This is a genomic window from Microcella putealis (assembly GCF_004216575.1).
GTDB lineage: Bacteria > Actinomycetota > Actinomycetes > Actinomycetales > Microbacteriaceae > Microcella > Microcella putealis.
Genome location: NZ_SGWW01000004.1, coordinates 89,651 through 202,238, shown reverse-complemented (window position 1 = coordinate 202,238; position 112,588 = coordinate 89,651). Strand labels below are relative to the sequence as shown.

General features: G+C 69.3%; 109 protein-coding genes and 7 tRNA genes (2 of these 116 cut by a window edge). 75 read left to right on the top strand and 41 right to left on the bottom strand.

The features are described from left to right. Both EV141_RS10925 and EV141_RS10920 read right to left on the bottom strand, forming a co-directional pair. Positions 1-14 (bottom strand) — tRNA-Asp (locus tag EV141_RS10925) (it extends 60 nt beyond the left edge of the window). Positions 15-47: 33 nt separating this feature from the next. Further along, a tRNA-Glu gene (locus EV141_RS10920) sits at positions 48-120 on the bottom strand. A 239-nt stretch (positions 121-359) separates the two neighbouring features. Between EV141_RS10920 and EV141_RS10915 the strand changes: the two genes are divergently transcribed. Beyond that, positions 360-1,757: a M23 family metallopeptidase gene (locus EV141_RS10915; RefSeq protein WP_130485989.1), complete on the top strand. Its 1,398-nt coding sequence runs from the start codon at positions 360-362 to the stop codon at positions 1,755-1,757. Positions 1,758-1,833: 76 nt separating this feature from the next. Here the strand turns inward: EV141_RS10915 and ppa are convergent, their stop codons facing one another. Continuing rightward, positions 1,834-2,325 (bottom strand): inorganic diphosphatase, encoded by a 492-nt coding sequence (ppa, locus tag EV141_RS10910; protein ID WP_130485988.1) that lies wholly within the window; start codon positions 2,323-2,325, stop codon positions 1,834-1,836. Between the two features lie 92 nt (positions 2,326-2,417). Between ppa and tilS the strand changes: the two genes are divergently transcribed. The 16 genes from tilS to glsA all read left to right on the top strand — a co-directional run bounded on the left by tilS (position 2,418) and on the right by glsA (position 17,421). After that, positions 2,418-3,479 carry a tRNA lysidine(34) synthetase TilS gene (gene tilS, locus EV141_RS10905; protein ID WP_130485987.1) on the top strand — a complete coding sequence of 354 codons (1,062 nt, stop codon included), beginning with the start codon at positions 2,418-2,420 and terminating at the stop codon, positions 3,477-3,479. Between the two features lie 45 nt (positions 3,480-3,524). Continuing rightward, entirely contained in the window at positions 3,525-4,076 is a 552-nt protein-coding gene (hpt, locus tag EV141_RS10900; protein WP_130485986.1) for a hypoxanthine phosphoribosyltransferase, read from the top strand. A 103-nt stretch (positions 4,077-4,179) separates the two neighbouring features. After that, positions 4,180-6,210 (top strand): ATP-dependent zinc metalloprotease FtsH, encoded by a 2,031-nt coding sequence (ftsH, locus tag EV141_RS10895; protein WP_130485985.1) that lies wholly within the window; start codon positions 4,180-4,182, stop codon positions 6,208-6,210. Positions 6,211-6,216: 6 nt separating this feature from the next. Continuing rightward, entirely contained in the window at positions 6,217-6,801 is a 585-nt protein-coding gene (gene folE, locus EV141_RS10890) for a GTP cyclohydrolase I (RefSeq protein ID WP_130485984.1), read from the top strand. Further along, complete coding sequence (gene folP / locus EV141_RS10885) at positions 6,798-7,610, top strand: dihydropteroate synthase (RefSeq protein WP_185740154.1); 813 nt, start codon at positions 6,798-6,800, stop codon at positions 7,608-7,610. The genes folE and folP overlap by 4 nt, the downstream gene beginning before the upstream one ends. Next, on the top strand, positions 7,607-8,512 hold the full coding sequence (gene folK / locus EV141_RS10880) for a 2-amino-4-hydroxy-6-hydroxymethyldihydropteridine diphosphokinase (RefSeq protein WP_241969230.1): 906 nt from the start codon (positions 7,607-7,609) through the stop codon (positions 8,510-8,512). The genes folP and folK overlap by 4 nt, the downstream gene beginning before the upstream one ends. Beyond that, positions 8,509-8,979, top strand: coding sequence for a DUF3180 family protein (locus tag EV141_RS10875; protein ID WP_130485983.1), 471 nt, complete (start codon positions 8,509-8,511; stop codon positions 8,977-8,979). Before folK ends, EV141_RS10875 begins: the two co-directional genes overlap by 4 nt. Positions 8,980-9,118: 139 nt before the next feature. Beyond that, positions 9,119-9,625, top strand: a complete 507-nt coding sequence (locus EV141_RS10870) for a PH domain-containing protein (protein WP_375880261.1) — start codon at positions 9,119-9,121, stop codon at positions 9,623-9,625. Beyond that, positions 9,622-11,382, top strand: coding sequence for a PH domain-containing protein (locus EV141_RS10865; protein WP_130485982.1), 1,761 nt, complete (start codon positions 9,622-9,624; stop codon positions 11,380-11,382). Before EV141_RS10870 ends, EV141_RS10865 begins: the two co-directional genes overlap by 4 nt. Continuing rightward, positions 11,379-12,128: a DUF2520 domain-containing protein gene (locus EV141_RS10860; RefSeq protein WP_130485981.1), complete on the top strand. Its 750-nt coding sequence runs from the start codon at positions 11,379-11,381 to the stop codon at positions 12,126-12,128. Before EV141_RS10865 ends, EV141_RS10860 begins: the two co-directional genes overlap by 4 nt. Further along, the gene (gene panC, locus EV141_RS10855) at positions 12,125-13,015 is read left to right on the top strand and encodes a pantoate--beta-alanine ligase (protein WP_130485980.1); all 891 of its coding nucleotides are present in this window, start codon (positions 12,125-12,127) and stop codon (positions 13,013-13,015) included. The genes EV141_RS10860 and panC overlap by 4 nt, the downstream gene beginning before the upstream one ends. A 274-nt stretch (positions 13,016-13,289) precedes the next feature. After that, complete coding sequence (lysS, locus tag EV141_RS10850; protein WP_130485979.1) at positions 13,290-14,819, top strand: lysine--tRNA ligase; 1,530 nt, start codon at positions 13,290-13,292, stop codon at positions 14,817-14,819. Between the two features lie 12 nt (positions 14,820-14,831). Further along, complete coding sequence (locus tag EV141_RS12265; protein WP_157985550.1) at positions 14,832-14,996, top strand: hypothetical protein; 165 nt, start codon at positions 14,832-14,834, stop codon at positions 14,994-14,996. A gap of 229 nt (positions 14,997-15,225) precedes the next feature. Beyond that, positions 15,226-15,801 (top strand): hypothetical protein, encoded by a 576-nt coding sequence (locus EV141_RS10845; RefSeq protein ID WP_141914302.1) that lies wholly within the window; start codon positions 15,226-15,228, stop codon positions 15,799-15,801. Positions 15,802-15,946: 145 nt separating this feature from the next. Next, the gene (locus tag EV141_RS10840; protein ID WP_130485977.1) at positions 15,947-16,132 is read left to right on the top strand and encodes a hypothetical protein; all 186 of its coding nucleotides are present in this window, start codon (positions 15,947-15,949) and stop codon (positions 16,130-16,132) included. An 11-nt stretch (positions 16,133-16,143) separates the two neighbouring features. Then, a complete protein-coding gene (gene glsA / locus EV141_RS10835) occupies positions 16,144-17,421 on the top strand; it encodes a glutaminase A (RefSeq protein WP_157985549.1) in 1,278 nt (425 codons plus the stop codon). A gap of 78 nt (positions 17,422-17,499) precedes the next feature. Here glsA and EV141_RS10830 read toward each other — a convergent pair whose 3' ends face one another. Beyond that, entirely contained in the window at positions 17,500-18,489 is a 990-nt protein-coding gene (locus EV141_RS10830; protein ID WP_130485975.1) for a pirin family protein, read from the bottom strand. A gap of 54 nt (positions 18,490-18,543) precedes the next feature. On the opposite strand from EV141_RS10830, the gene EV141_RS10825 reads away from it, so the two are divergent. Next, positions 18,544-19,626 carry a hypothetical protein gene (locus EV141_RS10825; RefSeq protein WP_130485974.1) on the top strand — a complete coding sequence of 361 codons (1,083 nt, stop codon included), beginning with the start codon at positions 18,544-18,546 and terminating at the stop codon, positions 19,624-19,626. A 14-nt stretch (positions 19,627-19,640) separates the two neighbouring features. Here the strand turns inward: EV141_RS10825 and EV141_RS10820 are convergent, their stop codons facing one another. From EV141_RS10820 to EV141_RS10810, 3 genes are read right to left on the bottom strand one after another with little or no spacing between them, the layout of a single operon-like run. Continuing rightward, complete coding sequence (locus EV141_RS10820; protein ID WP_130485973.1) at positions 19,641-19,874, bottom strand: helix-turn-helix domain-containing protein; 234 nt, start codon at positions 19,872-19,874, stop codon at positions 19,641-19,643. Continuing rightward, positions 19,874-20,587 carry a hypothetical protein gene (locus tag EV141_RS10815; RefSeq protein ID WP_130485972.1) on the bottom strand — a complete coding sequence of 238 codons (714 nt, stop codon included), beginning with the start codon at positions 20,585-20,587 and terminating at the stop codon, positions 19,874-19,876. Before EV141_RS10815 ends, EV141_RS10820 begins: the two co-directional genes overlap by 1 nt. Further along, a complete protein-coding gene (locus tag EV141_RS10810) occupies positions 20,587-21,219 on the bottom strand; it encodes a hypothetical protein (RefSeq protein ID WP_130485971.1) in 633 nt (210 codons plus the stop codon). Before EV141_RS10810 ends, EV141_RS10815 begins: the two co-directional genes overlap by 1 nt. A 195-nt stretch (positions 21,220-21,414) precedes the next feature. Between EV141_RS10810 and EV141_RS10805 the strand changes: the two genes are divergently transcribed. Then, a complete protein-coding gene (locus EV141_RS10805; protein ID WP_130485970.1) occupies positions 21,415-23,913 on the top strand; it encodes an ATP-dependent Clp protease ATP-binding subunit in 2,499 nt (832 codons plus the stop codon). Positions 23,914-24,003: 90 nt separating this feature from the next. Here EV141_RS10805 and EV141_RS10800 read toward each other — a convergent pair whose 3' ends face one another. Continuing rightward, the gene (locus EV141_RS10800; protein WP_157985548.1) at positions 24,004-25,308 is read right to left on the bottom strand and encodes a PQQ-binding-like beta-propeller repeat protein; all 1,305 of its coding nucleotides are present in this window, start codon (positions 25,306-25,308) and stop codon (positions 24,004-24,006) included. Positions 25,309-25,697: 389 nt separating this feature from the next. Here EV141_RS10800 and EV141_RS10795 point away from each other — a divergent pair, with 389 nt between their 5' ends. From EV141_RS10795 to EV141_RS10780, 4 genes are all read left to right on the top strand, one after another. Next, a complete protein-coding gene (locus tag EV141_RS10795; RefSeq protein ID WP_130485968.1) occupies positions 25,698-26,267 on the top strand; it encodes a fasciclin domain-containing protein in 570 nt (189 codons plus the stop codon). 90 nt (positions 26,268-26,357) lie between these two features. Further along, complete coding sequence (locus EV141_RS10790) at positions 26,358-26,870, top strand: amino-acid N-acetyltransferase (protein WP_130485967.1); 513 nt, start codon at positions 26,358-26,360, stop codon at positions 26,868-26,870. 109 nt (positions 26,871-26,979) lie between these two features. Continuing rightward, complete coding sequence (locus EV141_RS10785) at positions 26,980-27,654, top strand: hypothetical protein (protein ID WP_130485966.1); 675 nt, start codon at positions 26,980-26,982, stop codon at positions 27,652-27,654. A gap of 177 nt (positions 27,655-27,831) precedes the next feature. Then, complete coding sequence (locus EV141_RS10780) at positions 27,832-28,329, top strand: hypothetical protein (RefSeq protein ID WP_241969228.1); 498 nt, start codon at positions 27,832-27,834, stop codon at positions 28,327-28,329. A 9-nt stretch (positions 28,330-28,338) separates the two neighbouring features. On the opposite strand, the gene radA is transcribed toward EV141_RS10780, so the two are convergent. Then, a complete protein-coding gene (radA, locus tag EV141_RS10775) occupies positions 28,339-29,685 on the bottom strand; it encodes a DNA repair protein RadA (protein ID WP_130485965.1) in 1,347 nt (448 codons plus the stop codon). Positions 29,686-29,695: 10 nt separating this feature from the next. Then, positions 29,696-30,376: an SGNH/GDSL hydrolase family protein gene (locus tag EV141_RS10770; protein WP_157985547.1), complete on the bottom strand. Its 681-nt coding sequence runs from the start codon at positions 30,374-30,376 to the stop codon at positions 29,696-29,698. Positions 30,377-30,484: 108 nt separating this feature from the next. Here EV141_RS10770 and EV141_RS10765 point away from each other — a divergent pair. Beyond that, positions 30,485-30,575: transfer RNA gene (locus EV141_RS10765), tRNA-Ser, on the top strand. Between the two features lie 34 nt (positions 30,576-30,609). On the opposite strand, the gene EV141_RS10760 is transcribed toward EV141_RS10765, so the two are convergent. The 3 genes from EV141_RS10760 to cmtR form a co-directional block, all read right to left on the bottom strand. Beyond that, positions 30,610-31,827 carry an integrase core domain-containing protein gene (locus EV141_RS10760; protein ID WP_375880262.1) on the bottom strand — a complete coding sequence of 406 codons (1,218 nt, stop codon included), beginning with the start codon at positions 31,825-31,827 and terminating at the stop codon, positions 30,610-30,612. 79 nt (positions 31,828-31,906) lie between these two features. Then, a complete protein-coding gene (locus EV141_RS10755) occupies positions 31,907-32,509 on the bottom strand; it encodes a cadmium resistance transporter (protein WP_016997609.1) in 603 nt (200 codons plus the stop codon). Continuing rightward, positions 32,506-32,865 carry a Cd(II)/Pb(II)-sensing metalloregulatory transcriptional regulator CmtR gene (gene cmtR / locus EV141_RS10750; protein WP_130485962.1) on the bottom strand — a complete coding sequence of 120 codons (360 nt, stop codon included), beginning with the start codon at positions 32,863-32,865 and terminating at the stop codon, positions 32,506-32,508. Before cmtR ends, EV141_RS10755 begins: the two co-directional genes overlap by 4 nt. Before the next feature lie 193 nt (positions 32,866-33,058). Between cmtR and EV141_RS10745 the strand changes: the two genes are divergently transcribed. From EV141_RS10745 to EV141_RS10730, 4 genes are all read left to right on the top strand, one after another. Beyond that, a complete protein-coding gene (locus EV141_RS10745) occupies positions 33,059-33,655 on the top strand; it encodes a recombinase family protein (RefSeq protein WP_064441666.1) in 597 nt (198 codons plus the stop codon). 7 nt (positions 33,656-33,662) lie between these two features. After that, a complete protein-coding gene (locus EV141_RS10740; RefSeq protein ID WP_082937603.1) occupies positions 33,663-35,060 on the top strand; it encodes a Mu transposase C-terminal domain-containing protein in 1,398 nt (465 codons plus the stop codon). Beyond that, positions 35,057-35,875 (top strand): AAA family ATPase, encoded by an 819-nt coding sequence (locus tag EV141_RS10735; RefSeq protein ID WP_130485961.1) that lies wholly within the window; start codon positions 35,057-35,059, stop codon positions 35,873-35,875. Before EV141_RS10740 ends, EV141_RS10735 begins: the two co-directional genes overlap by 4 nt. 345 nt (positions 35,876-36,220) lie before the next feature. Then, entirely contained in the window at positions 36,221-36,859 is a 639-nt protein-coding gene (locus tag EV141_RS10730) for a hypothetical protein (RefSeq protein ID WP_130485960.1), read from the top strand. A gap of 19 nt (positions 36,860-36,878) precedes the next feature. Here the strand turns inward: EV141_RS10730 and EV141_RS10725 are convergent, their stop codons facing one another. From EV141_RS10725 to EV141_RS10715, 3 genes are all read right to left on the bottom strand, one after another. Then, entirely contained in the window at positions 36,879-37,256 is a 378-nt protein-coding gene (locus EV141_RS10725; protein ID WP_130485959.1) for a nuclear transport factor 2 family protein, read from the bottom strand. 64 nt (positions 37,257-37,320) lie between these two features. Then, entirely contained in the window at positions 37,321-40,284 is a 2,964-nt protein-coding gene (locus tag EV141_RS10720) for an aminotransferase (protein ID WP_130485958.1), read from the bottom strand. A gap of 56 nt (positions 40,285-40,340) precedes the next feature. Next, positions 40,341-40,583, bottom strand: a complete 243-nt coding sequence (locus EV141_RS10715) for a hypothetical protein (RefSeq protein ID WP_130485957.1) — start codon at positions 40,581-40,583, stop codon at positions 40,341-40,343. A 99-nt stretch (positions 40,584-40,682) separates the two neighbouring features. On the opposite strand from EV141_RS10715, the gene EV141_RS10710 reads away from it, so the two are divergent. From EV141_RS10710 to EV141_RS10695, 4 genes are all read left to right on the top strand, one after another. Next, a complete protein-coding gene (locus EV141_RS10710; protein ID WP_130485956.1) occupies positions 40,683-41,171 on the top strand; it encodes a glutathione peroxidase in 489 nt (162 codons plus the stop codon). A 147-nt stretch (positions 41,172-41,318) separates the two neighbouring features. After that, a complete protein-coding gene (locus EV141_RS10705) occupies positions 41,319-42,077 on the top strand; it encodes a 3-oxoacid CoA-transferase subunit A (RefSeq protein ID WP_130485955.1) in 759 nt (252 codons plus the stop codon). Continuing rightward, positions 42,074-42,778, top strand: coding sequence for a 3-oxoacid CoA-transferase subunit B (locus tag EV141_RS10700; RefSeq protein WP_130485954.1), 705 nt, complete (start codon positions 42,074-42,076; stop codon positions 42,776-42,778). The genes EV141_RS10705 and EV141_RS10700 overlap by 4 nt, the downstream gene beginning before the upstream one ends. A 51-nt stretch (positions 42,779-42,829) precedes the next feature. After that, the gene (locus EV141_RS10695) at positions 42,830-43,999 is read left to right on the top strand and encodes a thiolase family protein (protein WP_130485953.1); all 1,170 of its coding nucleotides are present in this window, start codon (positions 42,830-42,832) and stop codon (positions 43,997-43,999) included. 44 nt (positions 44,000-44,043) lie between these two features. On the opposite strand, the gene EV141_RS10690 is transcribed toward EV141_RS10695, so the two are convergent. After that, the gene (locus tag EV141_RS10690; RefSeq protein ID WP_130485952.1) at positions 44,044-44,469 is read right to left on the bottom strand and encodes a hypothetical protein; all 426 of its coding nucleotides are present in this window, start codon (positions 44,467-44,469) and stop codon (positions 44,044-44,046) included. Positions 44,470-44,528: 59 nt separating this feature from the next. Here EV141_RS10690 and EV141_RS10685 point away from each other — a divergent pair, with 59 nt between their 5' ends. Then, positions 44,529-45,641 carry an AAA family ATPase gene (locus EV141_RS10685; protein ID WP_130485951.1) on the top strand — a complete coding sequence of 371 codons (1,113 nt, stop codon included), beginning with the start codon at positions 44,529-44,531 and terminating at the stop codon, positions 45,639-45,641. On the opposite strand, the gene EV141_RS10680 is transcribed toward EV141_RS10685, so the two are convergent. From EV141_RS10680 to EV141_RS10670, 3 genes are all read right to left on the bottom strand, one after another. Then, positions 45,638-46,264 (bottom strand): alpha/beta hydrolase, encoded by a 627-nt coding sequence (locus EV141_RS10680; RefSeq protein WP_130485950.1) that lies wholly within the window; start codon positions 46,262-46,264, stop codon positions 45,638-45,640. The genes EV141_RS10685 and EV141_RS10680 overlap by 4 nt on opposite strands. Continuing rightward, positions 46,261-47,229, bottom strand: a complete 969-nt coding sequence (locus EV141_RS10675; RefSeq protein ID WP_130485949.1) for a ring-cleaving dioxygenase — start codon at positions 47,227-47,229, stop codon at positions 46,261-46,263. Before EV141_RS10675 ends, EV141_RS10680 begins: the two co-directional genes overlap by 4 nt. Before the next feature lie 61 nt (positions 47,230-47,290). Then, entirely contained in the window at positions 47,291-47,950 is a 660-nt protein-coding gene (locus tag EV141_RS10670) for a Pr6Pr family membrane protein (RefSeq protein WP_130485948.1), read from the bottom strand. 139 nt (positions 47,951-48,089) lie between these two features. Here EV141_RS10670 and EV141_RS10665 point away from each other — a divergent pair, with 139 nt between their 5' ends. Next, complete coding sequence (locus tag EV141_RS10665) at positions 48,090-48,443, top strand: hypothetical protein (protein ID WP_130485947.1); 354 nt, start codon at positions 48,090-48,092, stop codon at positions 48,441-48,443. A 329-nt stretch (positions 48,444-48,772) separates the two neighbouring features. On the opposite strand, the gene aspS is transcribed toward EV141_RS10665, so the two are convergent. After that, positions 48,773-50,182, bottom strand: a complete 1,410-nt coding sequence (aspS, locus tag EV141_RS10660; protein WP_130485946.1) for an aspartate--tRNA(Asn) ligase — start codon at positions 50,180-50,182, stop codon at positions 48,773-48,775. 45 nt (positions 50,183-50,227) lie between these two features. Here aspS and EV141_RS10655 point away from each other — a divergent pair, with 45 nt between their 5' ends. The 6 genes from EV141_RS10655 (at position 50,228) to pulA (ending at position 61,547) form a co-directional block, all read left to right on the top strand. Further along, on the top strand, positions 50,228-50,860 hold the full coding sequence (locus EV141_RS10655) for a histidine phosphatase family protein (RefSeq protein ID WP_130485945.1): 633 nt from the start codon (positions 50,228-50,230) through the stop codon (positions 50,858-50,860). Beyond that, the gene (locus tag EV141_RS10650; RefSeq protein ID WP_241969227.1) at positions 50,857-51,495 is read left to right on the top strand and encodes a TlpA family protein disulfide reductase; all 639 of its coding nucleotides are present in this window, start codon (positions 50,857-50,859) and stop codon (positions 51,493-51,495) included. Before EV141_RS10655 ends, EV141_RS10650 begins: the two co-directional genes overlap by 4 nt. Positions 51,496-51,507: 12 nt before the next feature. Then, on the top strand, positions 51,508-52,251 hold the full coding sequence (locus EV141_RS10645; protein WP_130486017.1) for a cytochrome c biogenesis CcdA family protein: 744 nt from the start codon (positions 51,508-51,510) through the stop codon (positions 52,249-52,251). Further along, complete coding sequence (resB, locus tag EV141_RS10640; RefSeq protein WP_241969226.1) at positions 52,229-53,896, top strand: cytochrome c biogenesis protein ResB; 1,668 nt, start codon at positions 52,229-52,231, stop codon at positions 53,894-53,896. The genes EV141_RS10645 and resB overlap by 23 nt, the downstream gene beginning before the upstream one ends. Positions 53,897-53,919: 23 nt before the next feature. Further along, a complete protein-coding gene (ccsB, locus tag EV141_RS10635; RefSeq protein WP_241969225.1) occupies positions 53,920-54,924 on the top strand; it encodes a c-type cytochrome biogenesis protein CcsB in 1,005 nt (334 codons plus the stop codon). A gap of 254 nt (positions 54,925-55,178) precedes the next feature. Beyond that, positions 55,179-61,547 (top strand): pullulanase-type alpha-1,6-glucosidase, encoded by a 6,369-nt coding sequence (gene pulA, locus EV141_RS10630; protein WP_198675539.1) that lies wholly within the window; start codon positions 55,179-55,181, stop codon positions 61,545-61,547. A 47-nt stretch (positions 61,548-61,594) separates the two neighbouring features. On the opposite strand, the gene EV141_RS10625 is transcribed toward pulA, so the two are convergent. After that, on the bottom strand, positions 61,595-62,623 hold the full coding sequence (locus EV141_RS10625; protein ID WP_130485943.1) for an o-succinylbenzoate synthase: 1,029 nt from the start codon (positions 62,621-62,623) through the stop codon (positions 61,595-61,597). 211 nt (positions 62,624-62,834) lie between these two features. Between EV141_RS10625 and EV141_RS10620 the strand changes: the two genes are divergently transcribed. The 3 genes from EV141_RS10620 to EV141_RS10610 all read left to right on the top strand — a co-directional run bounded on the left by EV141_RS10620 (position 62,835) and on the right by EV141_RS10610 (position 65,975). Continuing rightward, a complete protein-coding gene (locus EV141_RS10620) occupies positions 62,835-63,755 on the top strand; it encodes a 1,4-dihydroxy-2-naphthoyl-CoA synthase (protein ID WP_130485942.1) in 921 nt (306 codons plus the stop codon). Positions 63,756-63,820: 65 nt separating this feature from the next. Continuing rightward, on the top strand, positions 63,821-64,984 hold the full coding sequence (locus EV141_RS10615) for an AMP-binding protein (protein WP_130485941.1): 1,164 nt from the start codon (positions 63,821-63,823) through the stop codon (positions 64,982-64,984). Positions 64,985-64,994: 10 nt separating this feature from the next. After that, complete coding sequence (locus tag EV141_RS10610; RefSeq protein ID WP_130485940.1) at positions 64,995-65,975, top strand: 1,4-dihydroxy-2-naphthoate polyprenyltransferase; 981 nt, start codon at positions 64,995-64,997, stop codon at positions 65,973-65,975. On the opposite strand, the gene EV141_RS10605 is transcribed toward EV141_RS10610, so the two are convergent. Next, the gene (locus EV141_RS10605) at positions 65,972-66,334 is read right to left on the bottom strand and encodes a DUF4229 domain-containing protein (protein ID WP_130485939.1); all 363 of its coding nucleotides are present in this window, start codon (positions 66,332-66,334) and stop codon (positions 65,972-65,974) included. The genes EV141_RS10610 and EV141_RS10605 overlap by 4 nt on opposite strands. Positions 66,335-66,425: 91 nt before the next feature. Between EV141_RS10605 and EV141_RS10600 the strand changes: the two genes are divergently transcribed. The 4 genes from EV141_RS10600 to EV141_RS10585 all read left to right on the top strand — a co-directional run bounded on the left by EV141_RS10600 (position 66,426) and on the right by EV141_RS10585 (position 69,409). Next, entirely contained in the window at positions 66,426-66,800 is a 375-nt protein-coding gene (locus tag EV141_RS10600) for a PLD nuclease N-terminal domain-containing protein (RefSeq protein WP_130485938.1), read from the top strand. Then, positions 66,763-68,520 carry a 2-succinyl-5-enolpyruvyl-6-hydroxy-3-cyclohexene-1-carboxylic-acid synthase gene (gene menD / locus EV141_RS10595; protein WP_130485937.1) on the top strand — a complete coding sequence of 586 codons (1,758 nt, stop codon included), beginning with the start codon at positions 66,763-66,765 and terminating at the stop codon, positions 68,518-68,520. The genes EV141_RS10600 and menD overlap by 38 nt, the downstream gene beginning before the upstream one ends. After that, a complete protein-coding gene (locus tag EV141_RS10590; protein ID WP_130485936.1) occupies positions 68,513-69,004 on the top strand; it encodes a hypothetical protein in 492 nt (163 codons plus the stop codon). The genes menD and EV141_RS10590 overlap by 8 nt, the downstream gene beginning before the upstream one ends. A gap of 117 nt (positions 69,005-69,121) precedes the next feature. After that, positions 69,122-69,409 (top strand): hypothetical protein, encoded by a 288-nt coding sequence (locus EV141_RS10585; protein WP_130485935.1) that lies wholly within the window; start codon positions 69,122-69,124, stop codon positions 69,407-69,409. Here EV141_RS10585 and EV141_RS10580 read toward each other — a convergent pair. Then, complete coding sequence (locus EV141_RS10580; RefSeq protein WP_130485934.1) at positions 69,406-70,257, bottom strand: hypothetical protein; 852 nt, start codon at positions 70,255-70,257, stop codon at positions 69,406-69,408. The genes EV141_RS10585 and EV141_RS10580 overlap by 4 nt on opposite strands. 105 nt (positions 70,258-70,362) lie before the next feature. On the opposite strand from EV141_RS10580, the gene EV141_RS10575 reads away from it, so the two are divergent. Continuing rightward, positions 70,363-71,187, top strand: a complete 825-nt coding sequence (locus EV141_RS10575; protein ID WP_130485933.1) for a PPK2 family polyphosphate kinase — start codon at positions 70,363-70,365, stop codon at positions 71,185-71,187. Positions 71,188-71,224: 37 nt separating this feature from the next. Here EV141_RS10575 and EV141_RS10570 read toward each other — a convergent pair whose 3' ends face one another. Beyond that, complete coding sequence (locus EV141_RS10570) at positions 71,225-72,517, bottom strand: isochorismate synthase (protein ID WP_130485932.1); 1,293 nt, start codon at positions 72,515-72,517, stop codon at positions 71,225-71,227. Between the two features lie 79 nt (positions 72,518-72,596). On the opposite strand from EV141_RS10570, the gene ubiE reads away from it, so the two are divergent. The 3 genes from ubiE (at position 72,597) to EV141_RS10555 (ending at position 75,922) form a co-directional block, all read left to right on the top strand. After that, a complete protein-coding gene (ubiE, locus tag EV141_RS10565) occupies positions 72,597-73,367 on the top strand; it encodes a bifunctional demethylmenaquinone methyltransferase/2-methoxy-6-polyprenyl-1,4-benzoquinol methylase UbiE (protein WP_130485931.1) in 771 nt (256 codons plus the stop codon). 29 nt (positions 73,368-73,396) lie between these two features. Beyond that, on the top strand, positions 73,397-74,497 hold the full coding sequence (locus EV141_RS10560; RefSeq protein WP_130485930.1) for a polyprenyl synthetase family protein: 1,101 nt from the start codon (positions 73,397-73,399) through the stop codon (positions 74,495-74,497). Positions 74,498-74,572: 75 nt separating this feature from the next. Continuing rightward, positions 74,573-75,922: an FAD-dependent oxidoreductase gene (locus tag EV141_RS10555; protein WP_130485929.1), complete on the top strand. Its 1,350-nt coding sequence runs from the start codon at positions 74,573-74,575 to the stop codon at positions 75,920-75,922. On the opposite strand, the gene EV141_RS10550 is transcribed toward EV141_RS10555, so the two are convergent. The 6 genes from EV141_RS10550 to EV141_RS10525 all read right to left on the bottom strand — a co-directional run bounded on the left by EV141_RS10550 (position 75,919) and on the right by EV141_RS10525 (position 80,972). Then, positions 75,919-76,194 (bottom strand): hypothetical protein, encoded by a 276-nt coding sequence (locus tag EV141_RS10550; RefSeq protein WP_130485928.1) that lies wholly within the window; start codon positions 76,192-76,194, stop codon positions 75,919-75,921. The genes EV141_RS10555 and EV141_RS10550 overlap by 4 nt on opposite strands. Before the next feature lie 767 nt (positions 76,195-76,961). Beyond that, complete coding sequence (locus EV141_RS10545; protein WP_130485927.1) at positions 76,962-77,366, bottom strand: DUF1801 domain-containing protein; 405 nt, start codon at positions 77,364-77,366, stop codon at positions 76,962-76,964. Positions 77,367-77,388: 22 nt separating this feature from the next. Then, positions 77,389-77,901 carry a GNAT family N-acetyltransferase gene (locus EV141_RS10540; protein ID WP_241969224.1) on the bottom strand — a complete coding sequence of 171 codons (513 nt, stop codon included), beginning with the start codon at positions 77,899-77,901 and terminating at the stop codon, positions 77,389-77,391. After that, on the bottom strand, positions 77,898-79,376 hold the full coding sequence (cls, locus tag EV141_RS10535) for a cardiolipin synthase (RefSeq protein WP_241969223.1): 1,479 nt from the start codon (positions 79,374-79,376) through the stop codon (positions 77,898-77,900). The genes EV141_RS10540 and cls overlap by 4 nt, the downstream gene beginning before the upstream one ends. 65 nt (positions 79,377-79,441) lie before the next feature. After that, a complete protein-coding gene (locus EV141_RS10530) occupies positions 79,442-79,930 on the bottom strand; it encodes a YajQ family cyclic di-GMP-binding protein (RefSeq protein ID WP_130485926.1) in 489 nt (162 codons plus the stop codon). After that, positions 79,923-80,972: a LacI family DNA-binding transcriptional regulator gene (locus EV141_RS10525; RefSeq protein WP_130485925.1), complete on the bottom strand. Its 1,050-nt coding sequence runs from the start codon at positions 80,970-80,972 to the stop codon at positions 79,923-79,925. Before EV141_RS10525 ends, EV141_RS10530 begins: the two co-directional genes overlap by 8 nt. Before the next feature lie 147 nt (positions 80,973-81,119). Between EV141_RS10525 and EV141_RS10520 the strand changes: the two genes are divergently transcribed. From EV141_RS10520 to EV141_RS10510, 3 genes are all read left to right on the top strand, one after another. After that, a tRNA-Tyr gene (locus EV141_RS10520) sits at positions 81,120-81,204 on the top strand. A gap of 69 nt (positions 81,205-81,273) precedes the next feature. Then, a complete protein-coding gene (locus EV141_RS10515; protein WP_130485924.1) occupies positions 81,274-82,104 on the top strand; it encodes an inositol monophosphatase family protein in 831 nt (276 codons plus the stop codon). Between the two features lie 177 nt (positions 82,105-82,281). Then, complete coding sequence (locus EV141_RS10510; protein ID WP_130485923.1) at positions 82,282-83,313, top strand: M23 family metallopeptidase; 1,032 nt, start codon at positions 82,282-82,284, stop codon at positions 83,311-83,313. Between the two features lie 157 nt (positions 83,314-83,470). On the opposite strand, the gene EV141_RS10505 is transcribed toward EV141_RS10510, so the two are convergent. Beyond that, positions 83,471-85,180 carry a glycoside hydrolase family 13 protein gene (locus EV141_RS10505; RefSeq protein WP_130485922.1) on the bottom strand — a complete coding sequence of 570 codons (1,710 nt, stop codon included), beginning with the start codon at positions 85,178-85,180 and terminating at the stop codon, positions 83,471-83,473. A gap of 275 nt (positions 85,181-85,455) precedes the next feature. Here EV141_RS10505 and EV141_RS10500 point away from each other — a divergent pair, with 275 nt between their 5' ends. The 6 genes from EV141_RS10500 (at position 85,456) to EV141_RS10475 (ending at position 91,698) form a co-directional block, all read left to right on the top strand. Next, positions 85,456-86,706: a sugar ABC transporter substrate-binding protein gene (locus EV141_RS10500; RefSeq protein WP_130485921.1), complete on the top strand. Its 1,251-nt coding sequence runs from the start codon at positions 85,456-85,458 to the stop codon at positions 86,704-86,706. Between the two features lie 126 nt (positions 86,707-86,832). After that, positions 86,833-88,461: an ABC transporter permease subunit gene (locus EV141_RS10495; RefSeq protein ID WP_185740155.1), complete on the top strand. Its 1,629-nt coding sequence runs from the start codon at positions 86,833-86,835 to the stop codon at positions 88,459-88,461. A gap of 2 nt (positions 88,462-88,463) precedes the next feature. Continuing rightward, complete coding sequence (locus EV141_RS10490; protein ID WP_130485920.1) at positions 88,464-89,456, top strand: sugar ABC transporter permease; 993 nt, start codon at positions 88,464-88,466, stop codon at positions 89,454-89,456. A 38-nt stretch (positions 89,457-89,494) separates the two neighbouring features. Further along, positions 89,495-91,438, top strand: coding sequence for a glycoside hydrolase family 13 protein (locus tag EV141_RS10485; protein WP_241969222.1), 1,944 nt, complete (start codon positions 89,495-89,497; stop codon positions 91,436-91,438). Positions 91,439-91,514: 76 nt separating this feature from the next. Further along, positions 91,515-91,586: transfer RNA gene (locus EV141_RS10480), tRNA-Thr, on the top strand. Positions 91,587-91,621: 35 nt separating this feature from the next. Next, a tRNA-Met gene (locus EV141_RS10475) sits at positions 91,622-91,698 on the top strand. Between the two features lie 12 nt (positions 91,699-91,710). On the opposite strand, the gene EV141_RS10470 is transcribed toward EV141_RS10475, so the two are convergent. After that, positions 91,711-92,436 carry a hypothetical protein gene (locus tag EV141_RS10470; protein WP_130485919.1) on the bottom strand — a complete coding sequence of 242 codons (726 nt, stop codon included), beginning with the start codon at positions 92,434-92,436 and terminating at the stop codon, positions 91,711-91,713. 379 nt (positions 92,437-92,815) lie between these two features. On the opposite strand from EV141_RS10470, the gene EV141_RS10460 reads away from it, so the two are divergent. Genes EV141_RS10460 through EV141_RS10445 form a run of 4 tightly spaced genes read left to right on the top strand, consistent with a single transcriptional unit; the run spans position 92,816 to position 95,779 of the window. Continuing rightward, a complete protein-coding gene (locus tag EV141_RS10460) occupies positions 92,816-93,757 on the top strand; it encodes an aminoglycoside phosphotransferase family protein (RefSeq protein WP_130485918.1) in 942 nt (313 codons plus the stop codon). 32 nt (positions 93,758-93,789) lie between these two features. Next, on the top strand, positions 93,790-94,239 hold the full coding sequence (locus EV141_RS10455; RefSeq protein WP_130485917.1) for an FAS1-like dehydratase domain-containing protein: 450 nt from the start codon (positions 93,790-93,792) through the stop codon (positions 94,237-94,239). After that, positions 94,236-94,655 carry a MaoC/PaaZ C-terminal domain-containing protein gene (locus EV141_RS10450; RefSeq protein WP_130485916.1) on the top strand — a complete coding sequence of 140 codons (420 nt, stop codon included), beginning with the start codon at positions 94,236-94,238 and terminating at the stop codon, positions 94,653-94,655. Before EV141_RS10455 ends, EV141_RS10450 begins: the two co-directional genes overlap by 4 nt. Further along, positions 94,652-95,779 carry a UDP-N-acetylmuramate dehydrogenase gene (locus EV141_RS10445; protein ID WP_130485915.1) on the top strand — a complete coding sequence of 376 codons (1,128 nt, stop codon included), beginning with the start codon at positions 94,652-94,654 and terminating at the stop codon, positions 95,777-95,779. Before EV141_RS10450 ends, EV141_RS10445 begins: the two co-directional genes overlap by 4 nt. 34 nt (positions 95,780-95,813) lie before the next feature. Here the strand turns inward: EV141_RS10445 and EV141_RS10440 are convergent, their stop codons facing one another. From EV141_RS10440 to EV141_RS10420, 5 genes are all read right to left on the bottom strand, one after another. Continuing rightward, positions 95,814-96,431: a response regulator gene (locus EV141_RS10440; protein ID WP_130485914.1), complete on the bottom strand. Its 618-nt coding sequence runs from the start codon at positions 96,429-96,431 to the stop codon at positions 95,814-95,816. Beyond that, positions 96,428-97,636, bottom strand: coding sequence for a sensor histidine kinase (locus EV141_RS10435; protein WP_130485913.1), 1,209 nt, complete (start codon positions 97,634-97,636; stop codon positions 96,428-96,430). Before EV141_RS10435 ends, EV141_RS10440 begins: the two co-directional genes overlap by 4 nt. After that, complete coding sequence (locus EV141_RS10430; RefSeq protein ID WP_130486010.1) at positions 97,633-98,397, bottom strand: ABC transporter permease; 765 nt, start codon at positions 98,395-98,397, stop codon at positions 97,633-97,635. Before EV141_RS10430 ends, EV141_RS10435 begins: the two co-directional genes overlap by 4 nt. A gap of 41 nt (positions 98,398-98,438) precedes the next feature. Then, positions 98,439-99,320, bottom strand: coding sequence for an ABC transporter ATP-binding protein (locus EV141_RS10425; protein WP_130486009.1), 882 nt, complete (start codon positions 99,318-99,320; stop codon positions 98,439-98,441). A gap of 109 nt (positions 99,321-99,429) precedes the next feature. After that, entirely contained in the window at positions 99,430-100,638 is a 1,209-nt protein-coding gene (locus EV141_RS10420; protein ID WP_130485912.1) for a pyridoxal phosphate-dependent aminotransferase, read from the bottom strand. 151 nt (positions 100,639-100,789) lie between these two features. Between EV141_RS10420 and EV141_RS10415 the strand changes: the two genes are divergently transcribed. From EV141_RS10415 to rplA, 5 genes are all read left to right on the top strand, one after another. Continuing rightward, positions 100,790-100,862: transfer RNA gene (locus EV141_RS10415), tRNA-Trp, on the top strand. A 44-nt stretch (positions 100,863-100,906) separates the two neighbouring features. Beyond that, on the top strand, positions 100,907-101,176 hold the full coding sequence (gene secE / locus EV141_RS10410; protein ID WP_157985545.1) for a preprotein translocase subunit SecE: 270 nt from the start codon (positions 100,907-100,909) through the stop codon (positions 101,174-101,176). 46 nt (positions 101,177-101,222) lie between these two features. Continuing rightward, positions 101,223-102,158, top strand: a complete 936-nt coding sequence (gene nusG / locus EV141_RS10405) for a transcription termination/antitermination protein NusG (protein ID WP_130485910.1) — start codon at positions 101,223-101,225, stop codon at positions 102,156-102,158. 102 nt (positions 102,159-102,260) lie between these two features. Next, entirely contained in the window at positions 102,261-102,689 is a 429-nt protein-coding gene (gene rplK / locus EV141_RS10400; RefSeq protein WP_130485909.1) for a 50S ribosomal protein L11, read from the top strand. Positions 102,690-102,768: 79 nt separating this feature from the next. Then, positions 102,769-103,458 carry a 50S ribosomal protein L1 gene (gene rplA / locus EV141_RS10395; protein ID WP_130485908.1) on the top strand — a complete coding sequence of 230 codons (690 nt, stop codon included), beginning with the start codon at positions 102,769-102,771 and terminating at the stop codon, positions 103,456-103,458. A gap of 445 nt (positions 103,459-103,903) precedes the next feature. Here rplA and EV141_RS10390 read toward each other — a convergent pair whose 3' ends face one another. Next, on the bottom strand, positions 103,904-104,866 hold the full coding sequence (locus EV141_RS10390) for an NADP-dependent oxidoreductase (RefSeq protein ID WP_311768265.1): 963 nt from the start codon (positions 104,864-104,866) through the stop codon (positions 103,904-103,906). Positions 104,867-105,094: 228 nt separating this feature from the next. Between EV141_RS10390 and EV141_RS10385 the strand changes: the two genes are divergently transcribed. From EV141_RS10385 to EV141_RS10375, 3 genes are read left to right on the top strand one after another with little or no spacing between them, the layout of a single operon-like run. Beyond that, on the top strand, positions 105,095-105,838 hold the full coding sequence (locus tag EV141_RS10385) for a response regulator transcription factor (RefSeq protein ID WP_130485907.1): 744 nt from the start codon (positions 105,095-105,097) through the stop codon (positions 105,836-105,838). Continuing rightward, on the top strand, positions 105,838-107,271 hold the full coding sequence (locus EV141_RS10380) for a sensor histidine kinase (RefSeq protein WP_130485906.1): 1,434 nt from the start codon (positions 105,838-105,840) through the stop codon (positions 107,269-107,271). Before EV141_RS10385 ends, EV141_RS10380 begins: the two co-directional genes overlap by 1 nt. 10 nt (positions 107,272-107,281) lie before the next feature. Then, entirely contained in the window at positions 107,282-108,127 is an 846-nt protein-coding gene (locus tag EV141_RS10375; RefSeq protein WP_130485905.1) for an NAD-dependent epimerase/dehydratase family protein, read from the top strand. A gap of 32 nt (positions 108,128-108,159) precedes the next feature. Here EV141_RS10375 and EV141_RS10370 read toward each other — a convergent pair whose 3' ends face one another. Beyond that, positions 108,160-109,596: an NADP-dependent isocitrate dehydrogenase gene (locus EV141_RS10370; RefSeq protein WP_198674366.1), complete on the bottom strand. Its 1,437-nt coding sequence runs from the start codon at positions 109,594-109,596 to the stop codon at positions 108,160-108,162. A 348-nt stretch (positions 109,597-109,944) separates the two neighbouring features. On the opposite strand from EV141_RS10370, the gene rplJ reads away from it, so the two are divergent. Further along, positions 109,945-110,460, top strand: a complete 516-nt coding sequence (gene rplJ, locus EV141_RS10365) for a 50S ribosomal protein L10 (protein ID WP_130485903.1) — start codon at positions 109,945-109,947, stop codon at positions 110,458-110,460. Positions 110,461-110,511: 51 nt separating this feature from the next. Beyond that, on the top strand, positions 110,512-110,901 hold the full coding sequence (gene rplL / locus EV141_RS10360) for a 50S ribosomal protein L7/L12 (RefSeq protein ID WP_130485902.1): 390 nt from the start codon (positions 110,512-110,514) through the stop codon (positions 110,899-110,901). A gap of 128 nt (positions 110,902-111,029) precedes the next feature. On the opposite strand, the gene EV141_RS10355 is transcribed toward rplL, so the two are convergent. Then, complete coding sequence (locus tag EV141_RS10355) at positions 111,030-112,046, bottom strand: LacI family DNA-binding transcriptional regulator (RefSeq protein WP_130485901.1); 1,017 nt, start codon at positions 112,044-112,046, stop codon at positions 111,030-111,032. 358 nt (positions 112,047-112,404) lie between these two features. On the opposite strand from EV141_RS10355, the gene EV141_RS10350 reads away from it, so the two are divergent. After that, positions 112,405-112,588: the 5' portion of an ABC transporter substrate-binding protein gene (locus EV141_RS10350; protein WP_130485900.1), read on the top strand. 1,187 nt of this gene lie beyond the right edge of the window; the window shows 184 of its 1,371 coding nt (coding positions 1-184); it begins with the start codon at positions 112,405-112,407; its stop codon lies beyond the right edge, outside the window.

Here is a 112,588-nt window from a genome sequence, read left to right as displayed (position 1 = left end):
TGCGCTACAGGGCCTTGCGTATTCAATTGTACTGGTTTGCCTCGTTGTGACCCCAGCGGGATTCGAACCCGCGCTACCGCCGTGAAAGGGCGGCGTCCTAGGCCGCTAAACGATGGGGCCTAAGCGAATCGACGAGGCGACCGGTACGCAAGCATAGGGGCACCGCCGCGTTTCTACCAAACCGCGCTCCCCGCGGGGGATAGCGTCGCGTGAATGTGTCGGTGACGCCGTCGGGGCGACGCCGCCACGAACGTGCGGTGCGGTGTCTAGCCGAACCGTGCATCCGTTGATACTGTGATCAATGGTGCTCATGGGGAAAATGTGACATAACGCATTCGCACCGGAATCGAGACAGATACATGCGCGAGACACTCGCACGGCTCGGGGGAGCCACTCGGTCGACATCGGGGGATGCTCGGCCCGTTTCGCGACGCCCTCGCAGCACCGCTCTCATCGCCTCGATCGCGGCCGGCCTCATGCTGCTGACGGTGGGCCTTGCCGCCCCTGCTCCCACCGCGAGCGCCAACACCTACCCCAGCTGGGACGACGTTCTTGCCGCCCGCGACAATGTCGCCGCGCAGGAAGCGGCCATCAGTCAGATTCAGGGCCTCATTGCCGGTCTCGCTGCCGAGGTGGAAACCGCGCAGGCGATCGCCGAAGAAAAGGGCCAGCTGTACTTCGAGGCGCAACTCGCGTTTGACGAGGCGGCCTTCCGGGCCGACACCCTGCAGGCGCAGGCTGACGAGGCGCAGGCCACCGCCGACGAGTCGCGCCAGCGCGCGGCGCAGTTTGTCGCCGAGCTCGCCCGCGCAGGCGGCGGCGACCTCTCGGCCTCGCTCTTCACGAACCCCGGCGAGGCCGAAGCCCTGCTCTCTCGCCTCGGCTACGCCAGCAAGATCGGTGAGCAGGCCGAGGGCATCTACGCCGTCGCCCTCGCCGACCAGAACACCGCCCAGTCGCTGAGCGACCAAGCCCAGATCGCCCGCGAGATTCGCGAAGAGCTGCGGGTCGAGGCCGAGGCGGCCTTCAACGAAGCGCAGGCGGCACAGATCGCCGCGGAAGAGGCGCTCGCCGCCCAGCAGGAAAACCAGAACCGCCTCGAGGTGCAGCTGGGCGTCCTCCAGGGCGTGCTGCAGACGACGCAGGCCGAGTTTGAAGAGGGCGAGCGCATCCGCAAGGAGCGCGAAGAAGCCGCGCGGCGTGCCGCAGAGGCTGCGCGACTTGCCGCCGAAGAGGCCGCACGAGAAGCAGCGCGCAAGGCCGCCGAAGAGGCGGCAGCCGGCGGCGGTGACGGCGGCGGTGCCAACGCCGGTGGCAGCTCGAACAACGGTGGCGTCGTGACCGGCAGCGGTTGGGCGAGCCCGCTCAGCGGCCCCATCACCTCGAACTACGGCAACCGCGTACACCCCGTCACCGGGCGCGCGACGTTCCACGCCGGCACCGACATCGGCGCCGGGTGCGGTCGCCACATGTACGCGGCATCGGGCGGCACGGTCAACTACGCCGGCTGGAACGGCGGCTACGGCAACTTCGTGCGCATCAACCACGGCGACGGCGTGACCAGCTCGTACGGGCACATCCAGAGCGGCGGCATCCTCGTCGCCAACGGCCAGCGGGTCGAGGCGGGTCAGCTGATCGCCCTCGTCGGCACGACGGGCCTCTCCAGCGGCTGCCACCTGCACCTCGAGATCCGCCTCAACGGTGCGTCGACGAACCCGGTTCCGTACCTGCAGGCGCGCGGCGTCAGCATCGGCTAACGACAAGCCCACGAAAAAGGGCGCCCACCCGCGATGCGGTGGGCGCCCTTTCTGTTGCGCGGGATGCGCGCGGCGGCTAGTGCTCGTGCGGCACGTACGCGGCGATGCCGGCCTGGATGATCGCCTCGGCCTCAGCAGCGTCGCCCCAGCCCTCGGTCTTGACCCACTTGCCGGGCTCGAGGTCTTTGTAGTGCTCGAAGAAGTGCTCGATCTCTTTCTTCGTGTACTCGGGGATCGAGTCGACGTCTTGGATGTGGTCCCAGCGCGGGTCCTTCGCGGGCACCGCGATGACCTTCGCGTCGCTGCCGCCGTCGTCGGTCATGTTGAAGACGCCGACCGGGCGCACCGTCAGGCCCACACCCGGGAACAGCGGGTACTCGGTCAGCACGAGCACGTCGACGGGGTCGCCGTCGAGGCCGAGCGTGTTCTCGAAGAAGCCGTAGTCGGTCGGGTAGACGAACGTCGTGTACAGCACGCGGTCGAGGAAGACGCGACCGGTCGCGTGGTCGACCTCGTACTTGTTGCGGCTGCCGCGGGGAATCTCGATGACGGCGGGGTAGGCGCCCATGTAGTTGCTCCTGAAGTCGGTGTCTGGCGGGCAGAAAGCCCGCCGGCGGATCGGGCGCAACGCCCGGAAATCAGCGGCTCTAACCTTAGTGGATGGCCCCCGAAGCCCCCGAGGATGCAGAGCGTCGCCCGCGGCTCACCCCCGCGATGGCGGATGCGCGCCGCGCGGTGCGCGCGCACCTCGCCGACATCGAGGCGGGCGGCCTCGTGCTCGTCGCCCTCAGCGGCGGCCCCGACTCGCTGGCGCTCGCCGCGGCCACGGCGTTCGAGGCGCCGCGCGCCGGGCTGCGCGCCGGCGCGGTGATCGTCGACCACGGGCTGCAGGAGGGCTCGGCCGAGGTCGCCGAGCGCGCCGCCAAGCAGGCACGTGGTCTCGGCCTCGACCCGATACAGATTGAACGCGTGCGGGTCGATCTGTACGGCGGGGGGATGCCCGTGAGCGGCGACGATGCCATCAGAGGCACAGGTGGCACCGGCGGCCCCGAGGCGGCGGCGCGCGCGGCGCGATATGCCGCCCTGGAGGTCGCCGCCGTCGAGCACGGCGCCGCGGCCGTCTTGTTGGGCCACTCGCTCGACGACCAGGCCGAGACGGTGCTGCTGGGGCTCGCCCGCGGCAGCGGCACGCTCAGCATTGCGGGTATGGCCGCCGTTGCCGGGCTGTACAGACGGCCGGTTCTGGGCCTGCGTCGCGAGACTCTCGCCCAGGCCTGCGTCGATCAGGGGCTGGAACCCTGGCACGATCCACACAACGACGACGACCGGTTCGCGCGCGTACGCGTGCGCCACCGCATCCTGCCTCTGTTGCAGCGCGAGCTCGACCCGGGAATCGTTGACGCGCTCGCCCGCACCGCAGCGATCGCCCGTGACGACGCCGACGCGCTCGACCTGATGGTCGACGAGGTCGCCGAAGAACTCGTCGAGCTCGAAGACGGCGGATGCTCGGTGCCGGTCGCGTGGATCGCCGCCAACCCCCGCGCGCTCAGTTCGCGCCTCGTGCGGCTCGTCGCCCGGGTCGAGTTCGGGCTCAGCCTCACGCGAGCCCAGACGCTCGAGGTGCTGCGGCTCGCGACCGACTGGCACGGGCAGGGCGCGGTGCACCTTCCCGGCGTTAGGGTGAATCGCGCGGCGAACCGGATCGTCTTCACGGCCGTCTAGCCGCGTCGCACACCCTCGCCCCATTTCACCCCTGGAGGACCCCCCGTGGACGTCGACGAGATTCGCTCCGACCTGACCGAGGTGCTCATCACCGAGGAAGAGATTCACGCGAAGCTCGCCGAGCTGGCCCGCCGCGTCGAGGCCGACTACGCCGACAACCCGCCGCTGCTCGTCGGCGTGCTGAAGGGCGCCGTCATGGTGATGGCCGACTTCGCGCGCGAGCTGAACATGCACATCGAAATGGACTGGATGGCGGTGAGCTCGTACGGCGCGAGCACCGCGTCGAGTGGCGTCGTGCGCATCCTCAAAGACCTCGACACCGAGATCGCCGGGCGCCACGTGCTGATCGTCGAAGACATCATCGACTCGGGGCTCACCCTGTCGTGGCTGACCGCGAACCTCGAATCGCGCGGGGCTGCGAGCGTCAAGATTCTCGCCCTGCTGCGCAAGCCCGAGGCGGCCAAGGTCGAAGTACACGTCGAATACGTGGGCTTCGAGATTCCGCCGGCGTTCGTCGTGGGCTACGGCCTCGACTACGCCGAGAAGTACCGCAACCTGCGGGCGATCGGCGTACTGGCGCCCCACGTCTACGAGTAGGCGGCGGTCGCACACCACTGTGTACGCGGGCGCGCGGCTCACGGTGCGCCTCCGGCGAACATCCAGCGGGCGCATTGAACGCGGCAGGTAGCCTTCAAGGACTATGGCGACAGCGAAAAAGAAGTTCACCTGGAAAGGCCTGTTCAAGGGCCCGTTCCTCTACATCGCGCTCGGCGCGATCGCGCTGATCGTCGGGTTCAGCCTGCTCGCCCAGGGCGGGTTCCGCGAGGTGTCGACGGCCGAGGGTCTCGACGTGCTTGAGAACGCCGAGATCGAGTCGGTCACGATCATCGACGGCCAGCAGCGCGTCGACGTGACCCTCGCTGAAGAGTACGAAGACTTCGGCACGCAGGTGCAGTTCTATTACGTGTTCCAGCGCGCCGAAGCCGTCATCGACGCCGTCGAGGCGTCGGGCGTTGACGACTTCACCGACGAGGTGCCGCAGACCAACTTCTTCACGTCGATCCTCGGGCTCATCATCCCGTTCCTGATCATCGGTGTGATCTTCTACTTCCTGCTCACGCGCCTGCAGGGCGGCGGCGGGCGCATCATGCAGTTCGGCAAGTCCCGCGCGAAACTCGTCAGCAAAGAGAGCCCCCAGGTCACCTTCGAGGATGTCGCCGGCGCCGAAGAGGCGATCGAAGAGCTGCACGAGATCAAAGACTTTTTGAAGGACGCGTCGAAGTTCCAGGCGGTCGGAGCGCGCATCCCGAAGGGCGTACTGCTGTACGGACCGCCCGGAACCGGAAAGACGCTGCTCGCCCGCTCGGTCGCCGGCGAGGCGGGCGTGCCGTTCTACTCGATCTCGGGCTCTGACTTCGTCGAGATGTTCGTCGGCGTCGGCGCGAGCCGCGTGCGCGACCTGTTCACCCAGGCGAAAGAGAACGCCCCGGCGATCATCTTCGTCGACGAGATCGACGCCGTCGGCCGTCACCGCGGCGCCGGCATGGGCGGCGGTCACGACGAGCGCGAGCAGACGCTCAACCAGATGCTCGTCGAGATGGACGGCTTCGACCCCAACACGAACGTCATCATGATCGCGGCCACCAACCGCCCCGACATCCTCGACCCGGCCCTGTTGCGCCCCGGCCGCTTCGACCGTCAGATTCAGGTCGACGCCCCCAACATGGCGGGCCGCGCCCAGATTCTGGCCGTGCACGCGAAGGGCAAGCCGATCGCCGAGGGCGTCGACCTCGAGGTCGTCGCACGCAAGACGCCCGGCTACACGGGTGCCGACCTCGCGAACGTGCTCAACGAGGCGGCGCTGCTGACGGCGCGCCAGGGCGGCGAGCAGATCACCTCCGAGTCACTCGACGAGGCCGTCGACCGCGTCATGGCCGGCCCCCAGCGCCGCACCCGCGTCATGCGCGACCACGAGAAGCTCATCACCGCCTACCACGAGGGTGGTCACGCCCTCGCGGCCGCCGCGATGCGCCACACCGACCCGGTCACGAAGGTCACGATCCTGCCGCGCGGTCGCGCCCTCGGCTACACAATGGTGCTGCCGATCGACGACAAGTACTCGATCACGCGCAATGAGCTGCTCGACCAGCTGACCTACGCGATGGGTGGCCGCGTCGCCGAAGAGATCGTCTTCCACGACCCCACCACGGGCGCGAGCAACGACATCGAGAAGGCCACGAGCATCGCCCGCCGCATGGTGACCGAGTACGGCATGTCGTCGGAAGTCGGCGCCGTGAAGCTCGGCCAGTCGAGCGGCGAGGTGTTCCTTGGCCGCGACATGGGCCACCAGCGCGACTACAGCGAGCGGCTTGCCGAGCGCGTCGACGCCGAGGTGCGCGCGCTCATCGAGCAGGCCCACGATGAGGCCTGGCAGGTGCTCAACGACAACCGCGACATTCTCGACCGCCTCGCGACCGAGCTGCTCGAGAAAGAGACGCTCGACCACATCCAGCTCGCCGAGATCTTCAAGGATGTGAAGCAGCTGCCCGAGCGCCCGCAGTGGCTGTCGAGCAACGAGCGTCCGCTGCCGAATATCCCCCCGGTGCCGATGCCCGAGAAGCCGCAGGTCGACGAGGCCGTCGCGGCCGAGACCGCGCACGCCGACGCTGACGAGCACGCCGGTGCTGGCGTGGCGCGCAGCGACGCGAGCGACGGATCTGCGACAGACTGACACCCCATGAGCCCGATCGACACCGCGCGCATCGAGGCGGCGGTGGCCGAGATCATCGCCGCGATCGGTGACGACCCGGCCCGCCCGGGCCTCGCCACTACACCGCAGCGCGTCGCCTCCGCCTACGCCGACTTCTTCGCGGGTGTCGGCGTCGACCCCGTGCCGATGCTCGAAGACGGCGCCGAGATGGCGACCGAGCCGGGCGAGCGCGGCGAGCTCGTGGTCTTGCGCGACATCGCCCTGCGCTCGATGTGCGAGCACCACCTGCTGCCGTTCACGGGCGTCGCGCACGTCGCCTACGTGCCGAACGAGCGCATCATCGGCCTCGGCCGCATCCCCGCCCTCGTCGAGGTGGTGTCGGCGCGTCCGCAGCTGCAAGAGCGGCTCGGCGAAGACGTCGCCGCGGCCCTCGACGCCGCCGTGCGTCCGCACGGCGTGCTCGTCGTGGTGGATGCGCGTCACGGCTGCGTTGCCGCCCGCGGCGTTCGCTACGCCGACTCCTCGACGGTGACCGTTGCCGCCCGCGGCACGCTCGCCGAGCCCGAGCAGCAGGCCGCCGTCATGGCGCTGATTGGGCGGGGCGCGGCGTGAGCCGTCCGGCGCCCGCCGTGTGGGGCATCCTGAACGTCACCCCCGACTCGTTCAGCGACGGCGGCCGTTTCGTGAACCCGGCCATCGCCCTGCGGCACGCCGAGCGCATGGTTGCGCAGGGCGCGAGCGTCGTCGACGTGGGCGGCGAGTCGACGCGGCCCGGCGCCGAGCGGGTGAGCCCCGAGGTTGAGCAGCAGCGCGTGCTGCCCGTGGTCGCGGCGCTGACGGCGGCCGGCATCACCGTTTCGATTGACACCATGAACGCCTCGACCGCCGCGGCCGCCGTCGAGGCGGGGGCGCGCATCGTCAACGACGTGTCGGGCGGGCTCGCCGACGCGGCGATGGCCCCCGTGGTCGCCGAGCTCAGCACCGACTACGTCGCCATGCACTGGCGTGGCCACTCGCACCAGTGGGACCAGGTCAGCAGCTACGGCGACGTCGTCACCGACGTGGTCGCCGAGCTACGGGCTCGCCGCGACGCCCTGATGCGCGCCGGCATTGCGGCCGAGCGCCTCTGGCTCGATCCGGGTATCGGCTTCGCGAAGGGCCCCGAGCACAACTGGCAGCTGCTGCGCGGGCTCGACGAGATCGCCCGGCTCGGCCACCCCGTGCTGGTCGGGGCGTCGCGCAAGCGGTTCCTCGGCGAACTGCTGCCGGCCGGCGCCCCACCTGCTGAGCGCGACGCGGCCACCGCCGCCGTGAGTGTGCTCTGCGCCGAGGCGGGCGTCGCGGCCGTGCGCGTGCACGACGTGACGGGCTCGGCGCAGGGGCTCGCCGTCTGGCAGCGCTGGCGTGGAGGTGCCGCGTGAGCGAGCGCGCGCCGCATCAGCGACACCCCTCGGCTGCCGCCGGCGTGCACCCGGCCGCCGACCGCATCACCCTGCGCGGCGTCACGGCGACCGGCTTTCACGGCGTCTACCCCGACGAGAAGCGCGACGGCCAGCGCTTCGTCGTTGACGCCGTGCTGCACCTCGACCTGGCGCCCGCCGCGGCGAGCGACGACGTGGTCGACACGGTGCACTACGGCGAACTTGCCGACGAGCTGGTTGCCGCGATCGAGCGCGACCCGGTTGACCTCATCGAGACGCTCGCCGAGCGGCTCGCGGCCGTCTGCCTCGCACGCGAGGGCGTGCACCGCGTCGAACTCACCGTGCACAAGCCCGAGGCGCCCATCGCGGTGCCGTTCGGCGATGTCTCGGTGACGGTCGATCGGGCCGCGGCGCCCACCCGCGCCGTCGTTGCTCTCGGCGCGAACCTGGGCGCGCGCGCCGCGGCCCTGACCGACGCCGTCGCTGCGATGGCGGCCCTGCCCGGTACCCGCGTCGTCGCCGTCTCGCGCTGGCACGACTCGATCGCGGTCACCGAGACCGGCCCCGACCCGTCGAAGCCCGGCTACCTGAACGGTGTCGCTCTGCTCGACACCGCACTCGCCCCCACCCACCTGCTGCACCACCTGCTGCGCATCGAGCGCGAGCACGGACGCGACCGCGGAGCCCACGTCGAACGCTGGGCCGACCGCACCCTCGACCTCGACCTGATCGCCTACGGCGACGTCACGCGCGACGACCCGCGCCTGACGCTGCCCCACCCCCGGGCGCACGAGCGCGACTTCGTGCTCGCCCCCTGGCTCGACATCGATCCGGATGCGCGCATCGCCGGCCGCGGACGCGTCGCCGAGCTGCTCGCCGAGCTTCGCGGGGGCACGCGGTGACGCGCACGACGGCTGGCCCTCTGCTGCTGCTCGCCCTCGTCGGGGCGATCGTCGGATTCGTCGCCGACACCCTGCTCGCGGGGCAGGGGCGGCCCGTGTTCGTTCCACCCATTTCGCTTGCGATCGCCCTCGTGCTGATCGCCGCGGCGCTGCTCGCGGGCGCCTGGCCGGTGCGCCGCGCGGCGGCTGGGGAGCGACGCATCGACCCGTTCTACGCGACCCGCATCGTCGTGCTCGCGAAGGCGAGCGCGCTGGGCGGCGCCCTGTTGCTGGGAGCCGCCTCCGGCATCCTGATTTATCTTCTAAGCCGCTCAATCGTGCCGGTAGGCTCTGCGCTGACCACGGGCGCGGCCCTGGTGGGGGCGCTGCTGCTGCTGGTCTCTGCGCTGGTTGCCGAGCACTTCTGCTCGGTGCCGCCGCCCACTGACGACGACGATCAGGCCGACGCGGCGCCCGCCGCCGGCTGAGGAGAACCGCGTGACTGACCCGAACTCCGCGCCCGAGGCCCCCGTGAACTTGAGCGCAACGGCGCCCGCTGAGAGCGCGTCGGCGGAGGTCGCGCCGACCGCAGTGGCGCCGAGCGAGGCCGCATCGGTCGCTCTGCCGATCACGCCCGAGACGCCGGCTGAGGCGCGCCTCGAGCTCGACATCGCGGCGGGCGAGTGGCAGCGGGTGTCGCCGAAGTACGTCGTCGTCGACATTGTCGGCTGGGTGATCTTTGGCGGGCTCGTGACGGCGGCGTCGGCGATTCCGTTCTGGTTCGGATGGGAGTTCGGCTGGATTCTGCCCGCCGTGCTCGGCCCCGTCTTCCTGCTCGTGATCGCCTTCACACCGCGCCGGGTGAAGGCGATCGGCTACGCCCTGCGCGACGACGATCTGGTGTTTCGCCGGGGCATCCTCTTCCAGCGCTTCGTTGCCGTGCCGTACGGCCGCATGCAGCTCGTCGACATCAGCCGCGGGCCCGTCGCCCGCGCGCTCGGCCTCGCCGAGCTGAAGTTCGTGACGGCCGCGGCGACGAGCGGAGTGCTGATTCCGGGCCTGCCGCTCGAGCGCGCGGAAGAGCTGCGCGACCACCTGGTCGCGGTCGCCGAGACCCGCCGGGCGGGGCTGTGACCGACGCGCAGCAGCCGGGCGACGGCACGCCGTCGGGCAAGGGCACACCCTCGGGCGCAGGCCAGTCGGGCGACGCGCCCGAGGTGGCGCGCGCCCGTGCCGCCGCCGTCACCGACTACACCGACGGCGAGTGGCACCGGCTGCACCGGGCGACCCCGCTCTTCCGCGGCGGGCTGACGCTGATCATCATCATCGGCGTGCTGATCGCGAACTTCCGCGAGCGGCTCATCGGCTCATTCGTGCCCGGCGGCGACGAGTTCACGCCCGACGACCCGCTCATCGACCTCATCGTGCGCGAGAATCTGATCCCGCAGGCCGCCGCCGCACTGATCGGCGTGCTCGCGCTGTTGGTGGCGGGGTTCTGGCTGTCGTGGCGATTCCACTCGTTCCGCATCACCGACGAGGTCGTCGAGGTGCGCTCGGGCATCCTCTTCCGCACGAACCGCAAGGGCCGCCTCGACCGCATTCAGGGCATCAACATTGCTCGCCCGTTTATCCCGCGCATTTTTGGGGCCGCGAAGCTCGAGATTTCGGTCGCAGGCAACGACGCGAATGTGCCGCTGCAGTACCTGCGCGGCACCGACGCGGATGCGCTGCGCCGCGACATTCTGCGGCTCGCCTCGGGTGCGCGGCGCGCCGCGAACCCGGCGCCCGTGTCGATGGCGACGGATGCTTCCCTTGCCCCCGATACGGACGTCGCCGTCGATGACGGCACCGTCGCATCCGCCGGCGCATCCGCCAGCGCATCCGCCGGCCCCTCGCTCGGCGCCGACGGCCGACCCGTCGACCGCGACACCCCGCTGACCCTCGCGTCGACCGTGCTCGAGTCGCGGGTGAACGAGTTCCTCGCCCCCGAGCTCGACCCCGACTTGGCCGAACCCGAGTCGGTCGTGCGCATGGACCCGGGCCGGCTGATCGGCTCGACCGTGCTGGGCGGCCCCGCCATCACCTTCGTGCTCATCTCGATCGGCCTCATCGTCGGCATCGCGATCACCGACGAACTCGCCCTCATCGTGGGCTTCGTGCCGACCCTGCTCGGCATCGGCGGCTTCATGATCAACCGCATCGTGCGCTCGCTGCGCTACTCGATCGCGGCAACGCCCGACGGCGTGCGCGTCGGCTTCGGGCTGCTGTCGACGTCGAACGAGACGCTGCCGCCCGGGCGCATCCACTCGGTGAAGGTCAGCCAGCCCCTCATGTGGCGGCCGTTCGGCTGGTGGCAGATCTCGGTCAACCGTGCCTCCCGCTCGTCGGCGCAGGGCGCGGGCGGCCAATCGCAGACGACGATCCTGCCGGTCGGCAACGCCGACGACGTGCGCACCGTGCTGCGGCTGCTGCTGCCCGCCGGCGTCACCGACGAGTCGATGCCGCTCATCGACCTCGGGCTCACCGGCTCGGGTGACGAGGGTGGCTTCGTGCCCTCGCCTCGCCGAGCGCGCCCGGTGCGCTGGTTCTCGGTGACGCGCAATGCGGCGGCGCTCAGCCCCGACCTCGTGCTGCTGCGCGCCGGAGCGATCTGGCGCTCGCTGACGCTGGTGCCGTACCCGCGCATCCAATCGGTGGCGATCACGCAGGGGCCACTCGCGCGGGCGCTGCGCCTCGGCAACCTCGAGGTGCACACCGTCATGGGGCCCATCGCCGCCAACCTCGGGGCGCTCGACCGCGACCACATCGTCGCACTTTTCGGCGGGGTCAGCGAGCGTGCGATCAGCGGCGCCGACCGCGACACAAGCCACCGCTGGGGTGCGGGGGCGTGACCGCCCGACGCGACGGACGCCTCGGCGTCGGCATCATCGGCGCGGGCCGCGTTGGGCCCGTGCTGGGTGCGGCGCTCGCCGGCGCCGGCCACGCCATCGTGGGCGTCTCGGCCCTCGACGACGACGAGCGCGACCGCGTCGAAGGGGTGCTGCCCGGCGCGCCGATCGCCCGCGTGCCCGACATCGTCGAGCGCAGCGAACTCGTCATCATCGCGGTGCCCGACGATCAGCTCGCCGACCTCGTCCAGGGCCTCGCCGCGTCGGGAGCCTGGCAGCCCGGCCAGCTCGTGCTGCACACCGCGCCCGGCCACGGCGTGGGTGTGCTCGACCCGGCGCGCGCGGCGGGCGCGATTCCGTTGGCGGTGCATCCGGCGCTCGACTTCACCGGAACATCCATCGACCTGGTGCGCCTGCGCGAAGCGTGGTGCGCCGTCACGGCGCCCGCCCCCGTGCTGCCCATCGCCCAGGCGCTCGTCGTCGAGATGGGGGCCGAGCCGATCGTCATCGACGAGGCCGACCGCGCGGCGTACGCCGACGCGATCGCGGCCGCCGGCCAGTTCTCGCGCGCGGTCGTCGACCAGGCCGTCGACGGGCTGCGCGCCATCGGCGTCGACGAGCCCGGGCGCGTGCTCGGCGCCGTCGTGCGCTCAGCCATCGAGAACGCGCTGCGCGAGGCGAGCGGCAGCCGCATCGAGCTTGGGCGATTCGTTCGAGCCGACGAGACCGACCACAATGAGACACCGTGACCTCTGCCGCTGAGCCCGCCGCTGAGTCCGCGCCCATCGTCATCGACACGGTCGCGGGGGTGCGCTCGGCCGTCGCCGGCTGGCGCGATGCGGGCCACCGTGTCGCGCTCGTGCCGACGATGGGCTCGCTGCACGCCGGGCACTTGGCGCTCGTCGCCCGCGCGGCCGAGCTCGCCGACCGCGTCATCGTGTCGGTGTTCGTGAACCCGCTGCAGTTCGGGCCGAGCGAAGACTTCGCCCGCTACCCGCGCGACCTCTCGGCCGACCGGGCGCTACTGGCCGGCGTCGAGGGCGCCGCCGGAGCCGTCACCGTCTTCGCCCCCACCGTCGACGAGATGTACCCGAGCGGCCCGGTCGAGACCCGCGTGACAGCCGGTGATGTGGGGGCCACGTTCGAGGGCGCCGCCCGCCCCGGCCACTTCGACGGAGTGCTCACCGTCGTCGCGAAGCTGCTCGGCATCGTCACCCCCGACGTCGTGCTGTTTGGCGAGAAAGACGCGCAGCAGGTGTTCCTCGTCAGCCGCATGGTGCGCGAGCTCGACATCGCCACCACCGTCGAGGTGGTCGAGACGGTGCGCGACGACGACGGGCTCGCACTGTCGAGCCGCAACGCGTACCTCGACGACGCGGCTCGAGCGGTCGCGCGCTCAATCCCCGCCGCCATCACCGCGGCCCGCGAGGCGGCGGCCGGCGGTGTCGATGCGGCGCTCGCCGCCGCACGCGCCACCCTCGACGCGGGCTCGGTTGATGTCGACTACGTGACGCTCGTCGACGCGTCCACCTTCATGGCGGTCGGCAGCGAGCACCGCGGCGAGGTACGGATGCTCGTGGCCGCGCGGGTCAGCGGAACGCGCCTCATCGACACCGCCGCGTTCTCGGTCGGCTGAGCCGCGCATCCGGCCGCCGAGGCGCGCTCGCGCGCTGGGGCCCTGGTGCACTGGAGCGCTCGGGCACTGGAGCGCTCGGGCACTCGGGCGCTGGGGCGCTCGCGCGTGCTCACGCACCTGGGCCGGAGCCAGTTTGGTGACAGGGAGCTCGTTCGAACTGCCTCCCGCCCACCGCACTGGCTCCCGTTGCGGGGCCCGGGCGGGCCCACGCGCCCCGAAAATCGGCGGCGAAGCGCGCCGGTAGGCTTAAGCGGTTGACCGAGGAGCCCTCCGCATGACCGAAAACACTGCCGCGCCCACGAGCGCGACGCCCGCCGACGGCGACGCCGAGCCGACGATCGAGGAGATCGCCGAGCAGAAGCAGGTGCGCCTCGACAAGCGTGAGCGGATGCTCGCGGCCGGTCTCGAACCGTACGCGATCGGTCTTGCGGTGACCGACAGCATCCCGGCCGTGCGTGAGCGCTTCCCCGAGCTCGACGCCGACGTGCAGACCGGAGAGCGCGTCGCGCTCGCGGGGCGCATCGTTTTCAGCCGCAACACCGGCAAGCTCTGCTTCGCCACCCTGCAGTCGGGCGACGGCGCCCGCATTCAGGTGATGGTGTCGCTCGCCGAGGTGGGCGATGAGTCGCTCGCGCAGTGGAAAGAGTTCACCGACCTCGGCGACCACGTCTTCGTCGAGGGCGAGGTGATCACGAGCCGCCGCGGCGAGCTGAGCATCATGGTGTCGCGCTGGGCGATCGCGGCGAAAGCGATCCTGCCGCTGCCGACCCTGCACAAAGAGTTGAACGAAGAAACGCGCGTGCGCCAGCGCTACCTCGACCTGATCGTGCGAGAGCAGGCCCGGCAGACGGTTCGCGCCCGCGCGCTCGCGGTCGCCAGCCTGCGTCAGACGTTCGCGAGCCACGGCTACCTCGAGGTCGAGACGCCGATGCTGCAGACCATGCACGGCGGCGCCTCGGCCCGTCCCTTCGTCACGCACTCGAACGCGTTCGACACCGAACTGTTTCTGCGCATCGCCCCCGAGCTGTTCTTGAAGCGCGCGGTCGTGGGCGGCATCGAGCGGGTATTCGAGATCAACCGCAACTTCCGCAACGAGGGGGCCGACTCGACCCACAGCCCCGAGTTCGCGATGCTCGAGGCCTACCAGGCCTACGGCGACTACCACCAGATGGCCGACCTCACGCAAGAGATGATCCAGAACGCGGCGCTCGCCGTCGCCGGGTCGCACGTCGTCACGTGGGCTGACGGCACCGAGTATGACCTCGGCGGCGAGTGGGATCGCCTCAGCATGTACGAGTCGCTGAGCGAGGCCGCGGGCGTCGAGGTGACGCCCGAGACGCCGATGAGCGAGCTGAAGAAGATGGCCGACGCCGTCGAGATCGAGATCGATCACCCGCTGCCCGGCAAGTACGTCGAAGAGCTGTGGGAGCACTACGTCAAGGGCTCGCTCACCCGCCCGACCTTCGTCATGGACTTCCCCGTCGACACGAGCCCGCTCGTGCGCGAGCACCGCACCAAGAGGGGCGTCGTTGAGAAGTGGGACCTCTATGTGCGCGGCTTCGAACTCGCGACCGCGTACACCGAGCTCGTCGACCCGGTCATTCAGCGCGAGCGCTTCGTCGCCCAGGCGAGCCTCGCCGCCGGCGGCGACCTCGAGGCGATGCAGCTCGACGAGGCCTTCCTCACCGCGCTCGAGCACGGCATGCCCCCGTCGGGCGGCATGGGCATGGGCATTGACCGCCTGCTGATGGCGCTCACCGGTCTCGGCATTCGCGAGACGATCCTGTTTCCGCTGGTGAAGTAGAGGGGCTGAACAATGACGTTCGGACGCGACGACGAACTGCCGCTTCCCGGCGACGCCGAGAAGAAAAAGCGCGAAATCAGCCCCACACGTCTCGCCGTTTGGGTGATCGCGGGCGGCTTCGGCGTGTACCTCGTGCTGACGGGCATCATCGGGATGCTCGAGAAGGCCGGTCAGTAAGTTTTCGCCTCGCGGGCGGTCGTCCGCCGGGAGGCTGAGGCCGCGCACCGCGGGGTTCACCCCCGTACTGGGGCGCGCCGGTGAGCGGTGCCCCGTCTTAGCCTGGGGGCACCCACACGACCGGGCCCGAAACTCGGTCACCCCCACCCGACTACCCACACCCGACGTCACCGGCCACCGCCTGCGGTGGGCCGATACTCGCTGGACCCGAACGGCGACCCTCATGATCGTGCAGCAACGCCTGCGCAGTGCCGCCGCCTTTGTGGCTGGCCTCTTCGTCGTGTTCGGCGTGGCCTGGGCCGGTGAGGCCTTCGCCGCCTCGACCGTCTCGATTACTTCGCCCGTCGCCGGCGACACCGTGTCGGGCGACATCCTGGTCGAGGGTTCGCTCGCCGGTGAGGGTGACGTGGTCTTGACGGTGGCGCTCACCGAGCAGGTGCTCGGCGACTGTGGCTCGACCGTCGTCGAACGCACGGTTCCCGCGGTTGCCGGAGAGGCGTTCTCGGTTGCGCTGGCCACCGCCTCGCTCGTTCCCGGCGAGTACTGCGCGGTCGTTGTCGTCGACGACGGGCGCCTGTCGGCGGCGATTGGTGACGTGCGCGTCGAGCCGGCCTTCGCGAGCGACGGGGGCGTGCAGTTGCCGACCCTCGAGCTGCCCGGCGAGAACCCGATCACGGCCTCCCCGCCGGCGGTGCCCGGTGTCGAGGTTCTTCTCCCCACGGCTCTCGGCGCGATCGCCGCGGTGAGCGTCGTCGTCCTCTCGGTTGGCCTGGCGGTTCGCCGCCGTCGCCTGCAGGACATCTAGTCGCCGCCGCGCTCGCCCGGCCGCGCGCCGCGGGCGCGGCGGTCTTCCCTCGCCGAGCGCTGCGGGCGCTCGCGGTCCCCCGCGCGCAACGGCCGCTCGCCGTCCCCCGAAGCGCGTGGTCAGCATCCGCGCGTACGATGTCGGCATGCCTGAATCGTTCTGGGCCAACGCGATCTTCTCGGTCACGCCTACGATCCTGCTCGGGCTCGTGTTCTGGTTCGCGATGCGCGCGATCATTCGCGCCGACCGGGCCGAACGGCAGACGTTCACCGAGATCGAGGCAGAAGAGCGCGCTCGCTTCGAGAAGCTGAACGCCGACCCGCACGAGTAGTGTCGGTCCCCGTGACCACCCTCATCGATGACCCGATCGCCCGGGTGCTGGGCGAGTTGCACGAGCGTCTGCGGCACGACTACCGCGGTGAGGTGTCGGCGTCGATTCCGACGCTCGCGAACGCCGACCACAAACTGTTCGGCCTGGCGGTGTGCAGCCCCGACGGTTTCGTGTCGGAGGCGGGCGACGTCGACGTCGAGTTCTCGGTGCAGTCGATCTCGAAGGCGTTCACCTACGCGCTGGCGCTCAGCGACCGCGGCCGCGAGGCCGTGCACGAGCACGTGGGCGCCGAGCCGAGCGGTGAGGCGTTCAGCGCGATCAGTCTCGAAGAGGAGACGGGCCGCCCCGACAATCCGATGATCAACGCGGGCGCGCTCGTGACGTGTGCGCTCGTGGGGGGTGAGGATGCGCGGGAGAAGTTCGCGCGCATTCGCTCGCTGATGGAGGCGGCCGCGGGCCGCACCCTTGGCTTTGACGAGACCGTCTACGAGGAGGAGCAGGCCGCGAGCGACCGCAACCGCGCGCTCGCGCACTTCATGCGCAGCGCCGGCTCGCTGACCGACGAGGTCGACCCCACGATGGAGGTCTACCTGCGGCAGTGCTCGGTGCTCGTGACGACCCGCGACCTCGCGATCATGGGTGCCACGCTCGCCCGCGGCGGCATCAACCCGGTGACGGGCGACCGCGTGTTCTCGGGCGAGGTGGCCCGGCACGTGCTGACCGTGATGGCGACGTGCGGCATGTACGACTACTCGGGCGAGTGGCTGCTGACGGTCGGCACGCCCGCGAAGAGCGGAGTCTCGGGCGGGCTGATCACGGCGAGCCCCGGCCAGTTCGGTATGGGCCTGTTCAGCCCCAAATTAGATGCGCGGGGCAATTCGGTGCGCGGCGTCGCCGCCTCGCAAGACCTCGCCGAGCGCTTCCAACTGCACGCCCTGACGCTGCCCGGCGGCAACCTGCCGGTCGTACGCGAGAGCGAGGAGCGCTGGCCCGAATTCGGCGCCGGCGTTGTCGCCATTCAGGGCGACCTCGTTTTCGCGTCGATGCGTGGAGTGCTCGCCGCGATGGAGGACGTGCTCGACTCGACCGATCGGGTGCTCGTGCTCGACCTCGATCGGGTGACGCGGGTGCACGCGGTCGGCGAGAAGATTTTGCAGGGCGCGATTGACCGGCTGCACGACCTCGAACACGACGTGGTGATCGTTGACGGTGCGCGCCGCGGGATTGTGACGGGCGCCGTCGAGGTCGAGACGCTGGATGCTGCGCGCGACTGGTTGAGCGAACGGTGAACTGCCCGGTTCCTCCTCCGGTGTAGGAACTCCTACACCCGAGTAGTGGCCAAGCGGCGACACAGTCGCGCCGCGAGATTACTCGCGGGGCTTCAGGCGGATGCCCGGCAACGCCGGCGCCGGAAGGGCCGCGCCGTCGTACCCGTCGACGTGGCCGAAGCGTCCGCCGCGGTCGGCGTCGGCGATGACGTCGCCCTGCCACTGCTCGCGGAAGGCGACGATCTCGTCGTGGTCGCGGCCGATGAAGTTCCACCACATGACGATCGACTCGCCGAGCGGCGTGCCGCCGATCAGCAGGATGCGCAGGGGCGCGTCGCCGCTCGCCTCGATGCGCACGACGTCGGCGCCGGGCGCGAGGTAGCCGAGTTGCGCGGCGTCGACCACGTGATCGTCGTCGAGGGTCGCGGTGCCGTGGTCGACGAGCACCCCGTGCTCGAAGGTGGGGTCGAGTGCTACGTCGACGACGGAGCCCGCCGGCAGGTCGAGCTGCGCCCCGAGCAGCGGTGTGAAGGTGCGGGCGTGGGCGCGGTGGTCGGCGAGCCCGGGCAGTTCCCCGATGAACACCCGCACGGTCGCGTCGCCGAGCTTGGTCGGCACGGGTTCGCTGTGCTCGAAGAAGGGGGCGGTGTGCCGGTCGCTGTCGGGCAGCGCCACCCACAGTTGGGCTCCGTGCAGGCGGGCCGTCGCGGGCGTCGAGATCTCGGAGTGCTGAATGCCCGAGCCCGCCGTCATGAGGTTCAGCTCGCCGGGTCGCACCATCTGGTGCGCGCCGGTCGAGTCGCGGTGCTCGATCTCGCCCTCGAACAGCCAGCTCACCGTCTGCAGCCCGGTGTGGGGGTGGGGCGGCACGACCATGCCGGCATCCCGTTCGGTGATGTCGTCGGGGCCGTAGTGGTCGAGGAAGCACCACGCGCCGATCAGGCTGCGCTCGCGCCGCGGCAGCGTGCGGCGCACCGTCATGGCGCGCGGGCCGCCGAGCGGCACCTCGCGCGGCTCGAGCAGCTGAAACCGCGGTGCCGTGTCGTCGTCGCACAGCAGCTCGGCGGGTTCGACCTCGAGGTTGCTCACGCGCTCACCCTACGCCGCAAGGGTGCGCGCATTCTGCTGACGTAGGCTCGCGCCGTGCCGCCGACCTCGACCCCGCAGGGCCCTCGCCGCGGCCGTCGTCGCGCGCGTGGCCGGGCCGCGTCGGGCGTCGCCCTCGCGCTGCTGGCCTCCCTCTCGCTAACCGGATGCTCGGCCATCGACGACGGCGTCGGCTTCGTTTCCGAGGAGGTCGCCGTCAGCTCGGCCGCCGCCGAGCTCGCGACCGCGCTCGAGTCGTCGCCCGCGACGCAGAGTGTGGAGAGCGCCTACGAGCTGTCCGACATCACGCTCGACGTCACCCTCGTGCTCGACCCTGCGGCGGCCCCGGCCGACGCCGCCGACGCCGTCGAGACGGCGCTCGAGGGAGTGCAGCAGGAGGTCTTTGCCGACCGTCTTCCCACTGTGTTGGTGGTCTGGGATGGCGCCGCGCTCGTCGCCGAGTCGGCGCGCGAGGCGGCGGCGTGGAATCGGGCCGAGATAGAGGGCTGGGTGACTCTCGCCAGCGCATCCCCGCTGCTGGTCGAACTCGAGGTCACCGATGCCGGCGCGACGGGCCGCGCGATCAGCTGGCCCGCCGACCATCCGGTCGCGGGTGCGCGTGCCGAGCTCTTCGCGGATGCCCGCACGATCGTGACGGTGGCCGAGCTGCGCGAGCTGGTGACAGCATCCGCCGAAACGGGGTGGGCGGCGATCGACGAGGCGTGGACGATTCCCGGCCTGAGCGCGTTCGGGCGACTCGATGACCGCGTGAGCGACATCGTGGGCGCGCTGCCCGCCGACGCGCCGGTTGCCTGGCCGACGGCGGAGAGCATCCGGGGTGTGGGAATCGTGGTGGCGCCGACCGTCACCTCGGTGGGCTGGTACGGCACGGGGGCCGAGCTCGCCGCGTCGGACGACTGGCCGGTCGTTGTCGAGGTGTTCCGGGCCGCGGTCGACGTGCTTCCCGCCGGGAGCGACCTGACCTACGCGTCGGCGCAGCTGCAGGCGGTGGCCACGCTCGGCGGGTGCGCCGACGGCGTCGCCGACTCTGCGGTGGCCGACGACGACGCCGCGTTCGTGCGGGCGCTCGAGGCGGAGGGCATCACCGGCCTCACGGCGGGACGCTGCGCGCAGGGTTGAGCCCGGTCGCCGGCTCAGTCGTCGAGTACGAGCAGCTCGCCGACCTCGCAGTCGAGCACCTCGCAGATGGCCCGCAGCGTCGAGAAGCGGATCGCCCGCGCCCGGTCGTTCTTCAGCACCGACAGGTTGACGAGGCTCACGCCGACGAGCTCGCTGAGCTTCGTCAGCGTCATGCCCCGCTCGGCGAGCAGCTCATCAAGTCGACAATGGATGCCCGTGGCCTCGTCATCGGATTCCGCGGGCGCCATCAGACCAAGCCCTCCGTGTCGCGCTGCAGGCGCTCGCCGGAGCTGACCAGGCGTGCGACGACGATGACGACGAGCCCCACTCCTAGCGGCCACAGCTCGAAGCTCCACGTCGGAGAAACGTACGTCGACCCTGCTGCCGCGGCGGGACTCAATTCGAAAAGCTGCGCATGGACGCGCATCCCAGCTGCATTGCTGAATACCTGTGTGACAACGCCACCGATCGCGAGAGTGGCGCCGCTGATGACCAGCAGCCGGCTGAGTGCGCCAGAAAAGGGGAGCTCTGCGGTCGATTGGCGGGCCGCCCGTGCGATCACGAGCAGCACTGTGATGGCGATCGCCGCAAGAGCGGCGAGGTGCAGGGCGACGAGCACTCGAGTCGTCATGTCTAGCCCGGCGACAGTCAGCGCGATTGGCGTCTGCTGAGCAAGCCCGCTTGTCACGTTCGCGTCCGTCATCGCCCGAAGGTCATCGGGAACCGCTTCGATCCTCACAATTACGGGTACGGCGAGTGTCACGCGGTCGCCCTCGACTGCGAGAACGACGGTGACGACGCCGACGAGTGCCGAAACACCCGCCCCGATAGTTGACCCCCAGGCAACGAGGCGAGGTAACCGAGGTGCGCGGTCCGATTCGTCCTTGCGGCGGCGCGAGTCGGCAATCATCAGCACGACAAAGCCGAGCATGACGACGAGCACAAGGATGAACGGATCCATCAGACGAGCCCCTCCGTGTCGCGCTGCAGGCGCTCGCCGACGCTGAACGCCGAGCCGATGATCGCGATCGCGAAGGCGGCCAGGATGAACGTGAACGGTTCGGCGGTGAAGATCACGTTGTCGAAGTCGCCGTTCGAGATCGCGGCGAAGGCTCCGTTCGATCCCATGGTGCGGAAGAACGGGTCGGCGGCCGCCGCAACGAGGCCGGCTGCGGCGGCGCCGCCCGCGAGGCGGGTGTTGCGGCGGGAGAAGATCTCGCCGCGGCGCACACCGAGGCTCAGGGCGATGAGGCAGGCGACGAGGGCGATGACGGCGAGTGTCGTGACGACGACGCCCGTGATGAGGGCGCCGAGCGAGATCGGGTCGAGCGAGCTCGTCGTGATGATCGCCTCGGTCACCTGCACCTCGATGAGCTCGCCGCCCGGCCCGATAGGCAGCTGCGCGCGGTCGCCGTTGAAGGCGGCGGGCACGCTGACGCTCGGCTGCGACACGAGCTCGGCGATCCGCAGCACGGCGGCGACGACGTAGGCGAGGGCGATGACGGCTCCTGCGCCGACGAACACGAGGATGGCGCCGCGATCACCCCGCGACGGCAGGCGGCGGTCAGGTGCGGCGGCGGTGGGCGAAGACATCGGCTTCCTTATCGATAGTCGTTATTAACGAATGTCGATAAGTTAGCCCGGCCGCGTGCATCCGGTCAAGGGGTTTCTGTGAGGGCGCCGAACCCCGTCACGCCCACGGCGAACAGGGGCAGGATGCGGGAGCCCCCGTGGTTACCCTCGATGTACCGGAGGCACCCCATTCCCGCCACCGTGAGGAGTTGCGAGATGTTCGAACGCTTTACCGACCGAGCCCGTCGGGTTGTCGTGCTGGCCCAAGAAGAGGCCAAGATGCTCAACCACAACTACATCGGCACCGAGCACATTCTGCTCGGGCTGATTCACGAGGGTGAGGGCGTCGCTGCCAAGGCGCTCGAGTCTCTCGGCATTTCGCTCGACTCTGTGCGCGAGCAGGTGCAAGACATCATCGGCCAGGGCCAGCAGCAGCCGACGGGGCACATCCCGTTCACGCCGCGCGCCAAGAAGGTGCTCGAGCTGTCGCTTCGCGAGGCCCTGCAGCTCGGCCACAACTACATCGGCACCGAGCACATTCTGCTCGGCCTCATTCGCGAGGGCGAGGGCGTCGCCGCCCAGGTGCTCGTCAAGCTCGGCGCCGACCTGAACAAGGTGCGTCAGCAGGTAATTCAACTGCTGAGCGGTTACCAGGGCAAGGAGGCCGTCGCCGTCGGTGGCGAGTCGACCTCGAGCGACAAGGGCTCGCAGGTGCTCGACCAGTTCGGCCGCAACCTCACCGCCGCCGCGCGCGAAGGCAAGCTCGACCCGGTCATCGGCCGCGAGAAGGAGGCCGAGCGGGTCATGCAGATCCTCTCGCGCCGCTCGAAGAACAACCCCGTGCTGATCGGTGAGCCCGGCGTCGGCAAGACCGCCGTCGTCGAGGGCCTCGCCCAGGCCATCGTCAAGGGTGAGGTGCCCGAGACGCTCAAAGACAAGCAGCTCTACTCGCTCGACCTCGGCTCGCTCATCGCTGGTAGCCGCTACCGCGGTGACTTCGAAGAGCGCCTGAAGAAGGTCACGAAAGAGATCCGCACGCGCGGCGACATCATCGTCTTCATCGACGAGATCCACACGCTTGTTGGCGCCGGTGCCGCTGAGGGCGCGATCGACGCCGCGAGCATCCTGAAGCCGTTGCTCGCCCGCGGTGAGCTGCAGACCATCGGTGCGACCACGCTCAACGAGTACCGCAAGCACTTCGAGAAGGATGCTGCCCTCGAGCGCCGCTTCCAGCCCGTCATGGTCAACGAACCGGCCATTCCGCACGCCATCAACATCCTTAAAGGTCTGCGCGACAAGTACGAGGCCTTCCACAAGGTGTCGATCACCGACGGTGCGGTCGTCGCCGCCGTGAACCTCGCCGACCGTTACGTGCAAGACCGCTTCCTGCCCGACAAGGCCATCGACCTGATCGACGAGGCCGGGGCGCGCCTGCGTCTGTCGATCCTGTCGGCCCCGCCCGAGCTGCGCGAGTTCGACGACAAGATCGCCGCCGTGCGCACGCAGAAGGAGGAGGCGATCGAGGGTCAAGACTTCGAGAAGGCCGCGTCGCTCCGCGACGAAGAGAAGAAGCTGCTCGGTGAGCGCCTTCGCCTCGAGAAGCAGTGGCGTGCCGGCGAGGTCGCCGCGGGCGGCACCGTCGACGAGGGCGTCATCGCCGAGGTGCTCGCGCAGGCCACCGGCATTCCGGTGTTCAAGCTCACCGAGGAAGAGTCGAGCCGACTCATCTTCATGGAGAAGGCGCTGCACCAGCGCGTCATCGGTCAGAACGAGGCCATCGCGGCTCTCGCGAAGACGATCCGCCGCACGCGTGCGGGTCTGAAAGACCCGAAGCGCCCCTCCGGCTCGTTCATCTTCGCCGGCCCCACGGGTGTCGGTAAGACCGAGCTCGCGAAGGCGCTCGCCGAATTCCTGTTCGACGACGAGGATGCGCTGATCTCGCTCGACATGTCGGAGTACGGCGAGAAGCACACCGTTTCGCGCCTGTTCGGAGCCCCTCCCGGCTTCGTCGGCTTCGAAGAGGGCGGCCAGCTCACCGAGAAGGTGCGCCGCAAGCCGTTCAGCGTCGTGCTCTTCGACGAGATCGAGAAGGCGCACCCCGACATCTTCAACTCGCTGTTGCAGGTGCTCGAAGAGGGTCGCCTGACCGACGGTCAGGGTCGCGTCGTCGACTTCAAGAACACGGTCATCATCATGACGACCAACCTCGGCACGAAGGACATCACGGGGGGCCCGGTCGGCTTCACGATCGAGGGCAACACCGAGGCGTCGTACACCGCGATGCGGGCCAAGGTCGTCGAAGAGCTGAAGAAGCACTTCAAGCCCGAGTTCTTGAACCGCGTCGACGACACGATCGTCTTCCCGCAGCTGAACCAGGACGAGCTGCTGCAGATTGTCGACCTGTTCATCAAGCGACTGCGCGACCGTCTGCTCGACCGCGACATGTCGATCGAGGTGTCGCAGGCCGCGAAGGAGCAGCTCATCAAGGTCGGCTGGGACCCGACGCTCGGTGCCCGACCGCTGCGCCGCGCTGTGCAGGCCGAGATTGAGGACAGCCTGTCGGAGGAGATCCTCCACGGCCGCCTGAAGTCGGGCGACCACATCGCCGTCGACTACGTCGCGGGCGAGTTCGTGTTCACGACGACGCAGCGCGAGCTGGCCGCCGTCGAGGCCGGCCCGACCGTCGCAGCTCCGGAGTTGCCGGCCGCCGACTAACGCGACCGGGCCCACGATTACCGGCCCCGCGCATCCGAATGGGGGATGCGCGGGGCCGGTTCTCGTTTGTTACGGGGGCTCAGTCAGAACTCACTCCGCCGCGGCGGGCTCGGTCGCCGGGTGGTCGATGACGAAACCGACGAGACCGTCGCTTTCGCTGACGACCCACACGTCGCCATTCGCGCGCGTGCCGGCAAGTTGGACTGCTCCTTCGCTCCAGCGGCTGACCTCGCGTCCGTCGGGTGAACAGGCGCGCGCGGCATCGCCAGCGCTGAAGTAGTCGAATGCCGAGAAGGTTTCCGGGGACGCGATCTGCCTGCTGAATTCGCACGCAAGAACCGTCGAATTGGGCAATCGAACGGCGTCTCCCGACTCGAAGTCAACGAGGTCGATTTCTCCCCCGACTTGTCGCAGAGCACCGTGGGTTGTCGGCGGCGCGAAAGATTTGTCCTCCGCGACGATGCTGGATTCATCGGCCAGCAAAGGCCGGCTCCACTCAACCTCACCCGTCACCCGGTCGACTGCGATCAGTTCTGCGTCGAGGTTCTCGATTCGATACTCATCGTCGTCGGTCTCCATGAGGTGAGCCTCACCGGAGAAGATGCGACACAACGTGAGGAGGTCGTTCTTCGTTCTGAGCGGGGCAGATGATTGGCACGTCGTAGCGGCCTCCACCTTCCATAGCGTGTTGCCCGTCTCTGCATCCAGCGCGACGGTGGCGGCCTCCTCGAGGGACCTGACCGATGAGTGGGCCTCGTCCGGGTTGTCGCCCCAGTAGGCGCCGGTTCCGATGACCATGCCATCCCGTTCGGACCACTCCCAACCCGCGCGCGGTGAGTACCCCGAGCCAAAAACATCCGAAAAGCTTCGGCGCCAAAGCTCTGTCTTCCCGTCTCGGAAGACCAACACGTCGTCCGCGACTGTCTCGCCTCCTTCCCAAGACAGCGATTCTGTGAACGAGGTCGCGGGCGCTTGATTTTCGGGAGGGTCGACGATGCTCGTCTCCCGGGTCTCCAGGTCGAAACGAACGATGTCGTGGGAGTTGCCGTTGAGTTCGAGCGTGCTCCCGAAGATGCACACTCCGCCGTCAGGCTGGTCGCACTCCTTGGGGAGGGCCATGCTTCGGATGCCCTGAATCCCAAAGTCCAATGCCTCACCGGTGCGGGGGTCTCGAAGGTGGAACTCAAGAATGCGTTCATTGCTCGACGGTGCGAAATGGGCCACCACGCTCGTGCCTTGCGTCTCAACAAGGTCAACGCTTCGCGTGATGCCGCCCGCGAACCATCCCGGATGCGCGAGAGCGCGCCAACGTTCGTGTCCGTTTTGGGTGTCCCACGCTCCGACCCAGAGCATGTCGTCTTTCACGAAGTATGACAGGACGGTGTCGTCGACCACGCGAGGCGTACCTACGGGGGTGGTTTCCACCCGCCACGCTTCCTGGGCGTCAATGGTCGTCGCGTGGGCAAGCTCTCGGAGTTCTGTATTTCCACTTACGCAGCCGGCGCTCACCAAGAGGGACAGGACGACCGTGCCGCTTACGAGGATTCTTCTTCTGATCACGAAAGCACCGTAGGGCGAGCGTGCGCACGGGCTGGCTCGCGGAAGAAATGTGGGGATAACCCCTGCCACGCGTCGCCGCTTGCTGGAGGTGCGCCGCGAAGACGCCGCACGGCAACTGCGAGGGGGCCGCGCGCCCTTGTCGGGGCGGACAGGTCTTGTCACCCTCATTTGGGGGGGGGGGGGGGGGCATCACTGGGGTGTCCCACGATCGCGGAGGAACCTCAATGAAGAAGCAGTTCGCCCTCGCCGGCATCGCAGCCGCAGCCCTCGCTTTGGGCACCGTCTCGCCCGCCGTCGCCGACGGCCACGACGGCCCCGGAACCATCGTCGACGTCGCGGTCGGAGCATCCGGTGGCATCGGCGCATTCGATGACAACGGCAACGACTACGACATCCTGGTGAGTGCTGTCGTTGCCCTCGAGCTGGTTGACGCTCTCGCCGCCGCGGACGCCGACCTCACCGTGTTCGCCCCGAACGACGAGGCGTTCATGCGGCTCGCCACCGACCTCACGGGCGAGCGTCCCGCGAGCGAGGAAGAGGCGTTTGGCATCGTCGCCGGCGTCGAGGGCGTTACCGACATCGTGCTCTACCACGTGGTACCCGGAGCGGCCACCTTCACTCAGGCCGTCCAGGCGAAGACCCTCACCACCCTCACGGGCGAGACCATTCGCGTGCAGGGCGTCAACCTGCGCGATGGCGGCGAGCTCGCCGACCCGAAGATCGTCCGGAAAGCGTCCGACATCGTCGCCTCAAACGGCATCATCCACACGATCGACCGCGTGCTGCTGCCGTAAGACGCATCTTGCGACCGGCCCCGCGCATCCATTTTTCGGATGCACGGGGCCGGTTCTCGTTGGCGGGGGCGCGGCCCTAGGCTGGTCGCCATGACCGCCCTGGGGTTCGAAGTGCGCCGCGCGCGCACCGGAGACGTGCGTGCCATCAAGGAGCTGGTGGAGCCGCTCGTGCAGCAGCGCATCCTGCTCGGCAAAGAGCTCGTCGTGCTGTTCGAGTCACTGCAAGAGTTCGCGGTCGCCGTCGACGACGCCGGCGAAGTGATCGGCTGTGGCGCCCTGCACGTCATGTGGGAAGACCTGGGCGAGGTGCGCACGCTCGCCGTGCGGTCTGACTGGCTCGGCCGCGGCGTCGGGCATGCGCTCATCACCTACCTCGAGTACGAGGCGCGGGCGCTCGGCCTGCACCGGCTGTTCTGCCTGACCTTCGAGGTTGACTTCTTTGGCCGGCACGGCTTCGAACCGATCGACGACCAGCTCGTCGTCGACCCCGACGTGTACGTCGAGTTGCTGCACTCGTCCGACGAGGGTGTGGCCGAGTTTCTCGACCTCTCGCGGGTGAAGCCGAACACGCTCGGCAACACCCGCATGCTGAAGACGCTGTAGCTCGTTCGGCTCGGTGCGGGCGCAGCTGACCCTTTTGGCGCGCTGAGAGTCGCGGCGCTCGCGGCGGGTGCTGGCGGGTGTGCGGCCGTTGCGGCGGTACTCTCGCGCCATGTCGAGCCTGCGCCACCCCGTCGGACCGCAGCCGCCGAGCGTGTACTGGCGGCGTCGCGCCATCGTTGGTCTCGGCCTTCTCGCCGTGATCATCGTCATCGTGCTGATCGTCGTGCGCCCCGGAACGGCCGAACCGACCGGTGCCGGTGAGCCCGCGCCTGCCGCCTCGGACGCGGCTGTCGTCGAGGATGAGCAGACCGACCTTGAGGCTGTCGCGGAGGACGCAGGCACGGGTAGCGGCGAGGCGGCCCCCGGCGTCGATGGCGCACCGGGTGCGTGCACGGCCGAGCAGGTGCAGGTCACGCCGGTGACCGATGCCGAGGGGTACAGCGCCGAATCGCAGCCACAGTTGTCGTTGACACTGCTGAATACGGGCACGACCTCCTGCACCATGGAGGCGGGCAGCGACGTGCAAGAGTTTCTGATCACGTCGGGCGCCGACCGCGTCTGGTCGTCGCGTGACTGCCAGGTCGATGCGGTCGCCGCGTCGATCGTGTTGGAGCCCGGTGTCGAGCGGGCGACCACCCCGATCCCGTGGAACCGCACGCGTAGCGAGCCCGGGGTGTGCGATGTGCAGCGTTCGCCCGTCACCGCCGGCGGCGCAACGTACCGCCTGAGCGTGACGATCGGCGGGCTCGAGGGCGACGGCGACCGGCCGTTCCTGCTCAACTGAGCCGAGCATCCTGAGCCCCGTCGGCGCGCGAGCGTCGGCGTGCGCCTCCACTTTCGGGTCTGCACCGCTACGGACGTGCGATTGCGACAAAGACGTGCGCGCATACGCACGGTGGTGTCGTAAGCGCACGTTCAGGGGTCCCATCGGGAGGCGGGGTGCCCGCGTAGGCTTGTCGGGATGCCGAAGAAGAAGTCGAAGTCGGGGGCCGCACCGAAGCGAGGGGCTGGCCCGAAGATGAAGCGTGGGTTGCCGGCGCACCGGGTTCCGGAAGACCAGCAGCTGGCCGCCGCGCTTGAGCGCCAGGACACGGCGGCGGTCGCGTTCGCGCTGCGCAACGACTGGGTCGTGATGCCGCTACTGCCGGGAAGCGGGCCCGATCAGATTCGGGTGTTTCGGGCCGAGGGTGCCGAGAAGTTCATGCTACTGCTGTTTTCGGCGCCCGAGCGGTACGTCGAGATGGTGCCGCAGGAGCCCGCGCACCGCTTTCTCGCGTACGACGGGCCGACGCTGCGCGACTTCCTCGAGCAGAACATCGAGGGCCTCGAGGCGGTGTGGTTCGACCTCGCCGGCCCGCACTCGATGCAGGCGAACCCGCAGGACGTGCTCGACGCGCTGCGTCTCGATGTGGATGCTGTGGCTGGCGACACCGACGCGGCTGGCGACGCCGACAACTAGCGCCAGGCCCTAGAACTCGGGGATGTCAACCTTTTCGTCACGGGCCGAGGCGAACGCCTGGCGCACCGCCTCGCGCAGGTGCACCGCGCCCGCGTCGACGAGGGTCGTGTAGCCGAGGCGCTTCGCCTCGGCGGCCCGCTGCGACGCTGAGGTCACGCCGCGGATCTCACCGGCGAGGCTGATCTCGCCGACGGCGGCGAGGCGCGAGTCGAGCGCTTTGTCGCGGCGGGCGCTCGCGATCGCCAGCGCGATCGCGAGGTCGGCCCCCGGCTCGGTGAGGCGGATGCCGCCCACCGTCGACACGTACACGTCGTACGTCGACAGAGCGATGCCGCAGCGTCGTTCGAGCACGGCGAGCAGCATGGCGACGCGGGAGGAGTCGACGCCGTTCACGACCCGGCGCGGCTGCGGGGCCGAGCTGGCGACGACAAGTGCCTGCACTTCGACGGGCAGGGCGCGACGCCCTTCGAGGGCGATGGCCACGCAGGTCCCGCTGACGGGCGTCGTGATGTGCGAGCGGAACAGCTCGCTCGGGTCGGCGACCTCGGCGATGCCGTCGCCCGTCATCGCGAAGCAGCCCACCTCGTCGGTGGGGCCGAAACGGTTCTTGAGCGCGCGTACAAAGCGCAGCGACGTCTGCCGGTCGCCCTCGAACTGGCAGACGACGTCGACGAGGTGTTCCAACATGCGCGGCCCGGCGATCGTGCCGTCTTTCGTGACGTGACCGACGAGCAGCACGGGCAGGGCGCGTTCTTTCGCGACCCGGATGAGTGTGGCCGCGACCTCGCGCACCTGCGCGACGCCGCCGGCGAGCCCGTCGATGAGGGAGGAGGCCACCGTCTGAACCGAGTCGACGATCAGCAGGCTCGGCTTCACGTCGTCGAGCTGGCCGAGGATCGTGGCGAGGTCGGTCTCACTCGCGAGGTAGAGGTTCTCGCTGAGCGCACCCGTGCGGCCGGCGCGCAACCGCACCTGCGCGACCGACTCTTCGGCGCTGACGTACAGCACGCGCTGCCCCGATCGCGCGGCCCGCGCGGCCACCTCGAGCAACAGCGTCGACTTGCCAACACCCGGCTCGCCCGAGAGCAGAATCGCGGCGCCCGGCACGACACCGCCGCCGAGCACGCGGTCAAACTCGCCGATGGTGGTCGGGGTGTGGCTCTGCTCGCCTTGCTCGATCTCGGTGATGGGGCGGGCGGCGCGCGCCTCGGGAACGCGCGCGGGCGCTGTCTGCCGCGAGGGAGCATCCGCCTCGACGATGGTGCCCCACTGCTGACATTCGCCGCAGCGGCCAGCCCACTTGAGGGTCGTCCACCCGCACTCGGTGCAGCGGAAATTTGCGGTGGTGCGAGCCATGAGAGCAAGGCTAAGCGTGACCACCGACATCGGGGCGCAGTGCGCGCGCCCGCCGGGCGACCGCTCCGGCGTATGCGGAGTCCCACACCCGGTATCCGAGTCGGCTCGGATGGAACTGGTCCCACGAGAAGTCGGGGAACGACCCCCAGCCGCGCCGGTACTCGGTGACGCGGTGCAGGGGCGCGAACGCGAGGCCGGCCGTGTGAACGGCGTCGGCGATCGTCTGGGAGATGCGCCGGGCATCCCATTCGCGCTCGCCGAAATGGAAGCACGGCAGGTCGGCAACGATCGTGTGCGGGGGCAGGCGGCCCACGATCGCCCGGACGCGCGCGTCGACGTCGTCGGCGGGCGTGCGGCCGGCGTCGTTGCCGCCGATGTCGAGGGTCACCATGTCGGCGGGGCGGCCGGCCTCGCGCTCGACCTCGACCAGGAGGTCGAGCTGCCGGTCGAGCACGTCGTCGGCGCGGGCTCCATAGCGGGCGAGGTTCACGACACGCACCGTGCGAAACGACAGGCGCTGCAGGCGGTGGGCGGCGAGGCCGACGTAGCTGGCGTCGAGGTCGCGGGTGCCGACCCCGAGGGCGGCCGAGTCGCCGAGTGCGACGTAAAGCAGGTCGCCCGACTCGTCGGCCCGGCGCCGCCACTCGGCGACGCGGCGGCGCACGAAGGGGGTGCGCGGGCTCCAGGTCACAGGTCGCATCGTAGCGACGGGCGCTGCGCGCGGCGGGCCGCGGATGCTGCCCTCGCGCCTTCCTCGCCCGTTTCGACCCAGCCGCGTGGCTGTACTACACTCGTCCGCGGTGACGTGTCCGAGCGGCCGAAGGTGCAACTCTCGAAAAGTTGTGTAGGGTAACCCCCTACCGTGGGTTCAAATCCCACCGTCACCGCCATTGTCCTGTCTCAGGACATAGGAAACCCTCGAACCTATTGGTTCGGGGGTTTCCTGCGTTTTTGGGGGCCTTTGGGTCGGCCGGTGGGTTGATAGTCGCGGCTGGTGTCGATGGTGAGTTCGCGGAGTAGTTCTCCGGTGGCGGCGTTGATGATGGTGACGTCGAGGTCGTTGACGAGTACGAGGACGTGGGTTCCTGCGTAGGTTCGGCTGATGCCGATGTGGTGCATTCGGCTGGCGATGCGCAGGGTGATGCAGCCGGTTTTGTCGACTTTGTCGTGCCGGATCCGGGTGTGGTTGTCGCGGTCTCTGATGCCGGTGGTGGGTGCGGCTTTGGGGAGTGCTTCGTAGCGGGCGGCGGGTGTTGCGTGGTGCGGCAGCGACCGGTGGGGGCGGTGGTGGTTGTATTCGTCGGCGAACTCGTCGAGCAGCTGCTGCAGCTCGTCGACCGTTTCGGGCTGGGCAGTTTTTGCGCGGAGCCAGTTCTTCAGTGTTTGTTGGAACCGTTCGACTTTGCCTTGGGTTTGGGGGTGCGAGGGGGAGCCGTTTTTCTGCACGATGCTGCGGTTACGGAGTTCTGTTTCGAAGGCGTTCCGGCCGCCGCGGCGCCCGAATCCGGAGTGTTTGACGGTGAAGACCATGCCGTTATCGGTCAGCGTTGATGCGGGTTCACCGTGCGTGGCGCAGGCGTCGCGGAAGGTTGCAACGACGATCGGGGTGGTGACTGCCTGGTGGGCGGTGAGGGAGATCGTGTAGCGGGTGCAGTCGTCTAGCCAGGTCAGAATTTGCGTGTCTTGGCCGCCTGCGAGGCGGTAGTGGGTGAAGTCTGACTGCCAGCACTCGTTGGGCAGGGATGCTTCAAAGCGGATGTAGGACGACTTCGGGCGCTTTTTCGGTTCCGGGGTGATGAGCTGCTGCCGGTTCAGGGTGCGCCAGATCGTTGCCGGTGAGACGTGGATGCCGTGGTGGTGTTCAAGGTGCCAGCGGATGGTGTGGGCGCCGGCATCAAGGCCTTTCTCGGTCAGCTCGCGTCGCAGGGCCACGATGAGCTCGACCGTGGCGGGGTCGATCGCGTTCGGGGTCGAGTGCGGTTTCCGGGAGCGGGGTTCTAAGGCGGCGTCGCCTTCGATTCGCCAGCGGGCGATGAGTTTCGAGACCCATCCGGGTGAGGCGTTGTAGCGGTGTGGCTTCGTTCGCTTGGTGGCGGGGTTTTTGCAGCGCTCCGTGGCGGTCTTGTTGCCGCGATCACACAGGACTGGCTGCAGGTAGGTGTCGCGGTCTGAACCGAGAGGGGTGCGCCCGGTCGGGGCCGTTTGGATCGCTGCCGCTACGTCAGAGTCCGAAGGCTCCGCCGCTGACGAGGATCACGATGCCGAGGCCGATGAGAACGATGGGGAAGAGGATGTGCTCCCAGCGTTCGAGCACTTCGGCGATCGGGGGGCGGGTGGCGACGAACTTTGCCAGGGCCACCAGGACCGCGACGAGCGCGAGGAAGACGATGCAGTAGGCGACTACTGCGAGAGGTTCCACGCTGAGGAAGACAGGGGTGTAGACGCCGATGTTGTCGCCGCCGTTGGCAAGGGTGACGCCTGCGACTGTCCACACGCCGACCTTCTTGCCGGCAACCTTGGCCTCGTCGTCATCGTCGTCATCGTCTCCGCGCCAGGCCTGCCATGCGGCCCAGAGGCCGAGGCCCAGAGGGATGAGACCGAAGTACGGGATGGCTGCCGAGGGCAGGAATGCTCCGGCACCGATGGTCACCAGGACCGCGGCACCGAGGATGCCGGCGAATCCGAGGTACTGGCCGGCCAGAATGCGGGCGGTAGTGCCGCGCTGGCCTGCCCCTCGCGCGAAGAAGAGGGAGAGCACGATGATGTCGTCGATGTTGGTCGCTGCGAACAGGCCCATCGCCTGCAAGACCGAGGTGAGGATCATGCGCCCTCCCCAGCTGCGTCGCATCCGGGAAGCGAGCAGGCGGGATCGATGCACGGGGCGTCTTCGTCCACTGCCAGGGTGGCATCGACCAGTGCCGTCAGCGCCTGCGCCAGGTGCGAATCGGCGATCTCATATCGTGTCCGACGACCCTCGGGCTCGGAGACGACGATCCCGCAATCGCGCAGGCATGCCAGGTGGTTGGACACGTTCGGGCGTGTCAGGTCCAGATCTCGGGCCAGTTCCGCCGGGTAAGCGGGATGGTCGAGCAGGGTCAAGATGATCCGGGATCGAGTGGGGTCGGCCAGTGCGCGACCCAGGCGGTTCATCACGTCGAGACGCGAAGTAATAGTCAGCATGAACTGAACTATACAGCGCGCACTGAACACTAGTTCACAGGCGTCAGCCCAGATCGCATGCCCGTAAGGGGAACCCTCACCGGACACCACCGCTACTTATCGAGAGGAACGACGGCACGCCTGGCGGGCTGTCCCGTAAGACCCGTCCGGTGAACTGTCCGGTGAAGGGAGGCTATATGACACACTGGGGAGCATGTCCCCCTTGAAGGTCGGCTATGCCCGAGTCTCCACCGACGAGCAGGACCTGACCGCGCAGCGTGACGGACTCGCGGCGTTCGGCGTCGATCCCAAGCGCATCTACGTCGATCACGGGCTCACGGGCCGCAACGCCGACCGTGAGGGCCTGCAGCAGGCGCTGGCAGCGTGTCGGGACGGCGATACATTCGTGGTCACCAAGCTCGATCGGCTGGCGCGTTCGGTCCGTGATGCCCACCAGATCGCCGACGACCTCGCGGCGCGGGAAGTGAAGCTGAGCATCGCCGGATCGGTGTACGACCCGACCGACCCGATGGGGAAACTGTTGTTCAACGTGCTGGCGATGGTCGCCGAATTCGAAGCCGACCTCATCCGTGCCCGCACCCGCGAGGGGATGAAGGTCGCCAAGGCCAAGGGCCGGCTGCGCGGGAAGTCACCGAAACTCACCCCCCGGCAAGAAGCTCACCTCGTCCAGCTACATGCCGCCGACGAGCACACTGTGGGCGAGCTGGCCGAGCTGTTCAGCGTGGGCCGCTCGACGGTCTACCGCGCCCTTCAGCGCGCCGAGCGCGGGCGCGAGAACGCCTTGCAGTAGGTGCGTCGTGGACGCTCGAGCGCGGTGGCGAATCCTCAGGCTCCACGTCGAGGACCAGGTGCCCCTCGCGCGCTTAGCTCGCGAGACCGATGTTGGGCTGCGGACCCTGGAGCGCTGGCACGCCCGCTACCGCGCCGACGGCTACGCCGGACTGGAGACAGCCTCGCGAGCGGACACCGGCTCCCGCCGCCTTCCGCCCGACCTCGTCCACCTGATCGAGGGCCTGGCACTGAGCAAGCCGCGGCCGGCCATCGCCACCATCCACCGCAAAGTCACCGGCATCTGCGCCGCCCGGAGATGGCCGGTCCCCTCCTACTCGGTGGTGTGGGACATCGTGCGGACCCTGGATCCCGGCATGGTCACCCTCGCCCTGGAGGGCGCAGCGTCCTACCGCGACAAGCACGAGCTGGTGCTACGCCGGCAAGCAGAGCTGCCCAACGCGATGTGGCAATCCGATCACACCATGCTCGACATCCTGGTGGTGGGCACCGACGGCAAGCCCGCACGGCCATGGCTGACAACGATCCTCGACGACTGCTCCCGGGCGGTCTGCGGCTACACAGTCTTCCTGGGCGCACCGTCGGCGATGAACACCGCCCTGGCGCTGCGCCAAGCGATCTGGCACAAGACCGACCCGGCCTGGCCGATGTGCGGCCTGCCCGACGTGCTCTACGTCGACCACGGCAGCGACTTCACCAGTGACCAGCTCGCCCACACCGCCGTCGACCTCCACATCCGACTGATCCACTCCACCGTCGCCCGACCCCAGGGACGGGGCAAGATCGAGCGGTTCTTCGGCACCATCAACACCGAGCTACTCGCCACCCTGCCCGGACACATCACCGAAGGGCACCCCTGGCCGACACCGAAACTGTCCCTGGCCGCCCTCGATAGCGCCCTGGAGGCGTTCGTGGCCACCTACAACGACCGCACGCACAGCGAGCTCGGAACTTCCCCGCGCAGCGCGTGGATCGCCGATGGCTGGCTGCCCCGAATGCCCGAGAGCCTGGAAGACCTCGACAGACTGCTGTTGACCGTCGCCAAGACCCGCGTCGTGCGCCGCGATGGCATCCGCTTCCAGGGCCTGCGCTACGTCTCGCCAACTCTGGCCGGCTACGTCGGACGCTCGGTCGTGATCCGCTACGACCCCCGCGACATCACCGAGATCCGCGTCTTCGATCACGACGAATTCGTCTGCAAGGCCGTCAACCAAGAGCACCACGACCAGAAGGTCAGCCTCAAGGAGATCCAGGCCGCGCGCAACGCCCGCCGCCGGGCGCTGCGAGCCGGCATCAACGAACGCATCGCCCTCGTGGCCGCACCTACCGAGACGCCACGGATCACCGAAGCACCGGCTCCGGCGCCGAGGTCGGCGTTGAAGATCTACAAGGAGGACCTCAGGTGAGCCAGCGCTTCATCGTCACCAAGGAGCACCGCCGCTTCACCGAGTTCGCCGACGCCGTGCGCCGCGGGCACACCATCGGTTTGTGCTTCGGATCAGCCGGCGTAGGAAAGACACTCTCCGCGCGCCGCTACGCACACGACGAGAAGGCTCATGACCTGCTGACCTACTGGGGGCCGCGCTCCGACAACGACGCCAAGATCTACGCCGCCTTGAACCGGAGCCGCACCGTGCTCTACACCCCCAGCGTGCTGACCACCCCGCGGACCCTGAAGGACGAGCTGACCCAAGCCATCACCCGCACCAACATGTGCATCGAGCAGCACCTCGTACCTCCCGGCACGGCCACTCCCGAGGCCTGGGGATGGCGACACGGCAGGAACTGCGTGGAGCTGATCATCGTCGACGAGGCCGAACGACTGCGTCCCGCCGCTCTGGAACTGCTGCGCGATCGCTACGACCGCGACGACATCGCCCTGATCCTGATCGGCATGCCCGGCCTGGAGAAGCAGTTCAGCCACTACCCCCAGTTCTACAGCCGAGTCGGCTTCGCCCACCAGTACCGGCCCCTGGGACAAGACGAACTGCTGTTCGTCCTCGAGCGACACTGGCGATCCCTCGGCAAGACCCTCGACCCCGACGACTTCACCGACGCCCAAGCCATCGCAGCCATCGCACGGATCACCCGCGGCAACTTCCGGCTCCTCGAACGCCTCTTCCCCCAGATCCAGCGGGTCCTGAAGATCAACGAACTCGACACCATCACCAACGACGTCATCGAAGCCGCACAGAGCACCCTGGTCATCGGTGTCACCTGACCCCGCCACGAAGCGACCGAAGAACCCCGCCATTCAGCAGACGAAGTCACATAGCGGCGTGCTGCCTCGGCCTGCGACAGGCCTTGAACGGTGACGGCGGTGATGATCAGGCGGGCCTTCGACACGATGTTGAGCGTGCCGGGAAGTTTCCTATGTCGTGAGACAGGGGTTTCCTATGTCCTGAAACTAGACACCACCGTCACCGCCATGAAAACCCCCGGTTGACCGGGGGTTTTCGCGTTCGTGGACATAGTTTGCTGCCGGTCTGTGCGCCTGGCTGCCACACTGGTGCGCAGTGCCCGGGGTCGGTGGCCCGCGTCGACCTCTCCCGATCAGGAGGCCCCCATGTCGAGCGTCGCCGTTCGCGTCACCCTCGGAATCGCCCTCGCCGTCGCTGGCGTACTCGCGCTCATCGACCTCTTCGTCGAGGGCGCTGACCTGGGGCTCTGGTGGGTCGGTATCCAGTTCGGCGCGAGCGCCGTGTTTTGGGTGGCCTTTGCGACGGATCGCGGCTCGTGGTGGGCGGCGATTCCGGGCGCGGTGCTGGCCGCGATCGGCGTGCGATCGCTTCTGGAACTGTCGGGGAGCATCCCGAACTGGCGGGAACTCGTCTTCCTCGTGATCGCGAGTCTCGGGTTCTGGGCCGTCGCGGCGACCCGTAAGCGGCGCTGGTGGGCCATCATTCCGGCCGGGATGCTCGTCACCCTCGGGGTGACGGATCTCGCCGACCGGCTTCTCACCGACCAGGCTGGCGGCATCGTCTTCTTCGTCGGCGCATCGCTCACCTTCGTGGTGCTGGCGATCGCCCCGGGAGGGCGCGCGCAGCGCTGGGCCTGGTTCCCCGCGATCGGGCTCGCGATCGTCGCCGTCATCGTGGCCCTCTCGGCGGAGGGCCTCGGCGTGGGGGCGGCGGCGGTGTGGCCGATCCTCGTGGTCGTCGCGGGCATCGCGATCGTCATCAGCGCGCTGCGCTCGCGACGCTAGGGGCCGGTTTCCGACGCGACTAGTCGGCCACGGATGCGCTTCCGGCGATCACCTGCCACCGACCGTCGATCACCGACCAGTAGCGCTCATACCGCAGCGTTGCCTCGATGGGCGTCCCGTGATCAATCAGCGCGACGTCGACGAGTGACTGCGTGCGCCCGCGGCCGGCGTGGGCGATTGTGCTGCGGCTGCGTTCCGTAATTGAGGTGAAGCGCGTGGTCCCCGTGCGGTGCGCTTCGAGATCATCGTCTCGACTAATGATTGCGCCGTCGGGGAGGCAAAATGCGAGCTCGGGGAAGAGGAGCTCGGCGAGACGCTCGACGTCGCTCCCGCGCATGGCGTCCAGCAGAGCGTCCTCCGCCTGGTCGAGGGAGAGGCCACGGGAATCGGTCGTCATTGGGGGTGATTGCCTCTCAAGTCTTTCGAGCCGTATCGGGTCACGCGGGTTGCGCTGGGCACCGCTACCAGCCGGTCGCGAGCACCCTTTCGACCTGGTCGGCGAAGTAGTCGGCCGACTCGATCGTGACGCACAGCGGCGGCTTGATCTTGAACACGTTCTGGTAGTCGCCGGTGGGCTGCATGATGACCCCGAGCGCGCGCAGGCGGTCGCAGATGAACGCCGTCTCTTCGGTCGCCGGTTCGAGCGTCGACCGGTCGCGCACCAGCTCGAGGCCCATGTAGAGACCCGAACCGTGCACGGCGCCGATGATCGGGTACTCATCCATGAGGGCTTCGAGGCGGCGGCGCAGGTGCTGCCCGACCCGCCACGCGTTCTGCTGCAGGCACTCGTTTTCGATCACGTCGAGCACGGCCATGCCGATCACCGACGAGACAGGCGAGCCGCCGGTCGAGGCGAAGAAGTAGCCGCCCGTGCGGTACTTGTCGGCGATCTCCTTCGTCGTGATGACGGCGCCCACCGGGTGGCCCGAGCCGACCGACTTCGCGACCGCGACAATGTCGGGCACCACGCCCTGCTGCTCGTGACCCCAAAACCAGCCGCCGAGCCGGCCGTAACCCACTTGCACTTCATCGGCGATGACGACACCGCCGTGGCGGCGCACCGCCTCGTACACCTGAGACAGGTAGCCGTCGGGGAGGGGAACACCGCCCGCGTTGCCGAAGTAGGGCTCGCAGATGAACCCGGCGGGGGGCCGGCCGCTTGCGGCGAGTTCGTCGATGACGGCCACCGCCTCGGGGGCGTAGCGGTGTGCATCCGCCCCCCGATGCGTGCCGCGGTACGCGTTCGCCGCGTCCACCGTGTGCACCCAGTCGGGGCGGGTCTCGAGCGCGTTCGGGTTGTCGGCGATCGAGGTCGAGACGGCATCGCTCGCGAATGTCCAGCCGTGGTAGGCCTCGCGCATGGCGACGATGTCGCGGCGGCCGGTGGCGGCCATCGCGAGGCGAATGGCGAGGTCGACCGCCTCCGAGCCGGAGTTCACGAAGAACACCGTGTCGAGGTGCTCGGGCAACTTCGCCGCGATCCGCTCGGCGTATTCGGTGATCGCCGCGTAGTGGAACCGCGAGTTCGTGTTCAGCAGACGCATCTGCCGGTGCGCGGCCTCGACGACGTGCGGGTGGGCGTGGCCGACCGACGTCACGTTGTTCAGCATGTCGAGGTACACGCGGCCGTTCGTGTCGACGAGGTACTCGCGCCAGCCGCGCTCAATCTGCGGGGGAGCGGCGTAGTAGTGCTCTTGCACCTCGGCGAGCACGCGCTCGCGGCGGGCGAGGATCGCGTGGGGGTCGGGGGCGTTGTCAGTGGCCGCGGGGTCGTTGTCGGGCTCGTGCGCGGCAGCGAGCCCGAGCGCGGCGGCCGGGTCACCCAGCACGGCCCGCCAACCGGGGGCGAGCGACGCCGCCACCATGGCGGGGGCAGGCGGCGCACCCTGCGGGCGCCGCTGAATCAGGATGCGCGTGTGCGCCGGCAGCGTCGCCCGCGTCGCGCTCGTCTCGTCGTCCGTCGCGCTCGCCTCGGCCGTCGCGCCGACCGCAGCCGCCACCCCCTCGCCGCTCAGCACCAGCGCCTCACCGTCGCCGTGCACCACGAGCGACTCGCCCTCGACGGTCACGTCTCCGGTGAGGATGGTGGGGACAGCAAGCCAGGCGGTGACGCCGGTCGGCACGGTCGCCGGCTCCTCCGGCGTGCGCGCCGGGGCACCCGTGAGGATCGGCTGCCAGGCCGGGAGGTACGCAACGTCGGCGCCGGCCGCGAGGGCGGCGGCGGCCGCGTTCTCGAGAACGGATGCGTGCATCCAGGCCCCGACGTCGTTGAGCGACGAGACGGTGCCCGCGTCGAGGGCGACCGGCGCGCGGAACGGCGGCAGTGGCACGGCACCCTGCCCGCCGGCGGTGGCGTCGGATGCCGCGACGGGCAACCCGAGGGCGCGGCGGATGACCGCGGCCATGACGGTCGGCGGCACCGAGGAGGCGACCTCGAACACCCGGAACTCGCGGTCGAGGGCGCCGCTTGCGTAGTCGTTGGAGGCGTCGAGCCGCACCTGCTCGCGGCCGCACAGCACCAGCACGACGCCGCGCAGGGTGACGAGCGCCCACAGCGCGTCGACCTCGTGCCCGGTCAGCGGGCGCAGCGCGTGGAAGGCGCGAACCGCCGGCAGCGTCGTCGCGGGGGTCGCGCCGTCGTGGTGCAACAGTGACGACAGGGTGGTGGCGAGCTCGCCGACCGCCCACGAGGCGGCCACGTCGCCGAAGTCGATGACGGCGTCGGGCAGGCGCTCGCCGTCGGGCCGCAGGATGTTGTCGTCGGTGATGTCGAAGTGGCCGGCCTGCACGGGAAGGTGCTCGGCGACGGGCGCGAGGGCGGCGAGCGCGGGTGCGGTCGCCGCGGCGAGAGTCGCGCGCACCTGCTCGTCGGGTTCGCGCGGCAGCAGGGTGTCGATGACGCGCTCGGCGTGCCGCAGGTCCCACTGTAAGACGCGGGCGTCTGCCGGGTGCCGGTACTCGGCGAGGGCGACGCTCACGCGGGCTGACAGCTCGCCCATGCGGGCGACCACGTCGGGGCCGAGGTAGCCAGAACCGGTCAGCGTCGAGCCCGTGATGTTCTCGATCACGCGGGCATGGATGCGCCCCTCGCCCGTCTGCCACCAGGCCGACATCGCGCCGCGCGGCCCTTCCACGAGCTTCGGGATGCGCAGGCTGGGTTGCCGCTCGGCGACGCGGGCGGCCGCCTCGTCTTGCATCTGAATCTCGGCCTCACTGAAGGCGGGATTGCTGAGCTTCAGCACCCCGAGCGCTTCGTCTGACCCGCGGGCGAAGACCCGGAAGTTCTGGTCTTGCTGGCTGCCGAGCGGGGCGAGTTCGACGTCGACGCCGAAGTGTTCGGCGAACAGGCGCTGCACCTCATCGACGCCGAGGGTGGGAGTCGGTAATTCGAGCTGCGTGAAGTAGTCGAAGATCGCGTCCGACACCCGTGGCTCCTTTGCTTGTCCGCGCTGATTCTACGGCGGACACGCCGGCGCGGAGGTTACGGGGAGGTGCGTGACGGGCGGGCGCTGAGGCGTGCCAGCACGCCCACGATGATGCCGAGAAGGCCCGCGATGCCGACGGGGGTGCCGACCACGACGAGGATTCCGGCTCCGATGTTGGCGTCTGATGCGGTGACATCGATCATCGTGACGGCGACCGCGAGCATGACGAACCCTGTGGCCAAGAGGACGGTGCCGAACGTGGAGAAGACCGTCGCGACGGTGCGGCTGCGAGTGCTCATCGCTCTAGGAGACACTGTGTGGTCGCCACACAGTCAAGTCGGGTGAGTTTTCGGTCGACACGAGGTGACCGCCCAGCGCCGGCGCCTACGGTGGGCGATATGACCGCCGCTCTCGACTCCATTCCGCTCACGATGCTCGACGGCCGGGCGACCACGTTCGGCGAGTTCGCCGGCAACGTGGTGCTCGTCGTGAACGTCGCCTCGCGCTGCGGCTTCACCCCGCAGTACCAGCAGTTGGAGGAGCTGCAGAAGCGCTACGCGGGCCGCGGCTTTACGGTGCTGGGCATGCCGTCGAACCAGTTCCTGCAGGAACTCTCGAGCGAGGACAAGATCGCCGAATACTGCAGCACCACGTGGGGCGTCACCTTCCCGATGACCGAGAAGGTGAAGGTCAACGGCGGCAAGCGTCACCCGCTCTACGCCGAACTCGTGCACGCGAAAGACAGCGTGGGGCTCGCGGGCCCCGTGGCGTGGAACTTCGAAAAGTTCCTCGTGCTGCCGAACGGCGAGGTGCACCGCTTCCGCTCGACCACCGCGCCCGACGACGACGCGATCGTGTCGCTGATCGAGGCGAACCTGCCGCGGTAGTCGGCCACCGGCTGCGCGCACGAGCTGGCGTGCGGGAGTACCTCGTCGCGCGCGTGATTCCTCTTCTTTCGCCGCGCCCCGCCACGCCGTAGACTGTCCGTTGAGCGAACTACTGTTCGCAAGGCGCACAACTGAGAGGGGGCGACGATGATCGATAAGACCGTGCCCGACGTCGCATCCGCCGTCGCGGGCATCGCCGACGGAGCCACCGTCATGGTCGGCGGTTTCGGCCGCGCCGGCCAGCCCGTCGAGCTCATCGACGCCCTCATCGACGTCGGCGCCCGCGAGCTCACCATCGTCAGCAACAACGCCGGCGGCGGCGACGTGGGCCTCGCCCGCCTCATCGCCGAAGGTCGCGTGCGCAAAGTCGTCTGCTCGTTTCCGCGGCAGAGCGACTCCTGGCACTTCGACACCGCTTACCGCGAGGCCCGCCTCGAACTTGAGCTCGTGCCGCAGGGCAACCTGGCCGAGCGCATCCGTGCCGCGGGGGCCGGTATCGGCGCCTTCTACTCGCCGACCGCCGTCGGCACTCCGCTCGCCGAGGGCCGCGAGCAGCGCGTCATCGACGGCCGCACCTACCTGCTCGAGTACCCGATTCACGCCGACGTCGCCCTGATCTCGGGGCTCGCCGCCGACCGGCTCGGCAACGTCGTCTACCGCCGCACGGCCCGCAACTTCGGGCCCATCATGGCGACCGCTGCTCGCACGACGGTGGTGCAGGTCGACGAGATCGTCGAGGTGGGCGCGCTCGATCCCGAGGCCGTCGTCACCCCCGGCATCTTCGTCAACCGCGTCGTGGCGGTCGGCGAGCGGCCGTGGCTGCGCGACAGCGAGTTCGTCGGCGGCGTCGACCTGGCCGGTGCCCCGCTCGCGGGCGCCGGCGCGTCAGCCGGAGGTGCCTCGTGAGCGACCAGCAGACCGCGACCGCGCCCCGCGCATCCGATGATCGCCACGCGCAGCCCGACCGGCTCGACCGCACCGCCCTCGCGAAGCGCGTCGCGGCCGACATTTCGAACGGCGCATACGTCAACTTGGGCATCGGCGCGCCGACGCTCGTGGCCGATCACCTGCCGCCCAGCTCCGAGGTGATTCTGCACACCGAGAACGGCATGCTCGGTATGGACCCCGCCCCCGCCGAGGGCGAGGTCGACCCCGACCTGATCAACGCGGGCAAGCAGCCCGTGACCGAGCTGCCGGGCGCCGCGTACTTCCACCACGCCGACTCGTTCGCCATGATGCGCGGCGGTCACCTCGACCTCTGCATCCTCGGCGCCTTCCAGGTCTCCGAGTCGGGCGACCTCGCGAACTGGTCGACCGGAGCTCCCGACGCGATTCCCGCGGTCGGCGGCGCCATGGATCTCGCGATCGGCGCCAAAGACGTCTACGTCATGACCGACCTCCTCACGAAGACGGGTGAATCGAAGCTCGTCGCGTCGTGCACGTACCCGCTCACGGGCGTCGGATGCGTCACCCGCGTCTACACCGATCGCGCCGTCTTCGACGTGGTCGGCGGCCGCTTCCGCGTGCGCGAGCTGTTCGGCTCGACGACGCTTGACGAGTTGCGCGAGCTGACCGGGCTCGAACTCGAGATGTTCGATGGCGCGTAGCGCGCGCACCCGCCCGTCCGCACCTGCCCGCCCGGCCCTAAGGAGACTGCGATGACCGCGAGCTTCATCTACGACGCCGTGCGCACCCCGTTCGGTCGCGCCGGAGGGGCGCTCGCCGATGTGCGGCCCGACGACCTCGCCGCCACCGTCATGAAGGCGACGGTCGAGCGCACGGGTCTCGACCCGGCGCGCATCGACGACGTCGTGTTCGGTGATGCCAACCAGGCGGGCGAAGACAACCGCAATGTTGCCCGCTTCGGAGCGCTGCTCGCGGGCTTCCCGACGACGGTCACCGGCACCACGGTCAACCGCCTCTGTGGCTCGTCGCTCGACGCCGTCATTCAGGGCTCGCGCGCTATCGAGTCGGGCGACGCCGACGTGATCCTGGCCGGCGGCGTTGAGTCGATGAGCCGCGCCCCCTACGTGCTCGAAAAGTCGCCGAAGCCGTACCCCGCGATCGGCAACCCGACCCTCTGGAACACCGCGATCGGCTGGCGCATGGTCAATCGCGCGCTGCCGAAGGAGTGGACGATTTCGAACGGTGAGTCGGCCGAGAAGCTCGCCACGATCTACGGCATCTCGCGCGACGACCAGGACGCGTTCGCGCTGCGCAGCCACGCGCTTGCGGCCGCCGCGTGGGCGAACGGCGCCTACGACGGCGAGATCGTCCAGGTGGCCGGCCACGAGCTCGCCCGCGACGAAGGCATTCGCGACGACACGACGCTCGAAAAGCTCGGCTCGCTGAAGGCGCTGTTCGCGGCCGACGGCACGGTGACCGCGGGCAACTCCTCGTCGATCAACGACGGAGCCTCTGCCGTGCTCATCGGCGGAGAGGGTGCGTTAGACGCGGCTCCGCTTGCCCGAATCGCCGGGCGTGCGGCCTTCGGCAACGACCCCGACGTGTTCGGGGTCGCCCCCGTCGAGGCGGCCAACCGGGCGCTGGCGAAGGCCGGGCGCACCTGGGCCGACGTGTCGTTTGTCGAATTGAACGAGGCGTTTTCGTCGCAGAGCCTCGCGTGCATCCGCCTGTGGGATCAGCTGGACCCCGAAACGGTGAACATTCACGGCGGCGCGATCGCGATCGGCCACCCGCTCGGAGCCTCCGGCGGCCGCATCATCGGCCACGCGGCCCACGAGCTCGCGCGCCGCGGCTCGGGCGTCGCCGTCGTCACGCTCTGCATCGGCGTCGGCCAGGGCCTCGCCGTCGTCCTCGAGCGCTAGGGCGCATTGCGGCGCGTGGAACCGCCACTCAGCGAGTCGCGGCGCTATTCCCTGACGAACACCCCGCCGCCGACAGCGCGAAAACCTTCGGGCGCCGGGGGTGTGGGCCCTCCAGCGATGAGTCGAAACTCGGGTAGCTGTCCGGTGACGGTCGCGCCGGTCGGGCCGCACCCTCCTGCCGCGCCGCTGTCGTCAAGCGCATAGGCGAACACGCAATAGCTATCCGAGAGGCTGCGCGCGAGGTAGAAGCGCAGATTCGTTTCGGCGTCTTCGCCCACGAAGCGAAATGTGCCCAGGTCAGCCGTGTTCTCCACGTCAAGGATGTCGCTGTCTGGCACGTCGCCATCGACCTGCGGCCGGTCGAGCAGTGCCTGAGCCTCGTCGGTTCCGAACGTCGCACACGCACTCAATCCGAGCGCCCCCGCGAGTGCCATCATCGCCAATCCCGAGGTGAGCATCCGTCGTCGCATGTGCTGACGCTACCCCGCCGGTCGACCGAATTGTCGGTTCTGCTCACTACGATTCCCGGATGCTGCGCCTCATCGCCGTTGAGAATTACCGGTCGCTGCGCGACCTCGTTGTCGAGCTGGGTGACCTCACGGTCGTGACCGGCCCGAACGGCAGCGGCAAGTCGAACCTGTACCGGGCCCTGCGCTTGCTCGCCTCGATCGTGCGCGACGGCGCCCTGCGCACCCTCGCCGCCGAGGGTGGGCTGCGCAGTGCCCTGTACGCGGGCGAGCGCCGCGGCCAGGAGCCCGTCGCTCTTCGCCTGGGCTTCGCGGCCGATGAGCTGTCGTACGCCATCGACCTCGGTATGCCGCAGCCGGGCGTCAGCCCGTTTCCCCTCGACCCCGAGGTGAAGGGTGAGACCGTTTGGTTTGGCGAGACGCTGCGCCCGTCAACGATCGCCGCCGATCGACGCTCGCTGCGGGTGCGGCTGCGCGCCGCCGACGGTGACCTCGCGATCGCCCCCTGGAAGCCCCAGCCCACCGAGTCGATGCTCGCCACACTCGCCGACCCCGACACGGCGCCCGAGCTCTACGCGATGCGCGAGCGCGCTCGCGGCTGGCGCTTCTTCGACGCGCTGCGTGTCGATCCGGATGCTCCCGCGCGCCGCCCCGCGCCCGTCACCTACACGCCGGTGCTCGATGGTGACGGCGGCGGTCTGCCCGGCGCGCTCGCCACCGTGCTGCGGGTGGGTGACGCCGAGGCGCTGCAGCGCGCCGTCTCACGCGCGTTCGACGGGGCTCGGGCGACCGTGCTGGAAGACGACCGTGGCATCGGCGTCGTTGCCCTGCAGCAAACGTCGGTGAAGCGCCCGTTCGACGCGAGCGAGCTGAGCGACGGCACGCTGCGCTTTCTGCTGCTCGCCACCGCCCTGCTCTCGCCCCGACCGCCGGGCCTGCTGGTGCTCAACGAGCCCGAGGCGAGCCTGCACCCGAGCGTGCTGCCGGCCCTCGCCGATCTGGTGACGCGTGCAGCCGAGTCGACCCAAGTGGTCGTGATCTCGCACGCGGCCCCGCTTGTCGACGCGCTCAGCGGCTCAGCCGTGCGCATCGAACTTGAGCGCGCAGGCGCCGCGACCACGATCCCGGGCCGCCTCCGCTTCGACGGCCCGAGGTGGAGCTGGCCGAGTCGTTAGCGCGCTGCGAGCCACTCCCGCGCCGCGGCGACGTCGGACATGTCGATGCCGTGCCCACCGGCGCGAATGTGGCGCTCCACCTGGGCGCCGTGCGCTTCGGCGCGCAGCACGAGGTGCTCGACGCTCGCCGTCGGCGCCATCGCGTCGGCGGCGCCGTTGAGCAGCAAGAGGTCGACGCCCGACGCGTCGCCGATCGGGTCGCGGTCGCCGAACGGGTACATGCCGCTGAACGCGACCACCCGGGTCAGCGTCTCCGGGTGCAGCAGCGCGGTTGCGGTGCCAATGTTCGCGCCGTTCGAGAACCCGACGGCGGTGATCGGCGCATCCTGAATGCCGTAGTGCTCGCGGGCGGTGCGGATGAACGCGGCCAGTTCTGCAGAGCGCGCAATGACGTCGTCGACGTCGAACACGCCCTCCGTCACCCGCGCGAACCAGCGGGTCATGCCGTGCTCGCTGACCCGGCCGCGCGGCGACAGCACACCGGCGTTCGGGTCGAGGTGCTGCCCGAGCGTCGCGACCTCGGTCTCGTTGCCGCCCGTGCCGTGCAGCGTCAGCAGGTAGTGGCTCGCGCCGTTCTGCGGCTCGCGAACGAGGTGCGGCCAGTCGCTCAATTGCACGGTCACGCGGCCACCTCGGGATTGTTCTCGTCAGGGATGCGGATCGGCGCGACCGCGTTCTCGATCGCCTCGCGCGACGGCTCGAGCCACGGCGGCAGCTTCAGCGAGCGGCCCAGCTCGAGCAGGGGCTCGTCGATGTCGAATCCGGGGGTGTCAGTCGCGATCTCGAACAGCACGCCGCCCGGCTCGCGGAAGTAGATCGACGTGAAGTACTGGCGGTCAAGAATCTGCGTGACCTGGTGGCCGCGCTCGGTGAGTTCCTGGCGCCACGCCTCCTGCGTCTCCTGGTCGGGCACGCGGAAGGCGATGTGGTGAACCGTGCCGCCGGCGGTGAGGCCCTGCGCCGCGAGGTTCGAACCGATCACGTCGACGAGGGTGCCGGGGGCGCCCGAGCCGGCCGCGAGGCGGGTGCGGTTGCCCTGTTCCTCGACCACGCGCATCCCGAGGTCGTTCACCATCAGCTCGACCGTCTTCGAGCTGTCGCGCACCGTGAGCACGCTCGAGTGCTGGCCGCGGATCGCGTATTCGGCGGGAACGCTGGCCGAGTCCCACGGGTCGCGCGGGTCGTCGGCGTGCGTGGCGACGAGTTCGATCTGCAGGCCATCGGGGTCGGCGACGAGCAGGCGCTCTTCGTCGGAGGAGGTCGAGGTGATCCGACCCTCGACACCGATCTTCGCGAAGTGCCCCGTCCACCAGCCGAGGCTGCCGGCCGGCACGCTGAAAGCCGTCGAGGTCGACTGGCCAGCGCCGATGCGGCCGCCGGCTACGCCGCGCCAGGGGAAGAACGTCATGAGCGAGCCCGGTCGACCCGCCTCATCGCCGTAGTAGAGGTGGTAGGTGCCCGGGTCGTCAAAGTTGACGGTCTTCTTCACGAGCCGCAGGCCGAGGCCGGTGATGTAGAAGTCGATGTTCTTCTGCGGGTCTCCGGCGATGGCGGTGACGTGGTGCAGACCTTCGGTGGTTGCGGTCATGGTGCGCTCCTCACGCTCGATGCGAATGCATGATATCCATGCAAACGCATAAAACGCCTGACTATTCCCGCAGAACGCGCACCGCTGCGGGTACGCGCGAGAGGGCGAAGATCAGCGAGCCAAACAGCACGAAGGCGACCACGATCATCCCGACATAGAAGAACACGCTCGCGTAGCCGGTGTCGGGGTTCAAGAACGGGTACGGCACCCAGCCGTCGGTCGCCCCGCGCACGAGCACGACCGAGACCCACACTGTCGGGTAGATCAGCACCCAGCCGAGCCGTCGCAGCGCGAGCCGCACCCGGTCGGAGGCCAGCATCCAGTCAACGAAACCGGCGATCGGGGTCACGTAGTGCATGACGGTGTTCGCCCATCCCACGGGAACGCCGCCCTCGGCGCCGAGCGGGGCGAGCAGCAGCACGTACACGACGCCCACGATGACGATGAAGGTCGTGACCGTCGCGCGCACGATCGTGCGCCCCGCCGACGCGCGCCTCCCCTGCAGGATGCGCACGGCCGCCCACACCCACACGACCGTGATCAGGATGTTCGACTGAATCGTGAAGAACCCGAAGAAGTTGAACGGATTGACGGGGCCGCGTTCGGCCGCATCGAGGAACGTCGCCACGACCGCGGCGACGGTCAGCGCCGCGAGGGCGAATCGGATGCTCGCCACGCCGATTCCGGCGGGCGTCGGTCGGGTGCGGGGCGGCGTCGTCATCGGCGTCCTTGTGCTGGGGGCTGCGCGCAGTCGGGTGCGGCGGGCCCGAGTGGTCGGGTTCGCTCATTCCAGCACGAAGCGGGCCGCCTGCACAGGGTGGGCGCGGCATCCGTTCAGGGTGAACACGTACGGTGCCCGTGTGATTCAGCCCGCCCGCGACCTGTTTGGCGCGCTGCGCCGCAAGCGTGAGCCCGTCGAGTACTGCGCCACGATCGTCGTGCAGTCGCCCGTCACCAAGCTCGACGCGCTCTCGATCGTCGCCCTCGCGATGGATGCCCCGGTCGAGAACCAGCGCACGATGCGGCCGTACGTGCCGCTTGCCGAGGGTGCGTGGATCGAGATCGAGATCCCGAAGTTCGGCGAGCCGCCGCCTCTCGCGATCGACGTCTATTCGACGGTCAGCCACGACCACGCGGCGCTGCACGCGCTCACCCTCATGGGCCGCCTCGAGCAGTACACGGGCTGGAAGATCCGCCCCGACTTCGCCCTCTAGGCCGACCCTCGCCGACGGGGCGCGCCAGACTCAGCAGCCCGACGTCACCTCGCCCCTTCGGTTGATCAGCGCCACGGTGGATCAGCGCCACCGCAGCGATCCGTCGGCCGCTGCTGGGTCGCGTCACGTACCCCCGCGCCCTTCCACAACAGCGGGAAGGCGCACCGTTGTCACTTCTCCGCGGTTGTGGAAGCGGTCGTTGAGACGGCGTCACTCTTCCGCTGTTGTGGAAGCAGCCTGCGGGGGAATTCTTCTGCTGGCGGGTGATGCTGACGAGAGCGAGCGTCCCGAGCGAGAGCCCCGACCGGGTGCTTCCGAGCGCGAGCTCGTTACGGAGTCAGGCGCGTCGGGCCGCGGAACAGGTACGTCGTTTCGCGGATCGATGACAGCCCCAGCATCAGCATCAGCACGCGGGCGAGGCCCATGCCGAATCCGCCGTGCGGGGGCACCCCGTAGCGGAAGAAGTCGAGGTAGAACTCGAGCTCTTCCGGCTCGAGGCCCTTCTCGCGGGCCTGCTCGATGAGCACGTCAACACGGTGCTCGCGCTGCGCACCCGTCGAGATCTCGACGCCGTTGAAGAGCAGGTCGTAGCTGTTCGTGAGCGACGCATCGCCCTCGTGACGCATGTGGTAGAACGGCCGAATCGTCGAGTCGTAGTCGGTCACGAACACGAAGTCGTGGCCGTGGTTCGCCTTCACCCAGGCCGACAGGCGGCGCTCGCCCTCGGGGTCGAGGTCGCCGTCAGCGCGCGGAATCTCGTAGCCGCCCTCGGCGACGATGCGACGCGCCTCGGCGAGGGGGATGCGCGGGAACGGCAACGCAGGAATCTCCAGCGAGACGCCGAACGCCGCCTCGATCGCAGCGCCGTGCTTCTCGACGACCGCCGAGAACGCCGCATGCAGCGCCTGCTCGTGCATCTGCATGACGTCCTCGTGCGAGCGCACCCAGCTGATCTCGGCGTCGATCGACGTGAACTCGGTCGCGTGGCGTGACGTGAACGACGGGTCGGCGCGGAAAGCCGGGGCGATCTCGAACACCTTGCCGAAGCCGGCCGGCTGCGCCATCTGCTTGAAGAACTGCGGGCTCTGCGCGAGATACGCGGTGCCCTCGAAGTAGCCGAGCTCGAACAGTTCGGCGCGGCTCTCCGAGGCGCTCGCCATGAGCTTCGGGGTGTGAATCTCGATGTACTCGTTCTCGACGAAGTAGCTGCGCAGCGCGTGCTCGAACGTCGTCTGCACGCGGAAGATGAGGTTCGCCTCGGGGCGGCGCAGGTCAAGGAACCGCCAGTCGAGGCGCTTGTCCAGGCTCGAGTCCTCGGCGATGGGGGTTTCGGGCAGAGCCTCGCTCACCACCTCGAGCGTGTCGATCTTCACCTCGAGGCCGCCGAGCTTGACGCGCTCGTCGTGCTTCAGCTCGCCGCTGACGCGCACCATGGTGCCGTGGGCGAGGCCGCCAATCGTCTCGGTCAACGCGAGTGCGGCACGCTGCGCGTCCAGTTCGTCCCGTGACCGCTCATCGAGACGATGAGCGGCGCTGGCGTCGCGGTCGAGGCCAGAAATGGCCTCGCCTCCAAGCTCCAGCGCGCGCGTCGCCGGGTTCACGAGCTGAACTGCGCCGGTCTCGTCGCGCAGAATGACGAACTGCACCTTCTTCTGATCGCGCACCGTCTCCACCCAGCCGGCGACCTCCACGGGGCCGTCAGGAAGAGGGGACAGGTGCGCGATGAGGGTGCGGGTCATAACCCCCGAGTCTACGGGCGATAGCGCCCCTCCTAGACTGGCCCCGTGCCTGCCGACGTGATCCACCTCGTGCGCCACGGCGAGGTGCACAACCCCCAGCGCATCCTGTACGGCCGCCTCGAGGGCTACGGCCTCAGCGATCTCGGCCATCGCATGGCGGAAGCGTCCGCGCGGTCGCTCGGCGGGCATCCGATCACGGCGCTCTACAGCTCGCCCCTGCAGCGCACGCGCGAGTCGGCGGCGCCCTGGCAAGAGGCCTTCGGACTCGAGCCGCACATCGACGAGCGCCTCATCGAGCCGATGAACCGCTTCGAGGGCAAGCGCATGGACCGCGCCACCCTCATGAACCCCAAGCACTGGCCGTGGATGCTCAACCCGAGCAAACCCAGTTGGGGCGAGCCGTTCGCCTCCATCGCCACCCGGATGCTCGCGGCCATGACCGACGCGCACGCGCGCACCGAGGGTGGCGAGGTCGTCATGGTCAGCCACCAGCTTCCGATTTGGATGGCGCACCGGGCGGTCGCCGGCAAGCGGCTCGCGCACGACCCGCGCACGCGGCGCTGCGCATTGTCGAGTATTACGAGCTTCGCGTGGCGCGACGGCGCCTTCACTGAGATCGGTTATCAGGATCCCGGGGTAGAATTGGGGGAAACACCCATCGACCTCGGAGCAGTGTGACGACCACCATCCGCACCCCCCGACGCCGACGCCCGTTCCGCACCGCTGCCGCCGTGGCCGCCGTCGGCGCGATCATCGCGCTTGCTGGCTGCGCGCCCAGCCAAGGCGATCGACTGGCCGAACAATTCCGCGAGGGCACCGGCCAGGGCTACATCTCGGGCGACGGCGCGTACACCGTCATCGCCGAGGCCGACCGCGGTGAGCCGATCGCCTTCGAGGGCACCGTTGAGTCGGGCGAGACGGTTTCGAGCGACGACTTCGCCGGCCAGGTCGTCGTCGTCAACTTCTGGTACGCCGCCTGCCCGCCGTGCCGCGTCGAGGCGGCCGACCTCGAGGCCATCTGGCAAGAGTTCCAGCCCGAGGGCGTGCAGTTCGTCGGCGTCAACATTCGTGATGGCGTGGGCACCGCGCTGACCTTCGCCGAAGAGTTCGGCATTACCTACCCCTCGATCCTTGACCGCGACGACGCCGCTGTGCGCCTCGCGTTCTCGGGCGAGGTCGCGCCGAACGCCGTGCCGACCACGCTGGTGCTCGACCAGCAGGGCCGCGTCGCCGCCCGCATCTCGGGCCTGCTCACCGAGCCATCGACCCTGCGCGCCATGATCAGCGACACGCTCGCCGAAGCCGAGAGCTAGGCCGCCGCCGTGGTGAACCCCGTCGGCGAGATCGTGCTGAGCGGCAACCTGCTGCTCGCGATGCCGATCGCGCTCGCCGCCGGGTTTCTCGCCTTCGCGTCGCCCTGCGTGCTGCCGCTGGTGCCCGGTTACCTCGCCTACGTCGGCGGATTCACCCGCCCGGTTGAGAACGCGCGCGAACGCAGCCGACTACTGCTCGGCGTGAGCCTGTTCATCCTCGGCTTCAGCGTCGTCTTCGTCGCGTTCTCGATCGTCTTTGCGACGGCGGGCCTGCTGTTGCAGTCGCAGCTCGACCTGATCACCCGCATCGCCGGCGTGATCGTCATTCTGATGGGCCTGGTCTTCGTGGGTCAGGTGTCGTTCCTGCAGCGCACCGTGCGGCCGAAGCTCACGGCAGCGGCGGGCCTCGGTGGCGCGCCCGTGCTCGGCATCGTGTTCGGGTTCGGTTGGGTGCCCTGCATTGGCCCGACCCTGATCGCCGTCAACGCCCTCGTCATCAACGAGGGCGATATCGGCCGCGCGGCGCTCATCGGCCTGCTGTACTGCGTCGGTCTCGGCGTTCCCTTCCTGCTGCTCGCCTTCGGCTTCCGCTGGGCGACCGGCGCGGCCGCGTGGCTGAAGCGCAACGCGCGCGCCATCAATCTCATCGGAGGTGGCCTGCTCATCGTCATCGGCATCGCGATGGTGACGGGCCTGTGGTCCCTCTTCGTGTCGAGCCTGGGATCGGTGATCGGTGGAACCGTTACGCCCCTCTGACTATGACGACGGCAGCGGCGCCCCCGCCGCCATCGACGAGGGCCCCGGCCGCGCATCCGCCGACGGCCCCACGCAACCTCGCCTCGGCGTCGTCGGCTGGGTGCGCTTCGTCTGGCGTCAGCTCACGAGCATGCGCACGGCCCTTGTGTTGCTGCTCCTCCTCGCCGTCGCGGCGATCCCCGGCTCGCTCGTGCCGCAGCGCTCGTCGAACCCGAACGGTGTGGTGCAGTACCAGCGCGACGACCCCGAACTGTTTGCGGTGCTCGACGCGCTCCAGCTGTTCGACACCTTCACCTCGGTGTGGTTCAGCGCGATCTACCTGCTGCTGTTCGTCTCGCTGATCGGCTGCATCATTCCCCGCACGACCCATCACTGGCGGGCCATGCGCTCGCGCCCGCCGAAGACGCCGGCGCGCTTGAACCGCCTGGTCGGCTATCGCGAGGCGGATGCGCGTGGCTCGGTCGAGGAGGCGCTTTCCGCCGGCGAGGCGGTGCTGCGCCGCCAGCGCTTCCGCGTGGAGCGCTACGGCGACTCGCTGTCGGCCGAGCGTGGCTACCTGCGCGAGACCGGAAACCTGGTCTTCCACATGGCGCTCGTCGGCGTGCTCGCGACGGTCGGGTTTGCGGGCGGCTTCGGCTACAACGGCCAGAAGGTCATCGTCGAGGGTCAGACCTTCGTCAACCAGTTGACGACCTACGACACGTTCTCGGCGAGCCGCTTCTTTGACGACTCGCGCCTTGACCCGTTCTCGTTGCGGCTCGATGAGTTCGAGGGTGTGTTTGAGGCGGCGGTTGACGAGCAGTCGGGGGCGCTGCTCGCTCAACCCCTTGACTACACGGCCACGGTGACGGTGACCGAGGCAAACGGCGAGAGCGTGCAGCGCGACATCAAGGTCAACGCGCCCATCGATATCCAGGGGATGCGCGCCTACCTTCTTGGCAACGGATTCGCGCCCGTCATCACGGTGCGTAACGCCGACGGCGATGTCGTGTTCGATGAGTCGGTCGCGTTCTTGCCGCAGGACAGCAATCTCACGAGCCTCGGCATCATCAAGGTGCCCGATGGCTTGCCTGAGCAGCTCGGCATGATCGGCTTCTTCTACCCGTCGGCGGTGCAGCTCGAGAGTGGTGCCCTGTCGAGTGTGTGGCCGCAGCCCGACAATCCGGTGCTCACCCTGAACGTCTTCCAGGGCGACCTGGGCCTGGACGACGGTGTTCCGCGCAACGCGTACGCCCTCGACGTGGACGACTTGGAGCAGGTCACGGGCGGCGAGACCGGCACCGAGTCGATTGTGCTCGGCCTCGGCCAGACGGCCGAACTGCCGAACGGATGGGGCACGGTCGAGTTCACCGCCCTGCCGCGCTTCGTCTCGATTGACATCCACCACGACCCGACGCAGCTGGGCGTGTTCGTCTCGACGGTGCTCGCCATCGCGGGTCTGATCGTGAGTCTCTTCGTGCCCCGCCGCCGCGTGTGGATCGCCGCTGAGCAGACGAACGACGGCGTGCGCCTGCGCTACGCGGGTCTTGCCCGCGGCGAAGATCCGAACCTCGATGGCGCGGTTGAGCGCGTCGCGACCGAGCACCTCGATCGGCTGGGCGGCCGCGTCGAGACCTCGCAGCCCGCCCCGGTTGCATCCCAGTAACCACGCCTACCATGGAGCCCGTGATGGAGAACCTCGCCAGCCTCTCGCTCGTCGCCGTGTACTCGGCGATGGGTGTCTACACCCTCGCGTTTATCGCCTTCACCCTCGACCTCGCGAAGCGGTCGGCCGAGTTGCCGGCTCGTGCCGCGAGCGGTGCGGCGGGGGCACCGGTCATCGCCACGGCCGCCGCCTCCGTCAGGGGATCAGCCGCGGGCGGCACCGCCGTTCTCGAGCGTGAAAAGACCCTGAAGCCTGAGAACAAGGATGGTTCGCGCGGCGGCGCGACCGTCTACCAGCGCGTTGCTTTCGCTCTGGCGATCATCGGCTGGGTGCTGCACCTGGCGGCGACGCTGACCCGCGGCATCGCGGCCGACCGCGTGCCGTGGTCGAACATGTTCGAGTTCGGCCTCACTGCCACGCTGCTCGGTATGGGCACCTTCCTCGGCGTCCAGCTGTGGAAGGACGTGCGCTACCTCGGGGCCTACATCACCGGCTTCACCGTGCTGTCGCTCGGCATCGTCACCGTGAACTTCTACGTGGACGTCGTGCCGACGCCGCCCGCATTGCAGTCGGCCTGGCTCATTATTCACGTGCTCGTGGCTTCGCTCGCCACGGCGTTCTTCGCCATCGGCGCCGGCTTGTCGACGATGCAGTTGCTGCGCCACCAGCGTGAGGTGCGCAAGACCGCGGGCCTGCGATTTCTCGACACCGTGCCGGGCGCATCCACGCTCGAGTCGCTCGCGTACCGCATCAACGTCGTCGGCTTCGTTTTCTGGACCTTCACCCTCGTCGCCGGCGCTATTTGGGCTGAGCGTGCTTGGGGCCGCTACTGGGGCTGGGACACCAAGGAGGTGTGGACCTTCATCATTTGGGTGCTCTTCGCCGGGTACATTCACGCGCGAGCGACCCGAGGCTGGCGCGGTAACCGCTCGGCGTGGCTCGCGATTGTGGGTTTCGGCGCCGTGATCTTCAATTACACGATCGTGAACCTGTTCTTCGAGGGGCTCCACTCGTACAGCGGCATCTGATCGACCATCGCGCGACGCGCCCCCGACCACTGGTCGGGGGCGCGTCGGCGTTTGCAGGAACGTGCGCAACAGGCCTGGAATCGTGGCCCCCGTTTGTGGGATAGACCTGAGATTCCTTCCCGCGTGTGGCGCGGCTGCGCTGGAAAAACGTGACCTGTGTGCAAACGCTTGCAGCAACACCTGATGCCGGCTAGCGTCAGCCCTCGTTCACCACGCAGGGGCACGATGCCGTGCCAGGAAGTCAGAGTCGACGCATGCCGCACCGCCCGGCCGCCCGCACCACCCTCGCCGCGCTCACCACGAGCGCACTCGTTCTCACCGCACTCGGCGCCGGCGTTCTGCCCGCCGCCGTGGCCGACGAACCGGCCGACACCTACGCCCTGGTCGGCAGCCTGCAGACCGAGCTCGGCTGCGACGCCGACTGGGCTCCCGACTGCGCCGCGACCGAGCTCGCCCCGACCGCGACACCCGGCCTGTACTCGGCCGAGTTCGACCTGCCCGCCGGTAGCTACGACTACAAGGTCGCCGCGAACGACACGTGGGATGCGGCCTGGGGGCTGAACGGGGGCGCCGACGACGTGCCGCTGACGACGGCGGGTGACACGCGCATCCGGGTCTCGTTCGATGCGACAGCCGAGCGCATCGGTCTCGAGTTGCTCAGCGTCGAGGGCGCGTACGGCGACGCCGACGCCGCCATCGTCGCCCCGCCCGTGCGACAGCCGGGCAGCGCCGAAAACTTCTACTTCGTCATGACCGACCGCTTCGCCAATGGCGACCCCACGAACGACGAGGGCGGTCTCGAGGGCGACCGCCTCGTGACCGGCTTCGATCCGACCGACAAGGGCTTCTTCCACGGTGGTGACATCGCCGGCGTGCGCGCGAACCTTGACTACATCGAGGGCCTCGGCACCTCCGCCATCTGGTTCACGCCGAGCTTCAAGAACCAGCCGGTCCAGGGCGAGGGCGTGAACGCCTCGGCCGGGTACCACGGCTACTGGATCACCGACTTCACCCAGCTCGACCCGCACCTCGGCACCAACGCCGAGCTTGAGGCGCTCATCGCCGAGGCGCACGCCCGCGATATCAAGGTCTACTTCGACATCATCACGAACCACACCGCCGACGTGATCAGCTACGAGGAGGGCGCGTACTCGTACATCGACATCGCGAACTCGCCGTACCGGGATGCCGTCGGGAACGTCATCGACATCGCCGCGCTCGCGGGCTCGGAGGACTGGCCCGCGCTCGACGCGGCCACCAGCTTCCCGTACACGCCTGTTATCGCCGAGGGCGACGAGAACATCAAGGTTCCGGCCTGGCTGAATGACCCGACGCTCTACCACAACCGCGGCGACTCGACGTGGACGGGCGAGTCGGTCACGTACGGCGACTTCGTCGGCCTCGACGACCTGATGACCGAGCACCCGACCGTCGTTAACGGCTTCGTCGAGGTGTATCAAGACTGGATCGACCTCGGTATCGACGGCTTCCGCATCGACACCGCCAAGCACGTGAACTTTGAGTTCTGGGAGACCTGGACCACCGAGGTGCTCGACTACGCCCGCAACGTCGCGGGCAAGCCCGACTTCTTCATGTTTGGTGAGGTCTACGACGCCGACCCGGTGAAGCTCGCGCCGTACGTGCGCGACACCGACATGAACTCGGTGCTCGACTTCACCTTCCAGGCGCGCGCCACCTCGTTCGCGGGCGGCAACTCGGCGGCGGGCCTGCGTCAGCTGTTCGACGGTGACGACTACTACACGACGCCCGACTCGTCGGCGACCGCGCTGCCGACCTTCCTCGGCAACCACGACATGGGCCGCGTCGGCTACTTCCTCGCCTCGGCCGGAAACACCCTGCAGCGCACCGAGCTCGCGCACGAGCTCATGTACCTGACCCGCGGCCAGCCCGTCGTCTACTACGGCGACGAGCAGGGCTTCGCCGGCACCGGCGGCGATAAGGATGCGCGCCACACGCTCTTCGCGACGCAAACGCAGGAATACGCGAACCAACCGCTCATCACCGGCGAGAACGCCGGCAGCATCGACCGCTTCGACACCGACGCCCCGATGTACCGAGTGATCGCCGAGCTTGCTGCGCTGCGCGAGTCGACCCCGGCGCTCCAGACCGGCGCCCAGATCGAGCGCTTCGTCACCTCGGGTGCCGGCGTCTACGCCTTCAGCCGCGTCGAGCGCGACGAGAAAATCGAGCACCTGGTCGCCGTGAACAACGCGACCGAGGCGCGCACCGTCGAGGTGCCGACGCTCACGGCCGACGCATCCTTCTCGGTGCTCTACGGCGACGGCCAGCCGGTCGAGAGCGGCGCCGATGGCGTCGTGTCGATCACCGTGCCGGCGCTCAGCGCCGTCGTGTGGGTGGCCGGTGCTCCGGTCACTGCGCCCGAGTCGGCGCTCGCCGTGTCGGTGAGTGCGCCGACGCCCGGTGCCGCGGTCACGGGCCTTGCGCCGGTCGTCGCCGACGTCGACGACAACACCTGGGTCGAGACGAGCCTCGCGTGGCGCGTCGCGGGCGACGACGAGTGGACCCCGCTCGGCACCGCCGAAGACACGACGCCCCGCGTCTTCCACGACACCCGCGGGCTCGCCGTCGGCACTCTCGTCGAGTACCGCGCCGTGACGGTGGATGCGGCCGGAAACCGTACCGCCGCATCCACCTACGCCTCGGTCGGGGTTGCCGTCGACGGCGCCATCGACGACGGGGGCGATGGTGGCGAGGCGCCCGTCTACGACATGGTGACCGTGCCTGGCAGCCACAACTCCGAGATGGGATGCGCGGGCGACTGGCAGCCCGACTGCGAGGCGGCCGCGCTCACGCTGCGCGCCGACGGCATCTGGGCAGGCACCTTCGACGTGCCCGAGGGCTCGTACGAGTACAAGGTCGCAATCAACGGGTCGTGGGATCTGAACTTCGGCGCCAACGGTGAGCCGGGCGGGGCGAACATCGCCTACACGCACGGTGGCGGCCCGATCACGTTCTACTTTGACCCGCGCACCGGCGTCGTGACCTCGACGGCGCAGGGCCCGATCATCACCATCCCCGGCAGCATGCAGTCGGAAATCGGATGCTCGGGTGACTGGCAGCCCGACTGCCTCGCCACCATCGCGATGGACGGTGATGGTGACGGCATCTACGAGTTCGCGACCAGCAGCATCCCGGCCGGAGCCTACGAAGCGAAGGTCGCGCACGGCCTGAGCTGGGACGAGAACTACGGCGTCGGCGGGGCCCCGAACGGTGCGAACTACGGGTTCAGTGTCGCCGGTGACGACCTCGTGGTGTTCCGCTACACGCTCGAGACGAACACGCTCGAGATCGCGGTCGAGAACCCTCCGCTCGCGGGCCTCGGCACCGAGCAGGCCATGTGGGCGGCGAGTGGCGCCATTGCCTGGCCCGTCGGGCTGCTCGGCGGCGTGCCGGCGACAAACGCGAGCTGGACCCTCGAACACTCGGCCGAGGCGAGCCTCGAGCTCGTCGACGGCGAGGTCGTCGGCGGGGGCGAGCCGATCGCGCTCGAGCGCCTGACCGAGGGCTTGCCGAGCGAGACGCGCGAGCGCTTCCCGCACCTTGCGGGCTCGGTCGCGCTCGCTCCTGCCGGGCTCGAGCGGGCCGACGTGGCCGCGCTCGTGCGCGGGCAACTGTGGGTCGTGCAGCGTGTGGACGGTGCGATCACCGCCGTCACGGGCGTGCAGATCCCCGGCGTGCTCGACGAGCTCTACGCAGCGGCGGCGGCTGATGCCGAGCTTGGCGCGGTCGTCGACGGCTCGGACGTCACCCTGAACCTGTGGGCGCCGACGGCGCGCGCGGTGTCGGCGGAGGTATGGAGCGCGGGCGCGACGGGCGACGCGGCGGTGATCAGCGCATCCTTCGACGACGCCTCGGGCGTCTGGAGCGTCACCGACGAGAGTGTTGAGGTCGGCAGCGAGTACCGCTGGCGCGTCGAGGTGTTCGCCCCGTCGACGGGCGACATCGAGACCAACTCGGTCACTGACCCGTACTCGACGGCGCTCACCGTGAACTCGGCCCGCACTGTCGTTGTCGACCTCGACGCTGACGAGCTGCGCCCGCAGCTGTGGGAGGACACGCCTGCGCCGACCGTCGAGCGCAGCGTCGACCGCGCGATCTACGAGCTGCACGTGCGCGACTTCTCGATCGGTGACCAGACCGTGCCGGCCAACGAGCGCGGCACGTACCACGCCTTCACCCGTGACTCGGCGGGCACGCAGCAGCTGCGGCAGCTCGCCGAGGCGGGCATCACGACCGTGCACCTGCTGCCCACCTTCGACATCGCGACGATCGAAGAGGTGCGGTCGGAGCAGGCCGAGCCCGAGTGTGACCTCGCCTCGTTCGGCCCGGCGTCCGAAGAGCAGCAGGCGTGCATCAGCGCCATTCGCGACCTCGACGGCTTCAACTGGGGCTACGACCCGTACCACTTCTCGACGCCCGAGGGCTCGTACGCGGTGAACCCCGACGGCGGCGCACGGGTGGCCGAGTTCCGCTCGATGGTGGGGGCGCTGCACGCGACCGGCCTCGAGGTCGTGCTCGACAAGGTGTTCAACCACACCGCCGAGGCGGGCCAGGGTCAGAAGTCGGTGCTCGACCGCATCGTTCCCGGCTACTACCACCGCTTGAACGCGGTGGGCGATGTCGAGACCTCGACCTGCTGCCAGAACGTCGCGACCGAGCACGAGCTCGCCGAGAAGCTCATGGTCGACTCGGTCGTCACCTGGGCGCGCGACTACCGCGTCGACGGGTTCCGCTTCGACCTCATGGGGCACCACTCGAAAGAGAACATGCTCGCGGTGCGGGCGGCCCTCGACGAGCTGACCCTTGAGCGCGACGGGGTCGACGGGTCGAGCGTCTTCCTCTACGGCGAGGGCTGGAACTTTGGCGAGGTGGCGAACAACGCGCGCTTCGAGCAGGCCACGCAGGGTCAGCTCGGCGGCACCGGCATCGCCACGTTCAACGACCGTCTGCGCGACGCCGTGCACGGCGGAAGCCCCGTCGACAGCTCGTCGACCTTCACGCAGGGCTTCGGCACCGGCCTCGGCACCGACCCGAACGGCGACCCCATCAACGGGTCGACCGAGCGGGCCATTGCCGATCTGCGCGCGCAGTCTGACCTCGTGCGCATTGGCCTCGTCGGCAACCTGCGCGACTACGAGCTCGAGTCGGCCTCCGGCGCGGTCGTGCCGGGCAGCCAGCTCGACTACCGCGGGTCATCTGCCGGCTATGCCGACGAACCGAACGAGGTCATCAACTACGTGGATGCGCACGACAACGAAACGCTCTACGACCTCGCGGTGCTGAAGTTGCCGCGCGACACCACGATGGCCGACCGGGTGCGCATGAACACGCTGATGCTCGGCACGGTCACGCTGTCGCAGGCACCGTCGTTCTGGCACGCGGGCACCGAGCTGCTGCGCTCGAAGTCGCTCGACCGCAACAGCTACAACTCGGGTGACTGGTTCAACCGCATCGACTGGACCGGTGAGCAGTCGACCTTCGGTTCGGGTCTGCCGCCGGCGGCCGACAACGAGGGCAAGTGGGGCGTCATGGCGCCGCTGCTGGCCGACCCCGCGCTCAAGCCGACGGCCGACGACATTGCGGCGGCCGAGGCACAGGCGCTCGACCTGCTGCGCGTGCGCAGCTCGGTTGACCTGCTGCAGCTGGGCTCAGCCGAGCTCATCGGCGAGAAGGTCAGCTTCCCGAACAGCGGCCCCGACGCGGTTCCTGGCCTCGTCGTCATGCTGATCGACGACCTGCTCGGCGACGATGTCGACCCCGAGCTTGAAGGGGCGCTCGTCGTGTTCAACGCCTCGCCCGACGCGATCACGGAAGAGATCGAGGGGCTGGCAGGGCGCGAGTTCGCGCTGACGGAGGCGCAGGCCTCGGGCTCGGACCCGGTCGTGGCGTCGACGACGTGGGATGCGGCGACGGGTGCGGTCAGCATCCCGGCGCGCAGCGTCGCCGTGCTCGTCGACAGCCAAGACGGTGGCTCGGACGGTGAGGGGCCGGGCAATGGCAACGGGCCCGGTAACGGCAACGGAAACGGGCCCGGCAATGGCAATGGAAACGGGCCGGGTAACGGGAACGGCAATGAGCCGGGTAACGGGAACGGCAACGGGCCCGGAAACGGGAACGGCCCAGGCTCGGGCAACAACGGCAACGGCAACAACGGAAACGGAAACGGCCTCGGCAACGGGGGCGTCGGTCAGGGCAACGGCAACGGCAACGTGCGCCCCGCCCAGCTCGACACCAGCCGCGTCGCGCCGGGTGAGACGGTGCGGCTCAGCGGCGCCGGATTCACCTCGGGCGAAACCGTGCAGGTGTGGATGAACTCCACCCCGCGCCTGCTGCTCGCCACCACGGCCGATGCCGAGGGTCGCGTCGCGGTTGCGGTCACGATTCCGATGGAGGCCGAGATCGGTGAGCACACGCTGCGCCTCGTCGGCCTCGAGAGCGGGCTCGAACTCGCGTCGCCGCTGACCGTGACACGGCTCGCATTCACGGGCGTCGACATCGCTCCGATGCTCGTGGTCGCGTTGCTGCTTGTCGCGGGCGGAGTTGCGCCGCTCGTGCTGCGCCGACGCCGCGCGACGGCGTAGCGCTGGTGCCCCCGGGCTGGGGACGCCCGGGGGCTTCAGCGTTGCGGTCAGTCCGCTGCCGCGGCCACTTCCAGCAGCTCGCGGCAGCGGGCAACGCGCTCGCGCCACCACGTTTCCCGGTCGGCGGGCGCCGCGAACCGGGCCAGGGCATCCTCGTCGATGGTGATGGGGCCGACCGGGATCGCGCCGTCCACCGGAACGAGTGGTGAGGCGACGACGTCGCCGAGCAGCAGGGCCGCGGTGCCGAGCCCACAGTCGTAGGGCAGCTCGGGCAAGCGTGCGGCGAGGGCGGCGCCCATCGCGAGGCCCACACTCGTGTCGAGCGCGCTCGAGACGACGGCGGGCAGCCCCGCCTCGGCGACGATCGCGAGCGCCCGGTCGATGCCGCCGAGCGGCGCCGCCTTGATCACGAGCAGGTCCACGGCCTCGGCCCGCGCGACGGCGATCGGGTCGGCGGCCTTGCGCACGCTCTCGTCGGCGGCGATGGGCACGTCGATGCGATGGATGCGAGCGCGCAGCTCGGCGAGCTCGGGCACCGAGGCGCACGGCTGCTCCACGTATTCGAGGTCGAACTCTTCGAGTGCGCGAATGGCGTGCTCGGCTTCGTCAACGTTCCACGCACCGTTCGCGTCGAGGCGGATGCGTCCCTCGGCCCCCAGCAGACGCCGCGTCTCGCGCACTCGCTTTACGTCGTCGGCGAGGGTTTCGCCGCGCTCGGCAACCTTGATCTTCACGGTGCGGCACTCACCGAAGCGGGCGAGAACGCCCTCGATGCGATCGAGCGCGACGGCCGGCAGCGTGGCGTTCACAGGGATGCTGTCGCGCACCGCGGGTGCGGATGGCGCGTTCCAGCCCGCATCGATCGCGGCGGCCAGCCACGTCGCCGCCTCCGCATCCTCGTACTCGACGAAGGGGCTGAACTCGGCCCAGCCGTGCGGGCCGCGCAGCAGTACCGCCTCGCGGTGCTCGATGCCGCGGAAGCGCGTCGCGAGCGGAATGCGCACGACGTGCGCGTTGGCCAGCAGCGCCTCGAGGGCCGGTGGTTCTTGCGTTCCGTTGTGCCCCCGAGCTTCCATCTGCCCAGTGTGGCACCGGGTGCCGGCGGCGGGCCCGCCGCCCGGCCGAATCCGCCGCACGGCACGCGAGTTTCGCCGAGGGCCCGTGACGTATTGCAGGAATCCAGCGTGCTGTCTCCCGTGTTTCCGGGGCATCGGCGACCCCACCCGCCCTGTTTTCCTGAGAAACGTCACGCGGCCCGCGCGCGACCCACGGTCGTAGGCTTGCCGCATGGCCGAATCTGCTCGCCCGGTGTCTGAACTGTTCGACGCGTCGCGCTGGGTCGTGGCGCCCGGCTTCGATGAGCTGAGCGACATCACTTACCACCACGACACCTCGGGGCGCATCGCGCGCGTGGCGTTCAACCGGCCCGAGGTGCGCAACGCGTTTCGCCCGCACACGGTCGACGAGCTATACCGGGCACTCGACGACGCGCGGCAGAACCCGCGCATCGGGGTCGTGCTGCTGACGGGCAACGGGCCGAGCGGGAAAGACGGTGGCTGGGCGTTCTGCTCGGGCGGCGACCAGCGCATCCGCGGGCGGGCGGGCTACCAATACGCCGAGGGAGAGACGGCCGACACGGTCGACACGGCCCGCGCCAGCAGGCTGCACATCCTCGAGGTGCAGCGCTTGATTCGCTTCATGCCGAAGGTCGTCATCGCCCTCGTGCCCGGGTGGGCAGCCGGCGGCGGCCACTCGCTGCACGTGGTGTGCGACATGACGATCGCGAGCCGCGAGCACGCCCGGTTCAAGCAGACCGACGCCGACGTGGGCTCGTTCGACGCCGGCTACGGCAGCGCGTACCTCGCCAAGCAGGTCGGCCAGAAGGTGGCCCGCGAGATCTTCTTCCTCGCCCGCGAGTACGACGCCGAGCGCGCGTACGAGATGGGCACGGTGAACGCCGTCGTGCCGCACGCCGAGCTCGAGAGCGTTGGCCTCGAGTGGGCCGAGACGATTCTGACGAAGTCGCCGACGGCGATCCGCATGCTGAAGTACGCCATGAACTTGACCGACGACGGGCTCGTCGGCCAGCAGCTGTTCGCCGGTGAGGCCACCCGCCTCGCGTACGGAACCGACGAGGCCGTCGAGGGCCGTGACTCCTTCCTCGAAAAGCGCGCGCCCGACTGGTCTCCGTTCCCCTGGCAGTATTGACCGTCCTCACCGGCGCTGACGCGCATCCCGGGCGCCAACCCAGCCGCCCGCGCTAGCGTTACCGCGTGACTCGTCCGCTTGCCGTTGTCGACTCTGCCGACCCCATCGCGTGCCTCGAGGCGTTGCGTGAGGCGCTCGGCGGCGACGGGCCGGCCGTGCTGTTCCGGGGCGGCGGCGTCAACCCCGTGCACACCGCGCCGCTCGATGTCGAGAAGCGCATCGCGCTCGTCGTCGAGACGAGCGGCACGACGGGTCGCCCGAAGCGGGTCGCGCTGAGCGCCGACGCCGTGCTCGCGAGCGCCGCCGCCTCGACCGGCGCGCTCGGCGAACCCGGCCAGTGGATGCTCGCCCTCCCCGTCCACTACATCGCCGGCAGCAACGTGCTCGCCCGCTCGCTCGCCTCCGGCGTCGACCCCGTGACGATCGCACCCGGCCGCATGGGCGCCGCAGACGTGCTCGCCGCGATCGGCCGCTTCACCGAGAAGCACCGCTACACCGCGCTCGTGCCGGCTCAGCTCAGCCGACTGCTCGACGAGGCCGACGAGAACGCCGAGCTCGCCGACGCGCTCGCCGGCTTCGACCGCATTCTGGTCGGCGGCCAGGCGACTCCGGCCGCGCTCATCGACCGCGCCCGCGCCCACGGCTGGGCCATCACCCGCACCTACGGCTCGAGCGAAACCTGCGGCGGCGTCGTCTACGACGGCCGCCCGATCGGCCAGACCGAGGTGCGCATTGTGGATGGCCGCGTCGAGCTCGGCGGCCCCACGCTCGCCGAGTACTACCTCGGCGACCCCGAGCGCACCGCCGACGCCTTCGTCGAGCGCGAAGGGGCGCGCTGGTACCGCACCGACGACGCCGGCGAGCTGGTCGACGGGGTGCTGCGCGTCACCGGCCGCATCGACGACGTCATCGTCTCGGGCGGTGTGAAGGTGCGCCTGGCCGCGGTCGAGCGCGTCGTGCGCGAGCAGCCCGGCCTCGCCGACGCGGTCGTCGTCGCCGGTCACCACGCCGAGTGGGGCGAGGTGCCGGTGGTCGTCACCACTGCCCGCCCCGATCGGGATGCTCTGCGTCGCTTCGTCGGCGAATCGCTTGGCCCCGAGGCCCGCCCCGACCGCGTCGTCGTGGTGGACGCGCTGCCGATGCTGGCGAGCGGAAAACCCGACCGCCTCGCCGCCGCGCGCCTCGCCGCGGGCGCGAGCGCAGCATCCGGAACCTCGCCCGCCTCCTAGAATCGGGCGCGTGGCGAAGACCCCCGCGAAGAAGAAATCTGGCACCCCGGCCCGCAACGCACGCGCTCAGAAGAAGCCGCACGCGTCTCCTGAGCGCAGCGGCAACCCGGCGGCGGTCCGCCGCGCGACGCCCCGCGACTGGATCGCCGGCGCCCGCCCGCGCACGCTGACCCTCGCGCTCGCCCCGGTCATTCTCGGTACCGCCGTCGCCTACTGGTTCGCCGCCTTCGACCCGACGCTCGCCGGACTCGCCCTCGCGGTTGCGGTCTTCCTGCAGGTCGGCGTGAACTACGCCAACGACTACAGCGACGGCGTGCGCGGTACCGACGCGGTGCGGGTCGGCCCCAGCCGCCTCACCGGCTCGGGCGCCGCGAAACCGCGAACGGTGCTGACCGTCGCGCTCGTCTTCTTCGCGCTCGCGGCCGCTGCCGGCCTCGCGATCGTCGTGCTCACGCAGCTGTGGTGGCTGATCGCGGTCGGCGCCGTCGCGCTGGTCGCCGCCTGGTTCTACACGGGCGGGAAGCGTCCATACGGATACGCGGGGCTCGGCGAACTTGTCGCCTTCGTCTTCTTCGGGCCGGTTGCCGTCGTCGGCACAACCTTCATTCAGACGGGCACGGCGCCGTTCGAGTCGTGGCTCGCCGGCGTCATGATCGGACTGTTTGCGGCCGCGATCTTGCTCGTCAACAACATTCGCGACGTCGAGCAAGACACGCTCGCCGGCAAGCGCACGCTCGCGGTGCGCACGGGGTCGAGGGTCGCGCGCATCCTCTTCGTGGTGTTGCTCGCGCTGCCGTTCGTCGGCCTCGTGTGGTTCATCATTCTGTTCCCGGCGGCGCCGCTGGCCTTCTTTGCCCTGCTGCTGACGCTGCCGGTGAGCCTCATCGTCATCACGGCGCGCACACCGCGCGAGCTGATCCTCGCGCTGCAGTTGACGAGCCTCGCGGCGCTCGTGTTCGCGGTCGCGCTCGGCGCCGCGATCGCGTTCTAGCGCGAGCCTCCGGGAGGGGCCGCAGCCACGTCGCCGTCGCCATCGGGGCCGTCGCCATCGGGGCCGTGCGCCCCCTCGATGAGCGCATCCTCTTCGGCGGTGTCGTCGTCGACCTCGCCGCGCTGCGCCCGCGCGCGACGTTCGGCCACGTCGACCGCCACCGCTTCGCGCAGGCGGCCGAAGAAGATGTACGACACGGCGAACGAGATGAGGGCGGCGCCGAGGCCGGCGATCAGGAAGACGGGGAAGCCGTTGATGCCGGTCGATTCGAGCGGCAGCCGCAGGTAGGTCGCCAGCAGGGCGAAGACGGCGGCAAAGATGCCGAACCGCAGCAGGCTGTAAACGATCCACGGGCGCACGGGACCAGTCTAGGGAAGCCCGCTGGGGCATCCATCCGACGTGAGGCGCGCACTCACGCCGCGCACAGCGCCCGTGCGTACACTTCACACCATGGTTCGGGTCATCCTCATCGGCGGTGTGATCGCTGTGGCGTTCACGATTTACACGCTTGTCGACGTGCTGATGACCGAGCGCTCGCGCATCCGCGGCGTGCCGAAGCCGGTGTGGGCGATCATCACGCTGTTGCCCGTCATCGGCGGGGTGCTGTGGTTGACGATCGGCAAGATCAAGCGCGGCCCGCGTCGCACGGTCGGCCCGATCGCTCCCGACGACGACCCCAGCTTTCTGAGCACGCTCAGCCAGGAGGAGATCCGTCGCCGCGCCGAGCAAGACGAGCGTTTGCGCCGCCTCGAGCAAGAGCTGGCCGACCTCGAGGCGGAAGACGACGATGACAACGACACCCCCCGCGCCGGAACAGCCGGCTAGCGCCGAGCACTCCATCGCGCCGGTGAGCCCGGCCGCCGAGGCGGCCATGGCTCTGCTTCACGGGATGCACGCCCTCGGCCTCGAGGACGTCGTCGTCAGCCCCGGCTCGCGCTCTCAGGCCCTCGCTCTCGCCGCGGCAGCGCTCGAGCGGGCCGGTCTGCTGCGGGTGCACGTGCGCATCGACGAGCGGGTTGCCGGCTTCACCGCCCTCGGCCTCGCCGTCGAGTCGGGTCGCCCCGTCGCCGTCATCTGCACCTCGGGCACCGCGGTCGCGAACCTGCACCCCGCTGTGCTCGAGGCGCACCACTCGGGCGTGCCGCTCGTGCTGCTCACCGCCGACCGCCCGCGCGAGCTGCGCGGCATCGGCGCCAACCAGACCACGAACCAAGTCGGCATCTTCGGCGACATGGTCACCGCCGATTGGGACGTCGACGCCCCCACCGGCGCACCCGGCGAGGCCGACGACATGCGCGAACTCGCCGCCGTCGCCATGCGCGCCGCCGCCGACGGCCCGGTGCACCTGAACCTCGCCTACCGTGAGCCGCTCAGCGGGGCCGAGCCGAGCATCCCCGACATCGCGTCCATCGCCGACGGCGCCGACGCGTCCGAGATGGATGCGCGCCCCGCCTGGCAGCGCACCCCCGGCCCGAACGTCATCGACCTCGAACCCGACGACGCGACCGTCGTCATTGCCGGCCACGGCGCCGGCGCCCGGGCCGAAGAGCTCGCCGCCGCCCTCGGGGCCCCGCTCATCGCCGAGGTGTCGAGCGGCGCCCGGTTCGGCCGCCACGCGGTCGTCGCCTACCGCGAGGTGCTGCGCGGCCCGCACGGCGAGGCGGTGGGTCGCGCGGTCGTGCTCGGCCATCCGACGCTGAGCCGCGAGGTTCCCGCCCTGCTCGAGCGCGACGACGTCGAGGTCATCGTTGTGCGCGCCCCCGGAGCCGACGCGTACAACCCGGGCCGCCGCGCCCGCGTCGTCGACGACGTGCGCGTCATCGGTAAACCCGACCCGCAGGCCGTGCGCCGCTGGGTCGGCGGCTGGGTCGCGATGAGCCGCGCCGTGCTCGAGTCGACGGCGCCCGACGACCCCGCGCCCGACCTCGAGCAGTCCGCGTCGACCGACATGAGCGTGCGGCTCGCCTTCGCCAAGGCGGAGGCCGCGATTCTGCGCCAACGCGTCGACCGGCGGATGCTCGCGAAAGCCGTGTGGGCATCCACCTGGCCACACGACCGCCTCGTCATCGCCGCGTCGCGTCTCATTCGCGAGGCCGACCGCATCGTGTCGGGCAAGAACATTCGCGTGCACGCGAACCGTGGGCTCGCCGGCATCGACGGCACGATCGCGACCGCGACGGGCATCGCCCTCGCCGCCCGCGACACCGCGCCGCAGGCCGGCACGACCCGCGTGCTGCTCGGCGACCTCGCGCTGATTCACGACGCCGGCGCCCTGCTTGCGCCCCTCCCCGAGGGCGTGCGCGTGCACCTGTTCGTCGGCAACGACCGCGGCGGCACGATCTTCGACCAACTCGAGGTGGCCGCAACAGCGAACCCCGACGACTACGCGAAGGTCATGCGAACCCCGCACGCGGTCGACATCGAGGCACTCGCCAAGGCCGGCGGCTGGGCGTACCGGAAGGCGTCGACCCGCGCCGACCTCGACGACGCCCTCACCGCCCCCGAGCCCCTGCTCGTCGTCGAAGTACCCCTCGACGATGAGTGAGGCCGTCGATGTGGCGTTTGACGCCGCGCTCGCGGTGGGTCGCCTCCTCGCCGCTCAGCCGTCTTTCCGTTCGCGCGTGACCGCGCTCCGATTCGAGGATGCGCGCATCGCGATCACGGTCGATGGCGCGGTTGTCGAGGTGCCCGCGCCCGCGAGCCTCCGCGAGCTTGTCGTCCCGCTCGACCCGTCTCTCGCCGACGCGCCCGAGCCGGAGCATCCATACGTGTGGCCCGAAGGCGACGCCGATGCCCACTGGGCGAGCCTGCTGCTCGACATTGGGAGCTACGGCCGCCACGTTGTGCCTGATCTCTGGCCCGGTGTTCGCATCGCCGACATCACGCGGCACGCTGATCGCGCCGAGATCACGTTCTCCGCGCGAGGTTCGCTGACGCGTGCCGATGTGTCACTCGATCAGCACCCGTGGCCCACAGGCGTAATCGTTGATCTGGTTGAGGACCACGCGCCTCCCGATCGCTTTGCGTAAGCCTCGACGCGAACCCCGTTACCGTGGGGCGGCACCAACCATGGCATAGCCTCGTTGCTGAGGGAAGGTCGACACGAAAGCACTGATGTCGTCCATGACGATTCGAATCGCAGGGTAATGACGAAGCTACTTGCAGGCACAGCCGCGCTCTTCGGCTTGTCGGTCGTGGCCTACACGATCGTCGTGGTCATTACCGGCATCTACCGGGCAAACGGTGTGGAGTTCTGGCCGGGCACCACTGCAGACAACAACTGGCCGGCAGCCGTGGCATACGGGTCCCTCGCCGCGATGCCGCTCACCGCTGCGATGTGCGTGCTGCTGCTGATCATCATCGGCATCCGAACCGCTTTTCGTCGCGCGAAAGAGCCGGGCCACATCGAGCACACGCCCGCCGATCGCGGCTAGAGCGTTGCCGTGGCCGCCCATCCGAGGGCGGCGAGCAGCGCGATGAGCGAGGCCGTCGCCAGCTGCTTGCGCACATAGACGCGATCGTCGCCGCTGCGCAGCAGCGCAAGCTCGTTCCACTCGATCGCGCTCGCGATGGCGACCGCGGCCACGCCGAGCGCCGGAACGGTGGCGGCGATAACCCCGAGGCCGAGTCCGGACACCGCGTAGCCCACGCTCGCCGCGTTCAGCGTGGCTCCCGATAGCCCCGACACCGAGGCGGGGCCGGTGATGCCGAGGGCCTGCCGGTAGCGCACGAGCTCGGCGATGTTCGCCGACGTCAGATTTCGACGGCCGCCCGTCGTCGTCGTGAGTGCGGTGAGCAGCAATCGCTCATTCACCGACACGCTCAGACGCTCGGCCATGACGAGACCCAGGGTGGCGAGCGCCACGATGGCCCACTGGCGATCGACCAGTGCGGCGATCGATGCCAGGAATCCGAAGCGGAGCCCCCAGGTGAGCACACTGCTCACGAACCAGAAGGCGCGGGTTCGGCCCGCAAGGGCCAGCTGCGTGGCCAGCGCACCGGGAATCGCGAGCGATGCGACCCCCGCTAGCGCCGCGACGATGAGCACCAGCGGCCCCCACCACCAGGCCGCGGGTTCCGCCACGGCCGGCAACCCGCCCCAGCTCAGCCCCAGGGCACCAGCTGCTGCGATCCCGAGCACGCCGATCAGGGTGCTCGTCGTCCGCCGCAGCGTGCTCACCGTGTGCTCCAGCTCGGCGGCGGACAGGCCCGTGAGCGCCTCGCGATCAGCGAGCGCGCTGCTCTGATCGAGCGCCTGCTCGAGGGGGTCTGTGTCACGCACTGCTTCTCCTTCAGGCCAGGGGCTGCGTGGGTGAATCCTGGCAGTGCAGGCGCGCCGCCGACAACGCCCTCGACGCGAGACACCCGGCCGCGTAGCGTCGCACGCATGATCGAACTGCTGCGCGCCGACGCCCTGACTCGCCTCGCCGACCGCGACCCGAACGCGACACCCGGCTTCGACGGCGACAAGGCGGCCGGCCAGGAGGCGCTCGCCGCAGGTGTCGATCACCTCAGCGCCCTGCAAGAGCGCCTGTTCGCGGCCAGCACCGCGGGGGAGCGCCGACGCGTGCTGCTCGTGCTGCAGGGCATGGACTCGGCCGGCAAGGGCGGCATCGTGCGCCACGTCGTGGGCTCGGTCGACCCGCAGGGCGTGCACCTCGCGACCTTCAAGCGCCCCACCGCGCACGAGCTCAGCCACCACTTTCTCTGGCGCATCGAACGCGAGCTGCCGCCGGTCGGCCGCATCGGCGTTTTCGACCGCTCGCACTACGAAGACGTGCTCATCGGCCGCGTGCGGCAGTTGGCCCCGGCCGACGAGATCGAGCAGCGCTACGCCGACATCGTTGAGTTCGAGCGGCGGCTCGTGCGCACGGGCATCAGTGTCGTCAAGGTCATGCTGCACGTCTCGCACGACGAGCAGCAGGCGCGTCTTGCCGAGCGTCTCAACCGCCCCGACAAACACTGGAAGTACAACCCGGGCGACGTCGATGAGCGGATGCTGTGGCCCGACTACCAGCGCGCCTACGAGACCGCGATCCAGCGCACCTCGATCGACGAGGCACCCTGGTACATCGTTCCGGCGAATCGGAAGTGGTTTGCGCGGCTCGCGGTGCAGTCGCTGCTGACCGACGCGCTCGAGCGCATCGACCCGCAGTGGCCCGCCGCGACCTACGACGTCGAGGCCGAAAAGGCGCGGCTCGCGCAGAGTTGAGCGGCCGGGCGGCGGAGCGTCTGTGTGCTGAGCTTCGCTACCGCAGCGCGTCGGCGATCGGCCGAAACTTCATCCGCGTCTCGGCGAGCTCCGCGACAGGGTCAGAGTCGATGACGATGCCGGCGCCGGCGTGCGCCACGAGCATGCCGTCATCATCGATGCGCGCGCAGCGCAGCGCGATGACCCACTCGCCGTCACCGTCCTGGTCGATCCAGCCGACCGGGCCCGCGTAGCGGCCGCGGTCGAACGGCTCGAGCTCGGCGATGAGGGCCAGCGCCGCGTCGGTGGGCGAGCCGGCGACGGCCGCCGTCGGGTGCAGGGCTGCAACAAGGTCGAGGCCGCTCGAGTCTTCGGCGAGCTCGAGCTCGACGTCGGTCGCGAGGTGCCACAGGTTCGGCAACTTCAGCGTGAACGGCGCCTCACTCGCGGTGACGGCGGTCACGTGCGGACGCAGCGCGCGCAGCACGCTCTGCACCGCGAACTCGTGCTCGTCGAGGTCTTTCTGACTGGTCGCGAGCCGGGTCGCGGCCGCCGCATCTTCGGCGGCATCAGCGCCGCGCGCGGTCGACCCGGCCAAGACGCGGGCGCTCGCCTCGCGGGCGTGCACGCTCACGAGCGTTTCGGGGCTCGCCCCGATCAGCCCGTCGACCGCGAAGGCGAGCGTGTCGGGGTAGGCCTCGGCGAGTTCGGTCACGATCGCGCGGCGGTCGGCGTCGGCGGGGATGCTCGCGGTCGCGTCGCGCGCAATGACCACCTTCTCGACGTCACCGGCCCGAATGCGCTCGACGGCCCGCCCGACCGTAGCCACGAAGTCGTCGCGGCTGAGGGTCGCCGCCGCCAGGGTCGCCCGCGGGCGCTCGCCGATCTCGGTCGCGGGCGGAAGCTCAGCGCCCTTGTGCCCAGCGCCTGCCGCCGCGCCCCCCGACGTCGCGGCGTCCGCCCCGTCCCCGACAACGCTGGCCCGCGTCACCCACGCCACCCCGTCGCGCCGCCCGACGATCGTCTCGGGCACGACGAGCACGCTCGACGAGGCGGAGGCGTCGGCGAACGCGAAGCTGCCGAAGGCCACGAGACCCGAGCCGGCGCGGTGCACCGGATCAACCACGTCGGCGGCCGCCGCGATCGCGCGCCAGGCGAGCGCCGCATCCGCGAACCTGCTCGCACCGCGGAACTCGCCGCGCCAGACCTCACCGATGCCGACGATACCGTCGCCGCGGCGCAGCGCAGCGAGCGGATGCGCCGGATCGGCGAACCGCAGCAGCGGGCCGTCGACCGACACCACGGTCGTCACGGCGCGCACCCGTACGGCGGGGGAGGGCGTCGAGGTCACCAGATGAGGCTACTCGCGCACCGGTGCTCCCCAGCCCGCTCACGGCGAACCTCGGGTGAGCACTCACTAGACTCGGGCTGTGTCGAAGGCAGATTTGAGCAAGCAGCCGAGTGTCGTCGCCGCCATGTTTGACGACGTGGCGCCGCGGTACGACCGCGCGAACGCCATCCTCTCTGTCGGCAATTCGGCACTCTGGCGCGTCGCCACCGTGAAGGCCGTCGACCCCCAGCCGGGTGAGCGCATCCTCGACATCGCCGCGGGCACGGGTACCAGTTCGGTCGCCTTCTCGAAGACCGGCGTGACCGTCGTCGGCGTCGACTTCTCGGAGGGCATGGTCGCCGAGGGCCGTCGCCGCCACCCGCAGCTCGAGTTCGTCGTCGGCGACGCCGAACAGTTGCCCTTCGGCGACGACGAGTTTGACGCCGTCACCATCAGCTTCGGTCTGCGCAACGTGCAGAACCCGCAGAAGGCGCTCGCCGAGATGTACCGGGTGACGAAGCCCGGCGGCCGCATCGTCATCACCGAGTTCTCGAAGCCGCCGGTCGGTCTGCTGCGTCGCGGCTACCACGCGTACCTCAAGCACGTGATGCCGCACATCGCGAAGGTCGCGAGCTCGAACGCCGACGCGTACGAGTACCTGTTCGAGTCGATCGCCGACTGGCCCGACCAGGCGACCCTCTGCACGTGGATGCGCGCCGCCGGATTCACGCGCGTCGCCTACCGCAATCTCACCGCCGGTGTCGTCGCGATGCATCGCGGCCGCAAGCCGCTCGACGCGGCGATCCGCGCATCCGTTGCGAAGCGTCGCCGTGCGCGCTCCGCCAGCCCCGCCTCGGCCGCCGCCGAGTGATCCCGTCAACCCTCGACGATCGGCACACCGTGATCCCGAGTACTCCGCTCGCCCGCCGCAGCAAGACGCTGTCGGCGTCGCTCGGGCTCGGCGAGAAGCTGTTCGCCTCGAGCGAGGAGCGCCGATTCGCCGACGCCATCGAGGTCGGCCTCGAGAAGGTCGAAGAGGGCCTGTTGCGCGAGGTCAGCTTCGCCGACGACATGGCCGACGTCACCTCCCGTTACCTGCTTGAGGCGGGGGGCAAGCGCATCCGCCCCGTACTGACGCTGCTGACTGCGCAGCTCGGCGACGGCGCCATCGACGATGTCATCACGGCCGCGCAGGCGGTCGAGATCACGCACCTCGCCTCGCTATACCACGACGACGTCATGGACGAGGCCGAGATGCGCCGCGGGGTGCCGAGCGCGCAGAGCGTCTGGGGCAACTCGGTCGCGATCCTCACCGGCGACCTGCTGTTCGCCCGTGCCTCGAAGCTCGTCGCGAGCCTCGGTGAGCGCGCCATCAAGCTGCAGGCCGACACCTTCGAGCGGCTGTGCCTCGGCCAGCTGCACGAGACTCTCGGCCCGCGGCCGGGTGACGACCCGGTCGAGCACTACCTGCAGGTGCTGGCCGACAAAACCGGATCGCTCATCGCCGCCGCCGCGCAGATGGGCGTGATCTTCTCGAACGCGTGCGACGAGTACGCCGAGCCCGTCGTCGCCTTCGGCGAGAAGATCGGCGTTGCCTTCCAGCTGGTCGACGACGTCATCGACCTCTCTGAGCCCGACGCCGAGACGGGTAAGCCGCAGGGCACCGACCTGCGCTCGGGGGTTGCGACGCTGCCCCTGCTGTACTTGCGCCGCGAGGCGCTCACCGACCCCGCCGCCGCGGCGCTGCTCGAGCGCATCGAGCGCACGGTCGGCGAGGCCGAGGGTGTCGACGGCGCGAACGGCGAGCCCGACCCGATTCGCGAGGCCGAGTTTGCGGCGGCCGTTGCCGAACTGCGCGCCCACCCGGTCACCGAGCGCACTTATGACGAGGCGCGCCGCTGGGCCGATGACGCGGTCGCCGGGCTCGCGAGCCTGCCGGCTGGCCCCGTCAAGAAGGCCCTCACCAAGTTCGCGGAAGCCGTCGTCGACCGCAGCCGGTAGCGTGACCGGCGCCGAGCATCCGGCCCTTCGTTTTTCGCCCTGCCCACCGATCAGTTGTAAGGAACCTCTACGAGCATGAGCAAGCTGCGACTCGCCATCGTCGGAGCCGGGCCCGCCGGCATTTACGCCGCCGACATCCTGCTGAAGCACGAGCGCTCGTTCGACGTCTCGATCGACCTCTTCGACCGCCTGCCCGCCCCCTACGGGCTCGTTCGCTACGGCGTGGCCCCCGACCACCCGCGCATCAAGGGCATCATCAACGCCCTGCGCGAGGTGCTCGACTCGGGCGACATTCGCGTGTTCGGCAACGTCAACTACGGCACCGACATCACGCTCGACGACCTGAAGCGCCACTACAACGCGGTCATCTTCGCCACGGGCGCGATTAAGGATGCTGATCTCACCATCCCGGGGATGGACCTTACGGGCTCGTACGGCGCCGCCGACTTCGTCAGCTGGTACGACGGGCACCCGGATGTTCCGCGCGAGTGGCCGCTCGAGGCGCAGTCGGTTGCGGTGATCGGCAACGGCAACGTGGCCCTCGACGTGGCGCGCATCCTCGCCAAGCACCCGCAGGATCTGCTGCCGACCGAGATTCCCGACAACGTGCACGCGGGCCTCGAGGCGTCGCCCGTCACCGACGTTCACGTGTTCGGTCGCCGCGGCCCGATGCAGGTGAAGTTCACCCCGCTTGAGCTCCGCGAGCTGGGCGAGCTGAACGACGTCGACATGATCGTGTACGACGAAGACTTCGACTACGACGACGCGTCGCGTTCGGCTATCCAGTCGAACAAGCAGCTGTTCGTCATCGACAAGGTGTTTTCGCAGTGGCGGGCGCGCGAGACGGGGCAGGCGTCGCGGCGTCTGCACCTGCACTTCTACGCGAAGCCGGTTGAGGTACTGGGCTCGAACGGGCACGTCTCGGCGTTCCGGTACGAGCGCACGCGTCCGGATGGGGCGGGCGGCGTTGTCGGCACGGGCGAGTTCCGCGAGGTGCCGGTGCAGGCCGTGTACCGCGCGATCGGCTACTTCGGCTCGCCGCTCGACGGCATTCCGTACGACGAGCGCCACGGTGTGATTCCGAACCACGAGGGCCGCGTGCTCGACGACGACAACGGCGTGGTGTCGGGGGTGTACGCGACCGGCTGGATCAAGCGCGGCCCGGTGGGCCTCATCGGCCACACGAAGTCGGATGCGATGGAGACCATCAAGCACCTCGTGAAGGATTCGGGGTCGTGGTGGCAGCCGGCCGAGCCCGACGAGCAGGCGATTCTCGACCTGCTGCGCTCGCGCAACGTGCTGTTTACTGACCTCGACGGCTGGCACCGCCTCGACGAGCACGAGCGCGAGCTCGGCACCGCGCGCGGCCGCGAGCGCATCAAGGTCGTGCCGCGCGACGAGATGGTGCGCATCAGCCGCGACTAGGCGGCGCCGCCACGGCGGCAGCGCCGCGCACGGCGCAGGCGCTGTTCTCGGAGGCGCGCTTCATCGGCGAGCGCGCCGGCGCACCTGCTGGCCTGATGGAGCGCGACGTCGAGGGGGAGCGCCCACGCGTTGTCGGGTGCGTCGGCCGGATCGTGCCAGTGCACGACGACGGATGCTCGTCTCGCGTCGCGTTCCCTCCGTCGCGTGTGTCTATGGTCGTGCATGGCGATGTGCAGCAGCTCGCCGAGGGGCTCGCCCTGATGCCAACGCACGGCACTAATGCATGCGAGGGGACCGCCGGCTGCCCAGGCGCGGCGAATCTCGTCGGGCAGCTCGGGAACGCAGTACCACCCGCGCCGCACCCGCTCGGGGCGCCCCCAGAGCCCGAAGGCGATGCGTAGCTCGTCGGCTGTCCAGCCGGCCGCGAGCAGTTCGGACCGCCGCACTATGCCGCCGCGATGCCGAATGAACGCGTCGAACCCGTCGAAGCCGAACCCGCGCCGCCCTGGCCACCATTCACTGTTCGCTGGTCTTCCCACGGTCACCCCGGCACAATGCCCGCGGCTGTTTCGCGGTGACGGTGCGTCGCGGCATTCGTGGAGAGGCGCCGCGCATCGGACAAGGTGAGGGCCCCGCCCGCCCTTCCACAACAGCGGAAAGATGAACCCCCCACCACGCGGCTTCCTTCCACAACCGCGGAAAAGTGAGCCCTCAACCTCGCGGGTTCCTTCCACAACCGCGGGAAGATGAAACCGTCTTACACGCAGCCCTTTTTCCGCAGCCCTTGGCGAATTCCGGTGGTCGCGAAATCGATTCCGCTTCCCGCTGTTGTGGAAGGGAGTCGAGGGGGTGGCCATCACCTTGCAGAAAGGGGTGGCCATCACCGAGCAGGAGGTGTGGTCATCACCGTGCAGTACGGGTGGTTGTCACCTTGCAGCGCGGCTGACCGTCAGCGTGCAGCCGGGGTTACTGGTGCCTCGCTACGACGCGGTGGCCAGCACCGCGCGCGGGGCGGTCACCCAGGGCCGCGGCCAGGCGGTCAGTGGGTGCTGTAGTAGTTCCAGCTGGCGGCGACGAGGGCGCGCAGCACCTCGGCGTCGATCGCGTCGAGGCGGCGCACGTAGACGCAGTCGACACCTCGACGGTGCGGGCCGAGGCGCGCCAGTAGCTCTGCCGCTTCCGGCGCCGCCTGCAGGCCGTACAACGAGATCTCAGCCTTTCGCGGCGAGAACCCCGCCTTCGGCCATGTTCCCGAATGGCCGCTCGCGTAGGTGTACTCGTACTCGCCGAAGCCGATGATCGATGGGCCCCACATCACCGGCTCCTCGCCCGTGACCTCGCGGAAGAGCGCGACCAGGCGCTCCCCCTCTGACGCGCGCCGCGCATCCAGGCCCGCCAGGTAGTCGGCGACCGGAACGTCCGTCGGCATAGTCTTCCGGGCCATACGCCGAACCCTACGCCGAACCCTACGCCGGGGCCTCTGCCGCCGACAACGCTCGGGTGTAGAAGACGCTCAGCGGATCGAGTCGGTACGAGCCGAACGGCGGGCACTCAACGAAGCCGAAACGCTCGTACAGGCGCCGCGCCGGGGCGAAGAAGTCCTCCGCACCCGTCTCGAGGCTCACCCGCGTGAACCCCGCCGCAGCCGCCTCGGCCAGCACGTGCGACAGCAGCGCGGCACCCACCCCGCGGCCCCGGGCGGCCGCCGTCGTACGCATCGATTTCAGCTCGCCGTGCTGCGGCGCGATGCGCTTCAACGCAACGCAGCCCACGACCTCGTCGCCCAGCCAGGCCGTCCAGACGGTGACCGAGTCGGCGCGCAGGGCGTCGAGATCGAGCGCGTGCACGCTCTCGGCCGAGCAGGTGGTCGCGAACATCTCGGTGCGATGCTCGTCCAGCAACGCGAGCACCTCGGGCCGGCGCAGTTCATCGATTTCGATGCGCACGGCAACGCCGCCCGGCTCGACAGAACCGCTCACTGCACCGTCGCCGTCACGCGCGCGAGCGTGTCGAAGGCCGCCATGTGCTTGGGGCGCTTCTGCCACTCCTCGAGTTTCAGTTCGGTCGAGTTCTCGCGGTACTCCTGCTCGACCCGCCTCAAATCGGCGATCACCTGCGGCCCGCGCACCATCACCGACACCTCGAGATTCAGGCTGAACGAGCGCATGTCCATGTTGCTCGAACCGATCACGGCAACCTGGTCGTCGATCGTCACGTGCTTCGCGTGCAGCACCGTCGGCGCGCGGTACAGCCAAATGCGCACGCCCGCCTTCAGCAGCGCTTCATAGTACGAGCGCTGCGCGTGGAACACCGTCGGCTGGTCACCGATCTCCGACACGAAGAGCTGCACGTCGAGCCCACTCTGCGCCGCGGTGGTGATCGCGTACAGCATCGACTCGTCGGGCACGAAGTAGGGCGAGCAGATCTGAATCTGATGCTGTGCCGCGTAGACCAGTGAGTTGAACAGGCGCAGGTTGTTTTCGCCCTCGAACGCCGGCCCCGACGGCACGACCTGCGCGTCGATGTCGTCGTCGGGCAGCTCCTCCGGAATCGGGGCCGACTCGCGCAGCAGCAGCTCGTCCGTCTCCGAATACCAGTCGGTCGCGAACAGCGCGTCGATGCCCGCAACGATAGGCCCCTCGAAGCGCACCATCAGTTCGCGCCACTCGAGCGTTCCCGCCCAGTGCTTCTTCCTCTTGTATCCGCGCTCGATGAGGTTTTGCGACCCCGTAAACGCCACCCGCCCATCCACGATCAAGAACTTGCGGTGGTTGCGCAGATCAGGCCGCTGCCACTGGCCGCGCCACGGCCGCACGGGCAGCATCGCGTGGAACTCGGCCCCCGACGCCCGCAAGCGCTTCAGCAGCTTCCGATAGCCCGGCACGCGGGCCGTCGCGACGTGATCGAACAGGATGCGCACGGTCACGCCCCGCGCGACGGCCGCGTCGATCTCGTCAAAGAATCGCGCCGTCTCGTGATCGATCGAGACGATGTAGAACTCAACGTGCACCGTCTTCGTGGCGCTCGCCACCGCATCCGCCATCGTCTCGATCGACTCGGTGTAGTCGGTGATGATGCGCGCCGCGTTGTCGCCCACGAGCGGCATGGCGCCGAGCGCGCGGTTGAGCTCGACGATGGGTTCGAGCCAGGGCGGCCAGGGGTGGTCGCGCTTCACGCGGTCCATGCCCTCGGTCGTGCCGAGGATGTACTCGTTGATCTCGCGCTGCTTGTCGCGCCGGCTTTTTGGCAGGCGACGCGAGCCGAACAGCAGAAACAGGATGAAGCCGACGTAGGGCAGAAAGAAGATGGCGAGCAGCCACGCCATGGCGGTCTGCGGCCGGCGGTTGCGCGGAACGATGAACAGCGACACGACGCGAATCGTGAGGTCGGTCAGCAGCAGGATCAGTGTGATGACCAGCGCCGCCGTCGACATGTTATCGACCGTGTCACCCATGGCCGGAGTCTAGCGCCGGGCAGGCGCCGAGAGATGGGTGGCGAGCCGGGCTCGGGCCCCGTGTTCTAGCGGAAGTTGATGAACTGCAGGTCGACGTCGATGTCAGCCTGCTTGAGCATCGCGATGGTCGCCTGCAGGTCGTCGCGGCTCTTCGACTGCACGCGCAGCTCGTCGCCCTGAATCTGCGCCTTGACGCTCTTCGGGCCCTCCTCGCGGATCATCTTCGAGATCTTCTTCGCGTTCTCACTCGAGATGCCGTTCTTGAGGCTCGCCTCGATGCGGTATTCCTTGCCGCTCGGGTACGGCTCACCCACGTCGAGGCTCTTCAGCGAGATGCCGCGCTTGATGAGCTTCGACTGCAGTACGTCGAGCACGGCGTTGACGCGCTCTTCGGTGCTCGCCTTCAGCAGCAGCTTCTCGCCGCTCCAGTCGACCGAGGCGCCGACGCCCTTGAAGTCGTAGCGCTGCCCGATCTCTTTCTGGGCCTGGTGGAGAGCGTTGTCCGCCTCCATTTTGTCGACCTTGCTGACGATGTCGAACGAGGAATCAGCCATGTGCCGAGTCTACTGCGGCGGCCGTGAGCGGCACCCGGGCGGTCGACCCGCGCACGATCAGGTCGAACGGCAGCGGCTGGTCGACGGCGGGAACGTCGTCGCCGTTCGACTGCTGCAGGGCCTTCATCAGCAATTCGACGGCCCGCTCGCCCTGCAATTCCGGATGCTGGTCAACCGTCGAGAGGTTAAAGAACGGCGCGAGGTCGTGGTTGTCGATGCCGATCACCGAGAGGTCGCGCGGCACCTCGAGGCCCATGTCGCGTGCCGCGATGATGGCGCCGATTGCCATCTCGTCGCTCGCCGCGACGATCGCGGTGGGTCGGTGTCGGGGACCACCGAGCAGCTGCTTCGCCGCCTGGTAGCCGCTCTCCATGGTGAAGACGGCGGGGAAGTACAGCTCAGGGTCAGGCTCGATGCCGGCGTCGCGGAGGGCGAGCTCGTAGCCGGCGCGGCGATGCGTGGGCAGGTGGAAGGACAGCTCGCGTTCTACGTCGCCGCCGATGTGGCCGATCACGCGGTGCCCGAGGGAGAGCAGGTGTTCGGTGGCGAGCTTCGTCACGGCGACGTCGTCAATGCTGAAGGTCGGTACGCCGGGGATCGGCCCGCCGACGCCGACGAGCGGCCGGCCGAGGGCGTGCAGCGAGTCGACCTCGTCTGCGGTGAGTTCCAGGCTGACCGCGAGCACCGCATCCACCCGCTTGCGCAGTAAGAAGTGTTCGAACACGCTCGCCCGCTCGTGCTCGTTGCCCGAGAGGTTGTACAGGGTCAGGTCGTAGCCGTACTGCATGAGGCGGCGCTGCGCCCCCTCGATGACCGAGGTGTAGAACCAGCGGTTCAGGAAGGGCACGACGACGCCGACGTTGCGGGTGCGGCCGGTGGCGAGCGACGAGGCTTCGGCGTTGACGACGTAGCCGAGCTGGCTGGCGGCGTGGGCGACTTTCTCGCGCGTGGCGGGCGCCACGTGGCCGCGGCCGCTGAGCGCGCGAGACACGGTCGCCGTCGATACGCCGGCGAGTTTCGCGACGTCATCAATGCCGGTCATGTCAACTCTTCTCTCCCCCGCGGCCACACTAGCCGCCACACCCGAGTTTGCAAGCGCTTGCAGGCCCCTGGTTCTCGAGTGGCTGAAGAACCGTATATTCTTGTCCCGCGCTTCCGGTCGCTGAACACAGTGGTCGGGCGCGCGTACGGCGAGTTACCCAAGCGGCCAAAGGGATCTGACTGTAAATCAGCCGGCGTAGCCTTCGGGGGTTCGAATCCCTCACTCGCCACCACGGGCCCCGCGCATCGACGCGGGGCCTTCGGTTTTTTTGGGGCCATTCGCGTTTGCGAGACTGGGGTGCATGACCGACGCGACCCGAGCATCCGACCGCCCGTCCGATTCTGCGCTGCTCGAGCTGGCGCTCGAGATCGCGCTCGAGGCGGGCCGGATGATCGCCGCGGCTCGCGAGGGAACGGTGACGGTCGCCGACCGCAAGTCGTCGGTCACCGACGTCGTCACGCAGGTCGACCGCGACGCGGAGGCGTTGATTCGCGACCGCATTCGCGCCGCCCGCCCCGACGACGCCTTCTTCGGAGAAGAGTCGGGGGGCGACGCTGGCTCGAGTGGGCTCACCTGGGTCGTCGACCCAATCGACGGCACCGTCAACTTCTTGTACGGAATCCCGCACTACGCGGTCAGTATTGCCGTGGTCGAAGGTCCCGCTGATCCGGCGACGTGGGTCGAGCGTGTGGGGGTTGTGCACAATCCGGCGACGGGCGAGACCTTCACGGCCGTGCGCGGGGGCGGGGCGTTCCTGGGCGACCGAGCGCTGCGCATCCCGGAACCGCCGCAGCTTGCCGAGGCGCTGATTGCGACCGGGTTCGCGTACGACGCCGACATTCGCGCCGAGCAGGGGGCGGCCGTCGCGGCGATGCTGCCGCGCGTGCGCGACATTCGGCGCCTGGGCACAGCGTCGCTCGATCTCTGCAATCTCGCGGCCGGGCGCGTGGATGCCTACGCCGAGCGCACGCTCAACCCGTGGGACCACGCGGCGGGCGGACTTATCGTCGCCGAGGCCGGCGGCGTGGTGGTGGGCCGCCACGGTGCAGCGCCCAGCCGCGACTTCGTGATCGCCGTGCATCCCGAGCTGCTCGAGCCCCTGGAGGCGCTGCTCGACGAGGTCGGAGCCTAACCCCCCGTTTGCGGGCCGTTCATTCGTGGAAAAGCTATGAATCTCGTTCGCGGACTTTTCGTCTCGGGAACAAGCGGTTAGCCTTTACCAGTTCGTGACATTCGGGTCTCTTCGGAGTGCCGTCGCCAACGCCCCATCGATACGTACCCACGACGCAGAGAAACTCCTCCCCGCTTCATGACTGATGACCTCACGCGGCCTTCCGCCTCCTTCGGCGACGCCGCGTCGGACCCCGCTGCGGGTGCGCCGATGACGCGTCGCGAGGCTCGGGCTGCGGAAGGCCACGTCTCGCGTCGGGCGTTGCGCGAGGCGGAGCGTGCGGCGGAGGCTCGCGCGGTGGGTGCGGTACACCCGGCCCCCGCTGTTCCCGTCGCGACCACCGCCGCTCGTACATCGGTTGCTCCCGTCGTGCCGATGCGCACGCGGGTGGCCCGCAAAGTGTTCCCGCCGATCGTTATGGCCGCCGCTGCCGCCCTCATCATCGGCACCTCGGTGCCCTCCACCGTGCTCGGTGACCTCAACGCCGATGCCGCGAACGCGTCAATCGGCGCCGTCGCGACCGCGAGCGCGCTCGACGCCGGCGCGGTCATCGAAACGAACAAGACCGCGCCGAGCCTCGCCGGCGGCGCCGCACCCGCCGAAGCCCCGCCGAGCCAGGTGCTCGCCACCGAGGCCACCGACGCCGAGGCCCTGCCCGTTGCGAACCGCGACGACTGGAGCGTGACCTCGTACGCCGAGCTCATGCGCCTGCAGTACGGAAACCGCAGCTTCATGTACGCAACGACCGGCACCGGCGCCGTGCGCTGGCCGTTCCCGTTCGCCGCCGAGATCAGCTCGGGCTTCGGTAACCGCAGCGCTCCCTGCCGCGGCTGCTCGAGCTACCACCAGGGCCTCGACTTCGTGCCCGGCTACGGCACGCCGATTCAGTCGATCGCCGACGGTGTGGTCACCTTCGCTGGCTGGGGTGGCGGCTACGGCTTGCACGTCATCGTCGACCACGTCATCAATGGACAGAAGGTCACCACGCTCTACGCGCACATGGTCAGCAACTCGACCCCGCTGTCGGCAGGCGACCCCATCGCGGCGGGTGACTACATTGGCCAGGTCGGTGACACGGGCCTCTCGACCGGACCCCACCTGCACTTCGAGTTGAAGCTCGACGGCGTCGCGGTTGATCCCTACGCCTGGCTCACCACCAACGCCTCGTAAGCGTCCGCTTCCCGCACGCATGGTCACACGGCCCCGCGAGGGGCCGTTTGTGTGTGCGCCCCGCGTCATCGCGCGAACGCAGCTGGCTCGTTAACGAAACGGGTCCCGGATGCGCGGTGCGCGCATCCGGGACCCGTGACGTCGGGTGGGTGCTCGCCTACTCGGCCCGCACCCACACAGCGGTGTCGCTCGGCACCGCGCGCCCGTCGAGCGGGCCGCTGCTGAGCAGTACCTCGCCAGCGGGCAGCTCAACGGCGCCTTCGCCCAGGTTGGCGATCACCGTGATGGCACCGTTGCGGAAGGCAACGACCTCGTCACCGAGGTTGATCCAGTCGACCGAGCCAGAGCCGAGCTCGTGCTCGGCGCGCAGGGCGAGCGCCCGGCGGTAGAGCTCGAGTGTCGACGTGGGGTCGCCAAGCTGCGCGTCGCGGGCGATGGCGGACCATTCTGCCGGCTGCGGCAGCCAGCTCGCGCCCGAGTCGTTGAAGCCGAATGCCGGAGCGTCCGCCTCCCACGGCAGCGGCACGCGACAGCCGTCGCGGCCGTACACCTCGCCGTTCGTGCGGTGGAAGGTCGGGTCTTCGCGCACGTGGTCGTCGAGCTCGATGACCTCGGGAAGTCCCAGTTCTTCACCCTGGTACAGGTAGGCGCTGCCCGGCAGGCTCAGCATGAGCGCGGTGGCCGCGCGGGCCCGCTTCAGGCCGAGGACCTCGTCGGGCTTGTCCTCTGATGCCGGGCCGATCCCGCTGGCCGGCGCGGCAGCGTGCACCGTCAGGCCCAGGCGGCTGGCGTGGCGCACGACGTCGTGGTTCGACAGCACCCACGTGCTCGGGGCGCCGACCTCGCCGAACGCGGCGATCGACTCATCGATGACAGCGCGCAGCTTCGGCGCCTCCCACGGGGTGGCGAGGTAGCTGAAGTTGAAGGCCTGGTGCATCTCGTCTGAGCGCACCCAGAGGGCCGCGCGGCTGAGCGGCTCGACCCAGGCCTCGGCGCAGAGCACGCGGTCGCCCTCGTACTCGTCGAGAACCTTGTGCCAGTCGCGGTAGACCTCGTGCACGGGCGGCTGCGCCCAGTACGGCACCTCGTCGGGCTTCATCATGGCCTCGGCGAGGCTCTCGCCCTCTTCGGGCTCGGGCACGTCGGGAAGGCCCTCGGCCTTCATGAGGCCGTGCGCCACGTCGACGCGGAAGCCGTCGGCACCGCGGTCGAGCCAGAAGCGCAGAATCTCGCGGAAGCGCTCCCAGACCCACTCGTTCTTCCAGTTGAAGTCGGGCTGCGTCGAGTCGAACAGGTGCAGGTACCACTGGCCCGGCTCGCCATTTGCCTCGGTGACGCGGGTCCACGCGGGGCCGCCGAAGATCGACTGCCAGTTGTTCGGGGGCAGCTCGCCATTCTCGCCCTTGCCCTCGCGGAACATGAAGCGGTCGCGCTCGATCGAGCCGGGGCGGGCAGCCAGCGCCTCCTGGAACCACACGTGCTCGCTCGAGCAGTGGTTCGGAACGAGGTCGACGATGACTCGCAGGCCGAGCTCGTGAGCCCGCTCGCGCATCCGATCGAAGTCGGCGAGCGTGCCGAACAGCGGGTCGACGTCGCAGTAGTCGCTCACGTCGTAGCCGGCGTCGTTCTGCGGCGAGCGGAAGAAGGGCGAGAGCCAGACCGCGTCGACGCCGAGCGCGGCGAGCGAGTCGAGACGGGTGGTGATGCCGGCGAGGTCGCCGATGCCGTCGCCATTCGCGTCCGCGAAGGAGCGCGGATAGATCTGGTAGATGACGGCGGTGCGCCACCACTCGTGGCCCGGCTGGGATGACTGGGCGTGCGACACGCGCGCGGGCGCGCCGGACGGGCTGAGGGTTTCGTTGGCCATGGGGCCACGATACGCGGAAAGCCGCGAATGTGGAAACGGTTCCACGCGGATGGAAGCGCTTGCGGGTTTACAGCGTTCTTCCAGCAAAAGTTCACCATCCACAGGCGGAAAATCCCTAGTTGTCAGGACGCGCCCCAGGCGCTATAACTGTAAGCGCTTGCAGTTCGCGAGCGCATCAAGAGAATGGCCTCTTGGCGACGGTGAGAACCTCCATCGAGGAACGCACCGGCAGCGCGCCGGCAATGAGGCCGCCCGCACACGAAAGGTATGCACCGATGAAGGTGACCCGCAGCCTGTTGGCTACCGGAGCGATGGCGGCATCCGCCGCCCTGCTCCTCGGCGCGTGCGCCGGCGAGGCCGAGACGGCCGACCCGACCACCGCTCCTGAAACCCCCGCAGCGTCGAGCACCCTGACCGTCTGGGTCGACGCCGACCGCGCCGGTGTGCTCGAAGACATCGCCGCCCAGTTCGAGGCTGACCGCGGTGTCGCCGTCGAACTCGTGACCAAAGACTTCGGCGCGATCCGCGACGACTTCATCACGCAGGCCCCCACCGGCAACGGGCCCGACGTCATCGTCGGCGCGCACGACTGGCTCGGCAAGCTCGTGCAGAACGGCGTTGTCGCGCCGCTTGAGCTCGGCGACACCGCCGGCGACTTCCAGGATGTCGCGATCACGGCCATGAGCTACGAGGGCCAGACCTACGGTCTGCCCTACTCGGTCGAGAACATCGCTATGGTGCGCAACACCGACCTCGTAGCCGAAGCGCCCGCCACCTTCGACGAGCTCATCGCCGCTGGCCAGGCCGCCGGTACCGAGTACGCCTTCCTCGTCGGCCTCGACCCGGCAGCGTCTGACCCGTACCACCTGTACCCGCTGCAGGCCTCGTTCGGCGCCCCGGTCTTCGAGATCACCGCCGACGGAACCTACGACCCGACGACGCTGGCCCTCGGCAACGAGGGTGGCGAGCAGTTCGCGACCAAGCTCGCCGAATGGGGTTCGCAGGGCATTCTGAACACGAACATCTCGGGTGACATCGCGCGCGAAGAGTTCATCGCCGGCAAGTCGCCGTTCTTCCTCACCGGCCCGTGGAACATCCCGGCCATCCAGGAAGGCGGCATCAACTACGCGATCGATCCGATCCCCACCGCCGGTGGCGAGACCGCGTCGCCGTTCGTCGGCGTGCAGGGCTTCTTCGTGTCGTCGCGCAGCGAGAACACCATCGCCGCTACCGAGTTCCTCGTGAACTACATCGGCAGCGAAGAGGTTCAGACGGCCCTCTACGAGGTCGGTGGCCGTGCCCCCGCCCTGCTGAGCGCCTTCGAGGCCGCTCAGGCTGACGCCGACGTCGCCGCCTTCGGTGCGGTCGGCGCCGAGGGTGTGCCGATGCCGAACGTGCCCGCGATGGACGTCGTGTGGAGCGACTGGGGCTCGAGCCAGGTCGCCATCATCAACGGCCAGGGTGACCCGGTCGAGCTGTGGCGCGCGATGGTCGCGAGCATCCAGGAGAAGGTCACCGCGGGCTAGTCACCCGCACCGACCACAGGTGATGACAGCGAGGCCCCCCGGAGTGCACGCGCACACCGGGGGGCCTCGCCTCTCACCGCCCCGCTTTTCTCCCCCGCCCCACCCCCGACGAAAGACGATTCCCCGATGAGCACGACGACTCCCGGCGCCGAAACACCCGCCGTCGCTCCGCCTCCGGCTCCGAGGGGCGGTATGCCCGCCTCGCGCCTCGCGGCGAGTTCCGGTTCCAGCATGCGCAGCTGGGCGATCAAGATCGTGCTGCTCGGGCTGGTCGACGCCCTCGCGGTCTTCGCGATGTTCGTGCTGTTCATGCAGGAGTCGTGGATCGTCTTCGGCGTGACGCTCGCCGTCACCATCGTCATCAACTGGATCTACCTGCGCCCGGGGGGCCTCCCCGCCAAGTACCTCGCGCCGGGCCTGCTCTTCCTCGCCGTCTTTCAGATCTTCGTCGTCGTCTACTCGGGTTACATCGCCTTCACCAACTACGGCGACGGCCGCAACGGCACGAAGGCCGACGCGATCGAGAACATTCAGCTCACCTCCCTGAGTCGCGTCGCCGACTCGCCCACCTACCGCCTGCAGGTGCTCGAGCAGAACGGCAGCTACTCCTTCCTCGTCACCGACCCTGACGGCGACGTTCTCGTCGGCAACCCCGACCAGCCGCTCACCGAGGTCACCAATGCCGAGATTGACGGCACGGGCAAAGCCATCTCCCTTGACGGCTACACGACGCTCAGCTTCGCCGACCTGCTGAACAACCAGCGGGCGATCACCTCGCTGTCGGTTCCGTTCAGTGACGACCCCGCCGACGGCGCACTGCGAACGCCCGACGGTTCCAACGCGTACGTCTACGAGTCGGCTCTCGAGTACGACGAGGCGAGCGACACCTTCACCGACGCCACAGGTCTCGTCTACCGCGACGGGGGCGAGGGCGCGTACGTCAATGACGACGGGCGCGAGTTGATCCCCGGCTGGACGATCAACGTCGGCTTCGACAACTTCGTGACCGCCTTCTCGAACGACGACATTCGCGGGCCGCTCATCAGCGTGACGATCTGGACGTTCGCGTTCGCGATCCTCTCGGTCGCGACCACGTTCATCCTGGGCCTGTTCCTGGCGATCGTGTTCAACAAGCCGGGCATGAAGGGCAAGAAGGTCTACCGGCTGATCATGATCCTGCCGTACGCCTTCCCGGCGTTCCTGTCGGGCCTCGTCTGGCTCGGTCTGTTCAACCAAGACTTCGGCTTCATCAACCAGGTGATCTTCGGCGGGGCGGCCATTCCCTGGCTCACCGATCCGTGGCTCGCCAAGGCGAGCGTGCTCATCGTGAACCTCTGGCTCGGCTTCCCCTACATGTTCCTGATCTGCACGGGGGCACTGCAGTCGATCCCTGAAGAGCTCACCGAGGCCGCGACGGTCGACGGCGCCCGGCCGTGGGCAGTGTTCCGCCTGATCAAGTTCCCGCTGCTGCTCGTCTCGGTCGCGCCGCTGTTGATCTCGAGCTTCGCGTTCAACTTCAACAACTTCAACATCATCTACATGCTCACCGGCGGTGGGCCGCGCGACATCAATGCGGGCGTCGATGCCGGCGCCACCGACATCCTGATCACTCTCGTCTACAAGGTGGCGTTCGGTGAGGGCACCGGCCGCGACTACGGTCTCGCGAGCGCATTCGCGATTCTCATCTTCATCATCGTGGCGACGGTGTCGATCATCAGCTTCCGCCAGACCAAGGCCCTCGAGGAGTTGAACTAGCCATGACGAACCCCTTCAACCCGTCCGACGGCCAAGAGATCGGCGCGCGGCTGAACCCCGCCGTTGCCGGAGCAGCAACGACCGTGCGCGATCGCGACGAGCCTCGCGAGACGCGCCCGAGCATCCCCGAGCGCCGTCGCCGCGGATTCGGCTATTGGTTCCGCGACACCGGCTGGCGCCACCTCATCGGCGTCGTCATGCTGGTGTTCGCCGCCTTCCCGCTCGCCTACGTACTGTCGGCCTCGCTGAACCCGACCGGCACGCTCGTCGGCTCGAACACCCTGTTCCGCACGATCGATTTCGGCAACTACGTCGAACTCTTCCAGCTGCCGCAGCAGCCGTATGCGGCGTGGTTCGTGAACACCATGGTGATCGGTCTCACGACCTCGCTCGGCACCGTTTTTCTCGGTGCGCTCGCCGCGTACGCCTTTTCGCGGATGCGCTTCACCGGTCGCCGGGTCGGCTTGCTGACCCTGCTGCTCGTGCAGATGTTCCCGCAGCTGCTCGGCGTCGTCGCGATCTTCCTGCTGCTGTCGGGCATCGGCGAGATCTTCCCGCAGATCGGCATCGGCACGCAGGCGGGCCTGATTCTCGTCTACCTCGGGGGCGCGCTCGGCGTGAACACCTACCTCATGTACGGCTTCTTCAACACGATCCCCGTGTCGATCGACGAGGCCGCGAAGATTGACGGGGCGAGCCACGCGCGCATCTTCTTCACGATCATCCTGCGCCTCGTGGCGCCGATCCTTGCGGTTGTCGGGCTACTGTCGTTCATTGGCACGACGAGCGAGTTTGTGATCGCCTCCATCGTGCTGACGAGCCCCGAGACGCAGACCCTGGCGGTCGGGCTCTATCAATTCGTCAGCCAAGAGACCTCCACGAACTGGACGCTCTTCTCGGCGGGTGCGGTCCTCGCGGCAATCCCCGTGATGGCCCTGTTCCTGTACTTGCAGAAGTACATCATCGGCGGGCTCACCGCCGGCAGCGTCAAGTAAGACGCTGCGCACGCCACCACGAAGGACCACCCCGCATCGTGCTGCCTCCTGTTGATGCCCGTCCGCACCACGACGGCTCGCCTCTGTACGTCTCGACCGACGCGCCGGCCCTCGGCGACGCGGTGCGCGTGCGCCTGCGCGTGCCGCACCGTTACGGCCACGTCGCCGCGGTGAAGACGCGCTCGAACCCCAACCACGAGCCGCGGTTCACCCCGGCCGTCATCGTGCACCACGACGGTGACGCGACGTGGTGGGAAGCCGAGCTGCTCGTCGAGAATCCGGTGCACGGCTACCGCTTCGTCATCACGCGGGCGAGTGGCGAGACGCACTTCTTGTCGCAGGCAGGGCTCAGCGACATCGAGACCCGCGACGACGACGACTTCCGGCTCAGCACCTTCGCGCCGCCGCCCGCGTGGGGCGCCGAGACGGTGATGTATCAGGTCTTTCCCGACCGCTTCGCCCGCTCGGCCGCGGCTGACGGCCGCGAGTTGCCCGAGTGGGCTGAGCCCGCCGAGTGGGCCGACGAGCCGATCTATCAGGGCCCGTCGACGCCGCGGCAGTTCTACGGCGGCGACCTCGACGGCATCACCGAGCACCTCGACCACCTCGAGCGTCTCGGCGCGACGGTGCTGTACCTGACTCCCGTTTTTCCCGGCCGGTCGAACCACCGCTACGACGCGCACAGCTTCGACCAGGTCGACCCGCTGCTCGGTGGCGACGAAGCGCTGATCCGGCTCGTTGAGGCGGCGCACGCCCGCGGCATCAAGGTGATGGGCGACCTCACCCTCAACCACTCGGGCGACGCACACGAGTGGTTCGTCGCCGCGCGGGCCCGCGCCGACGCCCCCGAGCGGGCGTTCTACTACCTCGATGACGACAACGGCTACGTGTCGTGGCTCGGCGTCGAAAGCCTGCCGAAGCTGAACTGGGCCAGCGACGAGCTGCGCCGCCGCTTCATCGACGGGCCCGACTCGGTGGTGGGGCGCTGGCTGCGACCGCCGTTCTCGCTCGACGGCTGGCGCATCGACGTCGCCAACATGACGGGCCGCCTCGACGACCACGACCTGAACGCCGAGGTGCGCCAGCTCACGCAGAAGACGTTGCGTGAGGCGAACCCTGAGGCGCTGCTGCTCGGCGAGAGCACCAACGACGCGCAGAGCGACATGCAGGGTGACGGCTGGCACGGCGCCATGACCTACGCCAGCTTCACCCGCGCCGTGTGGGCCTGGCTGAGTGAGCCCGGCCCGATCAGCTGGTTCTTCGGCCTGCCCTACCCCGTCATGCCGCAGTACACGGGCGAGCAGGTGGCTGCGGCCAACACCCGCTTCACCGCGGCGATGCCGTGGCGCTCGCGCCTGCACTCGATGAACGCGCTCGACACGCACGACACCGCCCGCTTCGTGAACCGCGCGCGGCCCGGCGCCGTGCCCGTCGCCCTCGGCCTCTCGGTGTCGCTGCCCGGAATCCCCGTCGTCTTCGCCGGCGACGAGTTCGGCTTCACCGGTGAGAACGGCGAACACTCGCGCACCACGATCCCGTGGCAGAGCGTCGACGACCACGCCGCCACGATCGACCTGTACGCCGCGCACCTGCGACTGCGCCGCGAGCACCCCGCGCTCAGCCACGGCTCGCTGCGCTGGCTGCACGCGAGCGACGACGCGCTCGTCTTCGCGCGCGAAACCGCCGACGAGGTCGTCATCGTGCTGGCCGCGCGGGCCGACAGCGACATCGTCCTCGACGGGATCGACGGGGCGGCCGCCACCCGGCTGATCGGCTCCGCCGACGTCGCACCGGATGCGCGCGGCGCGCGCGTCGCGGACGCGAGCGGCGCGCATGGCCCCGCCGCGCGCATCCGCTCGACGGGCATGAGTTTCACCGCGTGGCAGCTGCCCGGGGTGGCGACCCCCGCGTTCCCCGGGGACGGGGTTCCGGCGGCCGCTGACAGCCCCCAGTGGAGCGTCGTTTCGCGCTCGGATGCCTGAGCCCAGGCGGGTCTGACACCCCGCGCGACAGGTGCTAATCTTCTCTGGTGCCGAAATCGGGAAACCGATCGGCTGCGCCCCGATAGCTCAGTGGTAGAGCACTTCCATGGTAAGGAAGGGGTCGTCAGTTCAATCCTGACTCGGGGCCCTGGTTCTCTCGCAGGTCATGCGGGGGTCCTACCCGGCGGGGTAGCTCAGGTGGTTAGAGCACACGGCTCATAATCGTGGTGTCGCGGGTTCGAGTCCCGCCCTCGCTACCAATCTTTAGGCACTCAGCGCGACTGGCGCAGGCGCTTCCACCACGGGCGGTTCGACGCCCGGGCCGGCGCACGCGTGGCACTCGGCACGACGAGCGGTCGCCCCTCGGCCTTCGCGAGCATGACCTGCAGCTCGTTCTCGATCGCGCGAATCGCGCGGCGCTGCTGCTCGGGGTCGATCACGTCGCTCGGCCGCGGCTCGAATGGCAGGGGGGCGGCGCCCACGATGTCCATAAGGTTGTCGTGCTTCACGCCTGCGACCACGGCGTTCACTTTCGCGTCGTCGTCGGCCAGCGCGGTGAGCCGCTCGGCGACCGAGCGGTTCGTGTTCTCGCGCTGGCGCAGCAGGTAGACGTCCTCCTGGCCGTAGTCGTACTGGTGCTGCGAGCGGCCGATGCGGCGCGCTGCTTTCGGGCGCAGCTCGGCGAGCCGCTCCGCTTCGCGCAGCAGTTCGGCGGTGAGTGCGGCGACCTCGTCGCGCACCATGTCGCGCACGGCGTCGTCGTCCCACGGTTTTCCGTCGCGGAGCATCCACACGATGGTGCGGTTCTTGACCTTCATTCGCAGGGCCGCCATCGAGACGAGGATTCCCTCCTCGATCAGGTCTTCGCGGCGTTGCTCGACACGCGAGCGGGCTTCCGCATCGGGGGCGGGGGCGCTCACAGGGGGGCTCGCCGAGGCGCTCGCCGGGGGGCTCGTGGGCGCGTCCTCCGTGCCCTGCTCGCCCCGGTCATCCGCCACCCCTTGAGTCTATTGAGCGCCGCCGATCAAGGCCTACGAGAATTTTGCCGCGACACGCCGAACCACTACATCTAGGGGAATGACAGAGGTGTCATTCCGTGTATATAGTGGAGCTCCCACCGCCGGACGGCGGGATTCCCCGAAACACAGGAGGCCCGACATGGACAACGAAAACGACACCGTCGGTGGCTACGCAGTGCCCGTCGACCCGATGGACATGCTGCAGTGCGAGAGCTGCCAGTAGTCATCTCATGACTTCGGTCTCAGCGCTGCATCGCTGAGACATCACCCGAAACCCCGGCTTCCACCGCAGGAAGACCGGGGTTTCGTGGTCGAATGGCGCAAACGCCACGCCCCCTCTGGCCGGGAGGAGCACCCCATGAGCGCAGTCGCTGACGCCGACGTGCCGCTGACGCGGCCGAACGCGCGCCTCGCGAGCGACGCCGAGGTGCTTGACCGCGTGCACCGCACCCTCGGCCCCGTCGACGTCGTCGTCGAGCACTGGGGCCGCTACCGCACCTCGCGGGTGCTGCACGTCGTCACCCGCGGCGGCGAACAGGTGGTCGTCAAGTGGCACCGCGACGACGCCCCCTACCGCCGCGAAAGCGGGGCGCTGCAGCAGTACGGCATGGCGCTCGGCGGTGACGCGCCGCGCATCGTCACGCTCGACGACGGGCTGCGCATGCTTGCGCTGTCGCGCCTGCTGGGTGAACCGGCACTCGGCACGCCGCACGAGACCGACCCCGACATTCACTACCGCCTCGGCGAGCTGGTGCGCAGCCTCCACGACGCCGAGCCCCCGCGTCGCCACGACCGCTTCGGGCGCCTCATCGCCGCCGAGTTCGAGCGCTGGAGCATCGAAGCCGAGCGCGTCTTCGGCGTCGGCGACGACCCGGCCGATGAGCGCGCCGAGCGCCTCGCGGCCGAGCGACACCTCGCCCGGCAGTACGTGGCCGCCGCCCTCGACCTCGGCGTCTTCGACCACGTGCCCGCGCACCGCGCGCTGCGCCCCGAACACTGGATCATCGACCCGGGCGGCCACGTGCGGCTCATCGACTTCTCGCAGGCCGAGCACGAGCCGCGCATCGTCGACCTGCTGTGGCTCGAGTACGGCCCCTGGCGCGACGCGCCCTGGCTGAAGGCCGCCTTCCTGCACGGCTACGGCCGCACGCCCACCGAGCGCGACCAGGCCGCGCTCGACGCGGTCGCCGCCACCCGCGGGCTCGAACTGCTGGTGCGCGGAGAGCAGCGCCGCAACGCCGCCGAGAAGCGGCTCGGCCGGGCCATGCTCGACCACCTGCTTGGCGCCACCCTCTTCTGAGCCGCGCACGGGCCCCGGCCTAGACTGGCCGGGTGCCTGTGAACCCCGACCTCACCGAGCGCGCCTTCGCTCCGGTCGCCCCGTATCTGGTGGGCCGCGAGAAGGTGCGCGAATTTGCCCGAGCGACCCGCGCATCCGCCGCCCTACATCACGATGTCGAGGCGGCCCGCGCCGCGGGATTCGCCGACGTGGTCGCCCCGCCGACCTTCCCGATCGTGGTCGCCGAGGCGACGCTGCAGCAGCTGCTCGCCGAGCCCGACGCGGGAATCGACTTCAGCCGGGTCGTGCACGGCGACCAGCGCTTCAGCTACACGCGGCCGATCGTCGCCGGTGACGAGCTCACCGCGACCCTGCGGGTGACCGGCATCAAGACGCTCGGTGGCAACGCCATGGTGACGAGCGAGACCGCCATGGTCGACGCTGGCGGCGCGCACGTCGTCACCAGCGTGTCGACCCTCGTCGTGCGGGGGGACGACGCATGAGCATCGCCGAGACCCTGAACCTTGAGCTCGGCCAGGTCATCGCCGACGAGACTCTCACCCTCACGCGCGACGCGCTCGTGCGGTACGCCGGAGCCAGCGGCGACTTCAACCCCATCCACTACCGCGACGACGTCGCCGCCCAGGTCGGCCTCCCGGGCGTGCTCGCCCACGGCATGCTGACGATGGGCGTCGCGATCGCCCCCGTCACCGCCTGGTTGGATGCCCGCGGCTGGGTCACCGACTACCAGGTGCGCTTCACGCGCCCCGTCGTCGTCGACCCCGCCGACGGCGCCGAGCTGCAGGTGGTGGCGACGGTCGGTGCGCTCGACGAGGACGAGGCGCGCATCGACCTGACCGTCTCGTACGGCGGCCAGACGGTGCTCGGCAAGGCGCAGGCGCGCATCCGCTCGCTGTGACGTCCGCCACCGACGACCGCGGGGCGACGCTCGCCGCGCTGACGACGCTGCGCGTGGGCGGTCCCGCCGCGCGCCTCGTCGAGGCGACGAGCGCCGACGAGCTCGTCGACGCGGTGCTCGAGGCGCAGGCGCATGACGACGAGTGGCTGGTGCTCGGTGGCGGCTCGAACGTGCTCGTCGGCGATCAGGGTGTCGACGGCACCGTGATCCGGGTCATGACGCGCGGCATCGAGCGCCTGCCTGACGTCGACGGCTCGCGCCGCCCGGTGCGGCTGCGCGTCGCCGCGGGCGAGCCGTGGGATGACCTCGTCGCCCACACCGTCGATGAGGGATTCGCGGGCCTCGAAGCCCTGAGCGGAATCCCCGGGTCGACGGGCGCCGCGCCCATTCAGAACATCGGCGCCTACGGCCAAGAGATCGGCGAGAGCCTTGTCGCGGTCGAGATTCTCGACCTCGTGTCGGGTGAGCGCCGCCGCGTGCCCGCCCCCGAACTTGAGCTCGGTTACCGCGCGAGCGTCATCAAGGCCGGCCGCCCCTGGGTCGTGCTGAGCGTCGACCTCGCGCTCGAGCGCAACGACGGTGCCCGCAGCCGCCCGGTCGCGTACGCGCAGCTCGCCGACTCGCTCGGCGTCGCCATCGGCGAGCGCGCGCCGGTCGCGGGCGTGCGATCCGCCGTGATCCGGCTCCGCGCATCCAAGGGGATGGTGCTCGACGAGAACGACCCCGATTCGGTCAGCGCCGGCTCGTTCTTCACCAACCCGATTGTGTCGGGCGCGTTCGCGAGAACGCTGCCGACGGATGCGCCCCGCTTCGCGACGGCGCCCGAACCACGGGCGCTGGCCGTGCCGCTCGGCGCCGAGCCGGTGCCGCCGCCGGAGCCGGTCGACGCCCCCGTGAAGCTCAGCGCCGCCTGGCTGATCGAGCGCGCGGGCATCACGCGCGGGTTCTCGCTCGGCGCCTCGCGCGCCGCGGTGTCGAAGAAGCACACCCTCGCGATCACGAACACGGGCGGCGCCACGGCGGCCGAGATCGCCGAGCTCGCGCGCTACATCCAGACCCGGGTGCTCAGCGAGTTCGGGGTCATGCTGCACCCCGAGCCGGTGTTCGTCGGCGTCGAGCTGTAGCCGGCGCGCGCCGCGCGCATCGCGGCGCACACGCCTACAGCAGCCCGCGCTCCATCGCGAGGGTGACCGCCCGCGTGCGGTCGCTCACCCCGAGCTTGTCGAAGGTGCGCAAGAGGTGCGTCTTCACGGTCGCCTCGCCGAGGTGCAGGCGCTCGCCGATCTGCTTATTGGTGAGCCCGCTGGCGACGAGCCGCAGCACCTCCGTCTCGCGCGGCGTGAGTGCGGGCGGCGCGGGCTGCCGCACCCGGGCGACCAGCTGCGCCGCGATCGCGGGCGACAGCGCGACCTCGCCTGCGGCGACCGAGCGCACCCCGGCGAGCAGCTCCTCGGCGGGTGCGGCCTTCAGCAGGTAACCGCTCGCGCCGGCCTCGATCGCGGCGAGGATGCTCGCATCGCTCTCGTAGGTCGTCAACACGAGCACGCGCACGCCCGGCGTCTCGGCGAGGATGCGCGCGGTCGCCTCGTCGCCGGTCAGGCGCGGCATGCGCACATCCATGACCACGAGGTCGGGCGTGAGCGCGGCGGCGAGTTCGACGGCCTCGACGCCGTCGACGGCCTCGCCGACAACCTCAATGTCGGGCTCGTCGCCGAGCAGCGCGACGATGCCCGCCCGTACGACGGCGTGGTCGTCGGCCACCAGCACTCGAATCATGCGTCGACCCTGTCGAGCGGAACCTCGGCGGTCAAGCGCGTTCCCCGGCCCGGCCGTGCGTCGACGACGAGCGAACCGCCGACGAGCGCGAGGCGCTCGGCCATGCCGGGCAGCCCAAAGCCGGCGCTCGCGGAGGCCGCGGCCGGGTCGAAGCCGGCGCCGTCGTCCTCGACGACGAGGCGCGCGCATCCGTCGTGCTCGTCGAGCACGATCGTGACGGTGGATGCGCGGGCGTGCTTCCGCGCGTTCGCCACCGCCTCCTGCGCGCACCGCAACACGACGACCTCGCGGTCGCGGTCGAGCGGGGGAGCAGCCGACGCATCGGTCACCACGCGCACGCCGGCCTCGCGCTCGAAGCGGTCGGCGAGCCGGGCGAGTGCACCGGGCAGGTCGAGTTCGGGGGCGGGGCCGCCGTCGGGGCCGGGCGCCGCGCCGGTCAGGGCGGCGCCCGCGGCGACGAGCGCGCGGGTCTCGCCGAGGGCACCGCGGGCGGCCTCCTCGATGAGGGCGAGCGTTTCGTCCCGCGTGCCTCCTTCGCGGCGGGCGCGTTGGGCGAGCATGACGAGGCCGGTGAGGTCTTGCGCGATCGTGTCGTGCAGTTCGCGGGCAAGGCGTTCGCGCTCGGCGGCGGCGCCGGCGTCGCGGTTGAGCGCCGCGATCTGCTCTTGCGCCCCCTGCAGTTCGGCGAGCAGCACGCCGTTGCGGTCGCCCAGCTCAGACATCCGGGCGATCCAGAAGCCCATCGCGAGGCTGAAGCCGAGCGAAAGCGTGACGGTGAACGCTGTCTGGGCGAGGTCGGCGGGGCTCGTACCGATGCTGATCACGAACCCGGCCGCAACCGCGGCCCCGACCCCGATGTTCGCGTTGATGGCGCTACGCATCGACGCGGTGAAGGTCCAGGCGATCGGGTATGCGATCACCTGCATGATCGCCATCGTGGGTGAGCCGGCCGAGGCGACGCCGACCGCAAGAATCGCGACGACGACCATCGCGATCGAGCCGTCGGGGTGATCGACGCGGCGGGCGCCGACGAGTGCGAAACCGGCCACGAGCATCCCGATGCCGCTGAGCGCGAGCGGCAGCCGCCAGCTCGCCGCGAGCGGGCCGAGGGCCGTGACGGCGAGCACCGCCAGCAGCACCGAGACCGCGCCGATCGCCAGCCACCACCAGCCGGTGGCGGTGATGCGGCGCGCGAGCTCGGTCACTGGTTCTTCCGCACCCAGCGGAACGTCACAAGTGTGAGCGCCAGGCCGACGACGAGCCAGATGCCGAGGGCGATCGCGATGCCCGGCAGGTTCCAGGTCTCGTTCGGTTCGAGCACCACGAGCTCGTCGGGCAGGAAGACGCTGCGCATGCCGAGCGCCATCCACTTCAGCGGGAAGATCGCCGCCACCTGCTGCAGCCACTCGGGAAGGTCGCTGAAGCGCAGGAAGATGCCCGAGATGAACTGCAAGACGAGCACGATCGGAATCACGACAGCCGTCGCCGACGCCCCGCTGCGGGGAACGCTCGACAGGGCGATGCCGAGAATCGCCGAGGTGACGACGCCGAGCAGGAAGATCCAGACGAAGCGGCCCCACAGTGCCGGGTCCTCCGGCAGCGGCACCTGGAACACGGTGAAGGCGAGGGCGAGCAGCACGATCGCCTGCAGAATGCCCGTGACGAGGGCCTGCCCGATCTTGCCGATGAAGTAGCTCGTCACGGGCAGTGGCGAGCCGGCCAGACGCTTGAGCGTGCCGTTCGACTTCTCGACCGCGATGTCGATCGCGAGGTTTTGGAGGCCGCTCAGCAGCACGCCCGCGGCGAGCATCGCCGGCAGGAAGAACCACGCCGCCGTGATCTCGTCGCCGTCAGCGGTCTGGCCGAAGCTCGCCTCGCTGAACGAGACCGAGAAGATCGTGAGCAGCACGACCGGGAAGAGGAAGGTGAAGAAGACGGTGTCGCCCTGACGGAAGTACGCGCGCATTTCGTAGCCGATGCGCAGACCCCCAAGGCGCAGTGCCCGGCTCACGAGGCCACCTCCTGACCGAGGTCGGCGGCGTGCTCGTGGCCCACCAGCTGCAGGTACACGTCTTCGAGGCTCGGGCGAATCACTTCGAGCCCCGCCGGTTCCGGCCCGAGCCGCGCAATGAGCGCGGCGACGAAGGCGCCCGGCGTCGGGGTGCGCTCCTCGCGTGGCTCGCCCGCCTCATGCCAGCGCACGATCGGGATGCGCGCATCCGCACCGCCGAGGGAGTCGATCGGCGCGAGGTCCACCATTTTTCCGTTCGCGATCACGCCAGCGCGGTCGCCGAGCTGCGCGGCCTCGTCGAGGTAGTGGGTCGTGAGCACGATCGTCGTGCCCTCCGACTGCAGGGTGCGCACCAGGCTCCAGAAGTTGCGGCGCGCCTCGGGGTCGAAGCCGGTCGTTGGCTCGTCCAAGAACAGCAGCTCAGGCCGGCCAATGATGCCGACGGCGACGTCGACCCGGCGGCGCTGACCGCCAGAAAGCTTGCGAATGAGCGAGCCCGCCTTGTGCTCAAGCCCGACGGCGGCGATCACCTCGTCGACGTCGCGCGGGTTCGGGTAGAGGGCGGCGAAGTGGGCGAGCTGCTCGCGCACCGTGACGGCGCCCGTCTCGCCGCTCGACTGCAAGACGATGCCGAGCCGCGCCTTCCAGTCGAGGCTCGCGCGCCAGGGGTCGGTGCCGAGCACCCGCACCTCACCGGAGGTGCGTTCGCGGTACCCCTCGAGAATCTCGATGGTGGTCGACTTGCCCGCGCCGTTAGGGCCGAGCAGGGCGAAGGTCTCACCGCGGTGAATGTCGAAGCTCACGCCGTCGACGGCGGCGACGTCACCGTAGGTCTTGCGCAGCTCGCGCACCTCGACGACGTTCTCGGTTGCTGTCATGCGACCAGCATCGCCGTCCTCGGGGCCGACCGCCAGCATCCGCCGGTCGAATTCGTCGTCCACCAAATGGTGGACGCGCGCCGACCCGCCAGGCGCCGACGAGTTCGAGCTAGTTCGTGCCGAAGAGACGCTGCAGGCGCTGAATGCCCTCGAGCAATTCGGCGTCACCGAGCGCGTAGCTGAAGCGCAGGTAGCCGCTCGGGCCGAACGCCTCACCGGGCACGGCCGCGACCTCGGCCTTCTCGAGAATGAGGTCGGCAAGCTCGAGCGAGGTCGTCGGGGTGACGCCCTCCCACTCGCGGTTGAGCAGGCCCGACACGTCGGGGTAGACGTAGAACGCGCCGGTCGGGGTCGGGGTGCGCATGCCCGGGATGCGGTTCAGCTCGGCGACGGCGAGCTTCCGTCGCCGGTCGAACGCCTCGCGCATCGTGGCGACCGCGTCCTGCGGGCCGGTGAGCGCCGCGATGGCCGCGCGCTGCGACACGTTCGCGACGTTCGACGACAGGTGAGACTGCAGGTTCGCGGCGGCGGCGATCGCGTCCTGTGGGCCGACCATCCAGCCCACCCGCCAGCCGGTCATCGCGTACGTCTTCGCGACGCCATTGACGAGGATGCACGTGTCGGCGAGCGCGGGAACGGCCTCGACGATCGACACCGCCTTCTCGCCGTCGTAGGTGAGCGCCTGGTAGATCTCGTCGGTGATGACCCAGATGCCGTGCTCGAGGGCCCACTCGCCGATGGCGCGGGTCTGCTCGGGGCTGTACACCGAGCCGGTCGGGTTCGAGGGGCTGACGAACAGCAGCACCTTGGTGCGCGGCGTGCGCGCGGCCTCGAGCTGCTCAACCGTCACGAGGTAGTTCTGCTCGGCGCCCGCGAACACCTCGACGGGCACGCCTCCGGCGAGGCGCACCACCTCGGGGTAGGTGGTCCAGAACGGCGCGGGCAACAGCACCTCGTCGCCGTCGTCGACAAGCGTCTGGAAGGCCTGGTACACCGCCTGCTTGCCGCCGTTCGTGACGATGACCTGGCCGGCGCTGACGGCGAGGCCCGAATCGCGCAGGGTCTTCTCGGCGATGGCCTCGCGCAACTCGGGAAGGCCGGCGGCCGGCGTGTAGCGGTGGTTCTTCACGTCGTGCGCGGCGGCCGCAGCGGCCTCGACGATGTGCTCGGGGGTCGCGAAGTCGGGCTCGCCGGCCGCGTAGCTGATGACCGGACGCCCCTGCGCCTTCAACGCCTTCGCCTTCGCGTCGACCTTCAAGGTCGCTGACTCGCTGATGGCGGCGATGCGGCGGGCGATGCGGGGGTGAGTCTCAGCCATGACCGAAGTCTAGTGAGCGGTCGGTTGGACGCACTCCGATCACTCGCCTACACTGGGGCGCGGTAGTTGAACTCTGCCAAGCTTTGTCGTGCCGTTCGATGCTCAGGTGTTGATCTCGCGGCAGACCACGTTCAGGTTCAACCCCCCGCTAAGGGCGGTGGCTCAATTGGTAGAGCAGCGGTCTCCAAAACCGCAGGTTGCAGGTTCGAGTCCTGTCCGCCCTGCAAAGCACGAATTCTGTGCACACCGAGGAAGGGTGAACCAACACGTGGCCAGGAACGCCGTCGACGAACCCAATGAGGACATCGTCGCCACTGCCAAGAAGGAGCGCGCCGAAAAGCGTGGTCCGTTCGGCCGCCTGGCGCTGTTCATCCGCCAGGTATTCAACGAACTGAGCAAGGTCGTCACCCCGACCCGTCGTGAGCTGATCACGTACACGCTCGTCGTCTTGGTCTTCGTGATCATCATGATGGCGATCGTGTCGGGCCTCGACATCGTGTTCGGTACCCTCGTGGGCTTCGTCTTCGGCTCGCCGTAACGGCCAGCTGACGACCACCGACCCACCGCAGACGGAAAGAGACCTAGTGAGCGAGAAACTGCCGCGCGATATTGACCTCGCGACCGCAGCCGAGCAGTCAAGCGAAGAGGACGAGGCCCAAGAGGGCAACGTGCTCGAGCAGCAGATTCACTCGGCCGACGCGGCCGAGCACAATGCCATGCACGTCGTCGACGAATCCGACGAGCCCGACCTCGACGGCCTGCTCGACGCGCTCGAAAACGCGCCCGACCCCGAGGCTGACGCCGTCGTCGACGACGCCCTCGACATCGACTCGGCCGACGAGGCTGAGGCCGCCGCCGAAGCGACGCACGACGAGTCAGAAGACGACGAGGCTGAGGCCGAGGTCGACCCGTACGAAGAGTTCAAGCTCGAGCTGCGCATGAAGGCCGGCAAGTGGTACGTCGTGCACTCGTACGCGGGCTTCGAGAAGCGCGTGAAGTCGAACATCGAATCGCGCCGCATCTCGATGAACATGGAGGAAAGCATCTACGAGGTGCAGGTCCCCATGGAGGACGTGGTCGAGATCAAGAACGGGCAGCGCAAGCTCGTCAACCGCGTGCGCATCCCCAGCTACGTGCTCGTCCGCATGGACCTGAACGAAGACAGCTGGTCGGTCGTGCGCCACACGCCCGGCGTCACCGGCTTCGTCGGCAACGCCCACAACCCCACGCCGCTGCGCTTCGACGAGGCGTTCCAGATGCTGAAGTCGACCGTGCAGGTTGCCGAAGCCCCGGCCAAGCCGGGTGCGGCGAAGTCGGGCGGCGCTGCTGCCCGCGTGATCCCCGCCGAGGTCGACTTCGAGATCGGCGAGACGATCACCATCAAGGAGGGCTCGTTCGCCGGCCTTCCCGGCACGATCAACGAGATCAAGCCCGAGAGCGGCAAGCTCACCGTGCTTGTCTCGCTGTTCGAGCGCGAGACCCCCGTCGAGCTCTCGTTCGACCAGGTCACCAAGCTCTAACCAGCCCCACGAAACCACCGCGGCGCGCACCGGGCGCGCAGGCGGGAGCGCAGCATCCATCGAATTATTCGGGGGATGCCGCACGACAGTAAGGAAAGAAACATGGCACCGAAGAAGAAGGTCTCGGGTCTCATCAAGTTGCAGATCCAGGCCGGCGCCGCCAACCCCGCCCCGCCCATCGGCCCGGCGCTCGGTCAGCACGGCGTCAACATCATGGAGTTCTGCAAGGCGTACAACGCCGCGACCGAGTCGCAGCGCGGCAACGTCATCCCCGTCGAGATCACCGTGTACGAAGACCGTTCGTTCACGTTCATCCTGAAGACCCCGCCGGCCGCTGAGCTGATCAAGAAGGCCGCGGGCGTCAACAAGGGTTCGTCGACCCCCCACACCGTGAAGGTGGCCAAGATCACCCGCGACCAGGTACGCGCCATTGCCGAGCAGAAGCAGGCCGACCTGAACGCGAACGACATCGACGCCGCCGCGAAGATCATCGCCGGCACCGCCCGCAGCATGGGCATCACCGTCGAGTAATCGGCGCCCCACACACCTTCACTCAGCGGGAGAGCCAGCCAGGCTCGTCAACCGCGAACTCACGTACAGGAGACGCAACATGGCACAGAAGTCGAAGGCCTACCGGGCCGCGGCCGAGAAGATCGAGGCCGGCAAGTACTACACCGCAGCGGAGGCCGTCGCGGTCGCTCGCGAGACGGGTTCGAAGAAGATGGATTCGACCGTCGAGGTCGCGCTGAAGCTCGGCGTCGACCCCCGTAAGGCCGACCAGATGGTGCGCGGCACCGTCAACCTGCCGCACGGCACGGGCAAGACCGCCCGCGTCATCGTGTTCGCCACCGGCCCCGCGGCCGAGGCGGCCATCGCGGCCGGTGCCGACGAGGTCGGTGGCGCCGAGCTCATCGAGAAGGTCGCGGGCGGTTACACCGCCTTCGACTCGGCGGTCTCGACCCCCGAGCTCATGGGCCAGGTCGGTCGTCTCGGTAAGGTGCTCGGCCCCCGCGGCCTCATGCCGAACCCGAAGACCGGCACCGTGACCCCCGACGTCGCGAAGGCTGTCACCGACATCAAGGGCGGAAAGATCGAGTTCCGCGTCGACAAGCACGCCAACGTGCACTTCGTCGTCGGCAAGACCGGCTTCACCGCCGAGCAGCTGACCGAGAACATCACGGCCGCGCTCGACGAGGTCGTTCGCCTGAAGCCGTCGAGCTCGAAGGGCCGCTACATCCAGAAGGGCTCGGTCTCGACCACCTTCGGCCCCGGAATCCCGCTCGACGTCAACTCGATCTAGTTCGACGTTTCGATCACACGCGAAGGCCCCGCTCCGGCGGGGCCTTCGTCGTTTCCGCGGGGTCGTCGTATCAGGATGCGCGGCGCGCGTTCGCGGGGCTGCGTGCGGATGCGCGGCACCGTCGCCACCACGGCCGCTACTGCACGAGTTGCCCCTCGTGGTGTGTTTCGCGCTGATGACCTGACCACAACGGGCAACTCGACTCCGCACGGCGCCGCCACCACGCGCAACCCACCGAGCCCGGTGAGGGCGCCTCAGTTGGCAGCGCCACGGCCGCGCGTGGGACAAGAAACTCGCGAGACGTCAGTTGTGGGGGCTTCCTCCCGAGGAAGGCCCCACAACGGGCAATTGAAGGCCCAACCTGGCGCGCCATCGACCGTCCGACTGTTGCGGCGCTGCCGTCGTTTCCGGATGCGCGGTGCAGGTATCGCGGCGCGGTCGCGCGCTACTCGGCGACGGTCAGCACGAGCTTGCCGCGCACGTGGCCGCGCTCGAGCACGCGGTGCGCCTCTGCTGCCTCGGCCAGCGGGTAGGTGCGCTCGACGTTCACGCGCAGGTCGCCCGCGTCGATGAGTCGTGAGATCACGCCGAGGGTCGACCCCGACGGCGCGACGCGGAAGCCGGTCGCCCGAACGCCTGCGGCCGCGGCCTCCTCCTCCATCGTCGTCCAGCTGCCGGTGGGTGCGTTGACGAGCAGGCCGCCCGGCCGCAGCACGCGCAGTGAGCGTGACCCGGTGTCGTCGTGCACGTTCCCGATGAGGTCGATCACGACATCCACCTCGTCGATCACGTCCTCGAAGCGCTCGGCCCCGTAGTCGATGACGCGGGAGGCGCCGAGCTCGTGCAGCCACCCCACGTTGCGCTGCGAGGCGGTCGCGATGACGCGCGCCCCGAAGTAGGCGGCGAGCTGTACCGCGAAGTGTCCGACGCCTCCGGCGCCCGCGTGAATCAGCATCCGCTGCCCGTCGTGTGCTTTCGCCACCTCGACGACCATGCCCCACGCGGTAAGCGCGGCGAGCGGCACCGCTGCCGCTTCGACGGCGCTCAGGGTCGTCGGCGCGGGGGCGAGAAAGGCCTCGGGCACCGCCGCGTACTCGGCGTAGCTGCCGTCGAAGCGCGGCACCATGGTCATGCCGTAGACGCGCCGACCCGGCTGCAACGGGTGGGCCTGGTAGGGCGATTCGACGACCTCACCGCAGAAGTCGTAGCCGAGAATCGCGGGGTAGTGGCGTATCGCGCCCGACACCCCGCGCCCTGACCGGGTCTTCGCGTCGATCGGGTTCACGCCGGCGGCGAGCACGCGCACCATCACCTCGGCGTTCGCGCGCACGGGTCTGGGGGCATCGATGAGCTGCAACACCTCGGGGCCGCCGATCTCGCTCATGCCGATCGCGCGCATCGTGTCCATCACTGTGCCCCTTCCGCCCGCGCGGCGCCGTCGCCGCTCCACCATTCTGGCGGCGACGTGTTTCCCGCGGGTCACGGCCGCGCGGCCAGTGCGTGAACGCGGAGGCGCGACCGCGACCAAAGCGAGGCGCCTTTCGGGCGCGCACCGCGCATCCGTTCATTGGATGCGTTTAGCTCGTTCATAGAATTGGCACAGACCGCGCATAGCGGGCTCCGCAGAATGGGAAGCATGAACGAGACCGACACCCTGCCCGAAACGCCCCGACTGACGCGCCCCGACGGCTCGCCCGTGCGTGCGCTCGTCGTCGACGACGAGCCCTCGCTCGCCGACCTCGTCTCGATGGCGCTTCGCTACGAGGGCTGGGAGGTCAAGAGTGCGCTCAGCGGCGAGGCGGCGGTCGCGGAGGCCAAGGCGTTCCAGCCCGACATCGTCGTGCTCGACATCATGCTTCCCGACATTGACGGCCTCGAGGTGCTCAAGCGGATGCGCGGCGACGGTCGCGATATTCCGGTGCTGTTCTTGACGGCGAAAGACGCCGTCGACGACCGCGTCGCCGGGCTCACCGCCGGCGGCGACGACTACGTGACCAAGCCCTTCAGCCTCGAGGAGCTCGTCGCGCGCCTGCGCGGGCTGATTCGCCGCGGCGCCAGCGTCGTCAGTGAGCGCGCCGACCCCGAGATTCGGGTCGGCGACCTGGTCCTGAACGAAGAGAGCTACGAGGTGCGCCGCGGCGACACCGAGATCGAGCTCACGGCCACCGAGTTCGAGCTGCTGCGCTACCTCATGCGCAACCCGCGCCGCGTGCTGTCGAAGGCGCAAATTCTCGACCGCGTGTGGAGCTACGACTTCGGCGGCCGTTCGAGCATCGTCGAGATCTACATCTCGTACCTGCGCAAGAAGATCGACACCCTCGGCGAGCCGATGATTCACACCGTCCGCGGCGTCGGCTACCTCATCAAGCCGGTCTCGTAATGCTCGGCCGCTGGTCGCTGCAGCGGCGCCTCATCGCGGGAATCCTGGCGCTGCTGACGCTCGCGACCCTCGGCATCGGCCTCATCAGCACGGTCGCCCTGCGCTCGTCCCTCGTCGCCCAGCTCGACGAAGAGCTGCGCCAGACCGCGGCCCGTGTCGAGTTCGCCGTGGGCAGCCGCCCCGCCGACCCGCGACTCGGTTTCGCGCCGGGCCTGCCCGTGGGCAGCCTCATCGCGTTCGTCGGCGAGAGCGGTCGCGTAAGCGCCGCCTACCTCGATGACGAGGCGCAGGTGCAACGCCTGTCGCAGCTGCAGCTGCGGATGCTCGCCGACACGACCCTCGAGCACCCGCGCACGATTCGCTTCCCGGGCATCGGGGGCGAGTTCCGCGTGCTCGCGACGGAACTCCCCGGCGGCACGACGCTGCTCGTCGGCCTCTCGACACAGGAGGTCGTCGTCACGACAAGCCGCCTCGGCGCCGTCATCACGATCATCCTCGTCGGCACCCTCGCCGTCGCGGCGCTCCTGGGGCGCTCGGTCGTGCGGTTCGCCCTGACGCCGCTTACGCGCATCCGTCAGACGGCGACCGAGATCGCGAGCCTGCCACTCGACCGCGGCGAGGTCGACCTGCGCGGCCGCGTCGCCGCGATCGAGGCCGACGCCGACCCCGAGACCGAGGTCGGCCAGCTCGGCGGAGCCTTCTCGCGCATGATCGAGCACGTGCAGCGCTCGCTCGACGCCCGCGAGGCCAGCGAGCAGAAAGTGCGCCGCTTCGTCGCCGACGCGAGCCACGAGCTGCGCACCCCGCTGGCGGCGATCCGCGGATACTCGGAACTCACCCGCCGCGGCGGCCACGAACTGCCCGACGACGTGCGCCACGCCCTCAGCCGCATCGAGAGCGAGTCGGTGCGCATGTCGGGACTCGTCGACGACCTGCTGTTGCTCGCCCGCCTCGACGAGGGCCGCCAGCTCGCCCGCGAGGCGGTCGATCTCGGCCGCCTCGTCGTCGACATCACGGCGGATGCGCGTGCCGCGTCGCCCGATCACGACTGGGTCGTGCGGGTGCCCGAGTCTCCGGTCGTGGTGCTCGGCGACCAGCCGCGCCTGCACCAGGCGATCGCGAACCTCTTGGCGAACGCCCGCGTGCACACGCCGGCCGGCACGCAGGTGACGGCGGCGCTCGGCGTGCTTGACGGCTTCGCGATCGTGACGGTCACCGACACCGGCCCGGGCATCCCTCCCGAGGTGCAGCCCGTGCTGTTCGAGCGCTTCGCCCGCGCCGACACCTCGCGCTCGCGGGCGACCGGCTCGACGGGCCTCGGTCTCGCGATCACCGCGGCGATCGTGCGCGCCCACGACGGTGCCGTCGATGCCGTCTCGGAGCCGGGCCAGACCGTGTTCCGCGTACGGCTGCCTCTCGCGCCGGACGCCTAGGCTCGAGCGCATGCAGATCATCGTCACCGGTTCTCGCGGCAAGCTCGGAGTCGGCGTTGTCGCGGCGCTCCGCGAGGCCGGCCACCGCGTCATCGAGTTCGACGCGCGCGGCGAGCGCGGCCCCGACAGCGTGCAGATTGACCTCACCGACTACGGCCAGGTTGCCGACGCGATCGCGGGTGTCGAGGAGCGTCACTCCGGCGTCGACGCCGTCGTGCACCTCGCCGCCGTGCCGGCCCCCGGCATCGTGCCGGACACCGCGCTCATCACGCAGAACCTCACGATGACGATCAACGTGTTTCAGGCCGCGCGCCGCGCCGGCATCTCGCGCATCGTTCACGCCTCCAGCGAGACCCTGCTGGGCATCCCGATGGCGATCGACCCGCCGTACGTGCCGCTCGATGAGGCCGCGCCGACGCGCCCGGAGTTCATGTACGCGGTCGGCAAGCACCTCGAGGAGGAACTCGCCCGCAAGCTCGTGCGGTGGGACCCTGCGCTGCGCATCACGGGCCTGCGCTTCAGCAACGTCATGGCCGAAGAGGACTACGCCGAGTTCCCGTCATGGCAGCACGACACGAGCGTCAGACGCTGGAACCTGTTCGGCTACATCGACCGCCGAGATGGCGGGCAAGCCGTGCTGCGCGCGCTCGAGAACGCGGCACCGGGCTATGACACCTTCATCATCGCGGCGGCCGACACCGTGATGGAGCGCCCGTCGGTCGAACTCCTCGACGCCGAATTCCCGACCGTGCCGCGCTCACGCGACATCGTCGGCCGCGAGACGTTGCTCGACATCACGCGTGCCCGCGACGTGCTCGGCTACGCGCCGCAACATTCCTGGCGCGACTATGTGTAGCCCCCAGCGGGCACGCGTGACGTCGAGTCGGCTCAGTCTTCGCCCTGCGCCTTTGTGAACGACGGCTCGCCGTCGAATTCTTGAAGCAGTTCGACGTGCATCCACGTGACGCGTGATTCGACCCGCGCAAGCAGGTCGCGAATGGCCGCTCGATCGAGGTCGCCGTCACCGCGCTGCATGAACCGGCAGCGGTAGTGATCGACCATGTCGATGTTGGTGTTGCCGTCGGGGTACACCTTGGTGCCGCGGTTGGAGATCATCTTCAGGTACACGGCAGCGTCGCTCGTGGCGGCCTCCAGCTCGGGGCCGAGCTCGTGGGGGAGCATGCCCGACTCGATGAAGACGTCGACGCCCACGACGCGGCGCGACGTCGGGGTGACCGTGACGGGGTTCTCGACCGGGCTCGGCAGCGCGAGCGGCCGACCACGGCGAACGGGGTAGCCCTCGGCCGATCGGCCGAAGTTGTCGATGATCGCCGAGGCGAAGTCGGTCGTCGAGACCCCCGAGTCGTAGCCGACGACGTCGCCGGTCAGAGTGCCGGCGCCGACCGTTGCGAACAGGGCGTTCTCGATGGTCTCGGCCTCGTCCACGTGCCCCAGGTGCTTCAGCATCATGACGGAGGACAGAATCACCGCGGTCGGGTTGATCACGTTCTGACCGGCGTACTTCGGCGCCGATCCGTGCACGGCCTCAAAGATCGCGACGCCGGAGCCAAGGTTGGCCGACGGCGCGAAGCCGAGCCCGCCGACGAGGGCGGAGGTGAGGTCGCTCAGGATGTCGCCGTTCATGTTGGTCGTGACGATGACATCGAACTGCTCGGGACGCTTCACCAGCTGGTGAGCGGCGTTGTCGATGATGATGTGACGCGCCTCGATGTCGGGATACTCGGGGGCGATGCGCTCGAAGGTGCGCTTGAGCTCACCCTCGGTGAGCTTCATGATGTTCGACTTGGTCGCGCAGGCGACCGAGTGGCGACCCTCGCTGCGCGCGTACTCGAACGCGGTACGCACGATCTTCTCGGAGCCCTTGCGCGAGATCAGCTTCAGACACTGGGCGACGCCCGGCGTCTGCATGTGCTCGATGCCCGCGTACAGGTCTTCAACGTTCTCGCGCACGACGACGAGATCGATGCCTGAGCCGGAGTACCGGGTCGTCACCCCGGGCAACTCGCGCACGGGGCGAATATTGGCGTAGGTCTCGAACAGCTTGCGCAGGGTCACGTTCGCCGACTTCTCGCCGAAGCCCACGGGCGTGCCCAGCGGGCCCTTCAAGACGGTGCGGGTGCGGGTGATCGAGTCGATCGTCTCCTGGGGCACGCCGCTGGCGATGCCGCGCCGGAAGACGGTTTCTCCCGCTTCCTGCTCGTCCCACTCGATGGGGGCGCCGCTGGCGTCGATGATTCGACGTGCCGCGGCGACGCATTCGGGTCCGACACCATCGCCGGGGATCAGGGTGACCTGCGAGGCCATGAATTCTCCTTTACGGGGGATGAACGACGACAACAGTAGAAACATATTGCATGTATCGCAAATCCTCAATAGGGGGCGGTGACGAGAATTTGGTCGCCGGGGCGTGCATCCCGTACCCTGAACACGCCCAAGACCGCTGGTCATCGGCGTTTCCGCATGCGGATGCACTGATTGAAAGCTCGCAGGCGCTCCCCGGAGCGAGTGTGACGGCCCGCGCAGGTGATTCGAATCCTTCCGCACAAGCGCTCACGCGCGAGTGCATCCCTAAGGCTCCGAGCGCTTGCGCCGGAGCCTTCGCCATTTCTGCGGTGCGGTCGCCGGGCGCAAACCCACGACACAAGGAGCACCATGGCGAACAAGGAAGCATCGGTCGCCGAGCTGAAGGAGACCATCTCCAGCTCGAGCGCCGTTCTGCTCACCGAGTACCGCGGCCTCACGGTGGCGCAGCTGAAGACGCTGCGCAGCACCATCCGTGAGCACGCGTCGTACGCCGTGGTGAAGAACACGCTGACCAAGATCGCCGCCAACGAGGCTGGCATCGACTCGCTCGATGACATGCTCGCTGGCCCCACCGCGATTGCGTTCGTTCACGGCGACCCCGTGACCGTCGCGAAGGCTCTGCGCGACTTCGCCAAGGCCAACCCGGCCCTGGTGGTGAAGGGCGGTTACTTCGACGGTAACCCGCTCACCGCCGCCGAGGTCACCCAGCTGGCCGAGCTCGAGACCCGGGAGGTGCTGCTGGCGAAGTTTGCCGGCGCCGCCAAGGCCTCGCTGTTCGGTGCCGCTTACCTCTTCAACGCGCCGCTGGCGCAGGCCGCCCGTGCGGTCGACGCGCTGCGTCAGAAGCAGGAATCGGCCGGCTAATACCGCCGCCGTCCCACGATCCACACCAACCGAAGTACACAAGGAGAAATCATGGCCAAGCTCACCACTGACGAGCTCATCGAGGCGTTCAAGGAGCTGTCGCTCATCGAGCTCAGCGAGTTCGTGAAGAAGTTCGAAGAGGTCTTCGAGGTCACCGCCGCTGCCCCCGTCGCCGTTGCTGCCGCTCCGGCCGCCGGTGGCGCCGGTGCCGCCGAAGAGGTCGAGGAGAAGGACTCGTTCGACGTCGTTCTCGAGGCCGCTGGCGAGAAGAAGATCCAGGTCATCAAGGAGGTCCGCGCGCTCACGAGCCTCGGCCTCGGCGAGGCCAAGGCTGTCGTCGACGGTGCGCCCAGCACCGTCCTCGAGGGCGCCAACAAGGAGACCGCCGAGAAGGCCAAGGCTCAGCTCGAAGAGGCTGGCGCCACCGTCACGCTCAAGTAGTCGCCTCCCCCGCATCGGGGGATTGCCTGCTGCAACGCCCCGCATCGACTTCGGTCGGCGCGGGGCGTTGTGCCGTTAACGACCGGATGCACGGGGGCGCGTCACCGAGGACGCCGCGGCTTCGCGCGCTACGCGTCGCGGCGCGCGGCCGTCGACTGCCGCACGATGAGCTGGGTCGGCAGCACCACGTGCTCGTCGGGGACGGGCGCGTCGGCGTGCTCGATCTGCTGAATCAGAAACTCGACAGCGCGGTCGCCCTGCGAGCCGGGTCGCTGGGCAAGCGTCGTGAGCCCGAACATCTCGGCCATGGGGTGGTCGTCGATACCGATGATCGACAGGTCTTGGGGGATCGAGATGCCGAGCTGCCGGGCGGCGATCATGATGCCGATGGCGATCTCGTCGCATCCGGCAAAAATGGCGGTCGGCCGGGTGCGGGGGTCGCCAAGCAGCGAGAGCCCCACCTGGTAGCCACCGGGCACCGAGAACTCGGCCTCGCGGAAGTCATCGTCGACGGTGAGGCCCGCCCGCTCGATGGCCTCCTTGAAGCCGTCGTAGCGGCGGCTGTGCACCCGGAAGTCCATCTGCTCGGTCTGGTCGCCGCCGACGTGCATGATGCGCTTGTGGCCGAGGCTAATGAGGTGCTCGGTCGCAAGCCGTGACACTTCGAGGTCGTCGATCGACAGCGACGGAATGCCGGCCACGCGGCCGCCGATGCCGGCGAGCGGCTTGCCGAGCGCCTGCAGCATCTGCACCTCGTGCGGGCTGAGGGCGATCGTGACGGCGATGACGGCGTCGACGCGCTTACGCACAAGGAAGTAGTCGAAGACCCGTCGACGCAGGTCAACGTCGTGGCTGAGTCGGTACAGCGTGAGGTCGTAGCCCGAGCGGATCAGGGCCTTCTCGATGCCCTCGAGCACCTCGGCGAAGTACCAGCGGTTGATGTACGGAATCACGACGCCGACGTTGCGGGTGCGCCCCGTGACGAGGCTCGCGGCAGTCGACGACACGACGTAGCCGAGCTCGGCCGCGGCCGTCTCGACGCGTCGGCGCGTATCGTGCGATACGTAGCCGCGCCCGCTGAGCGCACGCGACGCCGTCGATTTCGACACCCCCGCCATGCGGGCCACGTCGGCCAGGATGCTCATACCTCGTCGGTCCTCCATTGGACGCTCGCAGCGCGCGGGCTTCGTGCGCCGCGCGACGTATGGAACCGGAGTGTAGCCGGATTTCGGATGCTGTGGAACCGGTGCCAGAAAAACCGGCGCGTCGACGCCCGTCGCGCGGAAGCATCCCTCTGGATGCTCGGTGAGCGTTCCACAACGGATCGATAACGGCGCGCTCTACGCCGGTTGCGCGTCCGTAGACGCTGACGTACGGTGTGACCTGGAACCGGTTCCCTACGACGACGTGAAACGGCGTTGCGGGGTCTGGAACCCATCACCTGCACCATCCCACGTGCGGCGCACCCGTCGCCGCCGTCTGACCCCTCAACGAGGAGGAAACATGAGTTCCACCCTCCGACGCCGCGTCCTCGGACCGGCAGCGGCAATCGGTGCCCTCAGCCTGGTTCTTGCCGGCTGTGCCGCCGACACGGAAGAGCCCGGCGCCGGTGGCGCTGGCGGCGACGCCGACTGCGCCGAGTACGAGCAGTACGGCTCGTTTGACGGCGAGACCGTCGAGATCTTCT

What these genes read in the sequence shown, in the direction of transcription:
- EV141_RS10780 (WP_241969228.1), top strand. Translation starts at nt 27,832, where the DNA reads ATGCCGAAGAAGAAGTCGAAGTCGGGGGCCGCACCGAAGCGAGGGGCT.
- EV141_RS10695 (WP_130485953.1), top strand. Translation starts at nt 42,830, where the DNA reads ATGACCGCGAGCTTCATCTACGACGCCGTGCGCACCCCGTTCGGTCGC.
- EV141_RS10380 (WP_130485906.1), top strand. Translation starts at nt 105,838, where the DNA reads ATGCTCGGCCGCTGGTCGCTGCAGCGGCGCCTCATCGCGGGAATCCTG.
- EV141_RS10505 (WP_130485922.1), bottom strand. Translation starts at nt 85,180, where the DNA reads ATGGCCAACGAAACCCTCAGCCCGTCCGGCGCGCCCGCGCGCGTGTCG.
- rplK (WP_130485909.1), top strand. Translation starts at nt 102,261, where the DNA reads ATGGCACCGAAGAAGAAGGTCTCGGGTCTCATCAAGTTGCAGATCCAG.
- EV141_RS10515 (WP_130485924.1), top strand. Translation starts at nt 81,274, where the DNA reads ATGACCGACGCGACCCGAGCATCCGACCGCCCGTCCGATTCTGCGCTG.
- EV141_RS10430 (WP_130486010.1), bottom strand. Translation starts at nt 98,397, where the DNA reads ATGCGCGCGTACTTCCGTCAGGGCGACACCGTCTTCTTCACCTTCCTC.
- menD (WP_130485937.1), top strand. Translation starts at nt 66,763, where the DNA reads ATGACAACGACACCCCCCGCGCCGGAACAGCCGGCTAGCGCCGAGCAC.
- ppa (WP_130485988.1), bottom strand. Translation starts at nt 2,325, where the DNA reads ATGGGCGCCTACCCCGCCGTCATCGAGATTCCCCGCGGCAGCCGCAAC.
- EV141_RS10715 (WP_130485957.1), bottom strand. Translation starts at nt 40,583, where the DNA reads ATGAGCACTCGCAGCCGCACCGTCGCGACGGTCTTCTCCACGTTCGGC.
- rplL (WP_130485902.1), top strand. Translation starts at nt 110,512, where the DNA reads ATGGCCAAGCTCACCACTGACGAGCTCATCGAGGCGTTCAAGGAGCTG.
- EV141_RS10545 (WP_130485927.1), bottom strand. Translation starts at nt 77,366, where the DNA reads ATGGCCCGGAAGACTATGCCGACGGACGTTCCGGTCGCCGACTACCTG.
- tilS (WP_130485987.1), top strand. Translation starts at nt 2,418, where the DNA reads ATGGCCCCCGAAGCCCCCGAGGATGCAGAGCGTCGCCCGCGGCTCACC.
- rplJ (WP_130485903.1), top strand. Translation starts at nt 109,945, where the DNA reads ATGGCGAACAAGGAAGCATCGGTCGCCGAGCTGAAGGAGACCATCTCC.
- EV141_RS10670 (WP_130485948.1), bottom strand. Translation starts at nt 47,950, where the DNA reads ATGACGACGCCGCCCCGCACCCGACCGACGCCCGCCGGAATCGGCGTG.
- lysS (WP_130485979.1), top strand. Translation starts at nt 13,290, where the DNA reads ATGACCGAAAACACTGCCGCGCCCACGAGCGCGACGCCCGCCGACGGC.
- EV141_RS10675 (WP_130485949.1), bottom strand. Translation starts at nt 47,229, where the DNA reads ATGACCGCAACCACCGAAGGTCTGCACCACGTCACCGCCATCGCCGGA.
- EV141_RS10575 (WP_130485933.1), top strand. Translation starts at nt 70,363, where the DNA reads ATGATCGAACTGCTGCGCGCCGACGCCCTGACTCGCCTCGCCGACCGC.
- EV141_RS10425 (WP_130486009.1), bottom strand. Translation starts at nt 99,320, where the DNA reads ATGACAGCAACCGAGAACGTCGTCGAGGTGCGCGAGCTGCGCAAGACC.
- EV141_RS10355 (WP_130485901.1), bottom strand. Translation starts at nt 112,046, where the DNA reads ATGAGCATCCTGGCCGACGTGGCCCGCATGGCGGGGGTGTCGAAATCG.
- EV141_RS10690 (WP_130485952.1), bottom strand. Translation starts at nt 44,469, where the DNA reads ATGCGACGACGGATGCTCACCTCGGGATTGGCGATGATGGCACTCGCG.
- EV141_RS10795 (WP_130485968.1), top strand. Translation starts at nt 25,698, where the DNA reads ATGAAGAAGCAGTTCGCCCTCGCCGGCATCGCAGCCGCAGCCCTCGCT.
- EV141_RS10745 (WP_064441666.1), top strand. Translation starts at nt 33,059, where the DNA reads ATGTCCCCCTTGAAGGTCGGCTATGCCCGAGTCTCCACCGACGAGCAG.
- EV141_RS10600 (WP_130485938.1), top strand. Translation starts at nt 66,426, where the DNA reads ATGGTTCGGGTCATCCTCATCGGCGGTGTGATCGCTGTGGCGTTCACG.
- EV141_RS10510 (WP_130485923.1), top strand. Translation starts at nt 82,282, where the DNA reads ATGACTGATGACCTCACGCGGCCTTCCGCCTCCTTCGGCGACGCCGCG.
- EV141_RS10420 (WP_130485912.1), bottom strand. Translation starts at nt 100,638, where the DNA reads ATGGCTGAGACTCACCCCCGCATCGCCCGCCGCATCGCCGCCATCAGC.
- EV141_RS10495 (WP_185740155.1), top strand. Translation starts at nt 86,833, where the DNA reads ATGAGCACGACGACTCCCGGCGCCGAAACACCCGCCGTCGCTCCGCCT.
- EV141_RS10705 (WP_130485955.1), top strand. Translation starts at nt 41,319, where the DNA reads ATGATCGATAAGACCGTGCCCGACGTCGCATCCGCCGTCGCGGGCATC.
- EV141_RS10710 (WP_130485956.1), top strand. Translation starts at nt 40,683, where the DNA reads ATGACCGCCGCTCTCGACTCCATTCCGCTCACGATGCTCGACGGCCGG.
- ccsB (WP_241969225.1), top strand. Translation starts at nt 53,920, where the DNA reads ATGGAGAACCTCGCCAGCCTCTCGCTCGTCGCCGTGTACTCGGCGATG.
- cmtR (WP_130485962.1), bottom strand. Translation starts at nt 32,865, where the DNA reads ATGCTGACTATTACTTCGCGTCTCGACGTGATGAACCGCCTGGGTCGC.
- aspS (WP_130485946.1), bottom strand. Translation starts at nt 50,182, where the DNA reads ATGACCCGCACCCTCATCGCGCACCTGTCCCCTCTTCCTGACGGCCCC.
- EV141_RS10755 (WP_016997609.1), bottom strand. Translation starts at nt 32,509, where the DNA reads ATGATCCTCACCTCGGTCTTGCAGGCGATGGGCCTGTTCGCAGCGACC.
- rplA (WP_130485908.1), top strand. Translation starts at nt 102,769, where the DNA reads ATGGCACAGAAGTCGAAGGCCTACCGGGCCGCGGCCGAGAAGATCGAG.
- EV141_RS10730 (WP_130485960.1), top strand. Translation starts at nt 36,221, where the DNA reads ATGTCGAGCGTCGCCGTTCGCGTCACCCTCGGAATCGCCCTCGCCGTC.
- EV141_RS10815 (WP_130485972.1), bottom strand. Translation starts at nt 20,587, where the DNA reads ATGGATCCGTTCATCCTTGTGCTCGTCGTCATGCTCGGCTTTGTCGTG.
- EV141_RS10785 (WP_130485966.1), top strand. Translation starts at nt 26,980, where the DNA reads ATGTCGAGCCTGCGCCACCCCGTCGGACCGCAGCCGCCGAGCGTGTAC.
- EV141_RS10390 (WP_311768265.1), bottom strand. Translation starts at nt 104,866, where the DNA reads ATGGACACGATGCGCGCGATCGGCATGAGCGAGATCGGCGGCCCCGAG.
- cls (WP_241969223.1), bottom strand. Translation starts at nt 79,376, where the DNA reads ATGGGTGACACGGTCGATAACATGTCGACGGCGGCGCTGGTCATCACA.
- EV141_RS10685 (WP_130485951.1), top strand. Translation starts at nt 44,529, where the DNA reads ATGCTGCGCCTCATCGCCGTTGAGAATTACCGGTCGCTGCGCGACCTC.
- EV141_RS10585 (WP_130485935.1), top strand. Translation starts at nt 69,122, where the DNA reads ATGACGAAGCTACTTGCAGGCACAGCCGCGCTCTTCGGCTTGTCGGTC.
- EV141_RS10500 (WP_130485921.1), top strand. Translation starts at nt 85,456, where the DNA reads ATGAAGGTGACCCGCAGCCTGTTGGCTACCGGAGCGATGGCGGCATCC.
- EV141_RS10530 (WP_130485926.1), bottom strand. Translation starts at nt 79,930, where the DNA reads ATGGCTGATTCCTCGTTCGACATCGTCAGCAAGGTCGACAAAATGGAG.
- EV141_RS10805 (WP_130485970.1), top strand. Translation starts at nt 21,415, where the DNA reads ATGTTCGAACGCTTTACCGACCGAGCCCGTCGGGTTGTCGTGCTGGCC.
- EV141_RS12265 (WP_157985550.1), top strand. Translation starts at nt 14,832, where the DNA reads ATGACGTTCGGACGCGACGACGAACTGCCGCTTCCCGGCGACGCCGAG.
- EV141_RS10490 (WP_130485920.1), top strand. Translation starts at nt 88,464, where the DNA reads ATGACGAACCCCTTCAACCCGTCCGACGGCCAAGAGATCGGCGCGCGG.
- EV141_RS10450 (WP_130485916.1), top strand. Translation starts at nt 94,236, where the DNA reads ATGAGCATCGCCGAGACCCTGAACCTTGAGCTCGGCCAGGTCATCGCC.
- EV141_RS10385 (WP_130485907.1), top strand. Translation starts at nt 105,095, where the DNA reads ATGAACGAGACCGACACCCTGCCCGAAACGCCCCGACTGACGCGCCCC.
- radA (WP_130485965.1), bottom strand. Translation starts at nt 29,685, where the DNA reads ATGGCTCGCACCACCGCAAATTTCCGCTGCACCGAGTGCGGGTGGACG.
- EV141_RS10525 (WP_130485925.1), bottom strand. Translation starts at nt 80,972, where the DNA reads ATGACCGGCATTGATGACGTCGCGAAACTCGCCGGCGTATCGACGGCG.
- EV141_RS10590 (WP_130485936.1), top strand. Translation starts at nt 68,513, where the DNA reads ATGAGTGAGGCCGTCGATGTGGCGTTTGACGCCGCGCTCGCGGTGGGT.
- EV141_RS10460 (WP_130485918.1), top strand. Translation starts at nt 92,816, where the DNA reads ATGAGCGCAGTCGCTGACGCCGACGTGCCGCTGACGCGGCCGAACGCG.
- EV141_RS10820 (WP_130485973.1), bottom strand. Translation starts at nt 19,874, where the DNA reads ATGGCGCCCGCGGAATCCGATGACGAGGCCACGGGCATCCATTGTCGA.
- EV141_RS10370 (WP_198674366.1), bottom strand. Translation starts at nt 109,596, where the DNA reads ATGGCCTCGCAGGTCACCCTGATCCCCGGCGATGGTGTCGGACCCGAA.
- EV141_RS10620 (WP_130485942.1), top strand. Translation starts at nt 62,835, where the DNA reads ATGGCCGAATCTGCTCGCCCGGTGTCTGAACTGTTCGACGCGTCGCGC.
- EV141_RS10915 (WP_130485989.1), top strand. Translation starts at nt 360, where the DNA reads ATGCGCGAGACACTCGCACGGCTCGGGGGAGCCACTCGGTCGACATCG.
- EV141_RS10440 (WP_130485914.1), bottom strand. Translation starts at nt 96,431, where the DNA reads ATGATTCGAGTGCTGGTGGCCGACGACCACGCCGTCGTACGGGCGGGC.
- EV141_RS10810 (WP_130485971.1), bottom strand. Translation starts at nt 21,219, where the DNA reads ATGTCTTCGCCCACCGCCGCCGCACCTGACCGCCGCCTGCCGTCGCGG.
- pulA (WP_198675539.1), top strand. Translation starts at nt 55,179, where the DNA reads ATGCCGCACCGCCCGGCCGCCCGCACCACCCTCGCCGCGCTCACCACG.
- ftsH (WP_130485985.1), top strand. Translation starts at nt 4,180, where the DNA reads ATGGCGACAGCGAAAAAGAAGTTCACCTGGAAAGGCCTGTTCAAGGGC.
- EV141_RS10725 (WP_130485959.1), bottom strand. Translation starts at nt 37,256, where the DNA reads ATGACGACCGATTCCCGTGGCCTCTCCCTCGACCAGGCGGAGGACGCT.
- EV141_RS10555 (WP_130485929.1), top strand. Translation starts at nt 74,573, where the DNA reads ATGAGCAAGCTGCGACTCGCCATCGTCGGAGCCGGGCCCGCCGGCATT.
- EV141_RS10790 (WP_130485967.1), top strand. Translation starts at nt 26,358, where the DNA reads ATGACCGCCCTGGGGTTCGAAGTGCGCCGCGCGCGCACCGGAGACGTG.
- EV141_RS10375 (WP_130485905.1), top strand. Translation starts at nt 107,282, where the DNA reads ATGCAGATCATCGTCACCGGTTCTCGCGGCAAGCTCGGAGTCGGCGTT.
- EV141_RS10625 (WP_130485943.1), bottom strand. Translation starts at nt 62,623, where the DNA reads ATGGAAGCTCGGGGGCACAACGGAACGCAAGAACCACCGGCCCTCGAG.
- folE (WP_130485984.1), top strand. Translation starts at nt 6,217, where the DNA reads ATGAGCCCGATCGACACCGCGCGCATCGAGGCGGCGGTGGCCGAGATC.
- EV141_RS10840 (WP_130485977.1), top strand. Translation starts at nt 15,947, where the DNA reads ATGCCTGAATCGTTCTGGGCCAACGCGATCTTCTCGGTCACGCCTACG.